Below are 89,507 nucleotides of genomic sequence, written 5' to 3' on the forward strand. Positions count from 1 at the left end.
TCGCCTTCCTCGCCTCCCACCACGCCCGCTGGATCACCGGCCAAACCATCGACGCCTCCGGCGGCACCCACCTCTAACAACCCACCACCACAACAGGGACACGACATCGGGGGCACGGCGTCAAGAAGGGCCCAGGCGAAGGGGGGAGACGGCGTCAGACGCCACCACCCAATCCAGCCCCACCCCAAAACCACTCAAGACCCACCCAAGACGCCTGGCCCCCACCCCCACACTCCGCTTCACTGACCCGATGGAGCACACCTCGACGACCCGACGCGCCCCCACGCCACAGCCGCCGTCCGCCAGTCCTGGAAGCCGTACTCCCCCCGCTGCCGGCCCCCTGCCCCGCGACCGCACCGAACCTCCCCACTGGCACACCTGCCACCCTGCCCTCCGCCCCGGCGCCGCCCGCACAGCCGAACGACTCCTGCGCACCACCACCGCGGCCCCCGCCACCTACCCCCTCCTCCTCCACGCAGCCCGCGTGCTGCTTCACCACGGCGCCCCTCACCGCACCGCCACCTGGTGCGCGAAACTCCACCCCCAGGCCCGTACCCCGTCCTGGGCAGCCGCCTTCCGCACCCTGCGCTCCGAAGCCCTGCTGCAACTCGGCGACCTCGCCGCCGCCGGACACGAGGCAGCCGCGGCCCAGGACGCCACCACGACCCGCCCCACTCCCCTGAACCTGTGGCCCACCGCCGTGCACGCAGAAATCCTCATCACCCAGGGCCGCTACGAAGAAGCCGCCACCCAACTCGACCGTCCCCCACCCCCGGCACACACCTGGTCCGCCCTCCCCTGGCTACGCGCACACGGCCGCCTCCACCTGGCCACCCACCGCCACCGACAAGCCCTCCGCACCTTCACCACCACGGCCCGTCTCGCCCGACGACACAGCACCGGCCGCCTCCCGCACCTCCCCTGGCGCACCGACATCGCCGAAACGCTCCTCCACTACGGCCACACCCACCAAGCCCGCACCCTCCTCACCCAGGAGCTGGGCACCTCCACCGCAGGCCCCCGCCACCGAGCCACCGCCCTCCATCTCCTCGCCACCACCCACGCCCCCCACCAACGCCTCCACACCCTCACCCAGGCCCTCAACGAAACGCGGCGCTGCCACGACCACGTCGAACTCGCCCGCATCATGACCACCTACGCCCACACCCTCCACACCACCAACGACCCCACCGCCACAGCCTTCCACCAACGCGCCACCCACCTCGCAACCCACTGCGGCCTGCCCATCCCCACCCCCACACTCTCACCCTGATCACCACCCACAGTGTTTACGGCTTGCTCGCTCAGCGGGGCGTGCTCCCGCCGGCCCTGAACGGGGCGCCGTGACCGGGCACGATCAGGTTCGCGGCGGTCAGGACCCGGAGCCGGGAGGCGCGCAGCACCTCACGGTCGGGGGCCACGGGGTCGTCCGCCGGGCCGTCCGCGTGCCACCACAGGTCACCGGCGAAGGCGACCACGCCGGACCCCGTGCCCGCCAGCAGGGTGATGTCCTCGGCGCTGTGACCCGGGGTGCGGATCAGCCGTAGCGACGGGGCGAGTTCGTAGCCCTCCGCGTCCCGGTTTCTCCACTGATCGTCGAAGTACTCCACCTTGTGGTCGTGCACCCGGGCCTGCGCGAACAGGCCCACGTTCATCGTGTTGTCCGGGTGGTGATGGCTGAGTACGACGTCGGTGATGTCGTCGGGGCCGAGCCCCAACTCCCTGAGCGGGACGAGGATTTGGTCGCGGCTCGCCACCATGCCCGGGTCGAAGATCACATGTCGGCCGGCGTCGGAGACATAGGAGACGGTGGCGGCGACTCCGGGACCGGTGGAGCCGACGTAGCCGGTGGTCAGGATCGTGTACACGGCGCTGCGGCCGAGCGGTGCGTCTGTCATGGGCTCAATGCTCGCGGGCTGGCGGGCCGTTCACGAGTGGCACATCTGCCGGTGATCGCAGGATCAGTGCCACGACGTGCCACACTGCACCCGTGCCTCCCTTCGTGACCGTCGCCGCATACGCCCCACCCGGAGTCGGCATGCTCGCCGTCGGCATCGTCGCCGAGGTCTTCGGCCCGCACGGCGAGGCAGTGCCCGGCTTCGACTTCGCCCTGTGCACCGACCGCCCCGGGCCGGTCCCCACCGACCTCGGGGTGCCGCTCACCATCACGCACGGCCTGGACCGGCTCGCCTCGGCCGATCTGGTGATCGCCCTGCCGTGGGCCGGCTTCCGCACACCTCCCGCGCCCGCCGTGCTCGACGCGCTGTCGGCCGCACACGCGCGCGGCTCACTGGTCGCGGCGCACTGCGTCGGCGCCTTCGCGCTCGCCGCGGCCGGACTGCTCGAGGGCCAACGGGCCACCACGCACTGGCGGTTCGCGGAACTGCTCGCCCGCCGCCATCCCGAGATCACCGTCGAACCCGACGCCCTCTACATCGACGAAGGACGCATCATCACGGGCGCGGGAGCCGCCGCGGGCTTCGATCTCTGCCTGCACCTGCTGAGGCGGGAGCACGGAGCCGCGATGGCCAACGCGGTCGCCCGGGACATGGTGTTGCCCTCTCACCGCGACGGCGGGCAGGCGCAGTACCTGGCCGCCCCCGTCCCCGAAGACTGCCGCGACGAGCGTCTCGCCGAGGTCCTCGCATGGGCCCGCGAGAACCTCCACGAACCGCTCCCCGTCGCGGAGTTGGCCCGGCGCGCCCTGATGAGCAAACGCTCCTTCGCCCGCCGCTTCACCGCCGCGACCGGCACCACCCCGCACACCTGGCTGCGCAACCTGCGGCTGAGCAGCGCCGAGGAGCTCCTGGAGACCACCGACCTGCCGGTCGAGGAGATAGCCCACCGCGTCGGCTACGGAAGCGCGGCCGTCCTGCGCGAGCAGTTCGTACGCCGCCGGGGAGTACCGCCCCGCTCCTACCGCCGCTCCTTCACCAGCACGCCGTGACGAGGCGAGGACGCGAACAAACTGCCGCCGGCCCTCGGCGTCTCGGCCGCCAACGCCCGCCGGACCACACCGTCGATGACACAGCGGGGGGCGGGCCCCGCTACCGTCCCTGCCGGAGTGCGACAGACCCTCGCACACGGGTCACCGAGCAAGGCGCGAGCACGGCCGGCGGCATGAATCCCGGGTCCGGGGCCCGTGCGCGCGTGGCTCGGCATCACTCGTCGTTCACCCACCGCATGAGCCGTTGGAGCGGGTAGAAGCCGTCATGGGACAGGCCGGGTGGCATGCCGCCCGCGCCGCCGAGGGAGACCACCCGCTGGACTCCGGCGCAGGCCAGGGCATCGCGCAGCTCCAGCTTGCGGGTGTCCGGATACACGCCGACCGTTTGCGTGGCGACCCCGGCATACCTCACCGACTCCGACAGCTCGGACACCGGGACGACGTCGACGATCTTTCCGTCGGGGTGGAAGTCCACCGGTTCCGGGGAACGGATGACCAGGCCCCGGCCGTCGTAGCCGCCCCACACCCGGTACTCGGGCGTCATGGCACGCAGTACGTCGATCTCCTCACGGAGTTCACCGGCGACCCGCGGGCCGCCTGCCGAGCTGAACTCCCTCGCCACCCCGAGGCGTTCGCACAGCAGCTCGGCGTAACGGTCGGCGTCGGCCCAGGAGCCCTCGACGAACTGGAAGCGGCTCGCCACACACGCCTGCTGGTTGAAGAACGTGGCGTCGGCAGCGCCCGCTTCGGCCGCCCGGGCCAATGACTCGGGGGACTCGAAGGCTTCGCGGCCGATCAGGGAGATGGAGGTCTTGGGGTCGAAGGAGACGAGTTCGAAGCCCGGGCCCACATACCGCAGCGCGCCCCGGATCGTGGCCTCGCCGCCCCAGGCGACCAGTTTGTCGAAGAACTGCGGGCGGAAGAGCACGCTCTCCACCGTCTCGTCTCCGCCGCGCCAGTACGCAGCGGAGAACGAGCGTACGACCGGGTGGCCGGGTGCCACCGCGGCCATCGTGCGCAGGATCGCGGTCGCCGTGAACAGGTCGTTCGACGGCAGCTTCAGCAGGTTGACGCCCTTGGTGAGGGCGCCGCGTACGACGGACATGGCCGCGACGCCCGGTGCGTTGCCGGCGATGATGTGCACCAGGCGCGGCGGGAAGGCGCGGGTGGCCGCGATCCGGTCGCCGGGCAGCCGTACCTCGCGCCAGCCGTCGAGCACGTCCGCCCCGCCGAGTTCGTGGTCGATCTGGGCGTACAGGCTGGGGCGTTGGAAGCTGCGCCACAGTACGGCGTAGGCGCGTTCGAGGACTTCGGCGGGGAGCGGGCTGACCCGCAGCATGCGGTCCAGGGCTTCGGCGAGCAGGCCCTCGCGGTCCGTTCTGAGGGCCTCGCCCGTCTCCACCAGGAGGTCGACCGTCTCTGCGACAGGTACGTGGAAGGCGGGGCCGGGTTCGGTGCGGGGCCACACGAGGCGGTCCAGGTCGAGTGCCGGTGCGGTGAAGCGGCCGATGTCGACGCGCGGTCCCTCGTCGACCTCTCCGCGGATCATGTGTACGACAGCCACGGAATCCGACGCGGTGCCGCTCATCCGTGGATCATCCCCCGCACATACGAGTCGAGGGTCGCGGCGCAGGTGATCTTGTCGTCGCCGCCCAGGTCGCCGTAGCGTCGGATGTCCGGCAGGACGCTCGGGCCCGATCGGCCGCAGGCACACGGCGAGAAGTTCACGGAGACCCGGTCGCCGCTGATCAGCCCGCCCCAGCGGCCCGAGAGGGAGACGTCCAGGAACGCGAACCGGCCCTCCACGACGCCGTGTTCGGCGTTCAGCAGCTTCTCCCCCGCCTCGTCCAGCACCAGCGGGATCACCCATGGCGGCACGTGGTAGTCGCCCTTCTCGCAGGCGAGGCAGGAGCCCTGGAGTTCCGTCATGCCGTAGCTGCGTACGCGTCGTACGCCGTCGTAGAAGGCGGCGAACTGTTGCTGGTAGTCGTCGGGCAGCGCGCGGCCCTTGTTGCCGCCGCCGCTGAGCACCAGCGTGTCCGGGTGGAGGCTGCCGTCGGGGACGCCTCGGGCGCGCAGGGATTGGATCAGCGTGAACTGCTGGTTGTTCATGCCCGCGATCAGCAGCGGCTCGTCGCGGTGGGCGGCGATGTCGTCGACGATCCGGTCCATGGCCGCGGCGAGTTCCCGCTCGCGGGTCTCCGACGCCGTCTCGAAGGAGCTGATCTCCTGTGGAGTGGCGGTGCCCTCCGTCATCCGGCGGCGCAACAGGGCGCTGCTCATCAGCTCGGACACCTTCATGGGGTCCTCGGTCAGCAGTCGGGTCTCGCCGGGGCTCGCGAAGACCTCCGCGTGCCATCGGAAGCCGTCGATGGAGCGCATCGGGCCGCTCGCCGGTGCGAGCAGGTAGCCGCGACGGGTCGGCTTCGGTGGGAGCGGGTCCGGCCAGCAGGTGAGGTGTTCGAGGATGTCGTGCAGGAAACTCAGGTCGCTCGCGTCGCAGTTGAGGAAGGAGACCTTCCCGGAGGTGCCGCTGGTGATGTACGGGCGGTGGCCGGCGGCGGTGATGCGGTCGGTCCACTCGTCGACGTCCCGCACGCCTTCCACGTCGACGTCGGTCGGTTCGACCACCGACACCGTCGTGTACCAGCGCAGGAGCCGGTCCCAGCGGCCGGCGGTGATGAGGGAGACGGGGTACGACTTGTAGCTGGTGTGGGAGAACAGCAGGGGTACGAGGTCGTCGGGAGCCGTGATCTCGTGTACGCCGGTCTCCTCCGCCCGGGTGTGCAGCAGCGGGATCCGCTCACGCTGGGCGGTGAAGGCCTCCCGTGCGGCTTCCAGTTGCAACTCCCTCACGGCTTCCGCTGGTTGGTCGAAAGGGTCGCCGGACAGGACCAGTGTTCGGATCTGCTCGCGTGCGCCGCACACGGCCATCACCTCGATTTGTCAGGGGGTCGCGTTCTTCGCGAGGTACGAGGACTCGATCGCGTCCAGGTTCCCGCGCAGTTCCTCCGGGGTGCCGGTCATCGTGATCCGGCCGCGGTGCAGGACGTACACGCGGTCCGCGATGTCCAGCACCTTGCGCACGTGCTGTTCGACCAGCAGCGCGCCCAGGCCCCCGTCCGCCGCCTCGCGTACGGCGCGCAGGAGGCGGTCGACCACGAGCGGGGCGAGGCCGAGCGACAGTTCGTCCGCGAGGAGCAGTCTGGGGGTACGGCACAGGGCGCGGGCCAGCGACAGCATCTGCTGCTCGCCGCCGGACAGCATGCCCGCGCCGATCTTCAGGCGTTTCTCGAGTTCCGGGAAGAGTGCGACGGCCCGGTCCGGTGTCACCCGGCCGACCCGCAGGTTGTCGGTGGTGTCGAGCCGGGTGAAGACCGCCCGTTCACCGACGTATGCGAGGCCCTCACGGGCGCGCCGGTGGAGGGGTGCGTGACCGGTGGTGCCCAGCCAGCTCACCTCGCCGCTCATCGGGGCGAGGTCGCCGGAGAGCGCCCTGAGGGTCGTGGTCTTGCCCGCGCCGTTGGGGCCCAGCAGGGCGACGACCTCACCGGGACGGACCTGGATGTCGAGGTCCCGTACGACGGGCCGTGTGCCGTATCCGGCGGACAGGGCGCGGGTCTCGATCAGGGGCGTGTCGATGTCGTGCACGTGCTCGCTCCTCAGCCGGATCAGCCGGATCTACCGGATCTACCGGATCTACCGGATCTAGCGGATCGACCGGGTCAGCCGGACGACATGGCGGTCAGTACCTTGCGGACGTCGACGAAGGTCGAGCCGGACTTGGCCCACTCGATCTTCCCGTCGCGGATGGTCAGTTCGGTGGCGGTGGTGTTGTGGATGCGGTCGAGGCCCTTGATCGGCAGGGCGGTCGACTCGTTCCAGGTCAGCGGCGGGGTCAGGCCGCCGGTGTCGATGCCCGAGGTGGTGTCGAGCTCCTGCACCAGGGCCTGGGAGGAGATGGCCGGCAGCTTCTTGACCGCCTCGGTGAAGACCTTGAACGCCACCCAGGTCGTGCCGTTGGCGCCGTTGGTGGTGTCGATGTCCTTGTTGCCCTTGGCGGCTTCTAGGAAGTCCTTCCAGGCGGCGTCGGAGGTCGGCGGGTAGTAGCCGGTGACGGCGGAGCCTTCGAGGGGGCTGCCGGCACCGCCGGTGCTCTCGGCCAGTTGCGGGGTGAGGTTGCCGACGACGCTGCCGAGCTTCGTCTTCGCGCCGGACTGGACGTACGACGTCACGAACAAGTCGGAGTGGGTGCCCAGGATGACGTCCACGCAGTCGCTGTCCCGAGTCGCCGCGGCGACCTGCGGGGCGAGGTCGGTGGCGGTGACCGGCACCTTGAGGTCCTTGGGGGCCGTCCCTCCGGCGGAGAGCACACCGACGGTGAGGAACTTCGCGACCGTCTCGGCGGCGGCGACGTCGTACCGCACGCCGGAGATCTTCTTGCAGCCCTCCTCCACCAGTTGCTGCCCGTGTGCCGCGAACACGACCGGCGTACCGCCGTTGACCGGGAACGACAGCGGGTTGGAGAACTCCGCGGCCGAGACGCCGGTCCCGCCGAGGTAGGGGATGCCGGCCTTCTCCAGGATGGGCATGTAGCGGTCGCCGGCGAGGCTGTACGAGCCGACGACCGCGACCACCTTCTCGGCGACCGCCTGCTGGGCGCACTTCTCGGCCTCGTCGGGGTCGTTCTTCTCGTTGCAGGTCAGCACCTTCAACGGGCTGCCCTTGATGCCGCCGTTGGCGTTGATCCACTTCTCGTAGGCCTGGGCGGTGAGCCTGACCCCGGGCTGGGCGCTGCCCTGGGTGTCCTCCGGAGTCCAGACCATCACCTTGACCGGTGTGCCGCTGAGGGAGCCCTTCGCCGCCGTCGAGTTGCCGGTTTCCTCTGCCCCGCACCCTGCGGCGAGCAGAACTCCGGTCACCGCGAGACAGCTCGCTGCGGTCGTTCTGCGTCGGCGTGAGTCGTTCATGGTTCCTCCGCGGGCTCGTCGTCGAGATGCGAACAGCATGGGGTGCGTTTTCGAGTTAGTGAAGTACTCTCGGCACAATTATTTAACTGAATGTGCTGTCTCGCTCCACTCTCGTCCTGCCCCCGGGAGGTTCATCCGATGGACGACATCCTCAGGTTCGCGCTGCTCGGCCTGGGTCTGGGCGCGCTCTACGCACTCACCGCGCACGGCATCGTGCTGGTCTACCGCGGCTCCGGCGTCCTGAACTTCGCGCACGGCGCGATCGGGATGGCCGGCGCCTATGTCCAGTGGGAGCTGGCTGTGCGGCACGGCGTGCCGTACTGGCCGGCCGTCGCCTGCGGGGTGCTCAGCTCCGCGCTGCTGGGAGTGCTCACCCATCTCCTGGTGCTCCGCCCGCTGCGCCGGGCCTCCTCGCTCGCCCGGCTGGTCGGCACCCTGGCGGTGTTCATCGCGCTCACCGCGATCGCCGTCAAGCGCTACGGCGACAGCCTCCAACTGGTGCCGGGCAAGCTGCCCACCCGGCTGCTGACGATCGCAGGGGCCACCGTGACCGAGGACCGCGTCTGGCTGCTCGCCATCGCCGTCGTCGTGACCGCGCTCCTCCATCTCCTCTACAAACGCACCCTGTTCGGGCTGGGCACCACCGCCGTCGCCGAGAACGAGGGCGCCGCCGCCTCGCTCGGCTGGTCCCCGGACCTGATCGCCACCGGCAACTGGGCGCTGGGCTCGGCGCTCGCGGGCCTGACCGGCATCCTGATCGTGCCGGTCATCGGTCTGTCGGTGACCGGGCTGACCACCCTTCTGCTGAGCGCACTGGCCGCCGCCCTGGTCGGCAGGTTCTCCTCGTTCCCCGTCACCCTGGCGGGCGGTCTCGTCATCGGTGTCGTCCAGTCCGAGCTGACCCGGTTCGGCTCCGACGTCACCGGGCTCGCCTCGTCGGTGCCGTTCCTCTTCATCGCGCTGGTGCTGGTCGCCCGCGGCCGGGCGCTGCCGCTGCGCGGCACGTTCCTCGACCGGCTGCCCGCCCTGGGCACCGGCAGGGTACGACCAGTGCCGCTGGCTCTCGCCGTCGTGGCGGGGCTGCTGCTGGTGAGCCTGTCGACTCCGCTGTGGGCCGACGCGATCACCACCACCCTCGTGATGTCGTTGATCATCCTGTCGATCGTCGTGGTCACCGGTTACGCGGGGCAGGTCTCCCTGGCGGCCTACGCCCTCGCGGGGGCCGGTGCCTTCATCGCCGGGCACGCGGCGGCCGACTGGGGTTGGCCGTTCGAACTCGCCCTGCTGGCAGGAGTGTTGGGCACGGTTCCGATCGGTCTGCTGTTCGCGCTCCCGGCGGTCCGTACCCGTGGCGTCAACCTCGCCATCATCACCCTGGGCCTCGGCACCACGCTGGAGGCGATGGTCTTCCGGAACACCGACCTCGCGACGACGCCCGGCAGCGACGGCATCGCCGTGGGCAAGCAGACCCTCTTCGGCATCGGCATCTCCGGAGTCGACCATCCGCAGCGGTACGCCGCCGTGGTGCTCGTGCTGTTCGTCGCCGCCACCCTCGTGGTCGCCAACGTGCGGCGCAGCCGGACCGGCCGCCGACTCATCGCCGTTCGGGCCAACGAGCGGGCCGCCGCCGCCCTCGGCATCGACGTCCGCGCCGCCAAGCTCTACGCCTTCGGCCTCTCCGCGGCCATCGCCGCGCTCGCCGGGGTCCTCACCGGCTTCCGCTCGATCTCGGTGGTCTTCTCCGACTTCGCGAGCTTCGAATCCATCACCGCGCTCGGGCTCGCCGTCATCGGCGGTGTGGGCTTCCTCGTCGGCCCGCTGTTCGGTGCGACCTTCGCGGCGGGCACCGTGGGCGCCCGCTTCGGGGACCTGGTGCTGCCCGGGCTGAGCGAGTGGATGCCGCTGATCGGCGGGATCATCCTGGTGCTGACGCTGGTGGGCAACCAGGACGGCATCGGCAAGGGCTTCGGCCGACAGGCAGCGGGCGCGCGGCGCAGGCTGTCTCCACGGCCTCCACGGCGCGGTGCGATCGTGCCCGAGACCGCGCGCGAGGAGGCGGTGGACACGGTGCCCCGCGCCGCGCCTCTCCCCTTGCGCGTACGGGATCTGACCGTGCGTTACGGCGGTGTCGTCGCCGTCGACGGGCTCTCGCTGGACGTCGAGCCGGGCGGGGTCGTGGGTCTCATCGGGCCCAACGGCGCCGGCAAGACCTCCGCGATCGACGCCGTCACCGGCTTCACCAAGGCCGCGTCCGGCACCGTACGCCTAGGCGACCGGGACGCGACCCGGCTGGCGGTCCACCGGCGGGCCGCCGCCGGGCTCAGCCGGTCCTTCCAGTCGCTGGAGCTGTTCGAGGACATGACCGTTCTGGACAACCTGTACGCGGCCTGCGACCGGCCCGGCCGCTGGACGTTCCTCACGGACCTGGTCCGCCCCGGCAGCCGTCCGCTGCCCGCCCATGTGCTGGTCGCCGTAAGGGAGTTCGGTCTCCAGGACAGCCTGGACCGGCCGGTGGGCGACCTGTCGTACGGGGAGCGACGGCTGCTGGCCATCGCCCGGGCGGTGGCCGCCTCGCCGTCCGTGCTGCTCCTCGACGAACCGGCGGCGGGGCTGTCGGACGACGAGACCCGGGAGCTGGCCCAGCTGGTGCGGCGGCTCGCCGAGGACTGGGGCATGGGGGTGCTGCTCGTCGAGCACGACGTCGACATGGTCATGAGCGTCTGCGACCGAGTCGTGGTGCTGGACTTCGGACGCCGGATCTGCGCCGGTACGCCGGAGGAGGTGCGCCGCGATCCGGCGGTACGGGCGGCCTACCTGGGCGACATGGAGCCGGAGACACTGGCCTGAGACGGGTCGGAGGCGCTTCCCCGTCGCCCCGGGAAGCGCCTCCGGTCCACGCCCTCGCTTCAGGCGTCCCGCAGGTCCGCGACGTACGGCTGATGGGACAGCAGCCCGCCGTCCACGCGCAGGGTGTGGCCGGTGATGAAGGCGGACTCGTCGGAGGCGAGGAAGACGACCGCCGACGCGACGTCCTCCGGGAGCCCCAGGCGCGGGGTGAGGTGGTGGCGCAGCATCGCCTCCCTGATCGCCCCGTGCGCCGAGCCGGAGCTGGCCGGCGTGACGATGAACCCCGGCGCGACGGCGTTGCAGCGCACGCCCTGTTTGCCGTGCTGGGTGGCGACGTACTGCGTGAGGTTGATGAGGGCGGCCTTGGAAGCTCCGTACGCCGGGTTGCGCAGATCGCCCGCGAGGCCGGCCCCGGACGAGGTGTTGATCACCGAGCCGCCTCCCCGCGCGATCATGTGCGGGACGGCGGACTGGATGGCGACCATCGTTCCGCGCAGGTTGATCCGCATCGTGTCGTCCCAGACCGCCGGGTCGGCGTTCACGACGGCGAGGTCCTGGCGGGCGGCGAGGTGGGTGGCCGCCGCGTTGTTGTGCAGGACGTCGAGGCCGCCGTACGTGTCGACCGCCGACGCCACCATGGCCCGTACGCTCTCCACGTCTCCCAGGTCGACGGGAACCGCGGTCGCGGAGCCGCCGGCGGCGCGGATCCCCTCCACCACTTCCTTGGCGCCGTCGAGGTTCAGGTCGGCGACCACCGTGTGCGCGCCCTCGGCCGCCAGGCGTCGTGCGGTGGCCGAGCCGATGCCGGACGCCGCCCCGGTGACGATCGCGATCTTGTCTTCGAGTCGTCCCATGGTGCCGAACCGCCTTTCCTATGACGTGAGTCGGCTGCCGACGACCGACACGAAGGAGACGCATTCGCCGGGGCCGCCGCCGAGGTTGTGCGTGAGCGCGAGCGAGCGTCCGTCGGTCACGGACTTCACCGTCCGCTCGGGCGGTGCCTCGCCACGCAGTTGGAGCCAGGCCTCGAACATCATGCGCAGGCCGGAGGCGCCGATGGGGTGGCCGAAGGCCTTCAGGCCGCCGTCCGGGTTGACCGGCAGCGAGCCGTCCAGGTCGAACGCCCCGCTGGTGACGTCCTTCCACGCCTGACCGCGCTCGGCGAAGCCCAGGTCCTCCATCAGCACCAACTCGGTGGGCGTGAAGCAGTCGTGGACCTCGGCGAGGGCGAGTTCGGCGCGCGGATCGGTGATGCCCGCCTGGCGGTAGGCCTCCTGGGCGGAGGCGACCACCTCGGGGAAGGTGGTGAAGTCGTACTCCGGGTCCATGAGCCCGTCCGCCGGGCCGGCGACGAAGGAGAGCGCCTTCACGAAGATCGGCTTGTCCGTGTACTTGTAGGCGTCCTCGGCGCGGACGACGATCGCCGCCGCCGAACCGTCCGAGACACCGGAACAGTCGAACACGCCGAGCATGCCCGCGACGATCGGGGCGGACCGGATGCGCTCCGGCGGCACCTCCTTGCGGAACTGGGCGCGGGGGTTGCGGGCCCCGTTGACGTGGTTCTTCCAGGCGATGCGGGTGATGACGTCCTTCATCTCGTCGTCCGACAGGCCGTACTTGGCGGCGTAGGCGGGGGCGAGGAGGGAGAAGTTGGCTGGGGCGGTGATCTCGCCGCGGCTGTCGTCGCCCGCGCCGGGGATGGCGGTGCCGGAGAGTCCGGACATGCCGGAGTCCTTGAGTTTCTCCACGCCTACCGCCATCGCCACGTCGTAAGCGCCGGAGGCCACCGCGTAGCAGGCGTTGCGCAGGGCCTCGGAGCCGGTCGCGCACATGTTCTCGACACGCGTGACCGGCTTGTCGGGCAGATGGAGAGCGCGGCTCAGGGTCAGCCCGGACACGCCGGAGGCCTGGGTGCCGAACCAGAACGCGTCGATGTCGTCGAGGTTAATGCCGGCCGAGGTGACCGCGTCACCGACAGCGTCGATCAGGAGGTCGTCCGCCGAGCGGGTCCAGTGCTCGCCGAAGGGCGTGCAGCCCATGCCGACGATCGCGACCCGGTCCCGGATTCCGTGCGAGCTCATCTGCCTGTCTCCTCGTCGTCGGTCCGCACGGGGCGGGCCTTCCAGAAGTAGTTGTGGACGCCGGACGCCGTGACCGTGCGCCGGAACGTCATCTCCACCCGGGCGCCGATGACGGCGTCGGCCTCGGTGGCGTCGGTGAGCTGGCAGCGGAACCGGCCGCCGCCGTCGTAGTCGACGACCACGACGAGCATCGGCGGGCTCGGTGTGTGGGCCAGCCGGTCGACTGTGTACGTGGCGACCGTGCCGCGCACGTGTTCCATCGGCTCGTCGGTCATGGCGTCGACGCTCCGGCAGGAGGTGCACACCCGGTCCGGCGGCAGATGCCGGGTGCCGCACTTCTCGCAACGGGAGGCGACGAAGCCGTACTTCCAGGCGGTGCGGCGGTGGGCGGGCGGGGCGTAGGGCGGCTCGGGGTCCGGGCGGCGGGGTGGTTCGCGGTCGAGGAGTCCGCGCCAGGTGAGGTAGGTAACGTACGGGATCGGCGTGCTGCCCGCCGCGATCTGCGCGGCGACCGGGCGGGGGCTGCGGTGGGCCGGGAGTGCGTCGGTGGCGCGGAGCAGGAGGACGCCGGCGCCGTCGCCGAGCACGACGAGCGCGATGGTCTCGCCGGGGCGGGCGCGGTCGAGGACGTCGGCGAGGAGCAGTCCGGGCTGGGCGGTGCCGGCGTTGCCGATCGCCGCGGTGAGGTCCGGGGTCGCCGCCTCGGGACGTACGCCCGCTGTACGCCGTACCGCCGCGCACGCGCGCGCGTGCAGGCCCGCGACCACGAAGTGGTCGATCGATCCGATGTCGAGGGCCGCGTGGTCGAGGGCCGCGGTGAGTGCCTTGTCGGCCAGGGAGACGTAGATCTCCTCGGCGAAGCGCTCCTCCCAGACGCGGGAGGTGGGTGCGCCCGGCAGGCGCCAGCGGTCGAGGAGTTCGTCGCTGACCGTGTCGTGGGCGAGCAGTTCGGCGATGATCGGGGCGCCGTTGCGGTGGCCCCCGAAGACGAACGCCGCCGCGCCGTCGCCGGCCGCGGTCTCGTCGGCACCGCCGGGGAGGCCGGTGCGCAGGTCGGACAGGACGGTGAGGGTCGGGACCGGGGAGCGGGCGGCGGTGACCAGCGCGCCGAGGCCGGAGCGGACCGAGCCTGCCATGTCGGTGGCGAGGACGTGTTCGTCGAGGCCCAGCGCGGCGTGGACGGCGGTCGCGTTCGTCTTGTCGAGGTAGGCGGGCGCGGCGGTGGCGAGGAAGAGCTGGCCGATGCGGGGGCGCAGGCCGTCGCGGGCCAGGGCTGTTCGGGACGCCTCGACGGCCAGGGATGTGGTGTCCTCGTCATAGCCCGCGACGGCGCGGGTTCCCTTGCCCCCTCCGGTGCCGAGTACGGCGGCCACGTCCGCGCGGGCGAGGCGGTGGTACGGCACATAGGCGCCGTAGGCGATCAGTCCGGCCATGTCAGCGTCCTCCAGGGGTGTCGTTGCGGGGCCTTTCGAAGACCGCGGCCAGGCCCTGGCCGCCGCCGAGGCACATGGTTTCCAGGCCGTAGCGGGCCTGGCGGCGGTCCAGTTCGCGCAGCAGGGTGGCGAGGATGCGGCCGCCGGTGGCCCCGACGGGGTGGCCCAGTGAGATGCCGGAGCCGTTGACGTTGAACCGCTCGAAGTCGGCCTCGGTCAGGCCCCATTCGCGGGTACAGGCCAGTACCTGGGCGGCGAAGGCCTCGTTGAGTTCGATCAGGTCGAGGTCGGCGAGCTTCAGCCCGGCCCGCTCCAGGGCCCTGGCCGTGGCGGGCACCGGGCCGATGCCCATGGTCTCGGGCGGTACGCCGACGACGGCCCAGGAGACCAGGCGGCCCAGCGGGCGCAGGCCGAGTTCGGCGGCGCGCTCGGGATGGGTCACGACGCACAGGGCGGCGCCGTCGTTCTGTCCGCTGGCGTTGCCGGCGGTGACGGTGGCGTCCGGGTCCTGGCGGCCGAGAACGGGGCGCAGCTTCCCGAGCTTCTCCAACGAGGAGTCAGGGCGCGGGTGTTCGTCGGTGCCGACGACCGTGTCGCCCTTGCGGGTGCGTACGGTGACGGGCACGATCTCGTCGGCGAACCGGCCCTCCCGCTGGGCCGCGAGGGCCTTCTCGTGCGAGCGCAGGGCGAGTCGGTCCTGTTCCTCGCGGGGGATGGCGTACTCGCGTCGCAGGTTCTCGGCGGTCTCCAACATGCCTCCGGGGACCGGGTGGTTGACGCCGCCGGAGGTGACCCGGCCGCGCGCCAGCCGGTCGTGCAGGGTGGTGCCGACGCCTCGTACGCCCCAGCGCACGTCGGTCGTGTAGAACTCGGCCTGGCTCATGGACTCGACGCCCCCGGCCAGGACGAGGTCGCTCGCGCCGGTCTGCACCTGCATCGCCGCGGTGATGATCGCCTGGAGTCCGGAGCCGCAGCGGCGGTCGATCTGGAGTCCCGGCACCTCCACGGGCAGTCCGGCGTCCAGGGCGGCGACGCGGCCGATGGCGGGGGCCTCGCCGTTGGGATAGCACTGGCCCAGGAGGATGTCGTCGACTGCGGCGGACGGTATTCCGGTGCGGTCCAGTACGGCGCGCACGACCGTGGCGGCCAGCTCGCTCGCCGACACATCACGGAAGACGCCTCCGTAGCCACCGACAGGTGTACGCACGGGTTCGCAGATCACCGCGTCACGCAGAAGGGCGGGCATCAGGCATGCCTTTCGGGAGGGGTCACATGTACCGGCCGCCGGTCACCTCGACCACGGCTCCGGTGACGTAGCCGGCCAGGTCGGAGGCGAGGAAGAGAACGACATCGGCGACCTCGGCGGGTTCGCCCGCGCGGCCCATGGGGATCTCCGCGAGCTTGGCGTCCCAGGCGGCCGGGGGCATCGCCTCGGTCATGGCGGTGCGGATCAGGCCGGGCTGTACGGCGTTGACGCGGATGCCCGCCTTCGCCAGTTCCTTGGCGGACGCCTTGGTGAGGCCGACGAGGCCGGCCTTGGCGGCGCTGTAGTTCGTCTGGCCGAAGTTGCCGACCTTGCCGGCGATGGAGGAGATGTTGACGATGCTGCCGCCGTGTCCGTGCGCGCGCATCGCCTCGGCGGCGAAGCGGGTGCCGTTCCACGCGCCGGTGAGATGGACGTCGACGACGGCACGGAAGTCGGTGACGGCCATCTTGCGCAGGGTCGCGTCCCGGGTGATCCCGGCGTTGTTGACCATGACGCCGACCGGCCCGAAGGTGTCGGCGCAGTGGGCGACCAGGGCGGCGACCTCGTCCTCGTCGGTGACGTCGCAGCGCAGCGATGTGGCGGGGACGCCGTTTTCGGCCAGGCGTTCGGCGGCCTGGGCGGCGGCGTCCGCGTTGATGTCGCCGAGGACGACGGACGCGCCCTCTCCGCCGAGGACTTCGGCGATCGTGAAGCCGATGCCCTGTGCGCCGCCGGTGATCACCGCGTGCCGGCCGTCCAGCAGTCCCATGTCAGCCCGCCTCCGACTCGACGCTATTCCTCTTAAATAGATAACCTATTATGCTGAAACAATCAATACAGCGATGGGCTGGGCGAGCAGGGCCGGACTAGGAGAGAAGCCAGGTGGACATCAGCTATCCCCCGGAGACCGAGGCGTTCCGCACCGAGGTCAGGGCGTTCCTCGCCGAGTCACTGCCGCCGGGCTGGAAAGGCATCGGCGCCCTCGACGAAGAGTCCGCCTGGGCCTTCGCCCGGGACTGGCGCCGACTGCTCGCCAAGCACGGGTACCTCTCCCTCGCCTGGCCCGAGGAGTACGGCGGACGCGGCCTGTCCAAGCTCCACCAGGTCGTCCTCATGGAGGAACTCGCCCTGGCTGGGGTGCCGTTCGGACTGCCGCAGGACACGTTCGGCGTGAAGATGCTGGCGAACACACTGCTGCGCTGGGGGACGGAGGAGCAGAAGACCCGCTTCCTCCCCCGCATCCTCAGCGGCGAGGACACCTGGTGCCAGGGGTACTCGGAGCCGGACGCGGGTTCGGACCTGGCCTCCTTGAAGACGCGCGCGGCGAGGCACGGCGACGAGTGGGTGATCGACGGCCAGAAGGTGTGGACGTCAGGCGCCCACCACAGCGACTGGATCTTCGTCCTGGCCCGCACGAACCGGGACGCGTCCCGGCACCGCGGTATCTCCTTCCTTCTCGTACCGCTCGACCAGCCCGGCGTCGAGGTGCGGCCGTTCCGCATGATGAGCGGGCAGCTGCACTTCAACGAGGTGTTCTTCAACGGCGCCCGCACCCGCGCCGACCTCGTCGTGGGCGGTGTCGACAACGGGTGGACGGTCGCCCAGAGCCTGCTGGGCGTGGAGCGCGGCGAGGAGGCGGCGACGAATCCCCTCCTCTTCAGGGCGGAGGTCGAACGGCTCGTCGAGCTGGCCCGCATGTACGGCAAGGACCAGGACCCCGTGGTACGGCAGCGGATCGCCTGGTGCTGGTCCAAGGTCGAGATCATGCGCTACCTCGGCTACCGGATCCTCACCGGCTGGCTCAAGGGCGCCGAGGCCGGCCCGGAGTCGTCGATCGCCAAGCTGTACTGGAGCGAGTACCACACCGAGGTCACCGACCTGGCGATGGACATCATGGGCCTGCACGGCCAGGTACCGGTGGGCCGGCAGCCCCTGCGCACCTACCGCGCCGACGACCCGGGCGCCGCGAACTCCTCGGCGTCCTGGTCGACGACGTATCTCATCGCCCGCTCGGGCACGATCTACGCGGGGACCTCCCAGGTGCAGCGGAACATCCTCGCGGAGAAGGTGCTGGGACTGCCGCGCGAGCCGCGAGCCTGAGCACCCAGGATCCAGGTGATGATCTGGAACGCCGGCTCGGGGTTGCCGGAGGTCGCGGGCACGGCCAGGAAGGAGCCGCCCAGGTTTGACGGCCCGCCGCGCAGACCCGCCACCCGCCACCCGCCACTTGCCTGGTCCTGGTCGCCGGTGAGCCCGACCACCCGCGTACCAGGGGCACTTTCCCGAGCCGGCCTACCTGGGCCGCCGGCCCTCGAAGGTCTCCAACGGCGGGACCGGACGCGGCCCGCTCCCCGGCCGCCAGCCCGCGTCGAGCTTGCGCAGGCCCACTCCGTCCGGGGCCCAGATGTGGCAGCTGTTGAGCAACCCGGCGGTCGGGCTCGGGCCGGCGGAGGGGTCACCGCCGTCACGGCGTCGTGCGTAGGCGGAGAATGACGCCTGAACGACGGCGGGGCCGAGCACACGAGCCAGTTCGTACAGGTGTGTGCACCCGGAGACACCCCGGAACCGCTCCTGGATCGCCCGGTTGTACCCGGCGGCGACACCGAGCCCGACGAGACCGTCGAAGACAGGTGTGACCAACGGGCACTCGGTGTGCGGAAAGTTCCCCATGTCCGCCTCGGCGGCCACGATCACCATGTCGGCGAGGCGGACGCGCACCACGAGCACCATCCGGTGCACGACGGAGGCCGACGGCTCGGCCCACGGCCGCTCGTCGCGCAGTTCCGCCTCGACCGAGATCTCGTCGCCGCCCTCCTGCGCACAGGCGGTGACGGCGACGGTACGGCGGTGCAGCGGGAGTTCGGCGCGGGTCATGACGGGGTCTCCGCCGGCTCCGGCACGTCCTCGCCCAGCCCCGCGAACTCCGGCTGCCGGCGCTCGATGAAGCTGAGCACGCCCTCGCGGTAGTCCGGGGCGCGCTTGGCCGTGGCCAGGAGGGCGGCGGCGTGATCACGGCTGCCGGTGAAGGTCCTGGCCTGGTCGTCGGCGAGCTGCCGTTTGATGAGGGACATGGCGTACGGGCTTGCCGTGCGGGCCAGTTCGGTCGCGTACGCGAGCGCCGCCGGGAGGAGGTCGGCCGGCTCGGCCAGGCGGTTGACCAGGCCCATCGCCTGGGCCTCCGTGCCGGTGATCCGGCGCGAGGACAGCAGCAGATCGGCGGCGTTGCCGTAGCCGACCAGCCGGGGCAGGAGCCAGGACACGCCGTCCTCGGCCACCAGGCCGCGCGCGCTGAAGGCGGCGGCGAACTTGGCACCCGGGACGGCGAAGCGGACGTCGCACATCAGCGCCTGGTTGAACCCGATGCCCGCGCAGGCGCCGTTGACGGCCGCCACGACGGGCTTCGGGAAGGACATGGGGCGGGTGCGCGGCGGCAACTGGTCCGTCGGCCACGGGCGGGCGCCGGACGACGCACCGTCGAGCACGCTCATGTCCATTCCCGGGCAGAAGCTGCGCCCGGCGCCGGTGAGCACCACGGCCCGGACCCCTGGATCCTTCTCCGCCCGGTCGAACAGCTCGTTGTAGAGCAGCTCCATCTCCAGCGTCCAGGCGTTGTGCCGCTCGGGCCGGTTCAGGGTGAGGAGCATGACTCCGTCGTCGGTGAGCTCGGTGAGGACCACCGGGGTCGGATGCTCGGTCATCGAGGCCCCTCCCGCGTTTTATAGATAGATGAATCATCTATATACCAACAGCGACCCTGGCACCAGATCGGCTGCCACCAAGGGAAGATCGCCCAACCCTTGACCTGGTACCCTCGATGCACTAAGACGATTTATTTTGCTGTATCCCGAGCAAGGAGCCCCCACCGTGGCCGAGGCATCCCGCGCAGCAGAAACGGCGGCCGTGCCCGCCCCGTCCCGCACCCGCGTCGGACGCCAGGTGCGGGTACCGAAGACCGCCGAACTGGTCGCCGCGCATCTGCGCCGCCAGATCGTCCGGGGCGAGCTGAACCCCGGCGACGCGCTGCCGCCGGAGTCGGGACTGATGGAGCAGTTCGGCATCTCCCGGCCGACCCTGCGAGAGGCATTCCGCGTGCTGGAGTCGGAGTCCCTGATCACGGTGCGCCGCGGCGCCCACGGCGGCGCCCGGGTGAGCGCGCCGGACTCGGACGTGGCCGCCCGCTACGCCGGCCTGATCCTGGAGTACCGGGGGGCCACCCTGGGCGACATCTACCGTGCGGCGGCCCTCATCGAGCCGCCCTGCGCCCGCCAGCTGGCCGCCAAGCACACCGCGGACGACATCAGGCGGCTGCGCGAGGCGGTGGCGGTCGAGAAGGCCGCCCTTGACGACCCGCTCGCCCTGGTCGAGGCGCAGGACGCCTTCCACGCCCTGCTGGTCGAACTCACCGGCAACCAGACCCTGATCCTGCTGTGCGGCATGCTGCGCAACATCATCGACCGGGCCAACGCCTCGTACACCGCCGCCGCCACCGACGCCGATACCCAGAAGACCCAGGCGGTCAAGGGCCATCGGGCACATGCGCGACTGGTCGGCCTGATCGAGTCCGGCAAGGCGGAGGAGGCCGAGAAGCTCTGGCAGCGGCACATCTCCAGCGCCGACGACGTCGTGAACGCGGCCGGACCCAAGACGGTGCTCGAGCTCCTGGACTGACCGGACTTCCCCACCGCGGACCGGCCCTCACCGACCCCTTGCGCTCCATAAACAGTTAGATAATTATAGAAGGCGTACTGAATAGACCCTGGGGTCCGGAGGCGACGGCCATGGCCGAACAGCGCAAGCGCATCTTCGACTGCGACCAGCACATGTACGAGGAGCGGGACTCCTTCACCCGCTACCTCCCGAAGGAGTTCCTCGGTGCGGCGGTCGCACCGGTGACCCTGCCCGACGGCCGGGAGGTGATCCTCGCCGGGGACCGGATCGTCGTATGCCTGGAGCCGGAGTTCGGACAGGTCTACCGCCCCGGTTCGCTGAAGGAGATGCTCAAGGCGATGGCCTCGGGCAATCCGGAGGAGACGTACCGGTTCGAGCCGATGCACGAGTCGTACCAGAACCGCGAGGCACGGCTGCGGGTCATGGACGAGCAGGGCCTGGACCAGACGATCATGTATCCGGGCGGCTGGGCGCTGGTCGCCGAGGAGTACGTCAAGGGCGTCGAGCCGCTCTACGCCAACTACCACTCGTTCAACCGCTATATGAACGAGGTGTGGGGCTTCGATCATCAGGGCCGCATCTACGCCCCGGCCCTGCTCTCGCTCCGCGATCTGCCCAGCGCTGTCAAGGAGTTGGAGTACGTCCTGGAGCAGGGCGCCCGCTTCATCCTGCTGCCCACCGGGCCGGTGTACGGCCGCTCGCCGGGCGATCCGTACTTCGACCCGTTCTGGAAACTGGTCAACGAGGCCAAGGCGAGCGTCTGCTACCACATCAGCGAGTTCTACTACAACTCGCAGGTGGCGCCCTCATGGGGTTTCGACCCCCACCCCATCCACTTCCGGATGTCGGCCTGGCAGTGGCAGAACACCTACGGCCAGCGTCCCATCGAGGAGACGCTGTCCGCGCTGATCTTCGACAACCTCTTCGGCCGGTTCCCCGACATCAACGTCCTGGTGTCCGAGTTCGGCGCCGAGTGGGTGCCGCACTTCGTGCGCCACATGGACAAGAGCCGGGGCATGGGCCGCAACGGCCCCTGGATCGGAGGGCAGTTGGACGAGCGCCCCAGCCAGATCTTCCGCAAGCACATCCGGGTGGTGCCCTACCCCGAGGACGACACGGTGGCCCTGGTCAAGCGCCTCGGCTACCACGAGTCCATCGTGATGGGCTCCGACTTCCCGCACGCGGAGGGCCTGGCCAACCCCGCCGACTTCCGCAAGCTCATCTCGGAGCTGGACGAGTCCGTCCAGGACGACATCATGTTCAACAACGCTCAGCAGCTGATCAGCCGCTGAGCGTCGCAGGAGCAGCACCCCGCCTGGCGGCGGGCCCGGTCCGGCTCTATCGGGCCAGGCCCGCCGCCAGGTCTGCGATGTCCGCGAGCAGGGCGGTCCCGCGCGGAGAGCGGTCGTAGCCGGCGAGCGGATAGCCGTTGCTCAGACAGGCGAAGGACAGGCCCGACTCCGGGTCCATGAAGCCCAGTTGGTAGGCGGCTCCGGCGCTGCCGAAGAGCGCGGGCGAACCGGTGGACGGCAGGTCGCTGCCCGCGTCGGGCCCTGCCACGGTGACGAACAGCCCCATGCTGGTACGGCGGTTGCCGCCGCCCCCGTAGATCTGCTCGCCGTACGGGTGCTCCGTGAACCGGATCCGGGTGCCCTCGGCCACCGCTCCCGGCTTCCACAGGCCCGAGTGCTCCAGCGCCTGGAAGTACAGGGCGACGTCGGCGGCGGTGGCGACCAGGGCATGGCTGGGCTCACCGGCCGCCAGGACCCTCGGATCGGACAGGTACCACGGCCCCCACGGGTCGGGTTCCTGCTCCTCGCCGGTGCGGTCGACGGCGAGCATCGGGGCCACGGTGTCCGGCTGACGGTCCACCGGGACCCCGAGTTCGATCGACGACAGTCCCAGCGGCCCCGCGACCTGCTGGTGCAGATAGTCGGCGAAGGGCAGGCCCGTGCGCCGCTCGACGATCTCGGCGATCAGCCAGGCGGCCGAGGTGAGGTGGTACTGGAAACGGCTTCCCGGCGGGTGGTCGAGGCGCCAGCGGCCGAAGGCGGCGAGGCGCTGCTCGCGGTCGAGCATCTTGGGGTACCCGAGGGGCGCGAAGGGAAAGCCGGCGGTGTGGGTGAGCACCTGCTCGACCGTCACCGTCTCCTTCCCGTTCGGCGCGAACTCCGGGATGATCGCGGCGACTTGCTCGCCGATGTCCAGGAGCCCCTCGCCGATCAGCTTCCACACCACGCCCGCGACGATCGACCGTCCGACGGACTGGAGCACGTACCGGGTGCCGGGGCCGGCGTCGCCGTAGGTCTCGAAGGCCAGGAGACGGCCGCCTCTGGCGACGGCGACCTGCGCGGACGGCAGGGGGCCGTGTTCGACCTCCCGGCGGATCCGGCTCAGCAGTGTGTCGAGTCGCTGTGGGTCCAACTCGTCCAACTCCTCCAACTCGTCCAACTCGCCCAACTCATCGACGTGGTCAGGCACCTGTGCCTCCTTCGTGTGGCTCCCGGAGCCGGCGGCGGACGACCTTGCCGTTGGCGTTGCGCGGCAGGTCCGCCACGAACCACCAACGGACGGGGACCTTGAACCCGCACAGCCGGGCGCGGGTGTGGTGCTGGAGCTCCTCCGGCCGGGGCGGGGCCTCGGGGTCGGCCGGGACGACGAAGGCGACGACGGTCTGGCCGAGCCGCTCGTCGGGCGCGCCGGTGACCGCCACGTCCGCCACGCCCGGGTGGGCCGCGAGGAGGGTCTCGACCTCCAGGGGGTGGACGTTCTCACCGCCGCGGATGATCATGTCGGTGCCTCGGCCGAGGAGGTAGAGGTAGCCGTCCCGCGCCACCCGCCCCAGGTCGCCGCTGTGCAGCCAGCCTTCGGCGTCGACGCTGAAGAAATGGTCGGCGCGGGCGTGGATCTCGCCGATGCCGTCCGGGCCGGCCTGGTGGACCCTGACCTCGACGCCGGGGGCCGGCCGACCCACCGACTCCAGCAGCTCGGTGCGTCCGGCGACCGCCTCCCGGTGGTCTTCCGGGGTGAGCACACTGATCGGTGAGCCCTCGGTCTGCCCGAACATGTTGAGCATGCGGACGCCGGGCATCGCCTCGTACGTCCGGCGCAGGGTGTCGGGGCGGACGGGCGCGCCGCCGTACTGGAGGGTCCGCAGTGTCTCGTGGCGTGCCTCGCCCGCCGCCAGCAGGGTCTCCAGCATCGCCGGGACCATGCTGGTGTGCGTGGTGCCGAGGTCCCGGAGCTGGGTCCAGCCCTCGACGGTGAAGCGGGGCAGGCCGGTGATCATGGCCCCCGCGGCGAGGGCGACGGCGATGTTGCCGAGGCCGGCGATGTGGTGGAAGGGTGCGCTGCCGCCGTAGAAGCTGTCGGGGTCGAGCGCGCAGAGCCGTCCGTTGACGCGGGCTCGGGCGGCCAGGCGTCGTTGGGTCATGGGGACGGGTTTGGGCAGGCCGGTGGTTCCGGAGGTGTGGAGTACCGCAGCGAGTTCCTCGGGCGCGGCAGACAACTCCCGTGCACTGTTGCGCAGTTCGGGGACGAGGGCGACCCGCCGGCCGGACAGTTCGGCGACTTGTCCGCCGAGGGCGGCGAACTCGGGCTGCACCAGCAGCACGTGGGAGTCGATCGTCTTGACGACCGCCGCCAGCTCGTAGGCGGTCATCCGGACGCCGAGCGGCGCGAGCGGATGCCCGGACCCGGCGCCGCCGATCACCAGCCCGAGCGCGTCGGCCGAGGTGGCGGCCAACGCCGGTACGGGTGCGCCGGGTTCGAGCCCGAGCGTGTCCAGCCAGTCGGCCGCGCCGGCGGCCCGGTCGAGAAGCTCGCGTCCGGTCCAGGTCAGGTCGCCGAACCGGACAGCGGGGCGGCCATGGTCGTAGGCGCGGCTCACCATGGCGGTCCAGGTGGCTGTCGGGGCCTCCTGTGCGGCGCCCATCGGCTCAGGGCTCCAGGCGGGCCGCCGCGGTGCCGCTGACCACCTCGACGCCGTCCTGGTTGAGGGTGCGCAGGGAGAAGTGGGCGACCGGGCCGGCCGGTGTCTCCTCGATCGACTCGACGGCGGCCGTCGCGGTGAGGGTGTCGCCCGGCCGGACCTGGGCCTTGAAGCGCACGCCGAAGCGCAGCAGCGACTCCGCGCCGACCCAGTCGGTGAGGACCCGGCCGGTCATGCCCATCGTCAGCATGCCGTGGGCGAAGACCCCGGGGTATCCGGCGGCCTCGACGGCGAACCGCTCGTCGGTGTGCAGGGGGTTGAAGTCTCCGGACGCGCCCGCGTACTGCACGATCCGGGTGCGCTTGAGGTCGTCGACGAGGACGCTCTCGCGCGTCTCGCCGACCTTGACGTCGTCCTGGGTCAGGCTCATCGGGCGACCTCCTTGCGGGTCGCGGGGCCCTCGGGCACGACGGCGACCGTCTTGGCGCTGACGACCGGCTCGCCGTCCGCGTCCCGGTACTCGGTGATGCGCTCACTGAAGAGGAGACGGCCGCTGCGGCCCTTCTTCTCCCAGCTGCGTCCGGGAACGGTGTGCGCGTAGAGGGTCTCGCCGGCGCGGACGGGGCGGTGGTACTCGAAGTGCTGTTCTGCGTGCAGTCCGCCGCCGCCCTCGGCCATCACCCCGGGGCCGGCGCCGGAGCCGAACCACTCCTCGCCGGGCTTGGGCCGCAGGTGGTAGTCGGGGTCGTAGTGGGCGCTCGCCATGGTGAAGGTGGGCGGCGCGAGCGCGAAGTCGCCCTCGTACGCCGGGTTCTCGTCGCCGATGGCGCGGGCGAACATCATGATGTGCCCGGCCTCCACGGGGAACGGCTGCCCTGTCATGTTCGTGTGCTCCTCGGTCGGTACGGTCAGTACGGCAGGAACGCGTCGCGGGTGGCCTCGTCCGGGTCGAAGTCCGGCGGGAGTCCCTCGAACTTCGGCTCCCGCTTCTCCACGAAGCTCGCCACACCCTCACGGAAGTCCGGGGAGCCCGCGAAGAACTCCATCGCGGAGTACGAGCGGGCGAGGGCGTCGGTGAAGGTGCGGTCGAGATCGCCGTACACCTGGTGGCGTACGACAGCCATGGCGCGCGGAGAGCAGTTGCGGGCGATGTCCCGGGCGTAGGCGCGGGCGGCGTCGAGCAGGTCCTCGGGTTCGACGACGCGGCTGACGAGGCCGAGGTCCTTGGCCTCGTCGGCGTCGAAGACGCGGCCGGACAGCAGCAGGTCGAGCGCGTTCTCCAGGCCGACGACGCGCGGGAGGACGTACGGGAGGTTGTACTCGCCGGCCAGGCCGCGGCGAGTGAAGGCGGTGGTGAAGCGGGCGCCACGGGCGGCGAAGCGGACGTCGCAGATGAGCGCCTGGACGAGGCCGATGCCCGCGCAGGCGCCGTTGACCGCGGCGATGAGCGGTTTGGGCAGGTCGCGCCTGCTGTACATGGGCACGCGGGCCTGGAGGTTGAGGGACTGGCCCGGCTGGGCGTTCTGCTCCAATCGCTGGACGTCCATCCCGGGACAGAAGGCCCTGCCCGCGCCCGTGACGATCACCACGCGTACGGCCGGATCGTGCGCGGCCCGGTCGAGGAGCGCGAAGAAGCGGTTCTCCATGGGGATGCTCCACGCGTTCCTGCGCTCAGGCCGGTTGAGGGTGAGGGTGGCGACGCCGTCCTCGTCGACCTCGTACAGCACCAGGTCGGGGTCGTGTGGCGAGGCTGCCGTGGGCTTCTCGGGCATCTCGTGGCTCCTCAGTCCTCGTCCAGCGGTTCGATGGGGTCGCCGACGCCCGGCCGTTCCCCGGAGATGGTCACCACCACCTGGCCCCGCGCACAGATGCGGCCGTCGGTCATCACGTCGACATCGGCGAAGTGCAGCCTGCCGCCGCGCCGTACGCAGCGCGCGTAGGCTACGGCCTCCCTGCCCCGGGCGGGCGCGAGGTACTGCACCGACATCGAGACGGTACTGAGCAGACTCCCCTTGCCGAAGTCGTGCCCGGCGATGACGGCTCCGGCGCCCGCGGTGTCGATGAGTGCCGAGACGACTCCGCCGTGGAAGACGCCCTCGTGGGCGGAGAGCGGCTCGGCGTAGGGGAGCACGATCTCGACGGCGTCCGGGTCCCAGCGGGTGACGCGGATGCGGCAGAGGCGGTTGAAAGCGACCCCGCGCTCCCAGCGGGTCCGGAACCATGTCCGGCGTTCGCGCTGCTCCTGGTCGGTGAGGGTCCTCGCCGCGACGGTCATCAGCACGCCCTCCGGTCTCGGCCTGTCAGCCGATCGATATAGTTACATGAATCAGCTAGTTGAGGCAATCATAGGGCCGAGTGGGGATGGTTGACGTATTATTTATCTAACTTATTCTACTGTTAACTGCACCGGGAGGGGCCGCCATGCCGTCGACCGCACTGGCCGGGATCCGTGTCCTCGATCTGTCCCGTATCCTCGCCGCGCCGCTGGCCACCCAACTGCTGGCCGATCTGGGCGCCGAGGTGATCAAGGTCGAGCGGCCCGGAACCGGGGACGACTCACGGACGTACGGTCCGCCCTTCGCGCCCGGGCCCGAGGGCGACCGGACGGACACCGCCGCCTTCTACCTCGCCTGCAACCGCAACAAGCGGTCGGTCACCGTCAACCACGCCACCGCCGAGGGGCAGGCTCTGATCCGTGCTCTCGCCGCCCGGTCGGACGTGCTGGTCGAGAACTTCCGGGCGGGGACGCTGACGAAGTACGGACTCGACCAGGAGAGCCTGCGGGAGCTCAACCCGCGGCTGGTGTATCTGTCGGTGACCGGCTTCGGCCAGACCGGGCCGTACGCCGGGCGCCCGGGCTACGACGGTGTCTTCCAGGCCATGTCCGGGATGATGAGCGTCTCCGGGCACCCCGAGGAACCGATGAAGGTCGGGGTCAGCATGGTCGACATCCTCACGGGGCTGTACGCCTCCACGGCGGTGCTCGCGGCGCTGCGGCACCGGGACGTCACCGGTGAGGGCCAGTACATCGATCTGTCCCTGCTGGACTGCGGGCTGGCGTCGCTGTCGCACTTCGCGATGAACTACCTGGTCTCCGGGGAGGTTCCGGAGCGGCGGGGCAACGGGGGGTACGGCGGGATTCCGTCCCAGGCGTTCCAGTGCGCGGACAAGCCGATCTTCCTTGTCGCGGGCAACGACAAGCAGTTCGCTGCGTTCTGCGCCGCGGCAGGACGTGCCGATCTGCTGGGGGATCCGCGGTTCGCCACGACCTCCGCGCGGATCAGGCATCGTGAGGAGATACTGCCGGTGCTGGCGGGGGTTCTGCGGGGGCGGACGCGGGACGAGTGGCTTGCCGTGCTGGACGAACACGGTGTCCCTGCGGGGCCGTTCAACGAGATGCCTGAGGTGTTCGCCGATCCGCAGATACGGCATCGGGGGATGCTGGTCGAGGTCGAGGATCCGGTGTCGGGGCGGGTGCCGATGCTGGCGAATCCGATTCGGTTCACGGCTACGCCTGTTGAGGGGTATGTGGCGCCGCCGGGGTTGGGTGAGCATACGGCCGAGGTGTTGGGGCGGCTGGTGGGGGTCACGGAGGGGGAGTTGTCGGGGTTGCGGAGGCGGGGGGTCGTATGAGGGGGAAGTGCGGGTCTTGAGGGCGGGCTGAGCAGTTCAGCCCCGCCGGCGTGGGACGGGCAGGGGCGGCGGGGGCGAACGGAAGAGGTCCCTCAGCCGAGCAGGGTTCGGCCGCCCTCCAGCATCAGGGTCGCGCCCGTCAGATACGCCATGTCGTCGCTGACCAGCGCCGCCACCGCACGGCCTATGTCCGTCTCCGGGTCGCCCATCCGCCCCAGCGGGATGCCCGCGACCACGCTCGTGGCCTTCTCCGGGTGATCCGCGAAGTACGCCTCCGCCGCCGGGCTCAGCGCCGCCGGGCAGACGACGTTCACGCGGATCCCGTACGCCCCCCACTCCCGCGCGGCCACCCTCGTCAGGCCCCGGACCGCCTCCTTGGCCATCGCGTACGCAGCGAAGGTCGCCTCGCCCTGCACCGCGGCCGACGAACCGAGGTTCACGACACTGCCCCGACTCGCCTTCAGGTACGGCAGGGCCGCCTGCATCGCGTGGAACGTGGCCAACGGGCCGCTGCGGTAGGCGAGTTCCACCTCGTCGTACGACGTGTCGTCCAGTCGGCGCCGGACCGAGGACTGGGCGTTGTTGACCAGTACGTCCAGGCCGCCGAACGCCCTTACCGTCTCCGCCACCATGCGGCCCACGTCGTCCCGCTCCCCCACGTCGCCCACCACCGTGTGCGCCCGTCCGCCGCGTCGGGCGATCTCGGCCGCCGTGTCCTTCAGCTTGCTCTCCGTGCGGCCGGTGATCACCACCGACGCGCCCGCCGCGGCCAGTGCGAGTGCGATGCCGCGGCCCACCCCTTGTCCACCGCCGGTGATCAGCGCCGTCTTTCCCAACAGCTGTGCCATCACGTCTCCTTCCGATCCGCCCAAAAGGGCGACCAGGACGGGAACGCCTCGGGCAACGCCGGTTCTCCGGCTCCCTCCCAGCCGTTGAATCCCACCGCCTGGGGGCGCTCCGTCACGTCCGTCGCGTACCAGTGCTGCTCACGGCGCCGGGAGAAGTACCACTCGCCGTCCACCCGCGCGTAGTCGTCCCGATAGCAGATCGCCATCACGATCCACCGGTCTCCCACCTCGTGCTCGGCCCTGCAGTAGACGGCACCGGTCGCCGTGTCGCGGCCGGTGAACTCGATGCGGTGGCCGCAGATCTGGTGGACGGAACGGCGGAAGCCGCTCAGGAGGGGGTCGATGTGCCGGCGCAGGGCCTGCCTTCCGCGACCGTGGCGCCCCATGTCCACGTCGGGCCGGAAGCAGTCGACCCAGGCGTCGAGGTCCCGGGCGTCGACGGCGAGGGCGTAGCGGATGGGCAGTTGCTGGATCGCCAGCTGTGACTCGATGCGGTCGAGTCGGTCCTCGATGGAGGTGATGGTCATGGTCTGGGCTCCTTCGGCAGGCCCAGGAGCTGCTCGCCGATGATGTTGCGCTGGATCTCGCTCGACCCGCCGTAGATCGTCTCCGCCAGGGAGAGGAGGAAGGAGCGTTGCCGCGTGTCCAGGGCGTAGTCCTCGCCTACGATCTGGCCCGCCGGGCCCGCCAACTCCATGGCCAGGTGGCCCAGTTGCTGGTGCCGGGTCGAGGCGTACAGCTTGGCGGTCGTGGCCTGTGCGCCCGGGGTACGGCCCGCGGTCAGTTCGGCGATGGTGCGGAGGTTGGTGGTGCGCATGATGCGTACGGAGATCCAGGCGTCCACGATCCTGCGGCGCAGCATGGGGTCGTCGAGCGCGCCCCGGTCGCGGGCCAGGTCGATCAGCGCCTCGGCCTCCCGCTCGAACGTGAGCTGCTGGGGCAGGAGCGTGGTGCCTCGTTCGATGCCGAGGGTGGCCATCGCCGTGCGCCAGCCCTGGCCCACCTCCCCCACGACCATGTCCGCGCCGGTACGCGCGTCCGAGAGGAACACCTCGGCGAACTCGTCCTGGCCGGCGAGGTTACGGATGGGGCGTATCTCCACGCCCGGCTGGTCCGTGGGCAGGAGCAGCAGGGTCAGGCCCCTGTGGCGCGCGGACTGCGGGTCGGTGCGGGTGAGGACGTAGAGCCAGTCCGCGTGGACGCCGAACGACGTCCACACCTTCTGTCCGCTGACCACCCACTCGTCGCCGTCGCGTTCCGCCCGCGTGCGGACCGACGCGAGGTCGGAGCCGGCGCCGGGCTCGCTGAAGCCCTGGCCCCACAGTTCCTCCACGGCGAGGATCGGCGGCAGGAAGCGTCTCCGCTGTGCTTCGCTGCCCATTCTGAGCAGCATCGGGCCCAGCAGATCGAGGGCATTGACCGTGGCACGGTAGGGGGCGTTCGCTCGGGCGTACTCGTACTCGAAGACGATCTCCTCCAGGAGTCCGAGGCCTCTGCCCCCGTACTCCTGCGGCCAGCCGACACCCAGCCATCCCCCTGCGGACAGTTCGCGGTCCCAGGCGAGGCGGACCGCCCAGGCCTCTCCGTCGGTGGGGCCGCCCACGCCCCGGTGCTCGGCGAACTCCCCCACCAGGTGTTCGGCCAGCCAGTCCCGCAGTTCGTCGCGGAAGTCCCGCACCGCCGGCCCGAAGTCCAGTTCCATAGCTGCTTCCTTCCTGGCGCTCAGATGCCCAGCCGCGCGGCCAGCAGTTCCCGGTGGTACGACGGTGGTCCGAGCAGTACCTCGCTGCTCTTGGCCCGCTTGAGGTAGAGGTGCGCGGGGTGCTCCCAGGTGAAGCCGATTCCGCCGTGGACCTGGATGTTGGCACCGGCCACCCGGGTGAACACCTCCGAGCAGACGGTCCGGGCCAGGGCAGCGGCGATCCCGATCTCCCTCTCGTCGCCGGCGTCCAGCGCCCACAAGCCGGCGTACGCCGCCGAGCGGGCGGACTCGATCTCCATGAGCATGTCGGCGCACTTGTGCTTGATCCCCTGGAAGGAACCGATGGGCCGACCGTACTGCTCGCGGATCTTCGCGTACTCCACGGCCGCGTCGAGGGCGGCCGACGCTCCCCCGACCTGTTCCGCGGCCAGCAGGACAGAAGCCGTGGCGAGGGTACGTTCGAGGACCGGCCATGCCGCGCCCTCAGTGCCGAGCAGCCGGGCCGGGGTGTCCGTGAACGTCGACCTGGCCTGTCTGCGGGTCTGGTCGAGGGTGGGGAGGGGGGTGAGGGTCAGGCCCTGTGCGTCGGCGGCCTCCACCGCGAAGAGGCTGATGCCCGCTGCGGTGCGGGCGGCGACCAGGAGCAGGTCGGCGAGGTGTCCGTCGGGGACGTACGTCTTCGTGCCGGTCAGGCGCCATCCCGCCGACGTGTTCGCTGCGGTGAGGCCGATGCCGGACTCGTCCCAGCGGCCGCTCTCCTCGGTGAACGCGAGCGTGGCCACCGTGTCGCCGGACACGATGCCCGGCAGGAGGTCATGGCGTGCCTGCTCGTCGTCGCAGCGCAGCAGTGCCTCGGCGGCCAGGGCCACGGTGGCGAAGTACGGCCCGGACAGCAGCGCACGGCCCGCCTCCTCGAACACGATGCCGAGGTCGACGTAGCCGAAGCCCGAGCCGCCGTACTCCTCCGGTACGGCGAGGCTTTGCAGGCCGAGTTCGCCCGCCGTGCGCCGCCAGAGGGCGGGGTCGTGGCCGCGCGGGTCGGCGGCCAGGCGGCGCACCTCGGCCTCGTCGGAGTGCTTGGCGAGGAACGAGCGCACGACCTTGCGCAGTTCGTCCTGTTCCTCGGTGAACGTGAGATCCATGCCGGGCTTCCCGTCCTCGCCGCGATGTCCTCGGTGCAACGTCACGTGCGGCCTGCTTGCCGCCCACTCCTCGATACAGTTAGATAATTATAGTATCCGCACTGAATACACCAGGAGCGCGACGTGACCGATCTCTACGCCCCGTTCACGAGCCTGACCTTCGAGCGGCCCGCGCCCGGTGTGCTCCGTATCGTGCTCGACGCCCCGAACCTCAATGCCGTGGATCCGCGGATGCACGGCGAGCTGGCCGACATCTGGCCTGTCGTCGACCGGGACGAGCAGACCCGGGCGGTGCTGGTCCAGGGGGCGGGCCGGGCGTTCTCGGCGGGCGGCACCTTCGACTCCATCGAGGCCATGACCGAGGAGTACGCGGTGCGCGCGCGGGTGATGCGCGAGGCCCGGGACATGGTCTACGGGGTGGTCAACTGTTCCAAGCCGGTGGTCTCCGCGATCCACGGTCCGGCGGTCGGTGCGGGGCTGGTCATCGGCATGCTGGCGGATGTCTCCGTCGTGGCCCGTACGGCGAAGATCGTCGACGGGCACACACGTCTCGGGGTCGCGGCCGGTGACCATGCCGCCATCTGCTGGCCGTTGCTGTGCGGCATGGCCAAGGCCAAGTACTACCTGCTGACCTGCGAGACGCTCACCGGCGAGGAGGCCGAGCGGATCGGGCTGGTGTCGAAGTGCGTGGACGACGAGGACGTGCACGCGGAGGGCCTGCGGGTGGCAACCGCCCTGGCCGCCGGGCCCGCCAGTGCCATCAGCTGGACCAAGCGGTCCCTCAACCACTGGTACCGCACCGCCCAGCCGATCTTCGAGGCCTCCCTCGGGCTGGAGTTCTTCGGGTTCGCGGGCCACGAGGTCGTCGAGGGGCTGGCCGCTCACCGCGACAAGCGGATCCCGGACTTCGAGGGCGTGGCCGGCAAGCACCCCCTCGATCTGTGACCACCTGTGACCACCGCACGAGAGGAACCGACCATGCCGCCGGAGCAGACGACGACCACCGAAGTGCCCCCTCTGGTAAGGGGGTTGACCTACGAGGAGATGCCGGTGGGCCAGGTCTTCCGGACCGCCCGCCGCACGATCACCGAGACCGATCTCGTCAACTTCGTCACCTGGGGCGGCTTCACCGAACCCCTCTTCTGGGACGCCTCGCACGCCGCCGACGGCGGCTACACCGGGCGGCTGGTCCCCGGGGGACTGACGTACTGCATCGCCGAAGGGCTCGTCCTGCAGACGAACGTGCTGCACGGCACAGGGCTCGCCTTCCTACAGATGGAACTCACGGTCCGGGGGCCGGTGTACGTCGGCGACACCCTGTACGCCGTCGTCGAGACCACGGGCTGCCGGCCCTCCAGCAAACCCGGCCGGGGCGTGGTGACCAGCCGGATCACCGTGCGCAACCAGCGGGACGAGGAGGTTCTCGTCTACACCCCGGTGCGGCTGATCCGCGGCAGGGACTACGAGGCGCCGGCGCCCTGAGCCCGGGGCTCGGCCGGCACCAGACGCAGACCGGCCTTGCGGTCGGCTCCGGATCCGGCCGGGTCGGCGAAGGCGCCGCGGTGCAGCCAGTCGGCGGGGATCGGCGGGTGCGGCGCGGGCTCGTGGTCGGGGACCGCCATCGCGTACAGGCGGGTGTAGCGGAACTTGGCCTCCAGGTTGTCGAGGACCGACCAGTACTCGTAGCCGCACACGTCCACGCCGGCCGCGACGAGTCCCGCCAGCCAGGAGAGCCGGGCGCCCAGCAGGGCCCGGCGCCGGGTGTCGTCGCTGTGTCCGGCGCCGTCGACCAGGTCCAGGTCGGCCATGCCGTTGTCGACGACGGAGAGCGGCGGCAGCAGGTCGCCGTACAGCTCGTACAGGCCGGCGACGGCGTCGGCGAGCCCTTCGGGGATGATCGGCCAGCCGTAGGCGGTGGTCTCCACGTCCTCGAAGGGGACGATGGCGAAGCCGAGGTCCACGAGCAGGCGGTTCACCTCGTTGAGGGCGCTCCGGCAGTGCGCGGTCGGCAGCACGCGGGGCAGGTTCTCCGGTGCCGTGACACGGAACGGGGTGTGCCAGGACAGACACAGCAGATCCTGTGCGATGGCGATCACCTCCAGGTCGCCGGAGCGTACACAGCCGGTGGCCGCCACCGGTGAGACGTCGTCCTCGGTCACCATGTGCTCGCCGAGCAGCAGGGGGTCGAGGAAGAGACGGTTGGTCCAGCTCTCCAGGCGTTCCAGGGCGAGGCGGTCGTAGGGGTCTTCGGTGGCCGCGTAGCCGCCGACGAGGGTGACCGTGGTGCCGATCCCGCCGCTCGCGCCGGCGGCCCTGAGTGCCTGGGTGGCGAATGCGTTGGCGAGGAGGATGTGGTGGACGGTGGGCAGACCCGCGCGGCCGACGCCCCGGCCCGGCGCGTACATTCCGGCCACATGGTCGGCGAGGGTGGGCCCGGCCAGGTCGGTGGAGGTGACCCAGCGTTCCACCCGGTCGCCGAAGCGCCGGCCCAGTGCGGCGGCGTACTCGGCGAAGTGCTCGGCGGTGTCGCGGGCGAGCCAGCCGCCCGCCGCATCCAGCCATGGCGGCAACGAGCGGTCGAACAGCGTGAGGCTCGGGCGCTTTCCGTGCGCGAGCAGGGAGTCGAGCGCGCGGTCGCAGCGGTCCAGGGCGGCCCGGTCCCAGCTGCCGGGGCCGTCGGGCTGGAGCTGCGGCCAGCCGGCGACCATACGGTGCGTGTCGGCGGTGACGCCGGTCAGCTCCCGGAGGTCGTCGGTCCACTGGCGGAAGTGCCCGCCCCGCTCGGCCGGGTGCGGCAGTGGGGCCGCGATCGTGTCCGCGGTGGCGACGCCCCAGTCGACGCCGCGGAGGGATTCGTGCAGGAAACCATCGCTCATGGTTACCGTCCAGCGGTGAATGGTTCAGCGCATTCAACTGAATGCCCGCCGGGCGGACGCTAACACTTCACGGAAACCACGACAATGTTTCGGCCAGATCTCATCATCTACGACTCGAGGGGCCTGAACTCCTCCTCCTGCCACCAGGGGAAGACGGGCGGCATGTCCTTGCTGACCCGGCCAGGGAACGCGGGCGGTCGCTTGGCGAGGAACGACTCGACGCCCTCGACGGGGTCGGGACCGCCGCCGATCTGGCTCATGATCCGTGAGTCGAGCCGGTGCGCGGCCATCGGGTGGGGCTCGCCGAGCATCCGCCACATCATCTGGCGCGAGAGGGCGACCGAGATCGCGGAGGTGTTCTCGGCGATCTCCCGGGCGAGTTCGTACGCCGCCGGCAGCAACTCCTCCGGCGGGTGGACGGAGCGGACCAGCCCGGCCGCCAGTGCCTCGTCGGGGCCGAAGACGCGGCCGGTGGCGACCCACTCCATGGCCCGCTGCATGCCGACGGCCCTGGGCAGGAACCAGCTCGCCGCCGACTCCGGCACGATGCCGCGGCGCGCGAAGACGAAGCCGAACCTCGCAGAGGTCGACGCCAGCCGGATGTCCATGGGCAGGGTCATGCTGGCCCCGACACCCGCCGCCGGGCCGTTGATCGCCGCGATGACCGGTTTGGCACTGGAGAAGATCCGCAGCGCGACCCGGCCGCCGGTGTCGCGGTGCCACGCGCCGGCCTTGCGGTGGTCGAAGGACGAGCCGCCGGAGCTGACGTCGGCACCCGCGCAGAACCCGCGCCCGGCGCCGGTCACCACGACCACCCGTACGTCGTCGTCGGCGTCGGCCGCGTCCAGGACGTCGAGCAGGTCGGCCATCATCCGGGGGTTGAAGGCGTTCAGCTTCTCGGGGCGGTTCAGTGTGACGGTGAGGATCCGGTCCGCCACCTCGGCCCGCACGGTCTCGTACTCCTGCTCCGGCATACGTGCCCCTCCGTCAGCCTCGTCACTTCCGGGACCGGTTCCCTGTAAGCTTAATTAGTTATACCATTCAACTCTACTGACTCATTCATGGATTGCGGCGGTGGGTGTGGACATGGCGGATCTGGTGGTGACGTCCCATGGGCCGGTCCGGCTGATCGAGCTGAACCGGCCGGAGCAGCTCAACTCGATGAGCGAGGAGCTGCACTCGGGTCTCGCGTCGGTCTGGGAGGCCGTCGCCGACGATCCCGGGGCACGGGTCATCGTGCTCACCGGGCGCGGCCGGGCCTTCAGCGCAGGGGGCGACTTCGGCATCATGACGCGGGTCCAGCGCGACCGTGCCTTCCGGGAGCGGAACGTCGAGGAGGCCCGGCGGATCATCACCGGCATGGTCCGCTGCCCGCTGCCGGTGATCGCGGCGGTCAACGGGCCTGCCGTCGGCCTCGGTTGCAGTCTGGCCCTGCTCAGCGACCTGGTACTCATCGCCGACGACGCCTATGTGGCCGATCCGCATGTTCAGGTCGGACTCGTCGCGGGTGACGGCGGGGCGCTCGTCCTGCCCCTGCTGGTCGGGCTGACCCGGGCGAAGGAGCTGCTGTTCCTCGGCGACCGGGTGAGCGCCGAGGACGCGGTCCGCCTCGGCATCGCCAACCGTGCCGTACCGAGGGACAAGCTCCTGGACGAGGCGATGGACCTCGCCGGGCGGCTGGCCGCCCTGCCCGTACAGGCGCTGCGCGAGACCAAGCGCGCGGTGAACCTGCATCTGGAGCAGGCGCTGGCGACGGTACTGGAACCGGCACTGCTCGCCGAGCGGGACAGCATGCACTCGGCGGACCACATAGCCGTCGTCGAGCAGATCATCGCGTCCCGCGTCAGTCGCCGGGCCGGCGGGGAGGGCTGAGGCATGGACTTCGCGTTCAGTGAGGAGCAGGAGGAACTGGGGCGCACGGTACGGGCGTTCCTGGCGGACACCTCGCCGGAGACCGAGGTGCGGCGGCTGATGGAGACCCCGGAGGGCTTCGACCGGTCGCTGTGGCGCCGGATGGGTTCCGAGCTGGGGCTTCAGGGGCTGGCCGTCCCGGAGGAGTACGGCGGTGCCGGTTGCGGGCCGGTCGAGGTGGGCGTGGTCATGGAGGAGGCGGGCCGTGCGCTGCTGTGCGCGCCGTTCCTGGCCTCGGCCGTGCTCGCGACGACCACGCTGCTGCGCTGCGCCGACGAGGACGCCCGCACGCGTCTGCTTCCTGGCCTGGCCTCCGGCGAACTCGTCGGGACCCTGGCCCTGACCGAGGACTCCGCCCGCTGGGACGCGCAGGGGATCCGGCTCACCGCCCGGGAGGGCAACGGGAGTTGGCTGCTGACCGGGAAGAAGATGTTCGTCCTCGACGGCGCCATCGCCGATGTCGTCCTCACCGTCGCCCGTGCCGACGACGGCATCGGCGTCTTCGTGGTGGACGGCGACGCGGTCGGCCTGTCACGTGAGCCGCTGCCCACGATGGACCCGACCCGCAGACAGGCGCGCCTCGACTATCACGACGTACCGGCGACCCGGCTGCGTACGCGCGGCGACGGCTGGGACCTGGTGGCCGAGGTGCTCGACCGGGCCGCGGTGGCACTGGCCGCCGAGCAGGTCGGTGTGGCCTCCCGCGCGCTCGACATGGCGGTCGAGTACGCCAAGGTGCGGCACCAGTTCGGACGGCCCATCGGGTCGTTCCAGGCCGTTAAGCACCTGCTGGCCGACGTCCTCCTGGAGGTGGAGTCGGCGCGCGCCGCCGCGCACTACGCGCTGCTCGCCGCCGAGAACGAGGACCCGGAGCTGCCCGCCGTGGCGAGCCTGGCCAAGGCGTTCTGCTCCGACGCCTGTCTGCAGGCTGCGGCCGAGAACATACAGGTCCACGGCGGTATCGGCTTCACCTGGGAGCACCCGGCCCACCTGTATCTGAAGCGGGCCAAGACATCGCAGTTGCTGTTCGGCGATCCCGCGTACCACCGGGAGCTGCTGGCGCGACGCATCGGCATGAGCGCATGAGCGCATGAGCAACAGGAACAGGAACCGAAGAGGGAGCGGCATGAAGGTCGACGGCAAGCTCAATGTCTGGGGCACCGCCGAGGTGGTCGAGGAGGCCCGGCACCACGAGAAGGCCGGCTACGACGGCCTGTGGGCGTCGGAGTCCAAGCACGACCCCTTCTTGCCGCTGATGCTCGCGGCCGAACACACCGACCGGCTGGAAGTCGGCACGGCCATCGCGGTGGCCTTCGCCCGCTCCCCCATGCAACTCGCGTACACCGCACACGACTTGCAGACCTACGCCGGCGGACGGTTCTCGCTCGGCCTCGGCAGCCAGATCAAACCGCACATCGAGCGGCGCTTCGACATGCCGTGGAGCCGGCCCGCGGCCCGTATGCGGGAGTACGTGAGCGCGCTGCACGCCGTCTGGGCCGCCTGGAACGAGGGCGAGAGGCTCGACTTCCGCGGCGACTTCTACTCGCACACGCTGATGTCCCCCTTCTTCTCTCCCCCGCCCGCACCCGGCGGCCCGCCCAGGGTGTTCGTGGCCGCGGTCGGCGAGGCGATGACCCGGGTGGCGGGTGAGGTCGCCGACGGACTCCTGGCCCACGGCTTCACCACCGAGCGCTATCTGCGGGAGGTGACCCTGCCGACCGTCGAGGCTGGGCTGGCCAGGTCGGGCCGTACGCGGGACGACTTCTCCGTCTCCCATCTGCTCCTGACCGCGACCGGCCGGACGGAGGAGGAGCTGGCCCGCGCGATCGACGGCACCCGAGCCCAGATCGCCTTCTACGGCAGCACGCCCGCCTATCGAGGGGTGCTGGAGCTGCATGGATGGGGCGAACTCGGCGACGAGCTGCACGCGTTGTCGACGTCCCGGCGCGAGGACAGGTGGGAGGCGATGAGCGGGCTCGTCGACGACGAGGTGCTGCACACCTTCGCAGTGGTGGCGGAGCCGGAGCGGGTCGCGGGCGAGATACGGCGCAGGTACGGGTCGCTGGTCGACCGCGTCTCCTTCTACACCGCGTACGAGATCGACGCCGGGGTGTGGGAGCCGATCGTGCGGGAGCTGCGCGACGGCTGAATCCGCGTACATCCTCCTCCGTCCTCATGCAGCCTTGTCCTCACCGTACGAGCCGCCGTGCCCGATGCCGCGGCGGAGGCGGAGGCCTGGCAGAAGCCGGCCGGGGACCGCGCCGTCCCCGTCGGCTCGGTCGGCAAGGCGGCGGCGGCCTTCTGGCGCCCCGCCCAGGACTCCGGTCGGCCGCATGCTCCGTGCCCGGACGCGGAGTTCCTGACCGGGAGCCGCGGGGCGGGGCCGGCTCAGCCGAGCAGGTCCAGGACGGTGGTCATGGACCTGTTCTGGAGCAGGTAGTCCTCGGCCTCCTGGAGGTGCACGCGCCACAGTTCCTCGGCGGCCTCCGCTCGGCGTGCGGCCACCAGGTCGACGAGCGCTCCGTGGGCGCGGAAGCCCCGGCGGTTGGCGCGGATGTTCTCGGGGCTGCCGGCGTCGAGGTCGACGTGGGACCAGTTGGCCTCGTCGATGATGTGCCTGACCATGCCGTTGAGGACGCCCAGCGTCTCGTTGCCCGCCAGTTCGACGACGAGGGCGTGGAACTCCATGTGGGCGCGGATGAACGCCGACGGGTCGTCCATGAGCGCCTCGGCCTCGGCGACGGCGGCCCTCAGCCGCTCCAGATCCTCGTCGGTGCACCGCTCGGCCAGCAGACCTGCGCACGGGGCCTCGATCACCGTACGGGCGTCGTACACGTCCTTGAGGGTCGTGCCCCGGTGTTCGAGGACCACTCCGGCGTAGCGGGCGGCGACCGTGCCTTCCGGGGTCTGTACCCGTGCCCCGCCCCGGGCGCCCCTGCGCACGCTGATCAGCGACTCCGACTCCAGCACCCGGAACGCCTCGCGCAGCGTCGGCCGGGAGACGGCGAACTCCGCCATCAGCTCGGTCTCGGCAGGCAGCGCCTCGCCCTCCGTCAGCTCCCCGCGCACGATCTTGCGGCGCAGCTGTGCCGCCACCAGCTCGGCCATCTTGGGAACCCGTACCGGCGTGTTCGCCACAGCGCCCATCTCCTTCAGTCGACCGCGTCCGGCACGAAGTACGGCAGTGTGATCTCGTCGGTGAGCGCCCGGAAGTCCACTCGGACGCGCAGACCGACGGCCACACCGTCCGGCTCGCCCGCGTCGACATGGGACAGCAGGGTGCCGCCGTCGTCCAGGTCGATCACCGCCAGCGCGAAGGGCGCGTCGAACCCGGGTCCCGGCGCGCGGTGCACCACGGTCACCGAGTAGACGGTCCCCCGGCCCGCGCTCGGCAGGTACTTCCAGTCCCGTGCCAGGCAGCCGGGGCACGCGGGCTCGGGAACGAAGAAGCGCAGGCCGCACGCCGGGCAGTACGGGACGACCAGGTCGCCGCGCCGGGCCGCGTCCCAGAACGGCCGGGACAGCTCGGTGGGGACGGGTACGGGCCGGTTCATCGCGTCCTCCCGAGCACGCTCATCTCGTAGTGCTGCGCCCCGGATCCTGCGTTGCCGACCACGGCCACCTCCGCGCCCTCGACCTGGTGCACCGCGGTGCCCCGCAACTGCCGTACCGCTTCAACGACTTTGAGGGTCATCTGCTGGGTGCCGTTCCAGGAGTACGCCAGACAGCCGCCGTCCGGATTGACGGGGTGCTTGCCGTCGACGCCGATGGCGCCGCCGGCCGCCAGCGGTCCGCCCTCCCCTTCCCCGCACAGACCGAGGATCTCCAGCTGCCGGATGATCTCGAAGGAGTTGGGGTCGTAGAGGGAGAAGACGTCCACGTCGTGAGGGCTGACGCCGGCCATGGCGTAGGCGCGGGTCGCCGCGTCCCGACCGAGTTGCCCGACCTCGCGGTACAGCGCGGGGTTGGCGTACGCGGCCTGGTGGTACTCCATGCCGCCGCCCAGCACGGCGACGGGCGGGTGGGGCAGGTCGCGGGCGCGTTCGGCGGTCGTCACCACGAGGGCCGCGCCGCCCTCGCCGACGATGCAGCAGTCCAGCAGGTGGAACGGCGTGGCCACCATCCGGGAGGCCAGGACGTCGTCGGCGGTGTACGGGCCGCGGCCGTACATCATCGCCTCGGGGTTGGTGGTGCCGTTGTTGCGGATGGTGGCGGCGACCTCGGCGAGCTGGCGGGAGGTCGTCCCGTACTCGTGCATGTGCCGGGCCGCCACCAGCGCGAACTGGGCGACGACATAGCTGCCCCACACATCGGCGAACTCCAGCGGCACCCCGGCCCCGACCGGACCGGCCCCGCGCGAGACCAGTTTGCAGCCGCCGACGACGACGGTGTCCGCGTATCCGGCGCCGATCGCGGCAGCCGCCTTCAGCAGTCCCCGGGAGCCCGCGTTGTCGAGCATCGAATCGCTGGTCCAGCGCAGGTCCCGGCCGAGCATGCGGGCCCAGGAGCTGCCTTCGCCGGGTACGCCGCCGGGGCCGGGCCAGTCGACCTGGGCGCCGTCGACGTCCGCCGGGGCGAGTCCGGCGTCGGTGATCGCCCCGGTCACCGCTTCGAGGGCGAGGTCCATGGCGTCGCGGTCGGGGAGCGTCAGCGCCTGTTCGGTGGCGTGGACGCCGACGATCACGGGCCGGCGGGGATTCACGACGTCACCGTCCGGCGCCCAGTGTGTCGCCGCCGGGGTAGCCGCCACCGCCGAAGCGCTCGTCGAGCGCCCCATAGTCCTTGGCGAAGTCCTTCGTACGCGGCAGGGATGCGACGAACTCCACCGTCTTCGGCTTCTTGTACGAAGCGATCCGCGTCCGGCAGTGCTCGATGACGTCCGCCGCCGTGATTCCGGCGGTGTCCGGGTGGAGCACCACGACGGCCTTGACGTCCTGGGCCCAGCGCTCGTTGGGTACGCCGATCACGGCGGCCTCCTTCACCGCGGGGTGCGACTCGATGCAGTTCTCCACCTCGGCCGGGAAGATGTTCTCGGCGGCGGACTTGAGCATGCGGGTCGTCGTCCCGAGGAAGCTGATCGTGCCGTCGCTCTCGCGCCGCCCGAGGTCGGTGGTGTGCCACCAGCCGAAGCGGAAGCGCTCCTCGTTGGTCTCGGGCCGGTTCCAGTAGCCGAGGTGCACGAGGTCGCCGCGGACGCAGATCTCGCCGGCCTCGCCGACAGCGCACTCCTCACCGGCGCCGTTCAGGATGCGTACGGCGGTGAAGGGGCCGGGGCGTCCCGCGTTGCCGGCGCCCGTGCCGCCGTAGGCGCCGGTCACGGCGAAGCCGGTCACCTCGGTCTGGCCGTAGCCGCGGCCCTCGCCGCCTCCGTTGCGGGTGAAGCGGCTGGTGTCGGTGGGGACGGTGCCCTGCCACAGCGGGGCGGCGACGCAGGCCCGCAGATGGGAGAGGTCGTGGCCCGCGTCGCTGTTGAGGGCGACGAGTTGGGCGATGGTCGGCGGCATCAGATAGGCGTGGGTGCACTGTTCCGCCGCGAGCAGCGGGAGCAGTTCCTCGGCGACCACGCGGCGGACGATCACGTTCTTGCCGCCGTGGACGAAGGCGGGGACGCCCCAGAACTGGTAGTTGCCGATGTGGAACATCGGCCCGGCGCCCAGGAAGGCGGTCTCCGTGCCGATGTCGCCCATCCAGGCGGCGCTCGCGCCCATGGCGAGCAGGTTGCGGTGGGACAGCATCGAGCCGGACTGCCGCCCGGTGATCGCGGCGGTGTAGATGACGAGGAGAGCCGAGTCCGGGTCGACGTCGGCGACGGCCGGGTCCTCGGGCGCGCCGGACGCCAGAAAGGCTTCGTAGGAGTCCGGACCGGCAGTGCTCTCGACGTCATGCCGGAGCCACAACGCCCGGTGGTCGCTGCCCAGTTCGGCTCGGGCCTTGGCGACCGTGTCGCCGATCTCCTCGTCCTGCCAGACGACGACCTCGGGGTCGAAGTCCTCGACCGCGAAGGCCATCTCCGGGGCGGCCCAGCGCCAGTAGCCGGGGCAGACCATGGCACCGATCTTCGCGGCGGCGCCGAGCAGCTCCCAGATCCGGAAGGAGTTCTGGCCGAGCCACAGGACGCGGTCACCGACGCCCACGCCCGCGTCTGCGAGGGCGTGTGCGAGTCGGTTGGTGCGCTCGTCCAACTGGGGCCAGGTCAGGCGGACTTCGCCGTCGACGAGGGCGACTCCGGTGGGGAAGGACCTTCGGTGCTCACGGATGACGTCGCCGAACGTCAGGCGGCGGGCGGGATGCATGCTCTTGGCTCCAAACGCTTCGGAAGGCTTCAGCAGGTCTTCGGGAGGACTTCGGAAGGTGGGGGTCAGACGCGACCGATCCCGACACCCTTGACGTTGATGAACTCGTCCAGTCCGGCCTTGCCGCCCTCCCGGCCGAACCCGCTGATACCGACCCCGCCGAAGGGCGTGGCGGGTGAAGTGATCGGGTTCGGGCCCGGGTTGACGTAGACCGTGCCGGCCTTCAGACGCGGCACGAGCCGGTTGACGCGCGCGATGTCACGGGACTGGACGTAGGCGGACAGGCCGTACTCGGTGTCGTTGGCGAGGGCGACGGCCTCGTCCTCCGTGTCGAACGGGGTGATGGCCAGGACCGGGCCGAAGATCTCCTGCTGGGCGAGGTCGCTGCGGTTGTCGACGTCCGCGAAGACGGTCGGGGAAACGAACCAGCCGTCGGAGTCGATGCGTTCACCGCCGTACACGAGTCGTCCCGCATCCCCTTCGACCGCCTTGTCGATCACGCCCTGGACGCGGTCGCGGGCGGCCTTGTCGATGACGGGTCCGATGTACGTCGTCGGGTCGAGGGGGTCACCGACGGGCAGCTTGGCCACCACTCCGGCAACGCGGGCCACGACCTCGTCGTAGATCGGCCGCTCGACCAGCAGTCGCGTGGGCAGCGCGCAGCCCTGGCCGGTGTTGCTCATGGCGAAGGCCGCGCAGTACGGGACGACGGTGTCCAGGTCGGTGTCCGCGAAGAGCAGGTTGGCGGACTTGCCGCCGAGCTCGAACACGACGGGCTTGAGGCGCAGTGCCGCGACGGCCATGATGCGGCGGGCGGTGGCGGGACCGCCGGTGAAGGAGATCTTGTCGACGCCGGGGTGGGTGACCAGGGCCGCGCCCGCGTCGCCGAGTCCGGTGACGACGTTGACGACGCCCTCGGGGATGCCTGCCTCGCGGGCCAGGTCGGCGAAGAGCAGCGCGGAGAACGGTGTGGACTCGGCCGGTTTGATGACGACGGTGTTCCCGGCGGCGAGGGACGGCGGGACCTTCATCGCCAGCGACAGGGCGGGCGAGTTCCAGGTGATGATGTGGCCGATGACGCCGTAGGGCTCGGCGATGGTGTACTCGACGTTCTCGTGGGGGCTGTAGGCGGCGCCGACCATGCCCTCGATCTTGTCGGCCCAGCCGGCGTAGTACTCGGTCCACTCGGCGACGTGGGGGCCGACGTTCTCCGCCCAGCCGCCGACACAGACGCCGTTCTCCAGCGGGCAGATCGCCGCGAAGTCGGGGATGTGGTCGCGCAGGAGCCCTGCGAAGCGGGTGAGGAGCCGGCGGCGTTCGGCGGGGCGCATGGCGCCCCACACCTCGAAGGCCTGGCGGGCGGCGGCGACGGCCCGGTCCACCTCGGCGGGGCCCGCGAGCGGGATGTGGGCCTGGACCAGGCCGGTCGCGGGGTTGCGGTGCTCGTACTGTCCGCCGCTCGTGTCGGTGACGTCCTTGCCGCCGATGACCAGCCGCGGCTGCGGAAGGTCGTGCTCGGCTCTTTCCTGGTGCAGCTTCACATCGACCGTGACCACGGTGCCTCCCGGAGCCCGCTGCCATCCCACCCTTACAGCTTAAATAGATAACCTATTTAGCCGAACCAATCAATGCCTGTCACAGCCCCCGGTCACAGCCCCCGGTCACAGCCCCATCCCACAATCCCTCTGTCACAGCCCCAGCGACCGCCCGATGATCTCCTGCATGATCTCCGAGGTCCCGCCGAACACCCGCTGCACCCGGCTGTCCCGCCAGATCCGCGCGATCTCGTACTCGTTGACGTAGCCGTAGCCACCGAAGAGCTGCATACAGCGGTCGATGACCTCCCAGCCGGTCTCGGAGGTCCAGTACTTGGCCGCCGCTGCCTCTTCCGGCGTCAACTCACCCTGGAACAGGGCCATGATGCAGCCGTCGACATAGACGCGGGCGGCGCTCAGCTTCGCCTTGCTGTCGGCAAGGGCGAACCGGTTGGCCTGGAACTGCCCGATCGGCCGCCCGAAGGCCGTGCGGGTCCTGGCGTACTCCAGCGCCAGTTCACAGGCCCGTTCGGCCGCCGCCAGCGAGGAGACGGCGATGGCGAGGCGCTCGGTCGGGAGGTTGCCCATCATGTGGTAGAAACCGCGCCCCTCCTGCCCGATGAGGTTCTCGGCGGGGACGCGGACCTCGCGGAAGAAGAGTTCGGCGGTGTCCTGGGCCTTCATCCCGACCTTGTCGAGCTTGCGTCCACGCTCGAAGCCCTCGGTGCCGCGCTCGACGACGATCAGGCTGATGCCCCTGTGGCCGGCGTTCGGGTCGGTCTTGCAGGCGACGATGACCAGGTCGGCCAGGATGCCGTTGGTGATGAACGTCTTGGAGCCGTCGATCACCCACTCGTCGCCGTCCCGCCGGGCGGTGGTGCGGATGCCCTTGAGATCGGACCCCGCGGACGGCTCCGACAGCGCGAGCGCGCAGATCGTCTCGCCGCTGACCACTCCGGGCAGCCAGCGCGCCTTCTGCTCCGGGTTGGTGAGGGTCGCCAGATAGGGCGGTATGACGTCGTTCTGCAGCCCGAGTCCGATCCCGACGGAGCCGGTGGCCGCCATCTCCTCCGCCATGATCGCGTTGTAGCGGAAGTCCCAGATCCCCTGACCGCCGTACTCCTCGGGGAACTGCCAGCCGATGAGCCCGGCCTTGCCCGCCGCCGCCCAGGCGGCGCGGCTCACCTGCCCGTCCCGCTCCCACTCCTCGGCGTACGGGGCGCATTCCCGCAGGTAGTAGGCGCGGGCGGTCTCGCGGAACTGGTCGTGTTCCGCGGTGAAGATCGTACGGCGCATGCTCATCTCCACTCAGGCATCTCGCTTATTTAGCTGAAGTAGTTATACGATAGCGCTGTATCGAGGGCTGGGCGAGGGAGGGCGCGTGAGCGTACGGGACAAGGTGGCACTCGTCACCGGAGCGGGCCGCGGCATCGGCGAGGCGATCGCCGACGCGCTGGCCGCCGCCGGAGCCTCGGTCGCGGTCTGCGACCTGGACGCCGAGGCCGCCGGGAAGGTCGCGGCCCGACTCGCCGAGCGGTACGGAGTGCGCGCCGCCGGAATCGGCACGGACATCTCCGACAGCGCGGCCGTACGGGCCGCCGTGGACCGGGTGAGCGCCGAACTCGGTCCCGTGGACGTCCTGGTCAACAACGCGGCCGTCGATGTCATCGGACGGTTCGTCGACAGCACCGAGGACGTCTGGGACCGGATCATCGCCGTCAACCTGCGCGGGACGATCACGGTGACCCGGGCCGTGCTCGACCCGATGATCGAGCGCGGCGGCGGCAGGATCGTCCACATCGCCTCGGACGCCGGCCGGGTCGGCTCCTCCGGCGAGGTCGTGTACTCAGCGACCAAGGGCGGCGTCATCGCCTTCGGCAAGGCACTCGCCCGCGAGGTCGCCCGGCACGGCATCACCGTGAACAGCGTCTGCCCTGGGCCGACCGAGACCGCGCTGCTCGGGCAGGTCGCCGAGTACAGCCAGAAGATGTACGACGCGACCGTACGGGCCATCCCGCTGCGCCGCGTCGCGCAGCCGAGCGAGATCGCCGGTGTGGTGGCGTTCCTCGCGTCCGACGACGCCGCCTATCTGACCGGGCAGACGCTCTCGGTCAGCGGCGGCCTCACGATGGTCTGAGGTGAGCACCGTGCTGCGTGTCGAACTCCGCGACGGACTCGCCGTGTTGACCCTCGACCGGCCGGGGCGGCTCAATGCCGTGGACTCCGAGACCGTGGACCGGCTCACCCGGGCACTGATCGACGTACGCGACGACGACGACGTACGCGCCCTGGTCGTGACCGGTGCGGGCCGGGCCTTCTCGGCCGGTGCCGACCTCGGCGAGATCGAGTCGTTCACCTCGCCCGGGCAGTTCCGTGACTTCGTGGGGCGACTGACGGATGCGTACGCGCTCCTGGAGGACTTCCCCAAGCCTTCCGTCGCGGCCGTGCACGGGTTCGCCTTCGGCGGCGGTCTGGAGCTGGCGCTCGCCTGCGATCTGCGGGTGGCGGAGCGGGGCGCCCGGCTCGGGCTGCCGGAGATGAAGCTCGGCGTCCTGCCGGGTGCGGGCGGGACACAGCGGCTGCCGCGTCTCCTGCCGCCGGCGGTCGCGAAGCAGATGATCCTCACCGGCGAACCGATCGACGCGGAACGCGCGCACACGCTCGGGCTCGTCAACGAACTGGCCGAGCCCGGTGAGGTGTTGAGCGTCGCCGAGAAGCTGGCCGCCTCGCTTACGGCCGGTGCTCCGCTGGCACTCGCGGCCGGCAAGCGGCTGATCGACCACGGGCTGGACATGGGTCTGGAGGCGGCGATCTCGTACGAGCGCGAAACCGTCTCCGTGCTGTTCTCCACCGAGGACCGGGCCGAGGGGCTGAAGGCCTTCCGGGAGCGCCGCCCCGGCGACTTCCGTGGCGTATAGCAGGCGCACAGCAGGCGTACCGGGCAGCGAAACAGGGAGGTGGGCCGTGCGGCCACTGGAGGGCATTTCCGTCGTCGAGCTGGGCATGTGGGTGGCGGCACCGGCCGCGGCCACCATGCTCGCCGACTGGGGCGCGGAGGTGGTGAAGGTGGAGGCGCCGACCGGCGACCCCAACCGGTACACGCTCAGGCACGTCGGTCAGGACATCGACAGCGCGCCCCCGTTCGAGACCGACAACCGCGGCAAGCGCGGGATCGTCCTCGACCTTCGCTCGGAGGAGGGCAAGGACGTCCTGGAGCGGCTGCTGGAACGCGCCGACGTGTTCGTCACCAACCTGCGCCCCGGCGCCCTGGAGCGGCTGGGGCTGGCACCGGACGAGCTGCGTACCCGTCATCCCCGCCTGGTCGTCGGCACGTTGACCGGTTACGGCTGGACGGGCGCCGAGCGCGACCGGGCCGGGTACGACGTCTCCGCGTTCTGGGCCCGCCCCGGCATCGCCGCGATGCTCAACCCGGCCGGGGAGCCGCCGCCCGGCATCCGGCCCGGTCTGGGTGACCGAACGGCCGCGTCCAACCTGGTGGCCGGAGTGCTGGCGGCCCTGCTGCGCCGGGCACGCACCGGCGAGGGCGGCGTCGTCGATGTGTCGCTGCTCCGCTCCGGGACGTACGCCAACGGCAACGACCTCGCCCTGCAGAACTTCTTCGGCAGGCGCGGCCGTACCCGTCATCGCACCGAACACGAGTCCCCGCTCTACAACAGCTACCGCGCCGCCGACGACCGCTGGTTCTGGCTCGTCGGTCTGGAAGGCAACCGGCACTGGCCCGGTGTCGTCAGGGCACTCGGCCGCGCGGACCTGGAGACGGACGAACGGTTCGCGACCGGCAGGGCCCGGCGCGGGCACGTACGCGAGCTGATCGCCGAGTTCGACGCGGAGTTCGCCGAGCGGCCGCTGGACGAGTGGGCGGAGCGGTTCGACGCCGAGGGCGTGTGGTGGGCACCCGTACAGACCCTGGCGGAGGTCTCGGCCGATCCGCAGGCGGAGGCCGTGGGGGCGTTCGTCGAACAGCCCGGCATGGGTGACGCGCCGACCCTGCGAACCGTCGCGACTCCCGTCAGTTTCTGGGGAGTCGACGACAAACCGCGCTCCGGCGCGCCGACACTCGGCGAGCACACCGACGACGTACTCCGCGAACTTCACTGACATCCCCTTACAGCAGGAGGCAGGACCGTGGGCATCCTCGACGGCAAAGTCGCCATCGTGACCGGCGGTGGCAGAGGGCTGGGCCGGGCGCACTGTCTGGCCCTCGCCGAGGCCGGCGCGACCGTGGTCGTGAACGACCTCGGCTCCGGCGTGCACGGCGAGCAGACCGGCGACTCCCCCGCCGACGACGTGGTCACCGAGATCACCGAGCTCGGCGGCCGGGCGGTCGCCGACCACGCCTCGGTGACGGACTGGACGGCCACCGAGGCGATGGTGGCGAACACCGTAGCGGAGTTCGGGCGTCTCGACATCGTCGTGAACAACGCGGGCATCGTGCGCGACCGGATGCTGTTCTCGATGAGCGAGGCCGAGTTCGACGCCGTGATCGCGGTGCATCTGAAAGGCACCTTCGCGCTCACCCGGCACGCGTGCGCGTACTGGCGCGAGGCGTTCAAGCGGGGTGAACGGGTCGCCGGCCGCGTGATCAACACGACGTCCGGGACCGGCCTGTTCGGCAACCAGGGGCAGTCCAACTACGGTGCCGCGAAGGCCGGGACGGCGGGGCTCACCGTCCTCACAGCGCTGGAGATGCGCCGGTACGGCGTCACCGCGAACGCCATCTCACCGATCGCGGCGACCCGGATGACGGACGGGCTGGCCGTCGGCGAGTCCCTCCAGGCCGTCGACGGTTTCGATCCGCGTGATCCGGCCAACGCCTCCGGTGTCGTGGTCTATCTGGCCTCCGACAGCTCGGCCTGGCTGACCGGCCAGGTCCTGCGCATCGAGGGCAACCGGCTGAACCGGCTTCAGGGCTGGACCGTCGCGGGCGTACACCCCAGCGAGTCCGGCAAGGCCCTGACGTACGACGAACTCGTCGACGCCGTACCGCGGTTGTACGGGGCCGTACCGGCGGGCCGGGCCACGGGAGCCGGCCAGTGAAGGGCCACGACGCCGCCGCTCTCGTGCTGCGCGCGACGCTCGGCCCGATGCTCTTCGCGCACGGCTGGAACAAGGTCGCCGGGCCGGGCGGACTCAAGGGCACGACGGGCTGGTTCGAGGCGCTCGGTCTCGAACCGGCCGAGGTGCACGCCCGTATGGCGGCCGGCACCGAGATGGCGGCGGGCGTGGGAATCGCCCTCGGCGCCGCCAACCCGCTTCCCGCTGCGGCGGCCGTCGGACTGATGGCCGTGGCGGCCCGCACCGACCACCGAGGCAAGGGCTTCTTCGTCTTCAAGGGCGGCTGGGAGTACGCAGGCGTCGTGGGCGGCGCGGCTGTCGCGCTGGCGGCGCTGGGAAACGGCCGGTACTCGCTGGACGGGCTCGCGCGACGCCAACGCTCGGGCCTGGGGCCCGCGTTGCTGGCCGCCGGCCTCGGCACGGCGAGCGCGGCGGCACTGCTGGCGGTGTGCTACCGGCCCGACGACGAGAAGCCGAACGAGACAGACGAGTGACGGGCTGCGAGTGATGGGCAAGGGAGAGCGCATGGAGGCGGAGGACTTCACAGCGGTGCTGTCGGAGGTCCGGCGATTCGTCCGGGAACGCGTCGTGCCGTTGGAGGCGGAGATCGACGAGAAGGACGAGATGCCGTCCGGCATCCGCGAGACGGCGAAGAAGATGGGCCTCTTCGGCTTCGCACTGCCCGAGGAGTACGGCGGCCTCGGCCTGTCGATGTACGAGGAGGCCCAGTTGATGTTCGAGCTGGGCTACACGACCCCGTCGCTGCGGTCCATGTTCGGCACCAACAACGGTATCGCCGGACATGTCCTCATGGTCGGCGGCACTGAGGAGCAGAAGGCCTCGTGGCTGCCCCGGATCGCCTCCGGCGAGGTGCTGGCGTCGTTCGCGCTCACCGAGCCGGACGCTGGTTCGGACCCCTCGACGCTGACGACGCGGGCCCATCGGGACGGGGACGAGTGGGTGATTCACGGAGCCAAGCGGTACATCACCAACGCCCCGCTCGCCGACGTCTTCATGGTCTTCGCCCGCACCGACCCGGACGCCCCGCGCACCCGAGGCATCTCCACCTTCCTGGTCCCGGCCGGCACCCCGGGCCTCACCGTGGCTCCCAGGGACCACAAGATGGGCCAGTTCGGCGCGTGGACGGCGGACGTGTACTTCGACGACGTCCGGGTCCCGGCCGAGGCCCTGGTCGGCGGCGAGGAGACAGGCCTCAACCAGGGCTTCGGCACCGCGATGGGCTGTATCGCGCACGGCCGGGTGCACATCTCCGCGCTGATGGTCGGCATGGCCGAGCGCCTGGTCGACGAGTCGGTGGCGTATGCGAGCACCCGCAGACAGTCCGGGAAGCTCATCGGCTCCTTCCAACTGGTCCAGGGGCTGATCGCGGATGCGCAGACGGACTACTACGCAGGCCGCGCCACGGTCCTGGAGGCCGCCCGCGCCTTCGACGCCGGTACGGACACCAAGATCGGCCCGTCCTGCACCAAGTACTTCGCCAGCGAGATGGTCTGGCGGGTCGCGGACCGCGCGGTGCAGATCCACGGAGGCGCGGGCTATATGCGCGGGGTCGCCGTCGAGCGCTTCTACCGCGATGCCCGGCTGTTCCGCATCTACGAGGGCACCAGCCAGATCCAGCAGGTCATCATCGCGAAGGCGCTGCTGGGCGAGGCGGCGCGCGGCTGAGCAGTACGACGATGAGGGCCCCGGAGAATCTCCGGGGCCCTTCGCCACGCACGGATCGTCAGATACCGAGTTGTCAGATACCGAGCCGGTCCAGCAGCCGCTCGTGATACACGGCCGGGCCCCCGAAGAGCAGTTGGGAGGACTTGGCGCGGCGGAAGTACAGATGGGCCGGGTGCTCCCAGGTGAAGCCGATGCCGCCGTGGACCTGGATGTTCTCCATGGCGGCGAACATGTACGCCCGTGAGCAGCTCGCGTGCGCCACCGCCGAGGCGACGGGGAAGTCCGCGGCGCCCTCGGCCGCCAGCAGCGCCGCCTCCCTCGACGCGGCCTCCGCCAGTTCCACCTGGACGAGCATGTCGGCGCACTTGTGCTTGACCGCCTGGAAGGAGCCGATCGGCCGACCGAACTGGTGCCGGACGCGGGCGTGTTCCGCGCTCATCTCAAGGCACCGGCGTGCCCCGCCCGCCTGTTCGGCGGCCAGGCCCACCGAGGCGATGTCGAGGACCTTGGCCATGATCCGCCCGCCGGCTCCGTCCGTGCCCACGAGCGTCGCGGGCGCGGTGTCGAACGTCAGCCGGGCCATGGCCCTGGTGGCGTCGAGGGTCTCCATCGCCTCGGCCGTCACTCCGGCGGAACTCCGCTCCACCGTGAAGAAGGACGGACCGGCGACGGTACGGGCGACCACGACGACCAGATCGGCCGTCGTACCGTCGATCACGAAGGACTTGCGACCGCTCAGCCGCCAGCCGCCGTCCCCGTCCGGCACCGCGCGTGCGGTGACGAGGGCGGGGTCCCAGGCCCCGTCGTCCTCGGCGACCGCCAGGGTCGCGGTGGTCCGCCCGGCGGCGACGCCGGGGAGATGACGCGCACAGGCCTCCTTGTCGCCGGAGGCCAGCAGGGCCTGGACGGCGAGTACGACCGTCGAGAAGAAGGGCGAGCAGAGCAGGGCGCGGCCCATCTCCTCCAGGACGACGCCGAGTTCGACCGGGCCGAAGCCGTCGCCGCCGTACTCCTCCGGGATCACCAGGCTCGGCAGCCGCAGTTGGCCGGCGGCCTGGGACCAGACGTCGGGGTCGAAGCGCGGCTCGCTCTCCATGAGCTTGCGCACGGCCTCCTCGGGCGACTTGGCTTCCAGGAACTCCCGTACGGAGGACCGGAGTTCCTTCAGTCCGCTCTCGTCGACGCTGATTCGCGTACTCACGCCCGTGCCTCCTTCGGCAGACCGAGGACCCGTTCCGCGAGGATGTTCTTCATGATCTCCTCGGTGCCGCCGAGGATGCGCAACGCCGGGGTGGCGAGGAGGAGTTCGGACCAGGCGTACGTGCCCCACCTGCCGGTGTCGGCGATCAGGCGGGGGCCGAGGCAGTCCGCGACGAAGTGAGCGGCCCTGGTGAGGTTCTGACCGTACATCAGCTTGGCGACGGACCTCTCGGGGCCGGGCGCGTTGCCCGCCCGCAGGGTGCGCTGAGCGCGGGCGTTGAGGTAGCCCGTGGCCAGGGCGTCCACCAGGAGTTCGGCGAGGCGGGCGCGCAGGGCGCGGTCGTCCCAGGTCCAGGTGGCGCGCATGAGCGCCGCGAGATGGTCGGGAGAGAGGGCGGCCGCCACCGGGCCGGCGCCCTCCGTGGCCACCGCGTTGCGCTCGTTCATCAGGGTGGTCAGGGCGACGGTCCAGCCGCCGTCGACCGCGCCGAGCCGGTGGTCGTCGGGGATGCGTACGTCGGTGAGGAAGACCTCGTTGAAGTCGGCGCCGCCGGTCATCTGCCGCAGGGGCCGGACCTCGACTCCTGGGGCGTCCATGGGAACGAGGAAGGCCGTGATGCCGCGGTGCTTGGGCGCGTCCGGGTCGGTACGGGTCAGCGCCAGGCCGATCTCGCTGTGCTGGGCGACCGAGGTCCACACCTTCTGCCCGTTGAGCACCCAGTCTCCCCCACTCTCGGCTGCGCTCGAGCGGGAGGTGCCCCCATCCTCCCGGACAGCCCGGGTCGCCACGCTCGCCAGGTCGGACCCCGCGCCGGGCTCGCTGAACAGCTGGCAGGCGATGGCGTCCCCGCGGTACATCGCGGGCAACCAGCGTTCCCGGATGCGGGGCTGGGCGTGGGCCAGGATCGTCGGCCCGATCATGCCCAGGCCGATCACGCTGAGCACCCCGGTGTCGGCGACGTCGTACTCCGACTCGATGGCGTCGTAGAGCAGGTCGTGGACGGGGGTCAGGCCCCGGCCGCCGTACTCCTCCGGTCCCGTGATCCAGCCGAAGCCGTTCTCGTGGCGGACGCGCTGCCATTCCCTGGCCCGCCGCACGAACTCCCGTTCCTCCTCCGGCGGAAGGCTGCTGAAGTACGCCATCGAGTCGTCGCCCTCGCCCCAGGTCGGGGCGGTGCGGTCGGGGGCCTTCGCCACGTGCGCGTCGAGAAAGCGGCGCACCTCGGCGGCGAAGTCCTGCATGTCCTGGTCCATGAGCCTGTTCCCTCAGGTCGAGAGGATCGTCACCGCCGACGCGCCGGGCGCGCCGTACAGATGGGTGTAGCCGACGCGGGGTGTGCCGGGCATCTGACGCGTGCCCGCCGTGCCCCGCAACTGGAGCACGATCTCGTGGATCTGGCGCAGTCCGGACGCGCCGATCGGCTCACCGTTGCCGAGCAGGCCGCCGTCGGTGTTGACCGGGAGCCGGCCGCCGATCTCGGTGGCGCCTTCGGCGATGAGGCGCTCCTGCTCGCCGTCCTTGCAGAGACCGTTCTCGGCCATGTGGATGATCTCCGACCCGGCGTCGGTGTCCTGGAGCTGGGCGACGTCGATGTCCTCCGGGCCGATGCCCGCGAGTTCGTACGCCGCGCGGGAGGCGTCCACGGTCGGGCTCTCGACGGCCTCCCCGACCGGGAACGACGGGCTCTGCACCTCGAAGGCGCCGAGCCGGCGGCTGCGCAGGGCGGTGGAGCGGACCCTTACCGGTTTCCCCGTGTACTTGTGCGCCTGGTCGGCCCGGCACAGCACCAGGGCTGCGGCGCCCTCGTTCGGGCCGCAGTACATGAACTGGCGGAGAGGGTAGTTCAAAACCGGGGAGGCGAGGACCTCCTCGGGTGTGAGGGACGTCCGGCGCCAGGCCTTCTCGTTCCCGGCCGCGTTGCGGAAGTTCTTCGAGGCCACTCGGGCGAGCGTCTCGTGGGAGATGCCGTGGTCGTGCATATAGCGGTTGATCTTCATGCCGAAGAAGTGGGTGGTGAGGAAGAGCCCGGTCTGCCCGTACCAGGAGGGGATGCCGGCCACGGACGGATCGGCGGCGAAGGCACCGCGGGGGTGCTTGTCGAGGCCGATCGCGACGGTCAGGTCGTGTTCGCCGGTCTCGATGGCTCGGGCGGCCAGTGCCACGGCCGTACCGGCCGTCGCGCAGCCGTTGAACACGCCGCGCAGCGGGATGCCGGTGAGGCCGAGCCTGCCGACGATCGCGTCCGGGTTGGCGACCTCGTAGCTGCCGATGTAACCGCCCTGAATCTGCGGCCAGTTGGCGCCCGCGTCGGCGAGTGCGAGCCGTACGGCGTCCGCGCCCATGTCGAGTGCGGGCTTTCCGGGGAACCGGCCGAAGGGGTGCAGCCCCACACCGATGATGACGGCCTCGGTCACGATGTCTCCTCGTCGGGCTGGGCGGGCTCTTCGGCCGGGGTGAACGCGAACGTCATGATCTCGGTGCCGTCGTCGAGCACGGTGCAGGGAACGAGCGTCAGCCGCATCTCCTGCCCGATCCTGAGCCTGTCCGGGTCGGGCTCGGTGAGGCGGGCCTCGACCAGCAGTTCGCCGGGAAGCTCGATGTAGCCGACCGAGTAGGGCTCGAAGGCCGCCGGGCCGTCGTACGGCGGGGACGGCGGGCGGAAGTCCTGGGTCGTGTACGTCCACAGCGTGCCGCGGTCGGCAAGCAGCCGTTCCTTCGACTCCGTGCTCGCGCACCGGACGCAGTCGGAGGCCGCCGGGAAGCTCACCAGACCGCAGGCCGTGCACTCGGAGCCGATCAGCCGAAGGGGCGCGGAGTCACCGGGCGGCCAGGTGAACAGGCCCTCGGCGACCGGCCGTCGCGTCGTCGATGTCATCTCACGCCCCGTTCCGGTTGCCCAGGGCATCGGCGTTGGGAGCCGCCTTGGCCACCAGGTTGGGGACGACGGAGGTCAGTTCCTCCGGTGTCCACCGCGACTCGGCACTCGCGCCGGGGCCGTTGACCCAGCCCTCCAGTACGGTGATCCGGTTGCCTACGACGCCGAACACCCGGCCGGTGACCTCGCGCGAGGCGGCCGAGCCGAGCCAGACGACGAGTGGTGAGATGGCCTCGGGGGTGAGGTCCTGGTCCTCGGCGGCCCGTTTCATCATCTCGATGTCCTCGGTCAGCCGGGTGAGCGCGGTCGGCGCGATGGCGTTCACCGTCACGCCGTAGCGGGCGAGTTCGGCGGCGGCGATGAGGGTGAGGCTCGCGATGCCGGCCTTGGCGGAGCCGTAGTTGGACTGTCCGGGGTTGCCGAAGACGCCGGACGGAGAGGTCGTGTTGATGACCCGGGCGTCGTTGTCGTGACCGGACTTGGCGCGCTCCCTCCAGTACGCGGCGGCATGGTGCAGGGTGGCGAAACCGCCCTTGAGATGGACGGCGAGCACGCTGTCCCAGTCCTGCTCGGTCATCGACACGATCATCCGGTCGCGCAGGATGCCGGCGTTGTTGACCAGCACGTCCAGGCCGGCGTAGGTGTCCACGGCCTGCTGGACGAGCCGGCCCGCGCCGTCCCAGGTGGAGATGTCGTCCGTGTTGGCCACGGCCTCACCGCCGGCCGCGACGATCTCGTCCACCACACTCTGGGCGGGCCCGGCCGAGGCACCCGCCCCGTCGCGCGAGCCGCCCAGGTCGTTGACCACGACCTTCGCCCCGTGCGCGGCGAACGCCAGGGCGTGCGCCCGGCCGATCCCGTTGCCGGCGCCCGTGACGACCACGACCCGGCCGTCGACGACTCCGTCGACCGCTTCTTCAGACATCCTCAGCTCCTCGATGATGACGGTCAGTGCGCCTCGGCCAGCAGTACCCGCGGGCTGTCGCTGCCGCAGGCGCAGCGGCCGGTGACGACTCGGCCGGCCGTGCCGAGCGGTGTCTCGGGCAGCGACGAGGTGCGTCCCTCCCCCGCCGCGACGGTCAGCTGTCCGTCCCGTTCGCCGACCCGCCATTCGGCGGCGTTGATGTGGGCGCCGGCCCGCTCGGGGCACTCCAGCGCGAGGGCCGGTCCGACGGCGGAGATCAGGGCGGCGGACACTCCCGCTCCGCGCAGCGGCGGTACGGCGGCGGGCCGGGCCAGGACGACGGACGTCGACCGGAACAGTTCGCCGATGTCGGCGGCGCCGGCCAGCCCCTCCAGGGTCTCGGCGGACAGGCCGATGACCGTGTGCGGGGTGAGTTCACGGTGGAAGACGGAGGTACGGCGGTGGTCCCAGCCCATCGCCTCGGCGATGCCGTACGTCACCTTCAGGGTGCGCAGGGCGCCGATCACCGCGTGGCCCCAGAAGCCCTCGAAGCCGGAGGTGGTCAGCAGTGCCCGCTGTCCTGCGGCGAGGCCGTGCTCGCGGAGCCGTTCGGTGACCCACTCGGTGTCCCGGGCGAGTTCCGCCCAGGTCAGCTCCATGTCCGTCATGCCGTCGGCAGCGGGGAAGCGTACGAGGTAGGCGAGTTCGGGGCGGTCGAGCTGCCTGGCGCGGGCCAGGGTGTCGGCGCGGGCCATCAGCTCTTCACCACCCGGGGGAACTTGGCGACGCTGGTCATGGTCTTCAACAGGTCCTCCTCAGTGCGCATGTCGAGCACCGGTTTGACGCCGGTCCGCTCGCGCACGGCCTCGCTCAGCCGGCCGGCCAGGGCGTCGACGTCGCCGGTGAGTGCGGGGTCGTAGCCGACGCGCAGTCGCAGTTCGTCGACCTCACGGCCGTCCCGGACTATCTGGAAGACTCCGGCGACCGTCTCGGGCTGGTCCTCGACCGCCTGCCAGATGTCGCGCAGGACAACCGAGCGCCCGTGGACCAGCGTCTCGTCGCCGCGTCTTCCGGCCACCCACATCCGGGCGTGCGTACGTCCGCAGCCGCAGGTGTCCCGGGAGAGGCGGACGAGGTCCTCACTGCGGTAGCGGATCAGGGGTGCCGCCCGGTTGTCCAGGTCGGTGGCGACCAGTTCACCCAGGTCGCCCTCCCGGGTGTCCTGCCATCCGCCGTGTTCGTCGACCTCGACGCACTCGGCGAAGACGGTGTCCTCCCAGAGGTGGAAGCCGTCGTGCTCGCGGCACTCCCAGGCGGTGCCGGTGTCGGCGGCGCTGGTGTACTCGTACACGTCGATGCCCCAGTCGTCGCGGATGCGCTCGCGCATCTTCCGGCTGAGCGGCTGCCCGGCACAGGAGGCGCCCTTGAGGGAGGAGAAGGCCTCCTTCAGATCCGTCGTCTCGGCCAGGTGCTCCAACTCGACCATCTGCGGATACATCATCTGCAGATAGGCGGGCCGGTAGGTGCGCAGGGCCTCGACGACCTCGTGCATCTTGCCCATCCAGGTGTCCACCTCGATGACGACCGCGCCCAGCGCCTGATATCCGGGGTCCATGAGGTTGCGGAAGGTGCCGGGCGGGCTCAGCACCCGGTCGCCCGGCCGCAGGCCGAGTTCCCACAGGTCGCGGACCTGCGCGGTCACCAGGGGCGGGGCGTCCTGCCAGATCTCGGCGAAGAACTCCGGGTCGCCGGTGGTGCCCGAGCTGGAGGAGACGGAGGTCAGCTCCTCGACCGGGACGCAGAGCAGACCGCCGAAGGGGTCGCCGGTGCGGGCCCGGTGGGCGCGCACCATGTCCTTGGTGATGAACGGCACCCGCGCCCGGAAGTCCTCCAGGGACCGGATGTCGCGCGGATGTGCCCCGTGCTCGTCCCAGAGCTCGCGGTAGAAGGCCGAGTTGCCGTAGGCGTACTCGACGAGCTCCAGGATCCGTTCCTCCTGTCGCGCCCGCAGTCGCTCCCGGGGCATGGTCTCCACCTGGGGCTCGAAGTACCTGTCCCCGGTGTCCCTGTCACCGACCATGGCGCCTCCTCGCGGCTCAGTGCCCAGATCTTCCAGCTATCAGCGCAATCAGTCAACCAATTCGACGGATTCACGGCCCAGGCGGAGCCAGGTCTCGCGATCCATCGATTTATATAGTTAACTATTAGCACTCATTCAACCACCTGGAGGGCGCCGTGAAGATCGTTGTCTGCGTGAAGCACGTGCCCGACGCCACGGCGGACCGCACCTTCACCCAGGGCGGCACCACCGACCGCGCGTCGGTCGACTCAGTGCTGTCCGAGCTCGACGAGTACGCGGTGGAACAGGCCCTGCGGATCGCCGAGTCGGACACCGACACCGAGATCAGCTACCTCACCGTCGGCCCCGACGATGCCAAGGACGCCCTGCGCAAGGCGCTGGCCATGGGCGGCGACTCGGCGATCCACGTCAACGACGACGACATCGAGGGCAGTGACGCGTTCGGTACGTCACTTGTCCTGGCCAGGGCGATCGAGCGGCACGGCTTCGATCTCGTGCTGTGCGGGATGGCCTCGACGGACGGCACGATGGGCGTCGTACCGGCGCTGCTTGCCGAACGGCTCGGCGTCCGGGCCGTCACCCATCTCGAGGAGCTCGCGGTCGAGAACGCGACGGTGACGGGCCGCCGCGAGGGCGACGGCGCGACCGTACGGATCAAGGGCGCCCTGCCTGCCGTCGTGTCGGTGACCGACCGCTCCGGGGACGCCCGTTACCCGTCCTTCAAGGGAATCATGGCCGCGAAGAAGAAGCCGCTGGAGACCCTCGACCTCGCCGACCTCGGGATCGAGGCCGCGCAGGTCGGCAGCGCCGGCGCACGATCGGCCGTGGACACCGCGACCAGACGCCCGCCGCGCGCCAAGGGCGAGATCGTCGTCGACGAAGGCGCGGGCGGCGTCGGTCTGGCCGCGTTCCTCACCGCGAAGAAGTTCATCTGACCCGCCCCTGATCCGTTTTCCGACCCACCCCGCCCCGTTCTCCGGCAAGAGGAGTGCATCACCGTGGCCGAAATCCTCGTCCTCGTCGACCACACCGACGGCGTCGTACGCAAGCCGACCCTCGAACTGCTCACCTTGGCCCGCCGATTGGGCGAACCCTCGGCCGTCTTCCTGGGGTCGGGCGCCGACAGCGCGACCGAAGCTCTGGGCCGGTACGGCGCACGGAAGATCTACGTCGTGGACGCCCCCGAGGTCGACGAGTACCTCGTCACTCCCGTCGTCGACGCCCTCACGCAGATCGCCGAGCGCACCGGCCCGGCGGCGATCCTGCTGCCGTCCGGGCCGGACGGCAAGGAGGCCGCCGCCCGGGTCGCGCTCAGGCTCCACTCGGGGCTGATCACCGACGCCGTCGACGTCACCGCCGGGCCGGACGGCCCGGTGACCGAGCAGTCGGCGTTCGCGGCGACGCACCAGGTCATCGCGCACATCACCCGGGGCGTGCCGGTGATCACGGTCAAGCCGAACGCCGTCGCCCCCGAGCCCGTCCCCGCCGACCCCGTCCCCGCCGACCCCGTCGTCGAGAAGCAGGACATCGCCTTCGGCCCGGCCTTCGCCGGCGTCCGTATCCTGTCCCGCACACCACGGGAGCGCGGCGACCGACCCGAGCTGACCGAGGCGGACATCGTGGTCTCCGGCGGCCGGGGTGTGAACGGCGCCGAGAATTTCGCCCTCGTCGAGCGGGTCGCCGACGCGCTGGGCGGGGCCGTCGGGGCGTCGCGTGCCGCCGTGGACGCGGGCTGGTATCCGCACAGCCACCAGGTCGGGCAGACGGGAACACAGGTCTCCCCGCAGCTCTATCTCGCCGCCGGCATCTCCGGCGCCATCCAGCACCGGGCGGGCATGCAGATGTCCAGAACCATCGTCGCCGTCAACAAGGACCCGGACGCCCCCATCTTCGAGCTGGCCGACCACGGCGTCGTCGGGGACCTGTTCGAGGTCCTGCCCCAGCTGGTGGACGAGATCGAGCGGCGCCGCAGCTGATCCTTACCCCTTCCGACCTTCCCTTCAGCGCCCCATACAACTAAAATCGCTAACTGATTACATCTATTGACCCGAGGGAGCGTCATGTCGAAGATCTGGGTCAACTCGGGGGACTCCCACGTGATGGAGCCCGCCGACGTGTGGACCGAGCGGCTGCCCGCACGGCTCGGCGCCCGCGCCCCGCGCAGCGAGCGCGGCGAGAAGTACGAGATGCTCTACATCGACGGCGAGCGCATCGACCGCCAGCTCGGCGACTTCATGGACGCGATGCGTCCGCCGGGCGCCTGGGACCTGAAGGTCCGCCTCAAGGACCTCGACCAGGAGGGTGTGTGGTCCCAACTGGCCTTCCCCTCCATGGGGTTCTGGCTCGTCTCGATCACCGACCGTGAACTCGCCCGGGAGACCGTACGGGCCTGGAACGACTGGGCGCACGAGGAGATCCTCAGCAAGAACAAGCGGGTCATCACCACCGCCTGCGTCTCGACGGCCGACATCGGTGACGCGGTCGCCGAGCTGGAGCGGGCGGCGGAGCTGGGCTTCAAGGCGGTCTTCCTGCCGTGTTCGACCCGCCAGGGCGAGGAGTACGCGCTCGACCGCTGGGAGCCGCTGTGGACGGCGGCGGAGCGGGCCGGCATGGTGCTCGGCTTCCACATCGGCACGGGCGCCCAGAACGTCGTCTTCCGCGGGCCCGGCGGCGCGGTCGTCAACTACATGGAGACGACCTACCCGGGGATGCGCGTGGTGTCCCACATGGTCGCGGGCGGCGCGCTGGACCGTCACCCCGACCTCAGGATCCTGATCGCCGAGGGCGGCGCCGGATGGGTGCCGGCCATCGGCGACCGGATGGACGAGGCGTACCGCCAGCACGGCATGTTCGTCCGGCCGAAGCTGAGCCGGCTGCCCAGCGAGATCGTCCGGCAGCAGGTGTACGCGTCCTTCCAGCACGACCGCAGCTCGGTGGAGATCGTCGAGGCGACCGGCTACCGCAACGTGATGTGGGGCGACGACTACCCCCACCTGGAGGGCACCTACGGTCACACCCAGTCCACGCTCCGCGATCTGTTCGACGGTGTGTCCGACGAGACCCGCGACCGTGTCACGCGCGGCACCTTCGACGAACTCTTCAAGCTGCCGGAGCAGACTCCCCAGGAGGCGGCCGTCTGAACGGCGCCGACGGCGGAACTCCGGTGACCACTCCCCCGTATGCAGAGGACCGTCACCCCAGGGACCCGCACCTCAGGGACCCGAACCCCGGGGGGCCGAACGCCGGGGACCCGTACCCCGAGGACCTGGAACGGCCCGGACTCGTCAGGACCGGGCGGTCGACCTTCGTCCGGCCCATCCGGCCGGAGGACGCCGACCGTCTGGTCGCGTTCGTCGGCGGTCTGTCCCGGGCCACCCTGGCCTACCGCTCGCTCGGCCCGGTGGTCCGCGCCCGCGACGACGTCATCCGGCGCGGCGCGCACGTGGACTACCTCAACGAGCTGGCGCTCGTCGCCCTGGACGGTGACGAGATCGCCGGGCTGGTGCGCTACGTCCGCGATCCGGAGGAACCGGAGCACGCCGAGGTCACGTTCACCATCCGGGACGATCACCAGAGCGAGGGGTTCGGCCGGCTGCTCCTGGAGCACATCGCCGCTGCCGCCCGCGCCCGGGGCATCCGGGTGCTGGAGGCCGACGTGCTCGCCGACAACACCCGGATGATCAATGTGTTCCTCGGCTCCGGATACCGGATCGAGAGCGGACCGCCCGGCCAGATCATCCACTTCGAGATCGCCGTCGATCCGCAGGCCCAGGCCGTGGCCCGGGCCGAGCGCCGCGAGCACACTGCCGTACGGCGGTCGCTCAGACCCCTGCTCGAACCGCGGTCGGTCGCCGTGATCGGCGCCAACCGCGACCCGCTGACGATCGGCCACGAGATCGTCGCCAACCTGCTGCGGGGCGGCTTCGGCGGCAGCGTCTTCCCGGTCAACCCGCGGGCGGAACAGATCGCGGGCGTACGGGCGTACGCGAGCGTCCGGGACCTTCCGGAGCCGCCGGACCTGGCGCTGGTGGCCGTCCGGGCGGGGGCGGTGCCCGAGGTCGTACGGGACTGTGCGGACGCCGGTGTCAAGGCGGTGGTCGTCGTCTCGACGGGCTTCGGGGAGACCGGGGTCGAGGGGCGGGCGACCGAGCTGGAGCTGGCCCGGTTCGCCCGGGCCTCCGGGATGCGGCTGGTGGGCCCGAACTGCATGGGCGTGGTCAACACGACGCCAGCCGCGCGGCTGGCCGCGACCTTCTCGCCCGCCCTGCCGACGCCCGGCCGGGTCGCGATGTCCAGCCAGTCCGGACCGCTGGGGCTCGCCGTGCTCGACTTCGCCAAGCGACTGCGGCTCGGCTTCTCCGGGTTCGTGTCGGTGGGCCACGCCGTGGACGTGTCCACCAACGACCTGCTCCAGTGGTGGGAGGAGGACCCGGGGACCTCGGTGATCCTGCTGCACGTCGAGACCTTCGGCAATCCGCGCCGGTTCGCCCGCGTCGCCCGCCGGATCGCCCCGCGCAAACCGATCGTCGCGGTACATCCGGGGCACGCGGACTCGGTGGTGGGCTCGCTGTTCGCCCAGTCCGGGGTGATCCGTACCCGCAGTCTGCAAGAGCTGTTCGACGTCGCCCTGTTGCTCGCCCACCAGCCGCCCCCGCCCGGCAACCGGGTCGCGGTGATCACCAATGCGGGCGGCCCGGCGGCGCTGACGGTCGGGGCGTGCGCGGCGAGCGGTCTGTGCGTTCCCGCACTCGGTCAGCGCACGCGCCGGACGCTCCGTTCGGCCCTGGCGCCGCACGCGGACGTCGCCAATCCGGTCGACCTGACCCCGACGGCCACCGCCGCGCACTACCGCCAGGCCCTGGACGCCGTCCTGGCCGACGACGACATCGACGCGGCCGTCGTCCTGTTCATGCCGCCGCTGGCCGACAAGCCCGACGAGGTGGCGTCGGCGATCCTCGACGCTGCCGCTACCCGGCCCGACAAACCGGTGGTGGCCAGTTTCCTGGGCGGCGCGGGCGTCGCCGATCTCCTGCACCGGGGCGACCTGGTGGTGCCGACGTACACGTTCCCCGAGGCGGCGGCCGTCTCGCTCGGGCACGCGGCGGCCTACCAGACCTGGCGCGGCACCCCCGCGGGCGTCGTTCCGGACCTCGCGGGGGTCGACGCCGAGCGCGCCCGGTCGCTGATCGCCGGCCGGGCAACTGGTCCGGTTCCCGCAGCGGTCGCCGCCGAATTGCTGGACGCGTACGGAATAGCCGTACGCGACACCGACCCGCACCCCGGTCCACGCCCCGGCCCGGACGCGTTTCTCTCCGTCCGCGCCGACCCGGTGTTCGGCCCTGTGGTCGCCTTCGGGCTCACGGGGGACTACGCCGACCTCATGGCGGACGTCGCGCACCGGGTCACCCCGCTCAGCGACCGCGACGCCCGGGAGATGGTGCGCTCGCTGCGCGCGGCGCCGCTGCTGGACGGCCGCGCGGGCGGCCCAGGGGTGGATCTGGCGGCGCTGGAGGAGACCGTCCTGCGGATCTCGGCGATGGTCGATGACCTCCCCGAGATCGAGGCGCTGGAACTGCGCCCGGTACGGCTGCTGCCGCCCGGGGACGGAGTGGCCGTCGCCCACGCGACGGTCCGGCTGGCCGGCAACGCCAAGGGAGGTGGCCGCTCATGAGAGTCGGCATCTACTTCGACCTACGCAATCCCCCGCCCTGGCGGCAGAGTTGGTCGCGGGTGTACGGATTCGCCCTGGAGATGTGCGAGGAGGCGGACCGGCTGGGCCTCGACTCGGTGTGGTTCTCCGAACACCACGGCTTCGAGGACGGCTATCTCCCCCAGCCCCTCACCATGGCGGCCGCGGCGGCGGCCCGCACACGCCAGGTGCGACTCGGCACCGCTGTCGTCCCCGCCCCGCTGCACGCGGCGCCCGAGATCGCCGAACAGGCCGCGATCGTCGACATCATCAGTGACGGCCGCCTGGACCTCGGCCTCGGCACCGGCTACCGGGTGCCCGAGTACCGGCTGTACGGCGGCGACCTCAGCAAGCGCTACACGACGACCGACCAGCGGGTACGGGAGATCCGCGGCCTGTGGGCCGAGTCGCTGGTCACCCCCGGACCGGTCCAGGATCCGCTGCCGATCTGGCTCGGCTACCAGGGCCCGCAGGGCGCCCGGCGGGCCGGCCGGCTCGGCACGGGGCTGCTGTCGCTCAACCCGGCGCTGCTGACGCCGTACCGGGAAGGGCTCGCCGAGAGCGGGTACGACGTGTCGGCGGGCCGGATGCAGGGCTCGTTCACCACGTTCGTCACCGAGGACCCCGACGGCGACTGGCCGGTGGTCCGCAAGCACCTGGCGTACCAGTGGGACAGCTACCGCCGGTACATGGTCGAGGGGACCGACCAGCCCGCCCCTCGCCCGATCGACCCCGAGAGATGGCGGGAGACGGGACTGAGCGCGACCGGCGTCGGCCAGTTCCTCTACGGCACACCGCAGACCGTCGCCGACGCCATCAGGGAGTACGTGAGCGGACTGCCCGTCGAGGGGGTGTTCCTGTGGGCCTCCCTGGCCGGTATGCCCGAGGAGATGGTCGTCCGCCAAGTGCAGCTGATGGCGGGAAAGTTGCGCCCGCTGCTCGCCGACGCCTGACGGACGGACAGACGGACAGACACACCGAGGAGCACATCATGTCGACGACGGGCACCGGCGGGACCGAAGTGACGGCACCGAACGGGCACTGGGCGGGATCGGGACTGACCGAGCCGCCCCGGACGGCCGGGGGCGTGACCCTCTGCGGTGGGTGCCGTTCCGCTGGCGCGTGCCGACTGGGTGTGGAGCGCGAACGGCTCGACGAGGACGGCGTGGCCCGGTTCGAACTGAGCTGCCCGCGCTCGCACGAGGGTGGGCCCGATGTCGCGCACGGCGGCTGGACGGCGGCCGTCCTGGACGACTGCCTCGGCCATCTCCCGCTGCTGCACGGCGTGATGAGCGTGACCGCCGAGCTGACGGTGAGCTTCGTGAAGCCGGTGCCGGTGGAACGGCCTTTGGAGCTGCGGGTGTGGGCCGACCGGCGGGAGGGATCACGCTGGTACATCGCGGGCGAGCTCACGCTCGCGCCGGGCGGGGCCGTGCTGGCCCGTGCCTCCGGGATCTGGGTGACCCGTGACCAGAGCCACTACGCGCGGCACGCGCAGTGGCTGGCCGGACAGGGCGGGGACACCGAAGGTCAGTAGGAACGCAGTCCCATGCTCCGGGCGATCCCGTTGCGCTGGATCTGGCTGGTCCCCCCGGAGATGGTGGCGACGATCGACTCCCGGTACCGGAAGCTCATCACGCTCTCCGTCGAGAAGCCGTGCCCCGCGCAGACCTGCATCCCGAGCCGGGCGGCGGCCACATAGGTCTCCGACCCCTTGAGCTTGGCCATCGATCCTTCGCGCGTGCACGGCTTGCCCTGGGCGAGCAGCCAGGCGGCCCGGTAGGCCAGCAGGCGGGCGGAGTCGATCTCGGTCTGCAGGTCGGCCATGGCGTGGGCGAGTGCCTGGAAGTTGCCCACCGGCCGGCCGAAGGCGTGCCGTGTGCGGGAGTACTCGAGCATCTCGTCGAGGGTGGCCTGGGCGGCGCCCAGATAGCCGCCGCTGATGATCACCTTCTCGAGTTCGATGTTGGAGAGCATCACCTTCCAGCCCTCGTCGCGCGGGCCGACGAGGTTCTCCTTCGCCACCAGGGCGTCGTTGAAGAAGACCTCGTTGGTGCCCAGGATGTGCCGGGCCAGTGTCGGTGTCCGGCGTACCTCGACGCCCTCCGTCGACGGGTCGACGAGCAGCAGGCTGATGCCGCCGTGCTTGGGCTCGCGCGGCCCCGTGCGCACATAGGTGGCGATGGTCGTGTCCGGCAGTCCGCCGCCCGTGCACCACGCCTTCTGGCCCCGGACGAGGAAGTGGTCCCCGTGGTCCTCGGCGGTGGTGCGCAGGGCGGCGGCGTCGGACCCGCTGTCCGGCTCGCTGAGTCCGACGGCGAGCCGGTGGCGCCCCGTCATCACGTGGTCCCGGATGAAGTCGCGCTGCGCCTCGTCGCCCCAACGGAACACCGTGAGCCCGGGGATGAGCACCCCGATGTAGCACATGGCGACATCGAAACTCGCCCGCCCCAGCTCCTCGGCGATGAGGACGAGCTCGAGCGGTCCGCCGCCGTCGCCGCCCTCCTCCTCGCTGAACGGCAGCGAGAACCACCCCAGCTCGGCCATCCCGCGGAACAGCTCGGGCGGTACGGCGCTCTCCTCGTCCCACCGTTTGGCCTTCTCGGCCGGGCACACGTCGGCGACGAACTGCCGTGCCGTCGCGCGCAACAGGTCCTGCTCGTCGGTCAGCCCGAAGTCCACGGCCACTCCTCGCCAGCATTAGCCCATTCATCTATCTAATTATCCTATGTTAGCTGATAGCGAGCGGACATCATGCCTACGAACCGAACAGAGCACCTGGTGCCGCAGAGACCTGGTAGGGGTTGTCGAGGACGCCCGGGGGTGTCGCGCAGGATCACGCTCTCCTGCAGTGGGATGCGTCCCATGCTGACATCGTGCATGGGTGATGTCTGATCGCCGACGCCGAAGGCGATACCGAACAGCAGCTTGAACTCGTCGGGGACGCCGAGGGACCTGCGGACAGTGCCGACGTAGACGCCGAGGACGGCCTGCGGGATACCCCGGTATCCGCGTGCGGTCAGCGAGAGCAGGAAGTTCTGGGCGTACGGGCATGAAGAGGAGGGCGACGTGCGGCGCTCCGTAGAACCTCAGGTTCTCGCGGATGACTTACTTCCTGCCCTCCCGGTCCGAGCGCTCCACGCCACGGGCCCCATGGACGATGGCCGCGTGCTGGTGCGACCGCTGCCGGTAGATGCCTTCACCGTAGTCGGAGGTGAAGTCGGGTGAGGTCCGGTCTTCCTCGTACGCCTTGAGGAGTTCATTGCTCAGGGCGTCCCGTGCCGCGCCGGAGACGATGTGCACGTTCCACGGCTGGGTGTTGCAGTTCGAGGGGGCTGTCTGGCGGGGATGTCACGGACCCAGGCTTCCTTCTCCCAACTGCCCCATAGCGCCTGCACGATCTGGACGACTTCGTGCGCACGCTCGTACTGCGAAGAACAGCAGCTGTATCTTGCCGCGCTCGGCCGCCTGCGCGTAGCGCACGAACCGGTCCATGTCCGTGTAGCTGGACAGGTTCGCACCAGGCAGGCGCCGTGCCCCGGGCTCGGCTCCGTAGCCGCTGGTGAACTCCATGCACAAGAGCAGCTGCCGGGATGTCATAGACCCTCCTCCGAACGAGGCGAGAAAACGAGGCTCAGGACGCAAGGGGGGAGAACGCGGTGCCGGAGGACCCGGCCGCGGGGCGGCGGCAGGCGTGGTCACCGGTGGGCGGCGCGGTTCATCTCTACGACGTCCTCCAGGGTGGGGTCGGCACCGAGGGCGGCGAAGCGTTGCCCCATGCTTTCCCGGACCGCCGCGTCCTTGACGCGATCGGCCGCGGCCAGGGCCCCCGGCAGCTCCTCCAGGGTCAGCTCGGTGCAGTAGGCGGGGCCCATCGGCTGCTGACGCCAGGAGTCAGCCAGCGGGCCGGCGTCGTAGGGGTCGAATCCGGTGTCGTCCACCAGGCGCATGGCCACCCGCTTCGCCTCATCGGAGTCGCCGGCGACCGGGATGGCGATCCGGCCCGGGGTGCCCGCCGGGAGGCCCTTCGTTCGCTGGGTCTCGGCCAGGGCGGCGTTCCATGCCTTGACCACGGGGCGCCCGAGGAGCTCGGAGGTGTACACGCTCTCCACCGCGCCGTTCTCGACGGCCTCGATCCTCCCGTTGAGGTGCGGGTAGTAGTTGGAGGTGTCGATGACCACCGTTGTGGCGGGTACGGAGGCGAACAGGTCGGCCAGCTGTCCCGCCACTCCGAAGGGGATGGCCAGGATGACGGCGTCCCTGTCCTTGACGGCGTCCTCAAGAGCCACGGCGCGGGCGCCGGTCTCCAGCACGCCCGGGTCGACGGCCTCGGGCCCACGGGCGTCGGCCACCTGGACGTCGTGACCGGCTTCGCCGAGCTTGCGAGCGAGATTGCCGCCGATCGCTCCAGCGCCGATAACAGTAATTTTCATGTTTTGTCCTTCCGACGGGCGCACCACTCCCAGGGCGGCGCGATGTGAGTGATCACTGCGGGGCTGTGAAATGAAGGCGCGGGAGACGGCCCGGAGTCCAGTGGTGCCCGGACTCCGGCGATCGCCCGCCAGAGGTTTACGCCTCGGCGTTCCGTGCGCGGTAGCCGGTGGCGATGAGCGCGCGAACGCGGTCCAGCGACTCCTCGTCGGCAGCGCCGGCGCCCTTGAGCCAGGCGACGGAGATGGCCGCGAGGAAGAGGTCGTAGCCCTTCACCGACTTGCGCACGCAGCCCGTCCGCTGAGCGGCCCGCACGTACTCCTCGGTAGCGGTGATGACCGTGTCACAGGGGAGCGTGAGCGGGTTGTCCGGATCCTGCGCCCTGGCCGCGGTCATGAGCGGCTCCGGCAGCCCGCTGAACGCACTGAAGTACTCCTCCAGCGCGCGCAGCCACTGCTCCAGCGCCTTGTCGGCGTCGCCGAGTCGCGCGATCTCCGCCTGGCGGGCCACCAGTTCCTCGGAGCGCGTCTGTAGGACGGCCGCCAACAGCGCTTCCCGGGTGGGGAAGTGCCGGTACAGCGTGCCGGGCCCGACGCCCGCTTCCTTGGCCACCGCCTCCAGGGACGTACCGACCCCGTACCTCAGGAAGTGACGCTGTGCCGCTTCCAGGAGGGCGGCACGATTGCGCTGGACGTCCGCACGAGGCTTGCGCCCCTGCTGCCCACCGGCACTCATACGCCCTCCTGGTCACGCGATCCTGTAGCCACGATAAAACGGAGGCTACCTCCGTACTGATTCCACAGTAAAGCGGAGGCACCGTCCGGTCAAGCGGCTTCAGTCCCGCACAGGCTCCCCCTCCCCCTCCGAGGCGAACCGGCCGCGGGTGTCCTGGATGACCACCATGAACCCGCGCCGGGCAGCCGCCGGCGGACCGAGCATGACGGTCATCATGGGGTCTGCCTGCCATAGGGCAGTCGGCTCAGCGGCACCGGCCACGGTCCCATGCCACCGGGCCGGTAGACATCCGCGCGCAGCACCGTGCCATCGCGCATCCGCGCCGGGACGTCGACCTCGATCCGGATGTCTGCCATGCTCTGCGTCTTGTCAGGTCAGGGGTCGCGAGGTCAGGCCGTCGCGGTCAGCAGGTCGGCCAGTACGTCGGGCCGTTCCAGGGCGATGAAGTGGCCCGCCTTCGGCACCTGTGTGAAGTCCGCAGCCGGGAGCAGCTCCTTGTTGGCCTGCCGGTCCGAGGGACGGGACCAGTCCTTCTCGCCGTAGACGAAGTGGACCGGCGCCTCGACCTCGCGATAGCGCGAGCGCGCCGCGATGAGGCTGGGCAGGGCTTGGTACACGGCCCGGGCAACGGTCGGGTAGCCCGGGCGGGCGCCCACCCGGAGCAGTTCGTCCACGTAGTCCTCCCGCAGCGCGGTCTTGTCGCCGAGGCCCCCCTGAAGGATCTTGCTGAGGGCAGGCTTGGGCTCCACCCCGGCGATGACCGGGCCCACCCCCGGGGCGAGAACACCGCTGATCACCACCCGGGCGAGGAGGCTGGAGCGGGCGATGCCGCCGCGGAAGTCGTAGGTGTTGACCGCGACGACGCGCCGTACCCGCTCCGGGAGATCGGCGGCAGTGGTCAGCGCGAGCACCGCTCCCATGGACTCCCCTGCCAACGTCACGTCGTGGAGGTCGAGTTCGGCGAGGAGCCGCTCGACGCCCGCACGCATGGCCGGCTCGTCGTAGGAGGCGCCGGGCACGATCTCGGAGTAGCCCATCCCGGGCAGGTCGAGCGCGTACACGGTGTACTGGTCCGCGATCAGCGGGATGAGGTGGCGGAAGTGCTCGGCCTGGGTGCGCACGGTGTGCAGCAGGACCAGCGGGGCCCCGGTGCCCGCCTTGAGGTAGCGCAGTGCCCCCTCGCGGCCGCCGCGTCCTGGGCGTGGGGCGAGGGTGTGGCTGGTGGTCCCCGGAATGTGGATCGTGGGACGTGACTCGGGGGCGGTCATCTCGCCGACTCCTTGAGTTAGGGGGCTACTTGGCCAGTTGGGGGTACAGACCGGCCAGGTCGCCGGCGAGGCCCGCTTTGACCTGGCGGGAGATGTCGTCGGCGAGCACCTCGTGAGCGCCCGACTCGATGCCGTCCAGGGCGAGCGCGGCCACGTCACGGGGGTCGGACTTGAGTGCGTCGACGTCGGCCGTGAGGTCGGTGTCGACGTAGCCGACGTGCAGTCCGGTGACGGCGATGCCGCGCGGCAGCAGTTCCAGGCGCATGGAGTTGGTCTGTGACCACAGGGCGGCCTTGGAGGCGCTGTAGGAGCCGCCGAGCGCGATCCAGGAGAGCACGGAGTGCACGTTGAGGAGGTGGCCGCCGCCGTTGCGCTCGATGACCGGCACGAAGGCCCGGGCCACCAGCAGCGGGCCGTAGAAGTTGGTCTCGAACTCCCGGCGTACGTCGTCGACCGGGGAGTCGAGGAAGGACGCGCCGACCGACGCGCCGGCGTTGTTGATCAGCACGGTCACGTCCTGCGCCTGCGCGGCTGCCGCCGCCACCGACGCCGGGTCGGTGACCTCCAGCGCCAACGGGACCGCGTCCGGGTGCGTCACGCTGCGCGGATCGCGGGCCGTGGCGTAGACCTTGCCGGCGCCACGCGCGTACAGCTCCTCCACCACGGCCTTGCCGATGCCCCGGCTGCCGCCGGTGACGAAGACGTTCGCGCCCTTAAGAGCAGTCATGACTCTCTCCACAGAATGAGAAACCGATCGGTTTTCATCACGGTAAACCGATCGGTTTCCAAGTGCAAGCCTGTCGGGCGCGTGAGGTGGAGGCGGAGCGCCGAAGGCTCCCGGGAACGACCGCCTTCAGCCGCGGATCGTGACGGCCGCCACGGAGAACTTGGGCACCCGCTTCGGCCCGGCGGCCGTGCCCACGACCATCCCGCCGCCGAAGACGAGGCCGCGCAGCCCGAGGCGGCTTCTCTTCACGTTCCAGGACTCGGCGGCGAATCGACCGGCGTTCTGCACCGTCGGGAGCCTTGAGATCGCTGATGCCGGTCCGTCGCTGATGCCGGTCCGACGGCCGGAAGCAGGTGACGCGCGGGATGCGACCGGTGATGGGTCGGTCGGCTCCCTGATCGTCGGCGTCGCCGTAGACCGTCACCCCACCGGCCGAGTACGCCCGGGGCGCCCTGCGGTCTCGACCGTGCGACACAGGGCGCCGACGCCGACATGGACGCTCCGTGGACGAAACAGCCGTGCCGCGACGACGAGCAACCAGTCGCCCGCCAAGGCTGCAACATCGGCTACTCGCGCTTCAACTCTGACGGGTCACTCCGAGGCCAGAAGCGCTCCGTTCGCTTGCACCGAGGAAACCGATCTGTTTTCCTGAGTGGAAACAGATCGGTTTCCGATCGATGTGTCGGCCCATGACCAGCGACTAAAGGGGAACAGTGAGTACCACCTTCGACCGCGGGGCGCCCGCCTCCGGGAAAACCGACTCGGGCCGCCGCGGCTCACATGCCGTGCGCTGGTGGGTGCTCGTCGTGCTGGGCGTGGCGCAGCTCATGGTCACGCTGGATGCGACGGTCGTGAACATCGCGCTGCCCGAAGCGCAGCATGATCTCGGTTTCAGTGACGGCAGCCGACAGTGGGTCATCACCGGGTACGCCTTGGCGTTCGGCAGCCTGCTGCTGCTCGGGGGCCGACTCGGCGACCTGTTCGGCCGACGTACGACCTTCGTGACCGGCCTGATCGGTTTCGCGGGCGCATCCGTCGTCGGCGGCGCGGCCGGTAGCTTCGAGATACTCGTCGCGGCACGCGTGGCCCAGGGCCTCTTCGCCGCGTTGCTCGCGCCCGCGGCGCTCTCGCTGCTCAGCGTGACCTTCACCGACCCGGCCGAAAGGCCGAAGGCATTTGGCATCTTCAGTGCGCTGTCCGGTGCGGGCGCCGCGGTCGGACTCCTGCTCGGCGGCATGCTCACCGAATGGGCGTCGTGGCGCTGGGTGATGTACGTGAACGTCATTTTCGCGGGCGTCGCGCTGGTCGGTGCGCTGCTGTTGCTGGCCAAGCCCGCGCTCACCGAGCGGCCCAAGATCGACATTCCTGGCACCGTCGTGGTGAGCGCCGCGCTGTTCGGCATCGTCTACGGGTTCGCGCACGTCGAATCCACCAGTTGGACCGACCCGGTCGCCCTCGGCTCCATGATCAGCGGCGTGGCGCTGCTCGCGGTGTTCGCCTGGCTGGAGCTCAGGGTCGCGCATCCGCTGCTGCCGCTGCGCGTCGTGCTGGACCGGACCCGAGGTGGTTCGTTCCTGGCCGTGTTCGTCCTGGGCATGGGGATGTTCTCGATCTTCCTGTTCCTGACCTACTACCTGGAGGCCAGCATCGGCTACTCGCCGATCGAGGCCGGTCTGTCCTTCCTGCCGATGGTCGGGGGCATCGTCGCCTCGTCGACCACGGTGCCTTCACTGCTGCTGCCCAAGGTCGGCCCGAAGGTCGTGGTCAGCGTCAGCTTCCTGGTCTCCGCATCCGGTATGGCCCTGCTGACCCGGCTCACTCTGGACAGTGCCTACGTCGCCGACATCATGCCGGGCATGATCCTGCTGGGTCTCGGTATCGGTGGGGTGATGACCACCGCGTTCCAGGGTGCGACCGCAGGCGTGCACCACGAGGACGCGGGCGTCGCCTCGGCGCTGATCAACACCAGCCAGCAGGTGGGCGGTTCGATCAGTACGGCGCTGCTGACCACCGTGGCATCGTCGGCCGCGACCGACTACCTGTCCTCGCACAAGCCGGGCGCACTGACCGTGGCGCAGGCCGGCGTCGAGAGCTACACGGCCACCCTGGCGTGGGGCGCCGGGATCTTCGTGGTCGGTGCGGTGCTCACGGCGTTCCTGATGCCGAATTCGACTCTGGCGCCGTCGGAGGGCGAGCCTGTGATCGCCCACTGAGTCCGAATTCACCGTGGTGGTGAATGTTCTGCGCTGATCGGCGCCCTCCAGGCGCGCCGATCAGCGCAGGACAGGGGCATCCCCGAGACGATCCCGTGCGTTCCGTCGCCAGTGAGCCGATCATCGCCGGTAGCGGGCACCCGCCCTGTGGGCTGAATCTGCGAGGCCGATGGACTCGCCGGCGAGGGCACCGACACTGGGGATCGCGGTGGCGGTGCCGACCTCCAGTCGCCCCCATCGAAACGCCGCCTCGCTTCTACCCCTTCCTCGCAGTGCTCGAGCCGCCACAACAGCTCACCAGCGGTATCCACTCGATCCTCTACCGCGGCGCCCGAGACGAGGCGGGCCTGCCCCGGTACTGGATGATGATGACTGTCGGCCTCATCGCGGCCGCACTCCCAGGCTTCGGGGTGACGGGGCGGCACACCCTCCAGGGAGTGCACCGTGTCCATCCACCCGCTCGGCCGTGGGCAGCTCCGTAGATCGCGACGACAAGTCCTGCAAACCGATCGGTTTCCAACGGGCTGGAATCGAGTTAACCTCGCAATATGACCACCGAGGCGAAATCAAGCTCCCGAGAGCGGCTACTGGAGGCAGCGGCCACGCTCACTTACCGCGACGGCGTCAACATCGGCATCGACGCGCTGTGCAAGGCGGCGGGGGTATCGAAGCGCTCCATGTACCAGCTCTTCGAGAGCAAGGACGAACTCCTGGCAGCGAGCCTGGAGGAACGCGCCTCCGCCTATGTGGCGACGCTCCTTCCCGCAACGGACGACAACCGTCCACCCCGCGAGCGGATCCTGCACATCTTCGAGCAGATGGAATCACAGGCCGGCGCACCCGACTTCCAAGGCTGCCGGTACCTCGCCGTGCAGATCGAGCTCAAAGACCCGAGCCACCCCGCGAGCCAGGTGGCCCGCCGGATCAAAGCGAACCTGACCGCCTTCTTCCGCGCCGAGGCCGAACAGGGCAGGGCGAGCGATCCCGACCTGCTGGCCCGGCAGCTCAGCCTGGTCTTCGACGGCGCCAGCGCCCGCGCGGGAATCAAAGCCGACACGCCGGCAGGGCTCATCGCCCCCACCGTGACGGTCCTGCTCGATGCGGCGCACATGCGCTGACGCATCGCGCTTCACGAGTAGCCGCGGCGGCCGATGCACCCGGCGAGTCGCAGCCGACCTCGGGCGAACCGGAAAACGCCCGCGGCGTCACCCTCGTGCCATAGCCGCCCGAAGGGGCCCGACAGCGGCAAGAGCGGCGATGAGCGCTCGATCACCAACGTCCGCAAGGAACTTGATCGACAGCCTGAGGAAGCGGCTCACCGCTTGGGCTTGCGCCCGGAAACCGATCGGTTTACGGTAATGAAACTGATCGGTTTCTCGCCGTGATGGCAAGCCTCGAACCCGCATCCCCAGGAGCACGGATGACTGCCGCGCGCGACACCGAGGGCCAACCCACTCGTCCCAGGCTTCCGGCGAAGCTGGCAACCCACCCGTCGGTGCAGGCCGTACTCGCCCTGCGCAGGACCGGCGGCATCGCGCGCCCGTCGGCGGTGATCGACGCGGAATGGCTCCGCGAGCTGTGCCTCGCAGCCGGCGCGGACGACGCCGCCCCGGTCAGCCTGGATCACCCCGACCTGGCCGGCGAGCGCGAGCACGTACAGGCCGCGCTGCCCGGGACCCGCACCCTGATCGCGATGGCGGTCCGGATGAACCGCGACAACTGCCGCTCCCCGGCCCGCAGTGTGGCCAACCAGGAGTTCCACCAGACCGACGAATTGGCCAACCACGCCGCCCGCAGCGTCACCCAGGCGCTTCAGGACGCCGGCTACCGCGCCCTCAACCCGTCGGTCGGCTTTCCCCAGGAGATGGACCGCTTCCCCAGCGAGCGGATCTGGGTGGTGGCGCACAAGACGGTAGCCGTGGCCGCCGGACTCGGAGTGATGGGCCTGCACCGCAACGTCATCCACCCGAAGTTCGGCAGCTTCGTCCTGCTGGTCACCGTCCTGGTGGACGCGGAGGTCAGCGAGTACGGGCAGAAGCTCGACTACAACCCCTGCATCGACTGCAAGTTGTGCGTCGCCGCCTGCCCGGTCGGCGCCATCGCCAAGGACGGTGCCTTCGACGCACTGGCCTGCACTACACACAACTACCGCGAGTTCATGAGCGGATTCACCGACTGGGCGCAGACCGTAGCCGACAGCGAGGACGCCGCCGACTACCGCTCCCGTGTCAGCGATTCCGAGAGCGCCTCCATGTGGCAGAGCCTGAGCTCACCGCCCGGCTACAAGTCCGGCTACTGCCTTGCCGTCTGCCCCGCCGGCGAGGACGTCCTGGGCCCGTACCTGGACGACCGCAAGACCTTCATGGACACCGTGCTGCGACCGCTCCAGGACAAGAAGGAAACCCTGTACGTCCTGCCTGGCTCCCACGCACAGGAGTACGCCGGGCGTCGCTTCCCCCACAAGCCTGTCAGGGAAGTGACCGGCGGCTGGCATCCCCCGGCGAAACGCTCCACGTCCACCGACCGGGAGAACCGGGAGACACGTACGTCATGAGGGGCGTCCACCCCTTCCGTGTCCTGTGTACCGAGTCGCCGTGGGCCGCGAACGGCGTCATCACGGGCGTACCCGCGCTGCTGTTCGCCGTGTTCTCAATCGGCGCCGACATCGGTCCGGTCGATCACCTGACCAAGTTGCCTGCCGACGTGCTCGACGCCCACAAGGAAGCCTCCCTCGGCAGCAAGCATGTCGACTTCGGGGCTCGGATCACCGAATCGATCAAGAAGTCGACCGCGAGCGGGTACAAGATCGGCTGCCGGCAGCTTGCAGGCGAGCACGCACGCCGCGCCGTCGGGGCGGTCAGCGGTGGGCCGTGCCGCGTGCTGGCTGTGGGCTGCGGCCCACGTCTACTGCTGTGCGACGGCCAGGGCTGCTCCCAGGGCGGCTGCTCGGCTGTGCCGGGCGTGGGTGACGTCTTCTGATCCGGGTGTGTGTGCCAACCTGTCGCCATGAATAGGCCCCGAGGTCCGCTGCGGACCGAAATACAGCGCGAAGGCGGCGCGGTGACGCCGTTGGAGCTGTTCTTCGACCTGGTCTTCGTGTTCGCGCTCACCGCGGTCACGGCGTTCATGGCCGCGGATCTCACCTGGCACGGCATGCTGCGCGGCATGCTGATCTTCGGGCTGCTGTGGTGGAGCTGGGTCTGCTACTCGTGGGTGGGCAACGTGACACGCGCGGACGAGGGGATCAGCCGACTGGGACTGTTCGCCGCGATGGCCGTGATGTTCGTCCTCGCCCTGAGCATCCCGGAGTCGTTCGACGACCTCCCCGGCGGGCTGTACGGCCCGGTCGTCGTCGCCGTCTGCTACTTCCTGTTCCGTGCCCTGCACCTGGTGCTGTTCTGGATCATCTCCGCCGGTGACGCGGGCCTGCGCGGGCAGCTGCTGCGTTTCGCGCCGTCGATGCTCGTGGCGACCATCCTGCTGCTGATCGCGGCCGCGACCGACGGGCCGACACAGACGGCGCTGTGGGCCGCGGCGCTCGCGGCGGACTACCTGGGCAACTACCTGGGCGGGGCGCGGGGGTGGCGGCTCCCCTCGGCCGGGCACTTCGCCGAACGGCACGGCCTGATCCTGCTCATCGCGCTGGGCGAGTCGATCGTGGCCGTCGGCGTAGGCATCGCCGAGCTTCCGATCTCGATGCCGATCGTGGCCGCCGCGGTACTGGGACTGGTCCTGTCGGCGGCGCTGTGGTGGTCCTACTTCGACGTCACCGCGCTCGCGGCCGAGCGCGCGTTCGCCGCCACGCCGGACGCCGACAGACCCCGGCTGGCGCGCGACGCCTACAGCTATCTGCACCTGCCGCTGGTCGCCGGCGTGGTGCTCCTCGCGCTGGGGCTGAAGAAGGTCCTGGCGTACGTGGGCGACCCCGCGCACCACGATCTCGCCGACCCGCTGAAGGGCGTCGGGCTCGCTGCGCTGGTCGGCGGCGTCTCGCTGTACCTGCTGGGGCATGTCGCGTTCACCTGGCGGGTCCTGGGCGTCGTCAACAAGCGGGACGCGGCACTGGCGATCGCTCTGTTGTCACTGCTGGGAGTCGGGCCGCACATTCCCGCGCTGGCCACTCTCGCGGTACTCACCGCCGCGATGGCCGCCCTGGTGGCATTCGAGACCATCCACTTCGCCGAGGACCGCCACCGGATCCGCCACGAACACCAAGCTCACCACTAACCCTGAGACCGCCGGGCGAACGGTCGCCGCGCGGGCAGGCCGACCGACGGAAGCGGCTCGGCCTGCCTCTGACAAGGGGGAAGAAGCGCCGGTCGGCCAAGGGAAAATAGTGCCGGTCCGCTCCGGCCCGGTCACCTCGCTCCGGCGGGCGGGTCGGCGTACACCCCTTCGAGCATTCCGGTGGCCTGGCCGACCTCGATGAGGTATCCGTCGGGATCGCGGAGATAACAGCGCAACTCGGCTTTCCGGTCGATGGGCGGAGTGAGGAAATCCGCCCCCTTGGCGCTCCACTCCCTGTAGCAGGCCTCGATGTCGGCCACACGGATGTTGAGGAAGCTCGATGTGGTGCCGGGGTCATCGGGCGGCCGCAGGGTCACGTCCGGCTTGTCGGGGGTCGGGCCGCCGCCGGGATTCATGATGATCCAGCCGTTGGCGAGCTTGATGATGCACGGGTTCTCTACCAACACCACACTGCCGCCCAGGACCTCCGAGTAGAAGGCACGCGACCGGGGCACGTCCCGCACGGTCAGGAAGTGGGTGAGGCACACCCCGGTGACCGGGGCGGGCAGGTCCTCTCGCTGCATCGGCGGGTCCCTTCGCTGTGAGCTGCTTCAACACGCGCATACCGCCCCCCATTCATCACTCCCGTCCATGGTCCGCAGTTCGGCCACACGCTGCCAGTCGGCTACGGACGGCTCCTGGCTCCATGTGCACGGTGGCCGAATCCGCGACCTTGAGGGCGCTGTCCGTGATGTGCGGGTGGTTCTCGGTTATGACCCGCATTTCCGTGCGAGGCACTGCGAGGCACACGTTGATGCCCACCGCTCGCTGTCTTCCGGTCGAGCGGGTGCCGGCCCGTGGTGCGGTTGTCGTCGGGCGTGGGGCACGGGATCCTGAGGGGGCACGAAGGGAAGCGGTGGTCATGGATCGTTTTCCGAAGGGGGCCGACGTCGACTTCCACAGTCCCTTGGACCTCTCCAAGGCCGCTGCCGCGGTGCTGGACGACGAAGGTCGTGTCTCCGGGTGGGGATCCTCGGCCGAGCGCCTCCTCGGGCACTCCCCCGAGGACGTACTGGGGCAGCCGGCCGCCAGGCTGCTCGCGGCGACCCCGGAGCAGCGGCTGTCCGGCCTGTGCAAGGCGCGCAAGCCCCGCAGCGCGGTCCTGGACCTCTGCTGCCGCGACGGACGCACCTTGCGCGCGGCCGTGACGTTCAGCCCGCTCGCGCACCGCGGCGTCGCCGCGACCGTCGTGGTCGCGGCCGACCTGGAGACGCAACGCGCCTGGGAGGCGCAACTGGCGATGCTCCAGGGACTGGCGACCGAGTCCCCCGTCGGCCTGACGATCTTCGGCACCGACCTGCGGGTCGTCTGGGGCAACGTCTCGACCGATCTGGAGCTCGCAGGGGTCGCGGACTACGTGGGCCGACCGGCCGCGGACCTGTTTCCCGAGGGGGAGTTCGTCTCCCGTCACCATCCTCCGGACGAGGAGCAGGTGATGGAGCACGTGCTGTCGACGGGGGAACCGATCCTCGGCATGCACTATCGCGGGCGCGCCCCCGTCGATCCGGTGCGTGAGCACGTCTGGTCCTGCTCGTACCACCGGCTGCTGGACGCCCGAGGAGACCCGCTCGGGCTGTTCGAGGAATCCCTGGACATCACCGACCGCTACCGCGCCCAGGAACGGCTGTCGCTGCTGGTGCGGGCCGGCAAGCGCATCGGAGCCTCACTGGACGTGCGTCGTACGGCCGCGGAGCTCGCCGACGTGGCGGTGCCGCAGCTGGCCGACGAGGTGCTGGTGGAGCTGCCGCCGGCGGTCATCGAGGGGCGGCAGCCGCCGACGGGTTCGGCGCCGGGGCACAGCCTGCTGCGGATGCACGGCCGGACCCCGGAGGAGTTCCGGGCCACTCCCGTCTCCTACCCGCCGTCGTCACCGCAGGCCATGAGCCTGACCACCAGCCGCCCCGTCGTCGACGCCTCCCCGCCCGAGACGCCCGGCGAGGCGGGCACGGCCGCCCCGCACTCCTGCCTCTTCGTGCCGCTGCTCAACCGCGACGCGGTCCTGGGCCTCGCCACCTTCCGACGCAGCAGCAATCCCGACCCGTTCGGAGCCGAGGAGCAGGCGCTCGCCGTGGAACTGGCCGAGCGAGCCGCCGTCGGCATCGACAACGCCCGCCGCTATACCAGCCAGCACGAGGCCGCTCTGGTGTTGCAGCGGAGCCTGCTGCCGCAGCACCTGCCCGAGCTGAGCGGGGTCGACGTGGCGTACCGGTACCTGCCCGCCGACAGCGGCGTGGGCGTGGGCGGCGACTGGTTCGACGTGATCCCGCTGTCCGGCGCCCGAGTGGGCCTGACCGTCGGCGACGTGGTCGGGCACGGCGTGCACGCCGCCGCGACCATGGGCCGGTTGCGCGCCACCGTACGGACTCTGGCCCTGCTGGACCTGGATCCGGCCGAGCTGCTCACCCGGCTCGACGACCTGGTCGCGCAGGACTCGGAAGCCTCCGGAAACGACGGGCTGAGCCACGAGGCGCTCGGGGTGACCTGCCTCTACGCGATCTACGATCCGGTCGGCGGCCGGTGCGTCTGGGCGAGCGCGGGCCATCCCCCGCCGATCGTGGCGGACGCGAGCGGCTCGGTGGCCTGGTCCGCGCTGTCACCGGGTCCGCCCCTGGGGCTGTCCGGCCTGCCCTACGAGAACGTCGAGCTGAACCTGTCCAGCGGCAGCGTGGTGGCGTTCTTCACCGACGGCGTCGTGGAGGACCGGCGCACCGACATCGACAGCGGGATCGACCGCCTGGCCCAGGTGCTGACCTGGCAGCGATGCCCGGTGGAGGAACTGTGCGACCGGGCGCTGTCGACCCTGCCGCCCGGCCCTCAGGCGGACGACGCCACGCTGCTGCTCGTCCGTACCCGGTGTCTCGACGGCGACCGCGTGGCGGATCTGGAGCTGCCGCCCGATCCGGCGATGGTGGCTCAGGCCCGCACGCACACCGAGCGGCAGTTGGCGGCCTGGGACCTGTCCGAGCTGTCGTTCACCGCCGCACTCGTGGTGAGCGAGCTGGTCACCAACGGCCTGCGATACGCCACCGGTCCCGTCGAGCTGCGGCTGATCAGGGACCGCTGCCTGCTGTGCGAGGTCTCCGACAGGGCGCACACCGCGCCCCACCTGCGTCGAGCGCGCCGGGACGACGAGGGGGGACGCGGTCTGTTCCTCGTGGCCCAGGTGTCTCAGCGCTGGGGCACGCGGTACACCGCCTCCGGTAAGACCATCTGGGCCGAATTGGCCATCACCTAGAGTCCACGAGCGCCTTCGGCTCGAGCGGTTCACGTCGCGGTCATGCACGCCGCCGCACCGGCGACGCCGCTCACCGACGCTCGACGGAGCCGTTCGCCGCGGCGGTCACCGTCTCAGGATCCACACCGGTCAGTTCGACGATGCGGCGCGGTGGCACGCCGGCGGCCAGTGCGCGTCCGATCAGCCCGTCCCGGCCGCCCGCGCAGTCACGATAGGCGAGCAACTCCCCCTCGATCCGGGCGAACGGCTCCGGTGCCATCCGGTGGCGGAGACGGCTCAGTTCCTCGTCGCTCAGCGGGACGGGCAGTCGCTCCGCTCCCTCGGGAATGGCCGCCGTCTCCTCCGGTGGCAACAACCGCAGGTGCGGGGAGGCAGGCGTGCTGCCGTGAGCGTCCAGCCAAGCGCGTACCGCGGGAGTCTCCAGACACGCGAGATCCCCGACGGCGGCGGGACTTACGCCGAGCGAAGCGGCGGACGCGTCGTCAAGCAGGAACAGATAGGCGTCGTCGGTCATCCACGGCTCCTTCTCAACGGGGTCTGATCGATGTCCCCTTACCCCGCGTCGCCGAGATCACCGCCGGCCACCACCGGCACCGGGCCGCCGCTTCGAGGACTCACCAGGTCACGGCCGTCAGGACTCCGTCGGGGCCCAGGCGCTGGGGCATCGGTGATGTTTCAGGCGCCCGTTCGGTCGGGGTGCCGCTCAGTGCTCCGTCCATGTAGCGGAACAGCGCCTCACCGATCGGGTTCGGGAGTTGTTCGCCGTCGTCGGTGAACCGTTCGTACTTCATCAGGTTGTAGCCGAGCGCGACCTGGCGGCGTCCGTCCTCCGTGGACATCGCCCAGGTCCCCGCCCCGAAGACGCCGCCGTCGTGACCCCAGTACCAGCCGCCGCTGGGCACTTTGAGGGTGTACAGGCCGAGGCCGTACCGCAACCCCACCTCCTGACCCGCGTCCGGCTCGTACGCGGGAACCGTCGTCTTCATCTCCCGCAGCTCGGCCGGGCCGAGCAGCTTCCCGCTCAGGAGTTGGCGGTAGAAGTGGTTGAGGTCGTTCGTCGTGGAGACCATCGCGCCGGCCGTCCAGGCCCAGGACATGTCGTAGACGCTGTAGTCGCGCGCCGGTTCGATGGCGCCGTAGAACGACTCGTACATCTTGGCGTGCGGCCCCGAGATGCGGGCCGAGCGCGGGAAGTACGTGTGCCGCAGTCCCGCCTTGCGGATGACGTTCTTGGTGATGTACGACTCCGGGTCCTGGCCCGTGACCTTCTTCAACAGCAGCCCGGCGATGATGTAGTTGGTGTTCGCGTACGAGTGCTTGCCGCGCGCCGCCGGTGACTTGGCCGCCAGGCCGAGGCGGACCAGTTCCTCGGGGGCCAGCTTGCGGAATCGGCCCTCGTTCAAGGCCTGTGCCGGGTCCTCCACCAGCTTGGGGAAGGCGGGCAGTATGTAGTCCGCGATGCCGCTCGTGTGGTTGAGCAGCATCCGTACCGTCACCTCCCGGCCCCGCTCGCCCGGCACCAGCTCCGGGAGGTAGTCGCCGATCGGGGCGTCCAGATCGACCCTGCCCTTGGCCACCTGCTGGAGGACGGCCACCGAGGTGAAGGTCTTGGTGATGCTGCCGATCCGGTGCTCGAAGTCGGCGCGGATCGGCCGTCCGGTGTCGATGTCGGCGACGCCTGCCGCCCCCTGCCACCGCTCGGAGCCGTCCCTGACCGAGGAGAAGGCCCCGTACATCCCCGCCTGGTGGATCGCGTCGAGCGAGGCGCGTAACGCCTTTCGGTCGAGGGCGAACGTGGTGGAGGCGGCGGATGCGGTGGTGGAGACGGAGGCCGGCGATGGAGCGGTGGCCCCGGCCGGTAGCGCACCGACTGCGAGTGACAGCAGGGCCGCCGAGGCCACGGCGGCCAGGCGCGCTCTCCGGCGGTCGGGGCGCGGGCGGGGGGTGGCGGTCGGGGTGGTGTCGCGCATCGGCGGATCCCGTCTCAACAGGTGGGCGTGGCAGATGACTTCATCCTCCGCGCGCACTGCCCGGTCGTCCGTCCACCCATGGAACGATCTTGGTCACAGAAAGAGATGACATTTGTCAGGTTCAGGGCCTGCCTGAGCGCCGCCGGCGGACACCTCGCGGAGCACGGCGGCGGGCGTGCTCCGCGAGGCGGTTCGAGGCCGGGTCACCGCCGGGTCAGGGCGTCATCTCGTACGACCCCGACAGGGCCTCGACGCGCTGCCACACGCGCTCCGAGCGTGCCCCGTCGACGATCGGGCGTCGCACCGCGCCGAGTGCCCAGCGCTGCTGCTCCTCCGTGGCGGAGTCCTTGCCGTGCAGTTCGACGGCGTGGGCGGAGAAGTCACGGACGAGGACGGCGAACAGCTCGTCGAGGACGTCCTCGTCGAGGCCCGTCAGCGCGGCCTGTTCGAGGACCAGCTGTCCGTGGACGACGAGTGCGAAGAGCTGGCCGACGGCGAGGAGCAGGTCGAGGTCCCGGCTCTGATGCTCGTCCGGCGCGGCCGTGCGGACGAACTCGCAGAGGGCGTCGGCCTGTTCGCGGAACCGGGCGACGTTGGACAGGTGGGCGTAGGCGTCGAAGGCCGGGCGCCAGTCGTGGAAGCGGACCGAGCCGAGGCCGCGGGCCGGGCCCTGCCGGAAGAGGAAGTCGTCGTCGGCCGCGTCGAGACGGGTGGGGACGGGCTCGTAGGCGACCGGGTCGAGCAGGTGGTTGCGCATGAACTTGAGGATCAGCGCCAGGTTGACGTGGACGGTGCCTTCCAGCTTCGGCAGGCCGCGGATCTCGACGGCGGCCTGGGCGAAGTAGTTGTCCTTCTCGAAGCCCTTGGCGGCGATGACGTCCCACATCAGGTCGATGACCTTCTCGCCCTCGGTGGTCACCTTCATCTTCGTCATGGGGTTGAAGAGGAGGTAGCGGCGGTCGTCGGGGCCCGCGGTGCGGAAGTAGTCGACGGCGCGGTCGCTGAACAGCTTCATGCCGACGAGCCGGACGTACGCGTCGGTCAACTCCCGCCGTACGTGCGGGAAGGCGGTGACGGGGCGGCCGTAGAGGATGCGGTTCTGCGCGTGGGTGACGGCCTCGTACATCGCGTGCTCGCAGATGCCGATCGAGGCGGTGCACAGGTTGAACTTGCCGACGTTGACGGTGTTGAGGGCGGCGTCGAACGCGGCACGGCCGGTGTGCAGGACGTCCTGCGGGGCCACGGGGTAGTCCTCGAGGCGGAACTCGCTGACGTACTTCGAGGAGTCGACGACGTTCTTGACCAGGTGGTACGCCGGGTGGCGGCTGTCGGCGGCGAAGAAGACATAGCCGTCGGGGCCCTCGATGTCGGTGCGGCGGCCGAAGACGGAGACGAGCCCGGCCGCGTTGCCGTTGCCGATGTAGTACTTGGAGCCGGTGGCCCGGAAACTCCCCTCGCCGTCGGGCTCCAGGAGCATGTCGGTGGAGTAGATGTCGGCGCCGTGGGCCTTCTCGGACAGGCCGAACGCGAACACCTCACCCTGGGACAGCAGTTCGGCGGCGCGGGCGCGGGCGGCGGGGTTGTCGCTCTGCCAGACGGGGCCGAGGCCGAGGATGGTGACCTGCCAGGCGTACCAGTAGTCGAGGCCGTAGAAGCCGAGTATCTCGTTGAGGGCGGCGATGCGGGCGGTGTCCCAGCGCTTGTCGCCCTCGTCTTCTCCGGCGGAGGAGGAGGGGGTGAGGAACGTCGCGAAGAGCCCCTCCTTGGCGGCGAAGGCGAGGAAGTCGCCGAGCCAGGCGCGGGTCCGGTAGTCCTCGATCAGCCGGCGCCTGCCCCGCTCCTCGAACCAGTCGACGGTCGCGCGCAGCAGCCTGCGGGTCTCCGGGTCGAAGTGCGCGGGGTCGTACGTCCGCGGGTTGAGGAGCAGCGCGTCGGTCATGGTGCCGCCTTTCGGCTGGGAGGGGTGAGGGTGGGTCCGGGCGCGGGTCCCGGGAGGGCCTGCTCGGCCGGTCAGCGACCGGTGTGGAGGCCGGCGAGTGTGGCGAGGACCTCGTCGAGCCAGGCGATCATCATCCGCTCGTACGCGATGCCGCCCCGCAACACGACGTGCTGGAGCTCCCGTTCGGCGTCGAGGGGACCGTCCGCCCGGGCTGCCCCGAAGTCACGGGTCTCGCCGGCGAGGTAGTGGGCGAGGCGGTCCGAGTGCGCCTGCCGGTGCCGCTCGACCTCACTGATCAGGACGGCCGGCTCGTCGAAGGCCGCACCGCGGACCTTCACCGCCAGGTCGTGCCGGACGCTCTCGGGTTCGGTCGGTTCGTGCAGCCACGCGGAGAGCGCGTCCCGTCCGGGCTCGGTGACGGAGTACTCCTTCTTGTCCGGACGCCCGTACTGCGAGATCTCCCGGACGTCGACCCAGCCGTCGCTCTCCATGCGTTTGAGCACGCGGTAGATCTGCTGGTGCGTGGCGGTCCAGAAGTACCCGATGGACCGCTCGAAGCGCCGGGCCAGCTCGTAGCCGGAGCCCGGCTTCTCCAGCAGGGAGACGAGGATCGCGTGCTCGAGCGCCATGGACCCCATCCTGCTATGCACCTCGTTGCATAACAACGGTGCCGCGATGAGAGACGACTCACCCAGTGCAGGTCGCGTAGATCACTTGCCGACGGCGACGGGCGGGGCCGGGGGCGGGCAGGAACTCGGCCGGGCGGCTCGCAGCTTCTCTCGCGCGACCACGGCGGGGCCTCCCACTGATTCGCGTGGTCCTGGCCGGGACAGTGACGGTCAAACGTTCCCAATGGGGCGGCACAGGTCTGACGGCGCTCAGAGTCGCGGGTGCCCCGTACGCTCCAAAGCCTTACGGGCGGCAAGGTAGCCCGCGATCTTGAACGCCAGTTCGTGGGAGCCGAACGTGTCGGCGCGGGCGTGCCGCAGCACCAGCCGAGTGGCGATCACGACTGCGTGCTCGGGCAGGCTCAGCTGCTCCTCGATCCCCGCGGCGGCAGCCGCGAAGAAGCGTGGCAGGTCCTCGGCAGGTTCGTACTCCACCGTCAGCTCTTGCGCCACCTCGAAGGCGAAGCCCTCGGCCGCGGGCTCGAAGTCCACCTCTATCTCCGCGAAGTGCGGCGCGCAGTTCTGCTTCTGGTGCAGGACGCACACGCCACGGATCGGATACGGCGGAAACCTGGGCAGCGCTGACGTCACGCCAACACGCTATCCCCTGCCCGTGCCCCCGCCTCCGCCGGGGGAATGGCGGCCCGTCCGTCTCCCCGGCCGTACGGGGTGAGGGAGGAAGCCCGTGGAGGAAGCCCGTGGGGCGGGCGAACAACGGCACCCAGGCTCTTGGCCGTTGGGTGCGGACGGTGAGATCGTCCGCAGGTGGCCCACCTGGGCGGCGGCCTTCGTGCCCGGCGAAGAGGTCCTCCTCGGCGTCCGGCCCGGCCGACGGCATCGGGCAGACCAGGGACGTCAGTTGGAGCAGGGCGGTGAGGCCCGGCAGGCGGTAGCCCTGCTCCTTCACGCCGGGAAGTTCGGCCGCCTCGCCGACTGACCGGCACCGGCACCGACGCCGTCAAAGTGCCCAAGCCCGCCCCAGGCCTCCCCTGTCGTGGATGCCGAGCTTGCGGTAGACCCGGCCGAGTGCGTTGTCGACCGTCCGTACGGACAGGCTGCACTGGTCGGCGATCTCCCTGCTGGTGTGCCCATGGGCCGCCAGTCGGGCGATCTCCCGTTCGCGCGGGCTGAGTTGCACCGCCGTGGAGAGGTCCGCCAGCGCAGGGGTCGCCGCGTCCCCGCACTGCCGTCGCAACGAGTGGGCGCGGGCCGTGGCGCGCCGGCCGGCCCCCTCCCGGGCCGCGCCGCCCGATGCGTGCCACAGCCCGGCAGCTTCGGCGAGGCTCTCGGCAGCGAGGAGCAGCGCGCCCATCGCCGTCCATGCGTCGGCCACGGCCACCAGCGCGTCCGGGTCACGGTCGGCCACCGCACGCGCATGGGCGGCACGAGCCGCCGCGTACGGTCCCTGGGCGTCCTCGGCCAGTTCGCGTACGCGAGGGGCCGCGTCCCGGTCGCCCCAGCGGAGCAGATCGTGTTCAAGCGTCAAAGCGGCGGCGAACTCCTCTCCCGCCCGCGCCGCTTCGGCCCCGGCGCGCAGGACGGCTTCTGCCTCGTGGCGTCGCCCCCGGCACCGTAGCGACCAGGCCTGGGCGCGCAGCGTGTCGGCCTGAGCGAGCGGGGAGTGCGGATCGGTGGAGCCGGAGGCGAGTACGGCCGTCTCCGGGGCGCTGCGACCGGCGTACGCCTCGGCCAGCACCAGCCCGGCGAGCGCACGCTGCTCGGCGAACCTGTGTCCGCACAGATGGGCCTGCGCCCGGGCCTCACGAAAGTGGGCGACCGCCTCCGCGCACCGCCCCCGGTCGAGCGCGATCCGCCCCCGCACCCAGCCGAACCAGACGACCAGCGCGGGCACCGGTGAGCGCAGCAGTCCCTCGAGCCCCTCGGACGCGGCCCGCTCCGCCTCGTCGAACCGCCCCGCCTCCAGCAGGGCCGCCGCGACGAGGTAGAGGCTGCGCGCCGGATAGAAGACCGCCGACCGGTCGGCCAGCACGCGGTGCGCGGCATGGGCCGCGCGGCCGCTGCGGACAGCGTCCTCGGGCCGCCCCGAGGACAGTTCCACCCTCAGCCGGGCCTGAAGCAGCAGTACACCGGAGTCGGACGGCTCGGCCCCGTCCGACGGCGGCAGCCACGGGTCGAGCACGGTGCGGGCCCGCGCGGTGCGCCCCGCCGAGGTCAGCAGGGTGGCCTCCCAGGCGGCCATCTCGGCGCACGGACCGCCCCGGCGCCCGGCCTCGTCGATGACGGCCAGCGCGCGGGTCATGTTGCCGGGCCCGAAGAAGTGGTGGACGGCCAGGGTCAGGGCAGCGGTGTGAAGGTCCGGCTCCCGGGCCGCGGCGAAGGCGTCTTCCAGGACGGCGATCCCTTCGCCGAACTCGCCCCGCTGTCCCAGGGCCTCGCCGAGCATCAGCCCGGCCCGGGTGTTGGGGCCGTGTACCAGCGCGGCGCGTGCCAGCCGGCACATGGTGTCCACGTCATCCGCGTGCAGGGCCTGCGCCGCGGCCCGCACCAGCAGGGCGGGATCTGCGGTGCCGGTGGCCTCCAGTTCCCAGCCCGCCAGCGCGAGGGGGTCGCCGGCGCGCCGGGCGCCGTGCCCGCGTACCCGGCCGACCTGGTCCAGCAGCAGGGTCCGGGCCCGAAGGCGAGTGATGCCGGCGCGCAGCAGCCGTGCGTGCATCGGGTGGGCGAGGGTGAGCTGTTCGCGGCGCCCGTCGAGGTGTGATTCGACGAGTTGCTGCCGTTCCAGTCCGGCCAGGGCGTCCGCGTCGACGTATGTCAGGCCGTCCCGCAGCCCGATCGGCCCGCACACCGCGAGGAGTTCCATCAGGGTCCGCTGCGGGCCGGTCAGTTCCCGGAGCCGTACGTCGAGCAGGGCGTCCGGCAGCACCGCGGCGAGCGGCCGCGTGAGGCACCACACGCCGTGCACAGGGCTCAGCCGCCCGTCGGCGAGGGCGCTTCGCAGCAGCTCCCTCAGGCACAGCGCGTTCCCGCCGCTGGCCTCCCACAGGGCCCGCAGGGCGGGTGCAGCAACCGGCCCGCCCATCGTGGCGATCAGCAGCCGGGCGCTCTCCTCCTCACCCAGCGTCGGCAGTGCGATGTGGCGCAAGGCGTCCTCCCGCCACAGGGACCTCAGCACGTCGGGCCAGTCGGCGCCGTCGGGGAGAGTCACGGCCAGGAAGAGCGAGGAGTCCGCCAGCAGCAGTGCGATCAGCGCCAGTGACGTGGGATCGAGCAGCTGGATGTCGTCGACGACCAGGACGGTGCGGGTGGTGGCGGACGACCGGTGCGCGGCCATCCGCCGCCGTACCCGGCGGATGAACTCCGCCGGTTCCTCCGCGTACACGTCCGAGGACAGCAGCGGCGCCAGCGCCGACAGCGGAAGCGCCCGGGCGCTGTGCGTCGCCTGGACGCGTACGACACGGTGGCCGCCGCGACCGCCCGCCCCGGTCGAGAACTCCTCGGCGAGGCGGCTCTTGCCCACCCCGTGCGCTCCTGTGATCACCACTGCTTTGCAGTCCGGTCGGCGCAGCGCGCGGCGGAGCGCCGCCAGTTCCGTGTCCCGGCCGGCGAAATGCAGGCGGCCGCTCCCCAAACCCGTGTCCACCATGGGTCCCCCTCGGCGCCCGGGCGATCTGGCCCCCCAGCCGGATGGTTCGCCCACGGCGTGCGGCCCGCAGCGTGGCACGCCGGCCGTCGAAATCGGCTGGGGCGGCACGCGGTTGGCCGAAAGAGAGCGCGAGTTCGTCCGGAAGGCAGGCCGGTACGGAGTAGCGGCCTTGCCTCGTTGGAGTAGTCGACTGCTCTGTGCCGCGGTGTGCGGACAGGTGAGGGTGTTGCCACGTCGGGGCAGCGGGCCGAGTGGCCGTGCGGCCCACGGCGTGACCACCGATTCACCACGGGGAAGGAAAACCAGATGCGATCGACAACGCTCCGTCGCCTCGCCACCGGGGCAGTGGGTCTCGCGGCCGCGTTCACTCTGACCGTTCCGGCGGCCGCCGCCGCTCAGCCGCCCGTGCCCGGGGAGCTGTACAAGGTCCAGTTGCTGACCCTGCGCTGCACCAACATCTCGGAGAGCGGCGAGGACGAGGTGTACATCAAGTTCGACGGCGGGGTCGCGATCCCCACTTCGGTCTGCCGTGAACGGGGCACGGTCGACTACAGCGGCGTGGATCCCGAGCGGTTCATCTTCGAGGGCGGAACGGTCCTTCCCCTCGAACTGTGGGAGCAGGACCCCGACGTCATCGACCCGGACGACAAGCTGGGCGTGTTCGAGCTCAATGACAGCCGGGTCGGCACGACCAACCTCGCCAAGATCGTCAACGGGACCGACTACGCCTTCAGCCTGACCTACCGGGTCCTGCCGCTGGACTAGAAGGCTCATGAAGATCTTGGGGTTCTGGCCCTGCCGCGTCAGCGGCAGGGCCAGACTCGTCATGTGGCGATGGGTGAGTGGGTCGGCGAGA

At 70.8% G+C, this 89,507-nt stretch carries 85 protein-coding genes; 32 read left to right on the plus strand and 53 right to left on the minus strand.

Annotated features, from left to right (window positions below; genetic code table 11):
- Nucleotides 1–250: 250 nt before the first annotated feature.
- Entirely contained in the window at nucleotides 251–1,273 is a 1,023-nt protein-coding gene (locus ACFYX4_RS37110) for a hypothetical protein (protein ID WP_389343473.1), read from the plus strand.
- 31 nt (nucleotides 1,274–1,304) lie between these two features.
- Here the strand turns inward: ACFYX4_RS37110 and ACFYX4_RS37115 are convergent, their stop codons facing one another.
- The gene (locus tag ACFYX4_RS37115) at nucleotides 1,305–1,898 is read right to left on the minus strand and encodes an MBL fold metallo-hydrolase (RefSeq protein WP_389343476.1); all 594 of its coding nucleotides are present in this window, start codon (nucleotides 1,896–1,898) and stop codon (nucleotides 1,305–1,307) included.
- Nucleotides 1,899–2,038: 140 nt separating this feature from the next.
- On the opposite strand from ACFYX4_RS37115, the gene ACFYX4_RS37120 reads away from it, so the two are divergent.
- Nucleotides 2,039–2,947, plus strand: coding sequence for a GlxA family transcriptional regulator (locus ACFYX4_RS37120; protein ID WP_389343718.1), 909 nt, complete (start codon nucleotides 2,039–2,041; stop codon nucleotides 2,945–2,947).
- A 214-nt stretch (nucleotides 2,948–3,161) separates the two neighbouring features.
- On the opposite strand, the gene ACFYX4_RS37125 is transcribed toward ACFYX4_RS37120, so the two are convergent.
- From ACFYX4_RS37125 to ACFYX4_RS37140, 4 genes are all read right to left on the minus strand, one after another.
- Nucleotides 3,162–4,535, minus strand: a complete 1,374-nt coding sequence (locus ACFYX4_RS37125; protein WP_389343479.1) for an acyl-CoA reductase — start codon at nucleotides 4,533–4,535, stop codon at nucleotides 3,162–3,164.
- The gene (locus ACFYX4_RS37130; RefSeq protein WP_389343482.1) at nucleotides 4,532–5,803 is read right to left on the minus strand and encodes a hypothetical protein; all 1,272 of its coding nucleotides are present in this window, start codon (nucleotides 5,801–5,803) and stop codon (nucleotides 4,532–4,534) included. Before ACFYX4_RS37130 ends, ACFYX4_RS37125 begins: the two co-directional genes overlap by 4 nt.
- Before the next feature lie 90 nt (nucleotides 5,804–5,893).
- Nucleotides 5,894–6,598: an ABC transporter ATP-binding protein gene (locus ACFYX4_RS37135; RefSeq protein ID WP_389343485.1), complete on the minus strand. Its 705-nt coding sequence runs from the start codon at nucleotides 6,596–6,598 to the stop codon at nucleotides 5,894–5,896.
- A gap of 74 nt (nucleotides 6,599–6,672) precedes the next feature.
- Nucleotides 6,673–7,917 (minus strand): ABC transporter substrate-binding protein, encoded by a 1,245-nt coding sequence (locus ACFYX4_RS37140; RefSeq protein ID WP_389343488.1) that lies wholly within the window; start codon nucleotides 7,915–7,917, stop codon nucleotides 6,673–6,675.
- Nucleotides 7,918–8,055: 138 nt separating this feature from the next.
- Here ACFYX4_RS37140 and ACFYX4_RS37145 point away from each other — a divergent pair, with 138 nt between their 5' ends.
- Nucleotides 8,056–10,764: an ATP-binding cassette domain-containing protein gene (locus tag ACFYX4_RS37145; RefSeq protein ID WP_389343491.1), complete on the plus strand. Its 2,709-nt coding sequence runs from the start codon at nucleotides 8,056–8,058 to the stop codon at nucleotides 10,762–10,764.
- A 59-nt stretch (nucleotides 10,765–10,823) separates the two neighbouring features.
- Here ACFYX4_RS37145 and ACFYX4_RS37150 read toward each other — a convergent pair whose 3' ends face one another.
- The 5 genes from ACFYX4_RS37150 to fabG are packed head-to-tail and all read right to left on the minus strand — an operon-like array spanning nucleotide 10,824 to nucleotide 16,293.
- Nucleotides 10,824–11,618, minus strand: coding sequence for an SDR family NAD(P)-dependent oxidoreductase (locus tag ACFYX4_RS37150; RefSeq protein WP_389343495.1), 795 nt, complete (start codon nucleotides 11,616–11,618; stop codon nucleotides 10,824–10,826).
- Nucleotides 11,619–11,636: 18 nt separating this feature from the next.
- Nucleotides 11,637–12,845, minus strand: a complete 1,209-nt coding sequence (locus ACFYX4_RS37155) for an acetyl-CoA acetyltransferase (protein ID WP_389343498.1) — start codon at nucleotides 12,843–12,845, stop codon at nucleotides 11,637–11,639.
- On the minus strand, nucleotides 12,842–14,278 hold the full coding sequence (locus ACFYX4_RS37160) for an OB-fold domain-containing protein (RefSeq protein ID WP_389343501.1): 1,437 nt from the start codon (nucleotides 14,276–14,278) through the stop codon (nucleotides 12,842–12,844). Before ACFYX4_RS37160 ends, ACFYX4_RS37155 begins: the two co-directional genes overlap by 4 nt.
- A gap of 1 nt (nucleotide 14,279) precedes the next feature.
- Nucleotides 14,280–15,524, minus strand: a complete 1,245-nt coding sequence (locus tag ACFYX4_RS37165) for an acetyl-CoA C-acetyltransferase (protein WP_389343504.1) — start codon at nucleotides 15,522–15,524, stop codon at nucleotides 14,280–14,282.
- A gap of 22 nt (nucleotides 15,525–15,546) precedes the next feature.
- Nucleotides 15,547–16,293, minus strand: a complete 747-nt coding sequence (gene fabG, locus ACFYX4_RS37170; protein WP_389343507.1) for a 3-oxoacyl-ACP reductase FabG — start codon at nucleotides 16,291–16,293, stop codon at nucleotides 15,547–15,549.
- A gap of 113 nt (nucleotides 16,294–16,406) precedes the next feature.
- Here fabG and ACFYX4_RS37175 point away from each other — a divergent pair, with 113 nt between their 5' ends.
- Nucleotides 16,407–17,624: an acyl-CoA dehydrogenase family protein gene (locus ACFYX4_RS37175; protein WP_389343510.1), complete on the plus strand. Its 1,218-nt coding sequence runs from the start codon at nucleotides 16,407–16,409 to the stop codon at nucleotides 17,622–17,624.
- Nucleotides 17,625–17,816: 192 nt separating this feature from the next.
- Here the strand turns inward: ACFYX4_RS37175 and ACFYX4_RS37180 are convergent, their stop codons facing one another.
- Nucleotides 17,817–18,398, minus strand: coding sequence for a DUF2889 domain-containing protein (locus ACFYX4_RS37180; protein WP_389343513.1), 582 nt, complete (start codon nucleotides 18,396–18,398; stop codon nucleotides 17,817–17,819).
- Nucleotides 18,395–19,222, minus strand: a complete 828-nt coding sequence (locus ACFYX4_RS37185; RefSeq protein WP_389343516.1) for an enoyl-CoA hydratase-related protein — start codon at nucleotides 19,220–19,222, stop codon at nucleotides 18,395–18,397. The genes ACFYX4_RS37180 and ACFYX4_RS37185 overlap by 4 nt, the downstream gene beginning before the upstream one ends.
- Nucleotides 19,223–19,388: 166 nt before the next feature.
- On the opposite strand from ACFYX4_RS37185, the gene ACFYX4_RS37190 reads away from it, so the two are divergent.
- Both ACFYX4_RS37190 and ACFYX4_RS37195 read left to right on the plus strand, forming a co-directional pair.
- On the plus strand, nucleotides 19,389–20,192 hold the full coding sequence (locus ACFYX4_RS37190; RefSeq protein WP_389343520.1) for a FadR/GntR family transcriptional regulator: 804 nt from the start codon (nucleotides 19,389–19,391) through the stop codon (nucleotides 20,190–20,192).
- 110 nt (nucleotides 20,193–20,302) lie between these two features.
- Nucleotides 20,303–21,484: an amidohydrolase family protein gene (locus tag ACFYX4_RS37195; protein ID WP_389343523.1), complete on the plus strand. Its 1,182-nt coding sequence runs from the start codon at nucleotides 20,303–20,305 to the stop codon at nucleotides 21,482–21,484.
- A 46-nt stretch (nucleotides 21,485–21,530) separates the two neighbouring features.
- Here the strand turns inward: ACFYX4_RS37195 and ACFYX4_RS37200 are convergent, their stop codons facing one another.
- From ACFYX4_RS37200 to ACFYX4_RS37225, 6 genes are read right to left on the minus strand one after another with little or no spacing between them, the layout of a single operon-like run.
- Nucleotides 21,531–22,673, minus strand: a complete 1,143-nt coding sequence (locus ACFYX4_RS37200; RefSeq protein ID WP_389343526.1) for a serine hydrolase domain-containing protein — start codon at nucleotides 22,671–22,673, stop codon at nucleotides 21,531–21,533.
- Nucleotides 22,666–24,126, minus strand: coding sequence for a class I adenylate-forming enzyme family protein (locus tag ACFYX4_RS37205; RefSeq protein ID WP_389343529.1), 1,461 nt, complete (start codon nucleotides 24,124–24,126; stop codon nucleotides 22,666–22,668). The genes ACFYX4_RS37200 and ACFYX4_RS37205 overlap by 8 nt, the downstream gene beginning before the upstream one ends.
- Nucleotides 24,127–24,130: 4 nt before the next feature.
- Nucleotides 24,131–24,553 carry a MaoC family dehydratase gene (locus ACFYX4_RS37210; RefSeq protein WP_389343532.1) on the minus strand — a complete coding sequence of 141 codons (423 nt, stop codon included), beginning with the start codon at nucleotides 24,551–24,553 and terminating at the stop codon, nucleotides 24,131–24,133.
- On the minus strand, nucleotides 24,550–25,005 hold the full coding sequence (locus ACFYX4_RS37215) for a MaoC family dehydratase N-terminal domain-containing protein (protein WP_389343535.1): 456 nt from the start codon (nucleotides 25,003–25,005) through the stop codon (nucleotides 24,550–24,552). Before ACFYX4_RS37215 ends, ACFYX4_RS37210 begins: the two co-directional genes overlap by 4 nt.
- Before the next feature lie 26 nt (nucleotides 25,006–25,031).
- Complete coding sequence (locus tag ACFYX4_RS37220; RefSeq protein ID WP_389343538.1) at nucleotides 25,032–25,895, minus strand: enoyl-CoA hydratase-related protein; 864 nt, start codon at nucleotides 25,893–25,895, stop codon at nucleotides 25,032–25,034.
- An 11-nt stretch (nucleotides 25,896–25,906) separates the two neighbouring features.
- Nucleotides 25,907–26,398 (minus strand): PaaI family thioesterase, encoded by a 492-nt coding sequence (locus ACFYX4_RS37225; protein WP_389343721.1) that lies wholly within the window; start codon nucleotides 26,396–26,398, stop codon nucleotides 25,907–25,909.
- A gap of 146 nt (nucleotides 26,399–26,544) precedes the next feature.
- Here ACFYX4_RS37225 and ACFYX4_RS37230 point away from each other — a divergent pair, with 146 nt between their 5' ends.
- A complete protein-coding gene (locus ACFYX4_RS37230; RefSeq protein ID WP_389343541.1) occupies nucleotides 26,545–27,756 on the plus strand; it encodes a CaiB/BaiF CoA transferase family protein in 1,212 nt (403 codons plus the stop codon).
- Nucleotides 27,757–27,848: 92 nt separating this feature from the next.
- On the opposite strand, the gene ACFYX4_RS37235 is transcribed toward ACFYX4_RS37230, so the two are convergent.
- From ACFYX4_RS37235 to ACFYX4_RS37250, 4 genes are read right to left on the minus strand one after another with little or no spacing between them, the layout of a single operon-like run.
- Entirely contained in the window at nucleotides 27,849–28,604 is a 756-nt protein-coding gene (locus tag ACFYX4_RS37235; protein ID WP_389343544.1) for an SDR family NAD(P)-dependent oxidoreductase, read from the minus strand.
- Nucleotides 28,604–29,131, minus strand: a complete 528-nt coding sequence (locus tag ACFYX4_RS37240; RefSeq protein ID WP_389343547.1) for a nuclear transport factor 2 family protein — start codon at nucleotides 29,129–29,131, stop codon at nucleotides 28,604–28,606. The genes ACFYX4_RS37235 and ACFYX4_RS37240 overlap by 1 nt, the downstream gene beginning before the upstream one ends.
- Nucleotides 29,128–30,306 carry an acyl-CoA dehydrogenase family protein gene (locus ACFYX4_RS37245; RefSeq protein ID WP_389343550.1) on the minus strand — a complete coding sequence of 393 codons (1,179 nt, stop codon included), beginning with the start codon at nucleotides 30,304–30,306 and terminating at the stop codon, nucleotides 29,128–29,130. The genes ACFYX4_RS37240 and ACFYX4_RS37245 overlap by 4 nt, the downstream gene beginning before the upstream one ends.
- A gap of 20 nt (nucleotides 30,307–30,326) precedes the next feature.
- Complete coding sequence (locus ACFYX4_RS37250) at nucleotides 30,327–31,448, minus strand: acyl-CoA dehydrogenase family protein (protein WP_389343553.1); 1,122 nt, start codon at nucleotides 31,446–31,448, stop codon at nucleotides 30,327–30,329.
- Nucleotides 31,449–31,571: 123 nt separating this feature from the next.
- Here ACFYX4_RS37250 and ACFYX4_RS37255 point away from each other — a divergent pair, with 123 nt between their 5' ends.
- Together ACFYX4_RS37255 and ACFYX4_RS37260 are read left to right on the plus strand one after the other, a co-directional pair.
- Entirely contained in the window at nucleotides 31,572–32,393 is an 822-nt protein-coding gene (locus tag ACFYX4_RS37255; protein WP_389343556.1) for an enoyl-CoA hydratase/isomerase family protein, read from the plus strand.
- 33 nt (nucleotides 32,394–32,426) lie between these two features.
- Nucleotides 32,427–32,930: a MaoC family dehydratase gene (locus ACFYX4_RS37260; RefSeq protein WP_389343559.1), complete on the plus strand. Its 504-nt coding sequence runs from the start codon at nucleotides 32,427–32,429 to the stop codon at nucleotides 32,928–32,930.
- Here the strand turns inward: ACFYX4_RS37260 and ACFYX4_RS37265 are convergent.
- On the minus strand, nucleotides 32,909–34,324 hold the full coding sequence (locus tag ACFYX4_RS37265; protein WP_389343562.1) for a family 1 glycosylhydrolase: 1,416 nt from the start codon (nucleotides 34,322–34,324) through the stop codon (nucleotides 32,909–32,911). The genes ACFYX4_RS37260 and ACFYX4_RS37265 overlap by 22 nt on opposite strands.
- A gap of 107 nt (nucleotides 34,325–34,431) precedes the next feature.
- Nucleotides 34,432–35,298 carry a crotonase/enoyl-CoA hydratase family protein gene (locus ACFYX4_RS37270; protein ID WP_389343565.1) on the minus strand — a complete coding sequence of 289 codons (867 nt, stop codon included), beginning with the start codon at nucleotides 35,296–35,298 and terminating at the stop codon, nucleotides 34,432–34,434.
- A 112-nt stretch (nucleotides 35,299–35,410) separates the two neighbouring features.
- Here ACFYX4_RS37270 and ACFYX4_RS37275 point away from each other — a divergent pair, with 112 nt between their 5' ends.
- From ACFYX4_RS37275 to ACFYX4_RS37285, 3 genes are read left to right on the plus strand one after another with little or no spacing between them, the layout of a single operon-like run.
- Nucleotides 35,411–36,196, plus strand: a complete 786-nt coding sequence (locus tag ACFYX4_RS37275; RefSeq protein ID WP_389343568.1) for an enoyl-CoA hydratase/isomerase family protein — start codon at nucleotides 35,411–35,413, stop codon at nucleotides 36,194–36,196.
- A 3-nt stretch (nucleotides 36,197–36,199) separates the two neighbouring features.
- Nucleotides 36,200–37,321, plus strand: a complete 1,122-nt coding sequence (locus ACFYX4_RS37280) for an acyl-CoA dehydrogenase family protein (RefSeq protein WP_389343571.1) — start codon at nucleotides 36,200–36,202, stop codon at nucleotides 37,319–37,321.
- A 40-nt stretch (nucleotides 37,322–37,361) separates the two neighbouring features.
- Complete coding sequence (locus tag ACFYX4_RS37285; RefSeq protein WP_389343574.1) at nucleotides 37,362–38,384, plus strand: TIGR03617 family F420-dependent LLM class oxidoreductase; 1,023 nt, start codon at nucleotides 37,362–37,364, stop codon at nucleotides 38,382–38,384.
- Nucleotides 38,385–38,623: 239 nt separating this feature from the next.
- Here the strand turns inward: ACFYX4_RS37285 and ACFYX4_RS37290 are convergent, their stop codons facing one another.
- The 6 genes from ACFYX4_RS37290 to ACFYX4_RS37315 all read right to left on the minus strand — a co-directional run bounded on the left by ACFYX4_RS37290 (nucleotide 38,624) and on the right by ACFYX4_RS37315 (nucleotide 45,359).
- Entirely contained in the window at nucleotides 38,624–39,382 is a 759-nt protein-coding gene (locus ACFYX4_RS37290; protein ID WP_389343577.1) for a FadR/GntR family transcriptional regulator, read from the minus strand.
- A 5-nt stretch (nucleotides 39,383–39,387) separates the two neighbouring features.
- Entirely contained in the window at nucleotides 39,388–39,789 is a 402-nt protein-coding gene (locus ACFYX4_RS37295) for a Zn-ribbon domain-containing OB-fold protein (RefSeq protein ID WP_389343580.1), read from the minus strand.
- Nucleotides 39,786–40,937: a thiolase family protein gene (locus tag ACFYX4_RS37300; RefSeq protein WP_389343583.1), complete on the minus strand. Its 1,152-nt coding sequence runs from the start codon at nucleotides 40,935–40,937 to the stop codon at nucleotides 39,786–39,788. Before ACFYX4_RS37300 ends, ACFYX4_RS37295 begins: the two co-directional genes overlap by 4 nt.
- A 4-nt stretch (nucleotides 40,938–40,941) precedes the next feature.
- Nucleotides 40,942–42,528 carry an AMP-binding protein gene (locus tag ACFYX4_RS37305; RefSeq protein WP_389343586.1) on the minus strand — a complete coding sequence of 529 codons (1,587 nt, stop codon included), beginning with the start codon at nucleotides 42,526–42,528 and terminating at the stop codon, nucleotides 40,942–40,944.
- 65 nt (nucleotides 42,529–42,593) lie between these two features.
- Nucleotides 42,594–44,084, minus strand: coding sequence for an aldehyde dehydrogenase family protein (locus ACFYX4_RS37310; RefSeq protein WP_389343589.1), 1,491 nt, complete (start codon nucleotides 44,082–44,084; stop codon nucleotides 42,594–42,596).
- A gap of 132 nt (nucleotides 44,085–44,216) precedes the next feature.
- The gene (locus ACFYX4_RS37315) at nucleotides 44,217–45,359 is read right to left on the minus strand and encodes an acyl-CoA dehydrogenase family protein (protein ID WP_389343592.1); all 1,143 of its coding nucleotides are present in this window, start codon (nucleotides 45,357–45,359) and stop codon (nucleotides 44,217–44,219) included.
- An 85-nt stretch (nucleotides 45,360–45,444) separates the two neighbouring features.
- Between ACFYX4_RS37315 and ACFYX4_RS37320 the strand changes: the two genes are divergently transcribed.
- The 6 genes from ACFYX4_RS37320 to ACFYX4_RS37345 are packed head-to-tail and all read left to right on the plus strand — an operon-like array spanning nucleotide 45,445 to nucleotide 50,825.
- Nucleotides 45,445–46,200, plus strand: coding sequence for an SDR family NAD(P)-dependent oxidoreductase (locus ACFYX4_RS37320; RefSeq protein WP_389343595.1), 756 nt, complete (start codon nucleotides 45,445–45,447; stop codon nucleotides 46,198–46,200).
- A 1-nt stretch (nucleotide 46,201) separates the two neighbouring features.
- Entirely contained in the window at nucleotides 46,202–46,981 is a 780-nt protein-coding gene (locus ACFYX4_RS37325) for an enoyl-CoA hydratase/isomerase family protein (RefSeq protein ID WP_389343598.1), read from the plus strand.
- 46 nt (nucleotides 46,982–47,027) lie between these two features.
- Nucleotides 47,028–48,182, plus strand: a complete 1,155-nt coding sequence (locus ACFYX4_RS37330; RefSeq protein ID WP_389343601.1) for a CaiB/BaiF CoA transferase family protein — start codon at nucleotides 47,028–47,030, stop codon at nucleotides 48,180–48,182.
- Between the two features lie 27 nt (nucleotides 48,183–48,209).
- Complete coding sequence (locus ACFYX4_RS37335; protein ID WP_389343604.1) at nucleotides 48,210–49,121, plus strand: SDR family NAD(P)-dependent oxidoreductase; 912 nt, start codon at nucleotides 48,210–48,212, stop codon at nucleotides 49,119–49,121.
- Entirely contained in the window at nucleotides 49,118–49,633 is a 516-nt protein-coding gene (locus ACFYX4_RS37340) for a DoxX family protein (protein WP_389343607.1), read from the plus strand. The genes ACFYX4_RS37335 and ACFYX4_RS37340 overlap by 4 nt, the downstream gene beginning before the upstream one ends.
- A gap of 31 nt (nucleotides 49,634–49,664) precedes the next feature.
- On the plus strand, nucleotides 49,665–50,825 hold the full coding sequence (locus ACFYX4_RS37345) for an acyl-CoA dehydrogenase family protein (RefSeq protein ID WP_389343610.1): 1,161 nt from the start codon (nucleotides 49,665–49,667) through the stop codon (nucleotides 50,823–50,825).
- Between the two features lie 73 nt (nucleotides 50,826–50,898).
- Here ACFYX4_RS37345 and ACFYX4_RS37350 read toward each other — a convergent pair whose 3' ends face one another.
- Genes ACFYX4_RS37350 through ACFYX4_RS37380 form a run of 7 tightly spaced genes read right to left on the minus strand, consistent with a single transcriptional unit; the run spans nucleotide 50,899 to nucleotide 57,885 of the window.
- The gene (locus tag ACFYX4_RS37350) at nucleotides 50,899–52,014 is read right to left on the minus strand and encodes an acyl-CoA dehydrogenase family protein (RefSeq protein ID WP_389343724.1); all 1,116 of its coding nucleotides are present in this window, start codon (nucleotides 52,012–52,014) and stop codon (nucleotides 50,899–50,901) included.
- 8 nt (nucleotides 52,015–52,022) lie between these two features.
- Nucleotides 52,023–53,279, minus strand: a complete 1,257-nt coding sequence (locus ACFYX4_RS37355) for an acyl-CoA dehydrogenase family protein (protein ID WP_389343613.1) — start codon at nucleotides 53,277–53,279, stop codon at nucleotides 52,023–52,025.
- A gap of 12 nt (nucleotides 53,280–53,291) precedes the next feature.
- The gene (locus tag ACFYX4_RS37360; RefSeq protein WP_389343616.1) at nucleotides 53,292–54,440 is read right to left on the minus strand and encodes a thiolase family protein; all 1,149 of its coding nucleotides are present in this window, start codon (nucleotides 54,438–54,440) and stop codon (nucleotides 53,292–53,294) included.
- Nucleotides 54,437–54,901: a Zn-ribbon domain-containing OB-fold protein gene (locus ACFYX4_RS37365; protein ID WP_389343619.1), complete on the minus strand. Its 465-nt coding sequence runs from the start codon at nucleotides 54,899–54,901 to the stop codon at nucleotides 54,437–54,439. Before ACFYX4_RS37365 ends, ACFYX4_RS37360 begins: the two co-directional genes overlap by 4 nt.
- 1 nt (nucleotide 54,902) lies before the next feature.
- Entirely contained in the window at nucleotides 54,903–55,826 is a 924-nt protein-coding gene (locus ACFYX4_RS37370; protein ID WP_389343622.1) for an SDR family oxidoreductase, read from the minus strand.
- A 23-nt stretch (nucleotides 55,827–55,849) separates the two neighbouring features.
- Nucleotides 55,850–56,560, minus strand: a complete 711-nt coding sequence (locus tag ACFYX4_RS37375; RefSeq protein ID WP_389343625.1) for a hypothetical protein — start codon at nucleotides 56,558–56,560, stop codon at nucleotides 55,850–55,852.
- The gene (locus ACFYX4_RS37380; protein WP_389343628.1) at nucleotides 56,560–57,885 is read right to left on the minus strand and encodes a phenylacetate--CoA ligase family protein; all 1,326 of its coding nucleotides are present in this window, start codon (nucleotides 57,883–57,885) and stop codon (nucleotides 56,560–56,562) included. Before ACFYX4_RS37380 ends, ACFYX4_RS37375 begins: the two co-directional genes overlap by 1 nt.
- 173 nt (nucleotides 57,886–58,058) lie before the next feature.
- Here ACFYX4_RS37380 and ACFYX4_RS37385 point away from each other — a divergent pair, with 173 nt between their 5' ends.
- The 6 genes from ACFYX4_RS37385 (at nucleotide 58,059) to ACFYX4_RS37410 (ending at nucleotide 65,111) form a co-directional block, all read left to right on the plus strand.
- Nucleotides 58,059–58,820, plus strand: a complete 762-nt coding sequence (locus ACFYX4_RS37385) for an electron transfer flavoprotein subunit beta/FixA family protein (RefSeq protein ID WP_389343727.1) — start codon at nucleotides 58,059–58,061, stop codon at nucleotides 58,818–58,820.
- Nucleotides 58,821–58,883: 63 nt separating this feature from the next.
- The gene (locus ACFYX4_RS37390) at nucleotides 58,884–59,861 is read left to right on the plus strand and encodes an electron transfer flavoprotein subunit alpha/FixB family protein (protein ID WP_389343631.1); all 978 of its coding nucleotides are present in this window, start codon (nucleotides 58,884–58,886) and stop codon (nucleotides 59,859–59,861) included.
- 84 nt (nucleotides 59,862–59,945) lie between these two features.
- The gene (locus ACFYX4_RS37395; protein ID WP_389343634.1) at nucleotides 59,946–61,025 is read left to right on the plus strand and encodes an amidohydrolase family protein; all 1,080 of its coding nucleotides are present in this window, start codon (nucleotides 59,946–59,948) and stop codon (nucleotides 61,023–61,025) included.
- 23 nt (nucleotides 61,026–61,048) lie between these two features.
- Nucleotides 61,049–63,556: a GNAT family N-acetyltransferase gene (locus ACFYX4_RS37400; RefSeq protein ID WP_389343637.1), complete on the plus strand. Its 2,508-nt coding sequence runs from the start codon at nucleotides 61,049–61,051 to the stop codon at nucleotides 63,554–63,556.
- The gene (locus ACFYX4_RS37405; RefSeq protein ID WP_389343640.1) at nucleotides 63,553–64,527 is read left to right on the plus strand and encodes an LLM class flavin-dependent oxidoreductase; all 975 of its coding nucleotides are present in this window, start codon (nucleotides 63,553–63,555) and stop codon (nucleotides 64,525–64,527) included. Before ACFYX4_RS37400 ends, ACFYX4_RS37405 begins: the two co-directional genes overlap by 4 nt.
- Before the next feature lie 38 nt (nucleotides 64,528–64,565).
- Nucleotides 64,566–65,111, plus strand: coding sequence for a PaaI family thioesterase (locus ACFYX4_RS37410; RefSeq protein ID WP_389343643.1), 546 nt, complete (start codon nucleotides 64,566–64,568; stop codon nucleotides 65,109–65,111).
- Here the strand turns inward: ACFYX4_RS37410 and ACFYX4_RS37415 are convergent.
- From ACFYX4_RS37415 to ACFYX4_RS37455, 9 genes are all read right to left on the minus strand, one after another.
- Entirely contained in the window at nucleotides 65,105–66,256 is a 1,152-nt protein-coding gene (locus ACFYX4_RS37415; protein ID WP_389343646.1) for an acyl-CoA dehydrogenase family protein, read from the minus strand. The genes ACFYX4_RS37410 and ACFYX4_RS37415 overlap by 7 nt on opposite strands.
- A 426-nt stretch (nucleotides 66,257–66,682) precedes the next feature.
- Entirely contained in the window at nucleotides 66,683–66,877 is a 195-nt protein-coding gene (locus tag ACFYX4_RS37420; protein WP_389343649.1) for a hypothetical protein, read from the minus strand.
- Between the two features lie 395 nt (nucleotides 66,878–67,272).
- Nucleotides 67,273–68,034 (minus strand): NADPH-dependent F420 reductase, encoded by a 762-nt coding sequence (locus ACFYX4_RS37425; protein WP_389343652.1) that lies wholly within the window; start codon nucleotides 68,032–68,034, stop codon nucleotides 67,273–67,275.
- Between the two features lie 109 nt (nucleotides 68,035–68,143).
- Nucleotides 68,144–68,740, minus strand: coding sequence for a TetR/AcrR family transcriptional regulator (locus ACFYX4_RS37430; protein ID WP_389343655.1), 597 nt, complete (start codon nucleotides 68,738–68,740; stop codon nucleotides 68,144–68,146).
- Nucleotides 68,741–68,839: 99 nt separating this feature from the next.
- Nucleotides 68,840–68,956, minus strand: a complete 117-nt coding sequence (locus ACFYX4_RS37435) for a CocE/NonD family hydrolase (protein ID WP_389343658.1) — start codon at nucleotides 68,954–68,956, stop codon at nucleotides 68,840–68,842.
- Entirely contained in the window at nucleotides 68,953–69,096 is a 144-nt protein-coding gene (locus tag ACFYX4_RS37440) for a hypothetical protein (RefSeq protein WP_389343661.1), read from the minus strand. Before ACFYX4_RS37440 ends, ACFYX4_RS37435 begins: the two co-directional genes overlap by 4 nt.
- Nucleotides 69,097–69,129: 33 nt before the next feature.
- On the minus strand, nucleotides 69,130–70,008 hold the full coding sequence (locus ACFYX4_RS37445) for an alpha/beta fold hydrolase (protein ID WP_389343664.1): 879 nt from the start codon (nucleotides 70,006–70,008) through the stop codon (nucleotides 69,130–69,132).
- A 25-nt stretch (nucleotides 70,009–70,033) separates the two neighbouring features.
- Complete coding sequence (locus ACFYX4_RS37450) at nucleotides 70,034–70,735, minus strand: SDR family oxidoreductase (protein ID WP_389343667.1); 702 nt, start codon at nucleotides 70,733–70,735, stop codon at nucleotides 70,034–70,036.
- Nucleotides 70,736–70,861: 126 nt separating this feature from the next.
- On the minus strand, nucleotides 70,862–71,023 hold the full coding sequence (locus ACFYX4_RS37455; protein WP_389343670.1) for a hypothetical protein: 162 nt from the start codon (nucleotides 71,021–71,023) through the stop codon (nucleotides 70,862–70,864).
- Nucleotides 71,024–71,448: 425 nt separating this feature from the next.
- Between ACFYX4_RS37455 and ACFYX4_RS37460 the strand changes: the two genes are divergently transcribed.
- From ACFYX4_RS37460 to ACFYX4_RS37480, 5 genes are all read left to right on the plus strand, one after another.
- Nucleotides 71,449–72,948: an MFS transporter gene (locus ACFYX4_RS37460; protein ID WP_389343673.1), complete on the plus strand. Its 1,500-nt coding sequence runs from the start codon at nucleotides 71,449–71,451 to the stop codon at nucleotides 72,946–72,948.
- Nucleotides 72,949–73,496: 548 nt separating this feature from the next.
- Complete coding sequence (locus ACFYX4_RS37465; protein ID WP_389343676.1) at nucleotides 73,497–74,066, plus strand: TetR/AcrR family transcriptional regulator; 570 nt, start codon at nucleotides 73,497–73,499, stop codon at nucleotides 74,064–74,066.
- A 302-nt stretch (nucleotides 74,067–74,368) separates the two neighbouring features.
- A complete protein-coding gene (locus tag ACFYX4_RS37470) occupies nucleotides 74,369–75,502 on the plus strand; it encodes a 4Fe-4S binding protein (protein WP_389343679.1) in 1,134 nt (377 codons plus the stop codon).
- Nucleotides 75,499–75,927 (plus strand): hypothetical protein, encoded by a 429-nt coding sequence (locus ACFYX4_RS37475; protein ID WP_389343682.1) that lies wholly within the window; start codon nucleotides 75,499–75,501, stop codon nucleotides 75,925–75,927. The genes ACFYX4_RS37470 and ACFYX4_RS37475 overlap by 4 nt, the downstream gene beginning before the upstream one ends.
- Nucleotides 75,928–75,954: 27 nt before the next feature.
- Nucleotides 75,955–77,175, plus strand: a complete 1,221-nt coding sequence (locus ACFYX4_RS37480) for a low temperature requirement protein A (protein ID WP_389343685.1) — start codon at nucleotides 75,955–75,957, stop codon at nucleotides 77,173–77,175.
- 131 nt (nucleotides 77,176–77,306) lie between these two features.
- On the opposite strand, the gene ACFYX4_RS37485 is transcribed toward ACFYX4_RS37480, so the two are convergent.
- A complete protein-coding gene (locus tag ACFYX4_RS37485; protein ID WP_389343688.1) occupies nucleotides 77,307–77,759 on the minus strand; it encodes a VOC family protein in 453 nt (150 codons plus the stop codon).
- Between the two features lie 338 nt (nucleotides 77,760–78,097).
- Between ACFYX4_RS37485 and ACFYX4_RS37490 the strand changes: the two genes are divergently transcribed.
- Nucleotides 78,098–80,470: a SpoIIE family protein phosphatase gene (locus ACFYX4_RS37490; RefSeq protein ID WP_389343691.1), complete on the plus strand. Its 2,373-nt coding sequence runs from the start codon at nucleotides 78,098–78,100 to the stop codon at nucleotides 80,468–80,470.
- Between the two features lie 70 nt (nucleotides 80,471–80,540).
- Here ACFYX4_RS37490 and ACFYX4_RS37495 read toward each other — a convergent pair whose 3' ends face one another.
- The 5 genes from ACFYX4_RS37495 to ACFYX4_RS37515 form a co-directional block, all read right to left on the minus strand.
- Nucleotides 80,541–80,984 carry a DUF6003 family protein gene (locus ACFYX4_RS37495; protein ID WP_389343694.1) on the minus strand — a complete coding sequence of 148 codons (444 nt, stop codon included), beginning with the start codon at nucleotides 80,982–80,984 and terminating at the stop codon, nucleotides 80,541–80,543.
- Between the two features lie 100 nt (nucleotides 80,985–81,084).
- Complete coding sequence (locus ACFYX4_RS37500) at nucleotides 81,085–82,440, minus strand: serine hydrolase domain-containing protein (RefSeq protein ID WP_389343697.1); 1,356 nt, start codon at nucleotides 82,438–82,440, stop codon at nucleotides 81,085–81,087.
- A gap of 214 nt (nucleotides 82,441–82,654) precedes the next feature.
- Nucleotides 82,655–84,379, minus strand: coding sequence for an acyl-CoA dehydrogenase family protein (locus tag ACFYX4_RS37505; RefSeq protein WP_389343700.1), 1,725 nt, complete (start codon nucleotides 84,377–84,379; stop codon nucleotides 82,655–82,657).
- Nucleotides 84,380–84,450: 71 nt separating this feature from the next.
- On the minus strand, nucleotides 84,451–85,008 hold the full coding sequence (locus tag ACFYX4_RS37510; protein WP_389343703.1) for a PadR family transcriptional regulator: 558 nt from the start codon (nucleotides 85,006–85,008) through the stop codon (nucleotides 84,451–84,453).
- 249 nt (nucleotides 85,009–85,257) lie between these two features.
- The gene (locus ACFYX4_RS37515) at nucleotides 85,258–85,638 is read right to left on the minus strand and encodes a hypothetical protein (protein WP_389343706.1); all 381 of its coding nucleotides are present in this window, start codon (nucleotides 85,636–85,638) and stop codon (nucleotides 85,258–85,260) included.
- 145 nt (nucleotides 85,639–85,783) lie between these two features.
- Between ACFYX4_RS37515 and ACFYX4_RS37520 the strand changes: the two genes are divergently transcribed.
- Nucleotides 85,784–85,984, plus strand: a complete 201-nt coding sequence (locus ACFYX4_RS37520) for a hypothetical protein (protein WP_389343709.1) — start codon at nucleotides 85,784–85,786, stop codon at nucleotides 85,982–85,984.
- A gap of 21 nt (nucleotides 85,985–86,005) precedes the next feature.
- Here the strand turns inward: ACFYX4_RS37520 and ACFYX4_RS37525 are convergent, their stop codons facing one another.
- On the minus strand, nucleotides 86,006–88,651 hold the full coding sequence (locus ACFYX4_RS37525) for an AAA family ATPase (protein WP_389343712.1): 2,646 nt from the start codon (nucleotides 88,649–88,651) through the stop codon (nucleotides 86,006–86,008).
- A 306-nt stretch (nucleotides 88,652–88,957) separates the two neighbouring features.
- On the opposite strand from ACFYX4_RS37525, the gene ACFYX4_RS37530 reads away from it, so the two are divergent.
- Nucleotides 88,958–89,416, plus strand: a complete 459-nt coding sequence (locus ACFYX4_RS37530) for a hypothetical protein (protein WP_389343715.1) — start codon at nucleotides 88,958–88,960, stop codon at nucleotides 89,414–89,416.
- The last annotated feature ends 91 nt before the right edge of the window (nucleotides 89,417–89,507 follow it).

It is taken from the genome of Streptomyces sp. NPDC002328 (genome assembly GCF_042890065.1).
In the GTDB taxonomy this organism is placed as follows: Bacteria; Actinomycetota; Actinomycetes; order Streptomycetales; family Streptomycetaceae; genus Streptomyces.

Coding starts and splice junctions, on each gene's coding strand:
- ACFYX4_RS37475 (WP_389343682.1), top strand. CDS start 75,499: ATGAGGGGCGTCCACCCCTTCCGTGTCCTGTGTACCGAGTCGCCGTGG.
- ACFYX4_RS37125 (WP_389343479.1), bottom strand. CDS start 4,535: ATGAGCGGCACCGCGTCGGATTCCGTGGCTGTCGTACACATGATCCGC.
- ACFYX4_RS37355 (WP_389343613.1), bottom strand. CDS start 53,279: ATGGACCAGGACATGCAGGACTTCGCCGCCGAGGTGCGCCGCTTTCTC.
- ACFYX4_RS37440 (WP_389343661.1), bottom strand. CDS start 69,096: ATGGCAGACATCCGGATCGAGGTCGACGTCCCGGCGCGGATGCGCGAT.
- ACFYX4_RS37435 (WP_389343658.1), bottom strand. CDS start 68,956: ATGATGACCGTCATGCTCGGTCCGCCGGCGGCTGCCCGGCGCGGGTTC.
- ACFYX4_RS37250 (WP_389343553.1), bottom strand. CDS start 31,448: ATGGATCTCACGTTCACCGAGGAACAGGACGAACTGCGCAAGGTCGTG.
- ACFYX4_RS37205 (WP_389343529.1), bottom strand. CDS start 24,126: ATGGGCGCCGCACAGGAGGCCCCGACAGCCACCTGGACCGCCATGGTG.
- ACFYX4_RS37260 (WP_389343559.1), top strand. CDS start 32,427: ATGCCGCCGGAGCAGACGACGACCACCGAAGTGCCCCCTCTGGTAAGG.
- ACFYX4_RS37290 (WP_389343577.1), bottom strand. CDS start 39,382: ATGGGCGCTGTGGCGAACACGCCGGTACGGGTTCCCAAGATGGCCGAG.
- ACFYX4_RS37505 (WP_389343700.1), bottom strand. CDS start 84,379: ATGACCGACGCGCTGCTCCTCAACCCGCGGACGTACGACCCCGCGCAC.
- ACFYX4_RS37210 (WP_389343532.1), bottom strand. CDS start 24,553: ATGAGCCTGACCCAGGACGACGTCAAGGTCGGCGAGACGCGCGAGAGC.
- ACFYX4_RS37530 (WP_389343715.1), top strand. CDS start 88,958: ATGCGATCGACAACGCTCCGTCGCCTCGCCACCGGGGCAGTGGGTCTC.
- ACFYX4_RS37120 (WP_389343718.1), top strand. CDS start 2,039: ATGCTCGCCGTCGGCATCGTCGCCGAGGTCTTCGGCCCGCACGGCGAG.
- ACFYX4_RS37270 (WP_389343565.1), bottom strand. CDS start 35,298: ATGCCGGAGCAGGAGTACGAGACCGTGCGGGCCGAGGTGGCGGACCGG.
- ACFYX4_RS37365 (WP_389343619.1), bottom strand. CDS start 54,901: ATGACATCGACGACGCGACGGCCGGTCGCCGAGGGCCTGTTCACCTGG.
- ACFYX4_RS37370 (WP_389343622.1), bottom strand. CDS start 55,826: ATGTCTGAAGAAGCGGTCGACGGAGTCGTCGACGGCCGGGTCGTGGTC.
- ACFYX4_RS37110 (WP_389343473.1), top strand. CDS start 251: ATGGAGCACACCTCGACGACCCGACGCGCCCCCACGCCACAGCCGCCG.
- ACFYX4_RS37275 (WP_389343568.1), top strand. CDS start 35,411: ATGGCGGATCTGGTGGTGACGTCCCATGGGCCGGTCCGGCTGATCGAG.
- ACFYX4_RS37485 (WP_389343688.1), bottom strand. CDS start 77,759: ATGCAGCGAGAGGACCTGCCCGCCCCGGTCACCGGGGTGTGCCTCACC.
- ACFYX4_RS37150 (WP_389343495.1), bottom strand. CDS start 11,618: ATGGGACGACTCGAAGACAAGATCGCGATCGTCACCGGGGCGGCGTCC.
- ACFYX4_RS37155 (WP_389343498.1), bottom strand. CDS start 12,845: ATGAGCTCGCACGGAATCCGGGACCGGGTCGCGATCGTCGGCATGGGC.
- ACFYX4_RS37395 (WP_389343634.1), top strand. CDS start 59,946: ATGTCGAAGATCTGGGTCAACTCGGGGGACTCCCACGTGATGGAGCCC.
- ACFYX4_RS37345 (WP_389343610.1), top strand. CDS start 49,665: ATGGAGGCGGAGGACTTCACAGCGGTGCTGTCGGAGGTCCGGCGATTC.
- ACFYX4_RS37220 (WP_389343538.1), bottom strand. CDS start 25,895: ATGCCCGAGAAGCCCACGGCAGCCTCGCCACACGACCCCGACCTGGTG.
- ACFYX4_RS37380 (WP_389343628.1), bottom strand. CDS start 57,885: ATGGTCGGTGACAGGGACACCGGGGACAGGTACTTCGAGCCCCAGGTG.
- ACFYX4_RS37450 (WP_389343667.1), bottom strand. CDS start 70,735: ATGACTGCTCTTAAGGGCGCGAACGTCTTCGTCACCGGCGGCAGCCGG.
- ACFYX4_RS37405 (WP_389343640.1), top strand. CDS start 63,553: ATGAGAGTCGGCATCTACTTCGACCTACGCAATCCCCCGCCCTGGCGG.
- ACFYX4_RS37215 (WP_389343535.1), bottom strand. CDS start 25,005: ATGACAGGGCAGCCGTTCCCCGTGGAGGCCGGGCACATCATGATGTTC.
- ACFYX4_RS37235 (WP_389343544.1), bottom strand. CDS start 28,604: ATGGCACAGCTGTTGGGAAAGACGGCGCTGATCACCGGCGGTGGACAA.
- ACFYX4_RS37280 (WP_389343571.1), top strand. CDS start 36,200: ATGGACTTCGCGTTCAGTGAGGAGCAGGAGGAACTGGGGCGCACGGTA.
- ACFYX4_RS37115 (WP_389343476.1), bottom strand. CDS start 1,898: ATGACAGACGCACCGCTCGGCCGCAGCGCCGTGTACACGATCCTGACC.
- ACFYX4_RS37165 (WP_389343504.1), bottom strand. CDS start 15,524: ATGCCCGCCCTTCTGCGTGACGCGGTGATCTGCGAACCCGTGCGTACA.
- ACFYX4_RS37180 (WP_389343513.1), bottom strand. CDS start 18,398: ATGACCCGCGCCGAACTCCCGCTGCACCGCCGTACCGTCGCCGTCACC.
- ACFYX4_RS37495 (WP_389343694.1), bottom strand. CDS start 80,984: ATGACCGACGACGCCTATCTGTTCCTGCTTGACGACGCGTCCGCCGCT.
- ACFYX4_RS37430 (WP_389343655.1), bottom strand. CDS start 68,740: ATGAGTGCCGGTGGGCAGCAGGGGCGCAAGCCTCGTGCGGACGTCCAG.
- ACFYX4_RS37525 (WP_389343712.1), bottom strand. CDS start 88,651: ATGGTGGACACGGGTTTGGGGAGCGGCCGCCTGCATTTCGCCGGCCGG.
- ACFYX4_RS37510 (WP_389343703.1), bottom strand. CDS start 85,008: ATGGCGCTCGAGCACGCGATCCTCGTCTCCCTGCTGGAGAAGCCGGGC.
- ACFYX4_RS37140 (WP_389343488.1), bottom strand. CDS start 7,917: ATGAACGACTCACGCCGACGCAGAACGACCGCAGCGAGCTGTCTCGCG.
- ACFYX4_RS37470 (WP_389343679.1), top strand. CDS start 74,369: ATGACTGCCGCGCGCGACACCGAGGGCCAACCCACTCGTCCCAGGCTT.
- ACFYX4_RS37445 (WP_389343664.1), bottom strand. CDS start 70,008: ATGACCGCCCCCGAGTCACGTCCCACGATCCACATTCCGGGGACCACC.
- ACFYX4_RS37465 (WP_389343676.1), top strand. CDS start 73,497: ATGACCACCGAGGCGAAATCAAGCTCCCGAGAGCGGCTACTGGAGGCA.
- ACFYX4_RS37230 (WP_389343541.1), top strand. CDS start 26,545: ATGCCGTCGACCGCACTGGCCGGGATCCGTGTCCTCGATCTGTCCCGT.
- ACFYX4_RS37305 (WP_389343586.1), bottom strand. CDS start 42,528: ATGCATCCCGCCCGCCGCCTGACGTTCGGCGACGTCATCCGTGAGCAC.
- ACFYX4_RS37500 (WP_389343697.1), bottom strand. CDS start 82,440: ATGCGCGACACCACCCCGACCGCCACCCCCCGCCCGCGCCCCGACCGC.
- ACFYX4_RS37145 (WP_389343491.1), top strand. CDS start 8,056: ATGGACGACATCCTCAGGTTCGCGCTGCTCGGCCTGGGTCTGGGCGCG.
- ACFYX4_RS37480 (WP_389343685.1), top strand. CDS start 75,955: ATGAATAGGCCCCGAGGTCCGCTGCGGACCGAAATACAGCGCGAAGGC.
- ACFYX4_RS37490 (WP_389343691.1), top strand. CDS start 78,098: ATGGATCGTTTTCCGAAGGGGGCCGACGTCGACTTCCACAGTCCCTTG.
- ACFYX4_RS37375 (WP_389343625.1), bottom strand. CDS start 56,560: ATGGCCCGCGCCGACACCCTGGCCCGCGCCAGGCAGCTCGACCGCCCC.
- ACFYX4_RS37240 (WP_389343547.1), bottom strand. CDS start 29,131: ATGACCATCACCTCCATCGAGGACCGACTCGACCGCATCGAGTCACAG.
- ACFYX4_RS37185 (WP_389343516.1), bottom strand. CDS start 19,222: ATGACCGAGCATCCGACCCCGGTGGTCCTCACCGAGCTCACCGACGAC.
- ACFYX4_RS37315 (WP_389343592.1), bottom strand. CDS start 45,359: ATGCGCCGTACGATCTTCACCGCGGAACACGACCAGTTCCGCGAGACC.
- ACFYX4_RS37160 (WP_389343501.1), bottom strand. CDS start 14,278: ATGGCCGGACTGATCGCCTACGGCGCCTATGTGCCGTACCACCGCCTC.
- ACFYX4_RS37245 (WP_389343550.1), bottom strand. CDS start 30,306: ATGGAACTGGACTTCGGGCCGGCGGTGCGGGACTTCCGCGACGAACTG.
- ACFYX4_RS37295 (WP_389343580.1), bottom strand. CDS start 39,789: ATGAACCGGCCCGTACCCGTCCCCACCGAGCTGTCCCGGCCGTTCTGG.
- ACFYX4_RS37265 (WP_389343562.1), bottom strand. CDS start 34,324: ATGAGCGATGGTTTCCTGCACGAATCCCTCCGCGGCGTCGACTGGGGC.
- ACFYX4_RS37285 (WP_389343574.1), top strand. CDS start 37,362: ATGAAGGTCGACGGCAAGCTCAATGTCTGGGGCACCGCCGAGGTGGTC.
- fabG (WP_389343507.1), bottom strand. CDS start 16,293: ATGGGACTGCTGGACGGCCGGCACGCGGTGATCACCGGCGGCGCACAG.
- ACFYX4_RS37225 (WP_389343721.1), bottom strand. CDS start 26,398: ATGACCGTCGCGGCGAGGACCCTCACCGACCAGGAGCAGCGCGAACGC.
- ACFYX4_RS37195 (WP_389343523.1), top strand. CDS start 20,303: ATGGCCGAACAGCGCAAGCGCATCTTCGACTGCGACCAGCACATGTAC.
- ACFYX4_RS37410 (WP_389343643.1), top strand. CDS start 64,566: ATGTCGACGACGGGCACCGGCGGGACCGAAGTGACGGCACCGAACGGG.